The organism is Aneurinibacillus terranovensis DSM 18919 (assembly GCF_000430625.1).
GTDB lineage: Bacteria > Bacillota > Bacilli > Aneurinibacillales > Aneurinibacillaceae > Aneurinibacillus_B > Aneurinibacillus_B terranovensis.
Window position 1 is genome coordinate 76,645 of the sequence record NZ_AUMJ01000009.1, and the last position, 115,343, is coordinate 191,987.

The 115,343-nt window shown below is 44.9% G+C and carries 112 protein-coding genes, 1 pseudogene, 2 riboswitches and 1 other annotated feature; of the genes and pseudogenes, 32 read left to right on the top strand and 81 right to left on the bottom strand.

Features of this window, described 5'->3' with window-relative positions; all coding sequences use genetic code 11:
• The coding region (locus H525_RS29235; RefSeq protein WP_211236953.1) for a hypothetical protein at positions 1-232 on the top strand (232 nt) is incomplete at its 5' end.
• Between the two features lie 148 nt (positions 233-380).
• Positions 381-482, bottom strand: a riboswitch (purine riboswitch).
• Positions 483-595: 113 nt separating this feature from the next.
• On the opposite strand, the gene H525_RS0101540 is transcribed toward H525_RS29235, so the two are convergent.
• The gene (locus H525_RS0101540) at positions 596-2,104 is read right to left on the bottom strand and encodes a leucyl aminopeptidase (protein ID WP_027414735.1); all 1,509 of its coding nucleotides are present in this window, start codon (positions 2,102-2,104) and stop codon (positions 596-598) included.
• Between the two features lie 177 nt (positions 2,105-2,281).
• On the opposite strand from H525_RS0101540, the gene H525_RS0101545 reads away from it, so the two are divergent.
• On the top strand, positions 2,282-2,761 hold the full coding sequence (locus tag H525_RS0101545; protein WP_027414736.1) for a divergent PAP2 family protein: 480 nt from the start codon (positions 2,282-2,284) through the stop codon (positions 2,759-2,761).
• A gap of 23 nt (positions 2,762-2,784) precedes the next feature.
• On the opposite strand, the gene H525_RS22435 is transcribed toward H525_RS0101545, so the two are convergent.
• The 5 genes from H525_RS22435 to H525_RS0101565 all read right to left on the bottom strand — a co-directional run bounded on the left by H525_RS22435 (position 2,785) and on the right by H525_RS0101565 (position 5,726).
• Positions 2,785-3,432, bottom strand: a complete 648-nt coding sequence (locus H525_RS22435) for a 3D domain-containing protein (RefSeq protein WP_245590374.1) — start codon at positions 3,430-3,432, stop codon at positions 2,785-2,787.
• Positions 3,433-3,534: 102 nt separating this feature from the next.
• Positions 3,535-3,804: a YuiB family protein gene (locus H525_RS0101555; RefSeq protein ID WP_027414737.1), complete on the bottom strand. Its 270-nt coding sequence runs from the start codon at positions 3,802-3,804 to the stop codon at positions 3,535-3,537.
• Positions 3,805-3,896: 92 nt separating this feature from the next.
• Positions 3,897-4,043: a YuiA family protein gene (locus tag H525_RS27750; protein WP_162142460.1), complete on the bottom strand. Its 147-nt coding sequence runs from the start codon at positions 4,041-4,043 to the stop codon at positions 3,897-3,899.
• A 228-nt stretch (positions 4,044-4,271) separates the two neighbouring features.
• Positions 4,272-4,526 (bottom strand): hypothetical protein, encoded by a 255-nt coding sequence (locus H525_RS0101560; RefSeq protein ID WP_027414738.1) that lies wholly within the window; start codon positions 4,524-4,526, stop codon positions 4,272-4,274.
• A gap of 9 nt (positions 4,527-4,535) precedes the next feature.
• Entirely contained in the window at positions 4,536-5,726 is a 1,191-nt protein-coding gene (locus H525_RS0101565; RefSeq protein ID WP_027414739.1) for an NAD(P)/FAD-dependent oxidoreductase, read from the bottom strand.
• A gap of 327 nt (positions 5,727-6,053) precedes the next feature.
• On the opposite strand from H525_RS0101565, the gene H525_RS0101570 reads away from it, so the two are divergent.
• From H525_RS0101570 to H525_RS0101580, 3 genes are all read left to right on the top strand, one after another.
• Positions 6,054-7,049 (top strand): NAD(P)/FAD-dependent oxidoreductase, encoded by a 996-nt coding sequence (locus tag H525_RS0101570; protein WP_027414740.1) that lies wholly within the window; start codon positions 6,054-6,056, stop codon positions 7,047-7,049.
• Between the two features lie 132 nt (positions 7,050-7,181).
• Positions 7,182-7,364 carry a hypothetical protein gene (locus H525_RS0101575; protein WP_027414741.1) on the top strand — a complete coding sequence of 61 codons (183 nt, stop codon included), beginning with the start codon at positions 7,182-7,184 and terminating at the stop codon, positions 7,362-7,364.
• A gap of 40 nt (positions 7,365-7,404) precedes the next feature.
• Positions 7,405-7,662: a hypothetical protein gene (locus tag H525_RS0101580; RefSeq protein WP_035099643.1), complete on the top strand. Its 258-nt coding sequence runs from the start codon at positions 7,405-7,407 to the stop codon at positions 7,660-7,662.
• Between the two features lie 424 nt (positions 7,663-8,086).
• Here the strand turns inward: H525_RS0101580 and H525_RS0101585 are convergent, their stop codons facing one another.
• The 11 genes from H525_RS0101585 to H525_RS0101635 all read right to left on the bottom strand — a co-directional run bounded on the left by H525_RS0101585 (position 8,087) and on the right by H525_RS0101635 (position 20,571).
• Complete coding sequence (locus H525_RS0101585) at positions 8,087-8,668, bottom strand: RDD family protein (protein WP_245590381.1); 582 nt, start codon at positions 8,666-8,668, stop codon at positions 8,087-8,089.
• A gap of 664 nt (positions 8,669-9,332) precedes the next feature.
• Complete coding sequence (locus tag H525_RS22440; protein WP_245590375.1) at positions 9,333-9,920, bottom strand: aspartate/glutamate racemase family protein; 588 nt, start codon at positions 9,918-9,920, stop codon at positions 9,333-9,335.
• A 21-nt stretch (positions 9,921-9,941) separates the two neighbouring features.
• A complete protein-coding gene (locus H525_RS0101595; protein ID WP_027414744.1) occupies positions 9,942-11,516 on the bottom strand; it encodes a hydantoinase/oxoprolinase N-terminal domain-containing protein in 1,575 nt (524 codons plus the stop codon).
• Positions 11,513-12,610 (bottom strand): S-methyl thiohydantoin desulfurase family protein, encoded by a 1,098-nt coding sequence (locus tag H525_RS0101600; RefSeq protein ID WP_027414745.1) that lies wholly within the window; start codon positions 12,608-12,610, stop codon positions 11,513-11,515. The genes H525_RS0101595 and H525_RS0101600 overlap by 4 nt, the downstream gene beginning before the upstream one ends.
• A 38-nt stretch (positions 12,611-12,648) precedes the next feature.
• Positions 12,649-13,968, bottom strand: coding sequence for a purine-cytosine permease family protein (locus H525_RS0101605; protein ID WP_027414746.1), 1,320 nt, complete (start codon positions 13,966-13,968; stop codon positions 12,649-12,651).
• 47 nt (positions 13,969-14,015) lie between these two features.
• The gene (locus H525_RS0101610) at positions 14,016-15,389 is read right to left on the bottom strand and encodes a hydantoinase/oxoprolinase N-terminal domain-containing protein (protein ID WP_051330723.1); all 1,374 of its coding nucleotides are present in this window, start codon (positions 15,387-15,389) and stop codon (positions 14,016-14,018) included.
• On the bottom strand, positions 15,367-16,506 hold the full coding sequence (locus tag H525_RS0101615) for an S-methyl thiohydantoin desulfurase family protein (protein WP_027414748.1): 1,140 nt from the start codon (positions 16,504-16,506) through the stop codon (positions 15,367-15,369). Before H525_RS0101615 ends, H525_RS0101610 begins: the two co-directional genes overlap by 23 nt.
• Before the next feature lie 238 nt (positions 16,507-16,744).
• A complete protein-coding gene (locus H525_RS0101620) occupies positions 16,745-18,151 on the bottom strand; it encodes a sigma-54 interaction domain-containing protein (RefSeq protein WP_027414749.1) in 1,407 nt (468 codons plus the stop codon).
• Positions 18,152-18,248: 97 nt separating this feature from the next.
• Positions 18,249-19,157: a DMT family transporter gene (locus H525_RS0101625; RefSeq protein ID WP_425387630.1), complete on the bottom strand. Its 909-nt coding sequence runs from the start codon at positions 19,155-19,157 to the stop codon at positions 18,249-18,251.
• Positions 19,158-19,338: 181 nt separating this feature from the next.
• On the bottom strand, positions 19,339-20,112 hold the full coding sequence (locus tag H525_RS0101630; protein ID WP_027414751.1) for a Cof-type HAD-IIB family hydrolase: 774 nt from the start codon (positions 20,110-20,112) through the stop codon (positions 19,339-19,341).
• Positions 20,113-20,151: 39 nt separating this feature from the next.
• Positions 20,152-20,571: a CoA-binding protein gene (locus H525_RS0101635; protein ID WP_027414752.1), complete on the bottom strand. Its 420-nt coding sequence runs from the start codon at positions 20,569-20,571 to the stop codon at positions 20,152-20,154.
• Positions 20,572-20,874: 303 nt separating this feature from the next.
• On the opposite strand from H525_RS0101635, the gene H525_RS0101640 reads away from it, so the two are divergent.
• Positions 20,875-21,423, top strand: a complete 549-nt coding sequence (locus H525_RS0101640; RefSeq protein ID WP_027414753.1) for a class I SAM-dependent methyltransferase — start codon at positions 20,875-20,877, stop codon at positions 21,421-21,423.
• A gap of 36 nt (positions 21,424-21,459) precedes the next feature.
• Here H525_RS0101640 and H525_RS0101645 read toward each other — a convergent pair whose 3' ends face one another.
• The 5 genes from H525_RS0101645 to H525_RS0101665 all read right to left on the bottom strand — a co-directional run bounded on the left by H525_RS0101645 (position 21,460) and on the right by H525_RS0101665 (position 26,174).
• The gene (locus tag H525_RS0101645) at positions 21,460-22,404 is read right to left on the bottom strand and encodes an L-lactate dehydrogenase (RefSeq protein ID WP_027414754.1); all 945 of its coding nucleotides are present in this window, start codon (positions 22,402-22,404) and stop codon (positions 21,460-21,462) included.
• Positions 22,405-22,538: 134 nt separating this feature from the next.
• Positions 22,539-22,898, bottom strand: a complete 360-nt coding sequence (rplT, locus tag H525_RS0101650) for a 50S ribosomal protein L20 (RefSeq protein ID WP_027414755.1) — start codon at positions 22,896-22,898, stop codon at positions 22,539-22,541.
• A gap of 30 nt (positions 22,899-22,928) precedes the next feature.
• Positions 22,929-23,129 carry a 50S ribosomal protein L35 gene (rpmI, locus tag H525_RS0101655; RefSeq protein WP_027414756.1) on the bottom strand — a complete coding sequence of 67 codons (201 nt, stop codon included), beginning with the start codon at positions 23,127-23,129 and terminating at the stop codon, positions 22,929-22,931.
• 24 nt (positions 23,130-23,153) lie between these two features.
• A complete protein-coding gene (gene infC, locus H525_RS0101660) occupies positions 23,154-23,699 on the bottom strand; it encodes a translation initiation factor IF-3 (protein ID WP_425387631.1) in 546 nt (181 codons plus the stop codon).
• Positions 23,696-23,820: a sequence feature (ribosomal protein L20 leader region), on the bottom strand. It overlaps the preceding gene by 4 nt.
• Before the next feature lie 107 nt (positions 23,821-23,927).
• Positions 23,928-26,174 carry a GGDEF domain-containing protein gene (locus H525_RS0101665; RefSeq protein WP_027414758.1) on the bottom strand — a complete coding sequence of 749 codons (2,247 nt, stop codon included), beginning with the start codon at positions 26,172-26,174 and terminating at the stop codon, positions 23,928-23,930.
• A 616-nt stretch (positions 26,175-26,790) separates the two neighbouring features.
• Between H525_RS0101665 and H525_RS28875 the strand changes: the two genes are divergently transcribed.
• The 5 genes from H525_RS28875 to H525_RS0101685 all read left to right on the top strand — a co-directional run bounded on the left by H525_RS28875 (position 26,791) and on the right by H525_RS0101685 (position 30,289).
• Positions 26,791-26,925, top strand: coding sequence for a hypothetical protein (locus tag H525_RS28875; protein WP_281172565.1), 135 nt, complete (start codon positions 26,791-26,793; stop codon positions 26,923-26,925).
• 108 nt (positions 26,926-27,033) lie between these two features.
• Positions 27,034-27,417, top strand: a complete 384-nt coding sequence (locus H525_RS29240) for a hypothetical protein (protein WP_155837060.1) — start codon at positions 27,034-27,036, stop codon at positions 27,415-27,417.
• Positions 27,418-27,478: 61 nt separating this feature from the next.
• Positions 27,479-27,928: a hypothetical protein gene (locus tag H525_RS0101675; protein WP_027414759.1), complete on the top strand. Its 450-nt coding sequence runs from the start codon at positions 27,479-27,481 to the stop codon at positions 27,926-27,928.
• A 92-nt stretch (positions 27,929-28,020) separates the two neighbouring features.
• Positions 28,021-29,481, top strand: a complete 1,461-nt coding sequence (locus H525_RS0101680) for an IS1380 family transposase (RefSeq protein ID WP_027414760.1) — start codon at positions 28,021-28,023, stop codon at positions 29,479-29,481.
• Positions 29,482-29,680: 199 nt separating this feature from the next.
• Positions 29,681-30,289: a hypothetical protein gene (locus H525_RS0101685; protein ID WP_027414761.1), complete on the top strand. Its 609-nt coding sequence runs from the start codon at positions 29,681-29,683 to the stop codon at positions 30,287-30,289.
• Between the two features lie 588 nt (positions 30,290-30,877).
• Here H525_RS0101685 and thrS read toward each other — a convergent pair.
• From thrS to polA, 15 genes are all read right to left on the bottom strand, one after another.
• Positions 30,878-32,797 (bottom strand): threonine--tRNA ligase, encoded by a 1,920-nt coding sequence (thrS, locus tag H525_RS0101695; protein ID WP_027414762.1) that lies wholly within the window; start codon positions 32,795-32,797, stop codon positions 30,878-30,880.
• A 597-nt stretch (positions 32,798-33,394) separates the two neighbouring features.
• Positions 33,395-34,414, bottom strand: a complete 1,020-nt coding sequence (locus tag H525_RS22445; protein WP_081413176.1) for a transglutaminase domain-containing protein — start codon at positions 34,412-34,414, stop codon at positions 33,395-33,397.
• 144 nt (positions 34,415-34,558) lie between these two features.
• Complete coding sequence (locus tag H525_RS0101705) at positions 34,559-36,244, bottom strand: methyl-accepting chemotaxis protein (RefSeq protein WP_035099608.1); 1,686 nt, start codon at positions 36,242-36,244, stop codon at positions 34,559-34,561.
• Positions 36,245-36,318: 74 nt separating this feature from the next.
• Complete coding sequence (mqnC, locus tag H525_RS0101710; RefSeq protein WP_027414764.1) at positions 36,319-37,428, bottom strand: cyclic dehypoxanthinyl futalosine synthase; 1,110 nt, start codon at positions 37,426-37,428, stop codon at positions 36,319-36,321.
• 137 nt (positions 37,429-37,565) lie between these two features.
• Positions 37,566-37,787 (bottom strand): hypothetical protein, encoded by a 222-nt coding sequence (locus tag H525_RS0101715; protein ID WP_027414765.1) that lies wholly within the window; start codon positions 37,785-37,787, stop codon positions 37,566-37,568.
• A gap of 78 nt (positions 37,788-37,865) precedes the next feature.
• A complete protein-coding gene (dnaI, locus tag H525_RS0101720) occupies positions 37,866-38,792 on the bottom strand; it encodes a primosomal protein DnaI (RefSeq protein WP_027414766.1) in 927 nt (308 codons plus the stop codon).
• Positions 38,793-38,804: 12 nt separating this feature from the next.
• On the bottom strand, positions 38,805-40,304 hold the full coding sequence (locus H525_RS0101725; protein WP_027414767.1) for a replication initiation and membrane attachment family protein: 1,500 nt from the start codon (positions 40,302-40,304) through the stop codon (positions 38,805-38,807).
• 35 nt (positions 40,305-40,339) lie between these two features.
• Positions 40,340-41,956: an MBL fold metallo-hydrolase RNA specificity domain-containing protein gene (locus H525_RS0101730; RefSeq protein WP_027414768.1), complete on the bottom strand. Its 1,617-nt coding sequence runs from the start codon at positions 41,954-41,956 to the stop codon at positions 40,340-40,342.
• 34 nt (positions 41,957-41,990) lie between these two features.
• On the bottom strand, positions 41,991-42,458 hold the full coding sequence (gene nrdR, locus H525_RS0101735) for a transcriptional regulator NrdR (protein ID WP_027414769.1): 468 nt from the start codon (positions 42,456-42,458) through the stop codon (positions 41,991-41,993).
• 124 nt (positions 42,459-42,582) lie between these two features.
• Positions 42,583-43,617 carry a glyceraldehyde-3-phosphate dehydrogenase gene (locus tag H525_RS0101740; protein WP_027414770.1) on the bottom strand — a complete coding sequence of 345 codons (1,035 nt, stop codon included), beginning with the start codon at positions 43,615-43,617 and terminating at the stop codon, positions 42,583-42,585.
• Between the two features lie 204 nt (positions 43,618-43,821).
• Complete coding sequence (locus tag H525_RS0101745; protein WP_245590377.1) at positions 43,822-44,433, bottom strand: lytic transglycosylase domain-containing protein; 612 nt, start codon at positions 44,431-44,433, stop codon at positions 43,822-43,824.
• Positions 44,430-45,026, bottom strand: coding sequence for a dephospho-CoA kinase (gene coaE / locus H525_RS0101750; RefSeq protein WP_081413177.1), 597 nt, complete (start codon positions 45,024-45,026; stop codon positions 44,430-44,432). The genes H525_RS0101745 and coaE overlap by 4 nt, the downstream gene beginning before the upstream one ends.
• Positions 45,027-45,038: 12 nt before the next feature.
• Entirely contained in the window at positions 45,039-45,695 is a 657-nt protein-coding gene (ytaF, locus tag H525_RS0101755; protein ID WP_027414773.1) for a sporulation membrane protein YtaF, read from the bottom strand.
• A gap of 131 nt (positions 45,696-45,826) precedes the next feature.
• Positions 45,827-46,657, bottom strand: coding sequence for a DNA-formamidopyrimidine glycosylase (gene mutM, locus H525_RS0101760; protein ID WP_027414774.1), 831 nt, complete (start codon positions 46,655-46,657; stop codon positions 45,827-45,829).
• Positions 46,658-46,721: 64 nt separating this feature from the next.
• Positions 46,722-49,376: a DNA polymerase I gene (gene polA, locus H525_RS0101765; RefSeq protein ID WP_027414775.1), complete on the bottom strand. Its 2,655-nt coding sequence runs from the start codon at positions 49,374-49,376 to the stop codon at positions 46,722-46,724.
• Positions 49,377-49,571: 195 nt separating this feature from the next.
• On the opposite strand from polA, the gene H525_RS0101770 reads away from it, so the two are divergent.
• Entirely contained in the window at positions 49,572-50,492 is a 921-nt protein-coding gene (locus tag H525_RS0101770) for a DMT family transporter (protein WP_027414776.1), read from the top strand.
• Here the strand turns inward: H525_RS0101770 and pnpS are convergent.
• From pnpS to citZ, 6 genes are all read right to left on the bottom strand, one after another.
• On the bottom strand, positions 50,449-52,227 hold the full coding sequence (pnpS, locus tag H525_RS0101775; RefSeq protein ID WP_027414777.1) for a two-component system histidine kinase PnpS: 1,779 nt from the start codon (positions 52,225-52,227) through the stop codon (positions 50,449-50,451). The genes H525_RS0101770 and pnpS overlap by 44 nt on opposite strands.
• 4 nt (positions 52,228-52,231) lie before the next feature.
• A complete protein-coding gene (locus H525_RS0101780) occupies positions 52,232-52,933 on the bottom strand; it encodes a response regulator transcription factor (protein WP_027414778.1) in 702 nt (233 codons plus the stop codon).
• A gap of 11 nt (positions 52,934-52,944) precedes the next feature.
• Positions 52,945-53,415: a hypothetical protein gene (locus H525_RS0101785; protein ID WP_027414779.1), complete on the bottom strand. Its 471-nt coding sequence runs from the start codon at positions 53,413-53,415 to the stop codon at positions 52,945-52,947.
• Between the two features lie 169 nt (positions 53,416-53,584).
• Positions 53,585-54,523, bottom strand: a complete 939-nt coding sequence (mdh, locus tag H525_RS0101790) for a malate dehydrogenase (RefSeq protein WP_027414780.1) — start codon at positions 54,521-54,523, stop codon at positions 53,585-53,587.
• Positions 54,524-54,616: 93 nt separating this feature from the next.
• Positions 54,617-55,891, bottom strand: coding sequence for an NADP-dependent isocitrate dehydrogenase (gene icd, locus H525_RS0101795; RefSeq protein ID WP_155837074.1), 1,275 nt, complete (start codon positions 55,889-55,891; stop codon positions 54,617-54,619).
• Between the two features lie 130 nt (positions 55,892-56,021).
• Complete coding sequence (gene citZ, locus H525_RS0101800) at positions 56,022-57,131, bottom strand: citrate synthase (RefSeq protein WP_027414782.1); 1,110 nt, start codon at positions 57,129-57,131, stop codon at positions 56,022-56,024.
• Positions 57,132-57,417: 286 nt separating this feature from the next.
• Here citZ and ytvI point away from each other — a divergent pair, with 286 nt between their 5' ends.
• Together ytvI and H525_RS28880 are read left to right on the top strand one after the other, a co-directional pair.
• Positions 57,418-58,551 (top strand): sporulation integral membrane protein YtvI, encoded by a 1,134-nt coding sequence (ytvI, locus tag H525_RS0101805; protein ID WP_027414783.1) that lies wholly within the window; start codon positions 57,418-57,420, stop codon positions 58,549-58,551.
• Between the two features lie 90 nt (positions 58,552-58,641).
• Positions 58,642-58,770 carry a hypothetical protein gene (locus H525_RS28880; RefSeq protein ID WP_281172566.1) on the top strand — a complete coding sequence of 43 codons (129 nt, stop codon included), beginning with the start codon at positions 58,642-58,644 and terminating at the stop codon, positions 58,768-58,770.
• 49 nt (positions 58,771-58,819) lie between these two features.
• On the opposite strand, the gene H525_RS0101810 is transcribed toward H525_RS28880, so the two are convergent.
• The 9 genes from H525_RS0101810 to H525_RS0101850 form a co-directional block, all read right to left on the bottom strand.
• Complete coding sequence (locus tag H525_RS0101810) at positions 58,820-59,215, bottom strand: FxsA family protein (RefSeq protein ID WP_027414784.1); 396 nt, start codon at positions 59,213-59,215, stop codon at positions 58,820-58,822.
• A gap of 54 nt (positions 59,216-59,269) precedes the next feature.
• Positions 59,270-59,695: an acyl-CoA thioesterase gene (locus H525_RS0101815; RefSeq protein WP_035099612.1), complete on the bottom strand. Its 426-nt coding sequence runs from the start codon at positions 59,693-59,695 to the stop codon at positions 59,270-59,272.
• A 26-nt stretch (positions 59,696-59,721) separates the two neighbouring features.
• Complete coding sequence (pyk, locus tag H525_RS0101820; protein WP_027414786.1) at positions 59,722-61,476, bottom strand: pyruvate kinase; 1,755 nt, start codon at positions 61,474-61,476, stop codon at positions 59,722-59,724.
• Between the two features lie 7 nt (positions 61,477-61,483).
• On the bottom strand, positions 61,484-62,461 hold the full coding sequence (locus H525_RS0101825; protein ID WP_027414787.1) for an acetyl-CoA carboxylase carboxyltransferase subunit alpha: 978 nt from the start codon (positions 62,459-62,461) through the stop codon (positions 61,484-61,486).
• Complete coding sequence (accD, locus tag H525_RS0101830) at positions 62,461-63,339, bottom strand: acetyl-CoA carboxylase, carboxyltransferase subunit beta (protein WP_027414788.1); 879 nt, start codon at positions 63,337-63,339, stop codon at positions 62,461-62,463. The genes H525_RS0101825 and accD overlap by 1 nt, the downstream gene beginning before the upstream one ends.
• 15 nt (positions 63,340-63,354) lie before the next feature.
• Positions 63,355-63,540, bottom strand: coding sequence for a hypothetical protein (locus H525_RS0101835; RefSeq protein ID WP_027414789.1), 186 nt, complete (start codon positions 63,538-63,540; stop codon positions 63,355-63,357).
• A gap of 93 nt (positions 63,541-63,633) precedes the next feature.
• Positions 63,634-64,305, bottom strand: a complete 672-nt coding sequence (locus H525_RS0101840; RefSeq protein ID WP_027414790.1) for a FadR/GntR family transcriptional regulator — start codon at positions 64,303-64,305, stop codon at positions 63,634-63,636.
• A gap of 91 nt (positions 64,306-64,396) precedes the next feature.
• A complete protein-coding gene (gene ystJ, locus H525_RS0101845; RefSeq protein WP_027414791.1) occupies positions 64,397-65,626 on the bottom strand; it encodes an NADP-dependent malic enzyme in 1,230 nt (409 codons plus the stop codon).
• Between the two features lie 122 nt (positions 65,627-65,748).
• Positions 65,749-69,201 (bottom strand): DNA polymerase III subunit alpha, encoded by a 3,453-nt coding sequence (locus tag H525_RS0101850; protein ID WP_027414792.1) that lies wholly within the window; start codon positions 69,199-69,201, stop codon positions 65,749-65,751.
• 143 nt (positions 69,202-69,344) lie between these two features.
• Here H525_RS0101850 and H525_RS0101855 point away from each other — a divergent pair, with 143 nt between their 5' ends.
• From H525_RS0101855 to H525_RS0101865, 3 genes are all read left to right on the top strand, one after another.
• Positions 69,345-69,686, top strand: a complete 342-nt coding sequence (locus tag H525_RS0101855; RefSeq protein WP_155837066.1) for a YtrH family sporulation protein — start codon at positions 69,345-69,347, stop codon at positions 69,684-69,686.
• Positions 69,687-70,172, top strand: coding sequence for a sporulation membrane protein YtrI (locus tag H525_RS0101860; RefSeq protein ID WP_027414794.1), 486 nt, complete (start codon positions 69,687-69,689; stop codon positions 70,170-70,172). It abuts the gene before it with no gap.
• Positions 70,173-70,275: 103 nt separating this feature from the next.
• On the top strand, positions 70,276-70,467 hold the full coding sequence (locus H525_RS0101865; RefSeq protein WP_027414795.1) for a YtzJ family protein: 192 nt from the start codon (positions 70,276-70,278) through the stop codon (positions 70,465-70,467).
• Positions 70,468-70,694: 227 nt separating this feature from the next.
• Here H525_RS0101865 and H525_RS0101870 read toward each other — a convergent pair whose 3' ends face one another.
• The 4 genes from H525_RS0101870 to H525_RS0101890 all read right to left on the bottom strand — a co-directional run bounded on the left by H525_RS0101870 (position 70,695) and on the right by H525_RS0101890 (position 74,351).
• Positions 70,695-72,005: a DRTGG domain-containing protein gene (locus H525_RS0101870; RefSeq protein WP_027414796.1), complete on the bottom strand. Its 1,311-nt coding sequence runs from the start codon at positions 72,003-72,005 to the stop codon at positions 70,695-70,697.
• A gap of 111 nt (positions 72,006-72,116) precedes the next feature.
• The gene (locus tag H525_RS22450; RefSeq protein WP_035099615.1) at positions 72,117-72,392 is read right to left on the bottom strand and encodes a hypothetical protein; all 276 of its coding nucleotides are present in this window, start codon (positions 72,390-72,392) and stop codon (positions 72,117-72,119) included.
• A gap of 57 nt (positions 72,393-72,449) precedes the next feature.
• The gene (trmB, locus tag H525_RS0101880; protein WP_027414797.1) at positions 72,450-73,118 is read right to left on the bottom strand and encodes a tRNA (guanosine(46)-N7)-methyltransferase TrmB; all 669 of its coding nucleotides are present in this window, start codon (positions 73,116-73,118) and stop codon (positions 72,450-72,452) included.
• 543 nt (positions 73,119-73,661) lie between these two features.
• Positions 73,662-74,351 (bottom strand): metal-dependent hydrolase, encoded by a 690-nt coding sequence (locus H525_RS0101890; protein WP_027414798.1) that lies wholly within the window; start codon positions 74,349-74,351, stop codon positions 73,662-73,664.
• A 151-nt stretch (positions 74,352-74,502) separates the two neighbouring features.
• Here H525_RS0101890 and H525_RS0101895 point away from each other — a divergent pair, with 151 nt between their 5' ends.
• Genes H525_RS0101895 through H525_RS22455 form a run of 5 tightly spaced genes read left to right on the top strand, consistent with a single transcriptional unit; the run spans position 74,503 to position 79,599 of the window.
• Complete coding sequence (locus H525_RS0101895; protein WP_027414799.1) at positions 74,503-75,651, top strand: YheC/YheD family endospore coat-associated protein; 1,149 nt, start codon at positions 74,503-74,505, stop codon at positions 75,649-75,651.
• Complete coding sequence (locus H525_RS0101900) at positions 75,651-76,739, top strand: YheC/YheD family endospore coat-associated protein (RefSeq protein WP_027414800.1); 1,089 nt, start codon at positions 75,651-75,653, stop codon at positions 76,737-76,739. Before H525_RS0101895 ends, H525_RS0101900 begins: the two co-directional genes overlap by 1 nt.
• Positions 76,739-78,061: a YheC/YheD family endospore coat-associated protein gene (locus H525_RS0101905; RefSeq protein WP_035099617.1), complete on the top strand. Its 1,323-nt coding sequence runs from the start codon at positions 76,739-76,741 to the stop codon at positions 78,059-78,061. Before H525_RS0101900 ends, H525_RS0101905 begins: the two co-directional genes overlap by 1 nt.
• Positions 78,048-78,503, top strand: coding sequence for a GNAT family N-acetyltransferase (locus H525_RS0101910; RefSeq protein WP_027414836.1), 456 nt, complete (start codon positions 78,048-78,050; stop codon positions 78,501-78,503). Before H525_RS0101905 ends, H525_RS0101910 begins: the two co-directional genes overlap by 14 nt.
• Complete coding sequence (locus H525_RS22455) at positions 78,490-79,599, top strand: YheC/YheD family endospore coat-associated protein (protein ID WP_081413179.1); 1,110 nt, start codon at positions 78,490-78,492, stop codon at positions 79,597-79,599. The genes H525_RS0101910 and H525_RS22455 overlap by 14 nt, the downstream gene beginning before the upstream one ends.
• On the opposite strand, the gene H525_RS0101920 is transcribed toward H525_RS22455, so the two are convergent.
• From H525_RS0101920 to H525_RS0101935, 4 genes are all read right to left on the bottom strand, one after another.
• On the bottom strand, positions 79,596-80,240 hold the full coding sequence (locus H525_RS0101920; RefSeq protein ID WP_027414802.1) for a hypothetical protein: 645 nt from the start codon (positions 80,238-80,240) through the stop codon (positions 79,596-79,598). The two genes, H525_RS22455 and H525_RS0101920, sit on opposite strands and share 4 nt — an antisense overlap.
• Before the next feature lie 12 nt (positions 80,241-80,252).
• The gene (locus H525_RS22460; RefSeq protein ID WP_051330726.1) at positions 80,253-81,398 is read right to left on the bottom strand and encodes a DNA polymerase IV; all 1,146 of its coding nucleotides are present in this window, start codon (positions 81,396-81,398) and stop codon (positions 80,253-80,255) included.
• 97 nt (positions 81,399-81,495) lie between these two features.
• A complete protein-coding gene (locus tag H525_RS0101930) occupies positions 81,496-82,137 on the bottom strand; it encodes an SdpI family protein (RefSeq protein WP_027414803.1) in 642 nt (213 codons plus the stop codon).
• Positions 82,134-82,412 (bottom strand): autorepressor SdpR family transcription factor, encoded by a 279-nt coding sequence (locus H525_RS0101935; RefSeq protein WP_027414804.1) that lies wholly within the window; start codon positions 82,410-82,412, stop codon positions 82,134-82,136. The genes H525_RS0101930 and H525_RS0101935 overlap by 4 nt, the downstream gene beginning before the upstream one ends.
• A 298-nt stretch (positions 82,413-82,710) precedes the next feature.
• Here H525_RS0101935 and H525_RS22465 point away from each other — a divergent pair, with 298 nt between their 5' ends.
• Positions 82,711-83,607 carry a phosphatase PAP2 family protein gene (locus H525_RS22465; RefSeq protein WP_051330727.1) on the top strand — a complete coding sequence of 299 codons (897 nt, stop codon included), beginning with the start codon at positions 82,711-82,713 and terminating at the stop codon, positions 83,605-83,607.
• Positions 83,608-83,712: 105 nt separating this feature from the next.
• Here the strand turns inward: H525_RS22465 and H525_RS0101945 are convergent, their stop codons facing one another.
• Positions 83,713-84,447, bottom strand: coding sequence for a YwiC-like family protein (locus tag H525_RS0101945; RefSeq protein ID WP_027414805.1), 735 nt, complete (start codon positions 84,445-84,447; stop codon positions 83,713-83,715).
• Positions 84,448-84,664: 217 nt separating this feature from the next.
• On the opposite strand from H525_RS0101945, the gene H525_RS0101950 reads away from it, so the two are divergent.
• The 4 genes and pseudogenes from H525_RS0101950 to H525_RS0101960 all read left to right on the top strand — a co-directional run bounded on the left by H525_RS0101950 (position 84,665) and on the right by H525_RS0101960 (position 88,312).
• Positions 84,665-85,144, top strand: coding sequence for a GAF domain-containing protein (locus H525_RS0101950; RefSeq protein WP_027414806.1), 480 nt, complete (start codon positions 84,665-84,667; stop codon positions 85,142-85,144).
• A gap of 80 nt (positions 85,145-85,224) precedes the next feature.
• A pseudogene (locus tag H525_RS28375) lies at positions 85,225-85,356 on the top strand (AAA family ATPase); the annotation flags it as partial.
• A 141-nt stretch (positions 85,357-85,497) separates the two neighbouring features.
• Entirely contained in the window at positions 85,498-87,183 is a 1,686-nt protein-coding gene (locus tag H525_RS0101955; protein ID WP_051330728.1) for a sigma-54-dependent Fis family transcriptional regulator, read from the top strand.
• A 58-nt stretch (positions 87,184-87,241) separates the two neighbouring features.
• The gene (locus H525_RS0101960) at positions 87,242-88,312 is read left to right on the top strand and encodes an S-layer homology domain-containing protein (RefSeq protein WP_027414808.1); all 1,071 of its coding nucleotides are present in this window, start codon (positions 87,242-87,244) and stop codon (positions 88,310-88,312) included.
• Positions 88,313-88,525: 213 nt separating this feature from the next.
• Here H525_RS0101960 and H525_RS0101965 read toward each other — a convergent pair whose 3' ends face one another.
• Complete coding sequence (locus H525_RS0101965) at positions 88,526-90,175, bottom strand: DUF4855 domain-containing protein (RefSeq protein ID WP_211236954.1); 1,650 nt, start codon at positions 90,173-90,175, stop codon at positions 88,526-88,528.
• A 276-nt stretch (positions 90,176-90,451) separates the two neighbouring features.
• Here H525_RS0101965 and H525_RS0101970 point away from each other — a divergent pair, with 276 nt between their 5' ends.
• Both H525_RS0101970 and H525_RS0101975 read left to right on the top strand, forming a co-directional pair.
• Entirely contained in the window at positions 90,452-91,594 is a 1,143-nt protein-coding gene (locus tag H525_RS0101970) for an MGDG synthase family glycosyltransferase (RefSeq protein WP_027414810.1), read from the top strand.
• Positions 91,595-91,637: 43 nt separating this feature from the next.
• Entirely contained in the window at positions 91,638-92,438 is an 801-nt protein-coding gene (locus tag H525_RS0101975) for a polysaccharide deacetylase family protein (protein WP_245590378.1), read from the top strand.
• 102 nt (positions 92,439-92,540) lie between these two features.
• Here H525_RS0101975 and cspD read toward each other — a convergent pair whose 3' ends face one another.
• The 3 genes from cspD to H525_RS0101990 form a co-directional block, all read right to left on the bottom strand.
• A complete protein-coding gene (cspD, locus tag H525_RS0101980; protein ID WP_027414812.1) occupies positions 92,541-92,741 on the bottom strand; it encodes a cold-shock protein CspD in 201 nt (66 codons plus the stop codon).
• 363 nt (positions 92,742-93,104) lie between these two features.
• On the bottom strand, positions 93,105-93,266 hold the full coding sequence (locus H525_RS25955) for an SDR family oxidoreductase (RefSeq protein ID WP_281172567.1): 162 nt from the start codon (positions 93,264-93,266) through the stop codon (positions 93,105-93,107).
• Between the two features lie 45 nt (positions 93,267-93,311).
• Positions 93,312-94,811, bottom strand: coding sequence for a DHA2 family efflux MFS transporter permease subunit (locus tag H525_RS0101990; RefSeq protein WP_027414813.1), 1,500 nt, complete (start codon positions 94,809-94,811; stop codon positions 93,312-93,314).
• A 376-nt stretch (positions 94,812-95,187) separates the two neighbouring features.
• Here H525_RS0101990 and yedE point away from each other — a divergent pair, with 376 nt between their 5' ends.
• The 3 genes from yedE (at position 95,188) to H525_RS26885 (ending at position 97,035) form a co-directional block, all read left to right on the top strand.
• Positions 95,188-96,420: a selenium metabolism membrane protein YedE/FdhT gene (gene yedE, locus H525_RS22470; RefSeq protein ID WP_035099619.1), complete on the top strand. Its 1,233-nt coding sequence runs from the start codon at positions 95,188-95,190 to the stop codon at positions 96,418-96,420.
• 62 nt (positions 96,421-96,482) lie between these two features.
• Positions 96,483-96,662, top strand: coding sequence for a sulfurtransferase TusA family protein (locus tag H525_RS22475; RefSeq protein WP_035099621.1), 180 nt, complete (start codon positions 96,483-96,485; stop codon positions 96,660-96,662).
• A 199-nt stretch (positions 96,663-96,861) separates the two neighbouring features.
• Positions 96,862-97,035 carry a hypothetical protein gene (locus H525_RS26885; RefSeq protein ID WP_155837068.1) on the top strand — a complete coding sequence of 58 codons (174 nt, stop codon included), beginning with the start codon at positions 96,862-96,864 and terminating at the stop codon, positions 97,033-97,035.
• Positions 97,036-97,112: 77 nt separating this feature from the next.
• On the opposite strand, the gene qoxD is transcribed toward H525_RS26885, so the two are convergent.
• The 16 genes from qoxD to H525_RS0102095 form a co-directional block, all read right to left on the bottom strand.
• Positions 97,113-97,445 carry a cytochrome aa3 quinol oxidase subunit IV gene (gene qoxD / locus H525_RS0102010; RefSeq protein WP_027414814.1) on the bottom strand — a complete coding sequence of 111 codons (333 nt, stop codon included), beginning with the start codon at positions 97,443-97,445 and terminating at the stop codon, positions 97,113-97,115.
• Positions 97,446-97,448: 3 nt separating this feature from the next.
• Positions 97,449-98,084 (bottom strand): cytochrome aa3 quinol oxidase subunit III, encoded by a 636-nt coding sequence (qoxC, locus tag H525_RS0102015; protein WP_035099623.1) that lies wholly within the window; start codon positions 98,082-98,084, stop codon positions 97,449-97,451.
• Position 98,085: 1 nt separating this feature from the next.
• On the bottom strand, positions 98,086-100,023 hold the full coding sequence (gene qoxB, locus H525_RS0102020; RefSeq protein WP_027414816.1) for a cytochrome aa3 quinol oxidase subunit I: 1,938 nt from the start codon (positions 100,021-100,023) through the stop codon (positions 98,086-98,088).
• A 30-nt stretch (positions 100,024-100,053) separates the two neighbouring features.
• Positions 100,054-100,971, bottom strand: a complete 918-nt coding sequence (gene qoxA, locus H525_RS22480) for a cytochrome aa3 quinol oxidase subunit II (protein WP_051330729.1) — start codon at positions 100,969-100,971, stop codon at positions 100,054-100,056.
• Between the two features lie 491 nt (positions 100,972-101,462).
• Positions 101,463-102,428 (bottom strand): L-threonine 3-dehydrogenase, encoded by a 966-nt coding sequence (locus H525_RS0102035; protein WP_027414817.1) that lies wholly within the window; start codon positions 102,426-102,428, stop codon positions 101,463-101,465.
• A gap of 56 nt (positions 102,429-102,484) precedes the next feature.
• The gene (locus H525_RS0102040; protein ID WP_027414818.1) at positions 102,485-103,675 is read right to left on the bottom strand and encodes a glycine C-acetyltransferase; all 1,191 of its coding nucleotides are present in this window, start codon (positions 103,673-103,675) and stop codon (positions 102,485-102,487) included.
• A gap of 376 nt (positions 103,676-104,051) precedes the next feature.
• Complete coding sequence (locus H525_RS0102050; RefSeq protein WP_027414819.1) at positions 104,052-105,488, bottom strand: SpoVR family protein; 1,437 nt, start codon at positions 105,486-105,488, stop codon at positions 104,052-104,054.
• 91 nt (positions 105,489-105,579) lie between these two features.
• Positions 105,580-106,731 (bottom strand): sporulation protein YhbH, encoded by a 1,152-nt coding sequence (gene yhbH / locus H525_RS0102055; RefSeq protein WP_027414820.1) that lies wholly within the window; start codon positions 106,729-106,731, stop codon positions 105,580-105,582.
• Between the two features lie 20 nt (positions 106,732-106,751).
• Complete coding sequence (locus tag H525_RS0102060) at positions 106,752-108,650, bottom strand: PrkA family serine protein kinase (RefSeq protein WP_027414821.1); 1,899 nt, start codon at positions 108,648-108,650, stop codon at positions 106,752-106,754.
• 357 nt (positions 108,651-109,007) lie between these two features.
• Positions 109,008-109,871, bottom strand: coding sequence for a MetQ/NlpA family ABC transporter substrate-binding protein (locus H525_RS0102065; RefSeq protein ID WP_027414822.1), 864 nt, complete (start codon positions 109,869-109,871; stop codon positions 109,008-109,010).
• 126 nt (positions 109,872-109,997) lie between these two features.
• Positions 109,998-110,125, bottom strand: a riboswitch (SAM riboswitch).
• A gap of 118 nt (positions 110,126-110,243) precedes the next feature.
• Positions 110,244-110,972 carry an HAD family hydrolase gene (locus H525_RS0102070; RefSeq protein WP_245590379.1) on the bottom strand — a complete coding sequence of 243 codons (729 nt, stop codon included), beginning with the start codon at positions 110,970-110,972 and terminating at the stop codon, positions 110,244-110,246.
• A gap of 36 nt (positions 110,973-111,008) precedes the next feature.
• The gene (gene trmL, locus H525_RS0102075) at positions 111,009-111,473 is read right to left on the bottom strand and encodes a tRNA (uridine(34)/cytosine(34)/5-carboxymethylaminomethyluridine(34)-2'-O)-methyltransferase TrmL (RefSeq protein WP_027414824.1); all 465 of its coding nucleotides are present in this window, start codon (positions 111,471-111,473) and stop codon (positions 111,009-111,011) included.
• Positions 111,474-111,506: 33 nt separating this feature from the next.
• A complete protein-coding gene (locus H525_RS28380) occupies positions 111,507-112,505 on the bottom strand; it encodes an amidase domain-containing protein (protein WP_051330730.1) in 999 nt (332 codons plus the stop codon).
• Positions 112,506-112,594: 89 nt separating this feature from the next.
• A complete protein-coding gene (locus tag H525_RS0102085; RefSeq protein ID WP_035099625.1) occupies positions 112,595-113,227 on the bottom strand; it encodes a pyroglutamyl-peptidase I in 633 nt (210 codons plus the stop codon).
• A 36-nt stretch (positions 113,228-113,263) separates the two neighbouring features.
• Entirely contained in the window at positions 113,264-114,229 is a 966-nt protein-coding gene (locus tag H525_RS0102090; RefSeq protein WP_027414827.1) for a DUF979 domain-containing protein, read from the bottom strand.
• Positions 114,230-114,242: 13 nt separating this feature from the next.
• Positions 114,243-114,953, bottom strand: coding sequence for a DUF969 domain-containing protein (locus tag H525_RS0102095; RefSeq protein WP_027414828.1), 711 nt, complete (start codon positions 114,951-114,953; stop codon positions 114,243-114,245).
• Between the last annotated feature and the right edge of the window lie 390 nt (positions 114,954-115,343).

Sequence of the window (115,343 nt, forward strand, 5' to 3'; positions counted from 1 at the left end):
AACTCGCGGGCGTTGCCGCTCGTCCTTTTTCTGCAGGGTAGCGAAACGGCCGCTTAGTGACCGGAAGGTCGGACCGACAAAACATCCGGGTATCTCAAGGATGGAGACAATTGTCGGTCTGATCGACCTTCCGGCCACACGCTCCACATCGAAAAAGAAACGTTCGGCACACCCCCGCGAGATTTTCTCAGGTGACCAATGGAAGAAAGCATATGTTGCTTTAACACTGTAAAGCAACATATACTTTCCTTAACGACTAAAAAAAATCCGGAAAACTTTTTCACAATGACAACGAGTGAAAAAGCCTTCCGGATTCTATCAACGATCATGATCATTCCATTTTGAACGATTTTAATCGCTGTCCACGACAGAAACACAAAGACGCCTTTTATTTCACCCGTAGTCAGATCATTTACGGTAATCTGGTAGAGACTTTTGGGCCATATTCCCAAGATTATACGAGTTGTATTTATTTTTTCCGATGGAGTTATTATATATAAACCGACCAAAAAAATAAAGTCCGGATTCAGGAAAACCCGAACTTTAATCAACAAATCTCACTACAACATTCGCTTTATTAGTAAAATCCAAATGGTTATTCTTCGTTCTGATTCACGGAACGCAGGAGAGCAAGCGTACCTAACGTCCTCACCATAGCTCCGGTTCCACCCTGCGGAGATAAATCGCCCGCCTTGTCTGCCCAAGATGTACCCGCGATATCCAGGTGCACCCACGGAGTATCTCCAGCGAACTCACCGACAAAAAGGCCTGCCGTAATCGTTCCGGCATGGCGACCACCGGTATTTTTAAGGTCGGCAATTTTACTTTTTATCTGCTCCTTATAAGGTTTATAGGCAGGCAGCCTCCAGAGCAGTTCCCCGGCTTCAGCGGCCGAAATCATCACGTCTTCCATGAAATCTTCATCATTGGTAATGGCCGCCGTTGTACACGTACCGAGTGCAACCAGAGCGGCCCCCGTTAAGGTAGCCAGGTCGACAATAAAGTCTGCCCCCTGCTTTTTCGCGTAACAAACACCGTCCGCAAGAATAAGCCGGCCTTCCGCATCTGTATTTAAAATCTCGATTGTTTTTCCGTTCATCGCGGTTAGGACGTCACCGGGCTTAAACGCTGAACCGCTCGGCATATTGTCTGTCATGGGAATGACAGCAACGATATTAACGGCGGGTTTAAGGGTTCCGATAATTTCAAGCGCACCAATAACCGCTGCAGCGCCGCCCATATCGCCTTTCATTTCATCCATTCCCGCACCGGGCTTGAGGGAAATCCCACCGGAATCAAACGTTATCCCTTTGCCAACAAATCCGAGCACATTCTCCCACGTATCCGTTCCCTGATACTTGATCGTGACCATCTTAGGCGGCTCGACAGACCCTCTGTTGACACCGAGCAGTCCACCCATCCCGTACTTTTCCATATCGTGTTTTTCCAATATTTCTACCTGCATGCCGTGGCGTTCCGCTACTTCTTTCGCTTTTTCCGCAAACACAGTAGGTGTGAGGTAATTTCCCGGCATATTGACGAGGTCGCGGGCTAGATTCGTTCCGCGGGAGAATACTTCTCCGAGGTGAGCCCCGTCTTTTGTTTCCTCCAAATGTTCTGCAGTACAAAATAAGGTGAGCGACTCCAACGAAACTTTCTCTTCAACCCTCTGATGGTATCCGGCAAAGCGATAATCAGCAAGCAGCGCACCTTCCACCACAGCGTGGGCCGCTTCCTTTGCATCAAGAGAAGTCCACGCTTCCGACAGTTCAAAGGCTACTTTCGTCAGTTTGGACTTTAGTGCTTCTTTAATCGCGCGGGCGCTGGCTTCACGCAGCTCTTCAAAAGTAAGTTCCTGCGCGTCTCCCAGTCCGAGTGTCATGACCCGGCCAACCGCTGTCTTTCCCAGTGTATGTATAAGCTGTGTTTCTTTGTGTTCACCGCTAATTTCACCGTTTGCCAGCAAAGCTTTGATGGCTCCGCCCATCGCTCCATCCACCTCTGCCAGTGCGCCCTGAACGGTTCTCGTATTGTTGAACACACCCACAATCAGGCAATCTGCGTTTTCGGTAAGGCATCCTTCTGTTAGCACGTTAATATTCATGTAAACACCTCCACTTGAAATTTTATCAGTTTATAATATATATGAAAAGTTAACAATATCCTTACAACGATCTGGTACAATACTATAAAGAACCTTTAAGAAAACTTGGCTAACGCCAACCGCCGGCACAAGTGATAGGCTTGCGGTTCACATATGAGACATGAAAGGAAGAAATGGATGCACCCATTGTTTTCTAATTTTCCGCTTTGGTCTGCTATGCTTGCGATTGTCCTCGCTCAGGCTGTAAAAATCCCCATCACCTATTTCACAACACGGAAATGGGACATGAAGCTTCTTTTTAGCACAGGCGGCATGCCCAGTTCACATTCGGCCGCGGTAACGGCCTTGACAACAGCCGTAGGCTTTGTTGATGGAGTCGGATCGAGCGCGTTTGCGATTTCGGTTGTTTTTGCCGTGATCGTCATGTTTGATGCCGCCGGGGTACGACGCCATGCAGGGACGCACGCTGCCGTCCTTAATCTGCTTGTGGAAGATTTTCAGCAAGTGCTGAACGAGTTAAAGACGCTGCGTGTAAAACCGCGGAGAGAGCAGGCAGAAAAGCTCAAAGAACTCCTTGGGCATCAGCCAAGCGAAGTGCTTATCGGAGGATGGCTTGGCATCATTCAGTCCACCATCATCTATTACTTAATAGCATAAAGCCGTACATCGTTTGTACGGCTTTAATCTTTTTGCGGTTCTTTTTTCAGTTGTGTCATTGTGCGAATCATTTCTTCGCTGAGTTTGCCTTTTCCTTTTTCGATAATATATACATTCAGCCGTTTTTTACCCCACTGCTGGTATACTTCGTTTTTTTTATCAAAGTATAAATCAATTTTATTCCCCTTTATGGCTGACCCGATATCTGCCACAATTCCATAACCATACCCTGGAATGTACAGGATGGTTCCGAGCGGAAAAACAGACAAATCGGCGGCAATGGTCGAGATTGTATCCTTATCCCGCCTTACCTTAACACCGGAGTAAGTTATGCCATAAGCCGGGTGGGTGATGTCCTTCCCCGTCGATTCCGGACCGGGATAATACCCGGTAGCCACAACATTTACCTGCGGATAGTGTGCCAGTGCCGCAAGCGCTTCCCCTTGTTTGGCTATTGGGAATTGGTCTTTTACAGCTTCCGGTTTTGGCTGAGCTTTCTTAACAGAATGAATCACGGCTTTATTGACAGCCTGTGATTTGGATGGCTCACCAGTAGGCGTTTGACCTGACGTTGGCTTTTCCAGCAGCATATACATTCCCAGCATGGTAAGCACAAGTGATATTAGGAGATAAGGTAAAGAATATTTCACATTCTTTGCAATCATATTCACTGCTTATTAGCCTCCTCATATACTCATAGTGTCCCATCCCTCCCCTTCTTATACATAAAAAACCACCTGGTTGATCGACCAGGTGGTGATTATCGTTTTCCGTTAAAACATGCGGTATCCTTTGGATCGTAACACCCTAATCGTCCAGCCGCTTGCAACGGCTCCCAATAGACCGGACGTCAGCATCGCATAATCCGCAATGTGTGGAGTTCGATGATTGGTAAAAAAGTATATCATCGTTCCCACTGCCAAACACAAGTAAAGAAACATAGGCAGCCATGTCGTTTTAATTAACATATTGAAGATAAAACCAATTCCAAAAAACAAAATTAAAAACAAAGGAATTCCAATAATAAATTGCGCAATATTCAAGGCATATCCCCCCAAGCCCATACTTCCTTCAGTTTACTGTAATAGCAGGGGCCGGTCAATGATGCTGCTGTGCCTTCGTCTTTTAAAACCATTTAAGACGAGGACGATCCTGTGGTCGCGGCCGTCTCGACATTTCCTGTTCCCTGACATGACGGACATGTTTCCGAACCTCCGGTAACTAATTGAAAGTAACCATTTCCTTTACAATACGTGCATGTTGTTTGACTTTTGTTTTCCATACGTACCCTCCCGGCGATTTTGTGCTTATCTCTCTTTTATCTATATTTTCAGATTATTATAACGAAGGAAAGACAAATTGTAAACAGTAAGTGAGAACGAATCGAATGGTCTGTTTTTTTATGTAAAGCCAAAAAAACCCGTAAATCACAAGAAAAGTGATACGGGCCTTTTTTGGCTGAATGGCCATTGCCAAAATTTTTCAATTTCTACTGCCATCACTGATATTTTTATAATTGCTCCTGGTCATTTTTGGCACGGGATACGATTGAATCCAAGTAATCCCGTTTTCCTCTTTCCCGTCCCTTTTGCTGTAACCGCTTGATAGCCGGCTCAATTAACATCTCCAGTTCATGCTGAATCGTGTAAGCTAAATCGTGCCGATTCTGCGCTTCAAGGAATTTTCCTACTTCAAACAGCTTTTCATAGCGGCCGCGTTCCTCCGCCGTCAGCAATGCGCGCACCTGTACACTAGCATGCCTCATAAAGAACTCCTACAACTTGGCTTTTTTCATCATGAGGGATAATCCGCCAATCAAGAAAAGCGAACGGTTATCGATCACTTTTTTCATGAAAGCAGCGGAACCGCCAAACAGTTTTTTATCCCCAACAAGCCCAATGGCTTCCCCTTTTCCTAAAGAAGCTACTGTACCCTTTAAGCTGGGAACGAATGCTTTCATTTGACCGCCACGGATAAGTGCGATCAAATTCGATGCAAGCGTATCCCCTTCCTGGATAGCAATCTGTGCGGTTGGAGGATAGGGACGATTGGTTTCATTATTGATGAGCAGGGCGCTGTCACCGATGACAAAGACGTCTTCATGACCCGGTGCACGTAGGAATTCATCAACTTTTACACGTCCGCGCATCGTTTCAAACCCGGCTTTTTCAATCACGGAGTTTCCACGTACGCCACCTGTCCAGATAACGGTATTGGATTTAATTTCTTCCCCGTCACCAAGCACTACACCATCTGGCGTACATTCTTTAATTGGCGTATTGATTTTAAATGTAACGCCTTTGCGGGTAAGAACTTCCATTGCATAATCGACAAGTTCCTGATCAAAGCCCGGAAGAACAGTAGGTGCGGCCTCGATGTTATACACTTTAACAAGGCTGCGGTCTACATCAAACTCTTCGCACAACTCAGGAATACGGTCGGTTAATTCGCCGAGGAATTCAATCCCGGTAAATCCTGCTCCACCGACGATAAATGTGAGTTGTTCAGGGCGGTGTTCCATTTTGTATTTTGCGAAATTATACTCAATGTGCTCACGAATTTCCCGAACACTGTTAATGCTGCGAATGCTGAACGCGTACTCTTTCAACCCCTGAATTCCAAAAGTTTCCGGTTCACTACCAAGCGCTACCACGAGATAATCGTAAGTGAGTTCTTCGCCGGATTCTAACAGCACTTTCTTTTCTTCGCGTTTAATTTCCGATACGCTGCCTTTAACAAACTTAATTTTGTTCGTATCAAGCAGTGTTTGAATCTCAACACGGCATTTATCGGGGTCTGTTGTGCCCGCGGCCGGCTCATGAAGCCAAGTTGTAAAATAATGATAGTCATGCTTGTTGACAAGGGTCATTTCCACCTCATTATAGTTCATTTGCTTTTGAAGGCGGACCGCTGTCATTAGGCCGCCATACCCGGCGCCTAAGATTAAGATTTTTGGTGTACTCATTTTTTTCACTTCCATTTTCTTATGTTAGTAATGAAAATCCACTTGTACTTTTTTTCACTAGCTTTCCCTGCTGAAAAAATAACACTCATAGATTATTTACCACTTTGCCATGAATTGTTCACATTTTTATCATAAATCGGTTTTTACGTTTTTTCAAGTGAAAATATGCACAATATGCTTTACCTGTGTGCTTAATTTTTAAACGAATGTTATTTCTTCGTCCAAGCAAAATAATTCGCATTTATTTATTTTCAGCTTTTCAGCCAATACATGTAGCGATATAATGAGAGAGTGATTTTTTTTAATAATTCGGGGGTGTCAGAAAAAATGAGTCAAAATAGGGATGAGAGAGTTTACGATATTACAGTGATCGGGGGCGGCCCTACCGGCATGTTTACCGCTTTCTATGCCGGAATGCGCCAATCAAGCTGTAAAATTATAGAGAGTATGCCCCAATTAGGCGGACAATTATCCGCACTTTACCCTGAAAAGTTTATTTATGATGTGGCTGGATTTCCAAAGGTACGTGCACAGGAACTGGTTGATCGATTAAAGGAACAGCTTACACATTTTGATACAGCATGCTGCCTGGAGGAAAAAGTTCAGAACGTAGAAAAAAAAGAGGATATCTTTGAAATAACAACCGATCGTGGCGTGCATCTATCCCGTACGGTGATTATCACCGCCGGGGTTGGAGCATTCGAACCACGCCGTTTAGAGTTAGAAGAAGCGGTTCAGTATGAGAAAGCAAATCTCCATTATTTCGTGGATGATTTAAATAAATTTGCCGGACAGAAGGTCGTTGTTTTCGGCGGAGGTGACTCGGCGGTTGACTGGGCGTTAATGCTTGAACCCATCGCTGAAAAAGTCAGCATTATCCACCGCAGGGATAAATTCCGCGCCCATGAACACAGTGTTGAAAATTTGATGAATTCAAAAGTAAACGTTCTCACTCCGCATGAACTGCATGCGCTCCACGGAGACACAAAAATTACCCAGGTGACCGTTCGCAACAATAAAACGGAAGAACTGATTACGGAAGACGTCGATGCGGTTATCGTGAACTATGGCTTTATTTCTTCCCTCGGCCCGATTAAGAACTGGGGATTAGAACTCGACAAGGGATCAATACTTGTTAATTCGAAAATGGAAACAAATATTCCAGGTATTTATGCGGCCGGCGACATTGCTACCTACCCGGGTAAAATTAAATTGATTGCTGTTGGCTTCGGTGAAGCGCCTACCGCGGTCAACAATGCAAAAAGCTATATAGATCCGGATGCAAAGGTGCAGCCTGCGCATAGCTCCAGCTTGAAAATGTAGCAAACCACATTCCATTAAAGTTGTTAGTCAGTTAAGCCCACCCTAGGGGTATTATCCCATATGGCGGGCTTATTTGTCGTATAAAAGAAGAGCTGTAAGCAGACCCTGTATGGTAAAGGAGATGAATTAGCGATGACACGCAGTGCTATTTCTGCTTTGTATACTATTTTCCTCGTAGCGGTTACCATTGGCATTCCCCTGCTTATCTTTTTTGGCACCGATGAACCGGTAGCGGGACTGCTGGCCGCCGTTCTTTCCTTCATTGTTTTGCTTAGCTATATGTTGTATGCAAATTTGCTGAACAGGCGAAGTTGAAATAGGTTTCATCCTTTTCTAAGGAGGAGTATACGTGTCGATGTGCCCTGTATGCAACGGGTTTTCCCGGCTTGAGGAGAAGTGCCCAACGTGCCGACACTTGATGGAGGATGAGGGAAATATTCAGTCTTACTACGGCCCCTACAGTCCGTACCGGGGCATAGACGACGAGAAGCTTTATAACAATTACCCGGATTTGGTGGCGCACCAGTGTATTCATGTTCTTGCCTGTGAGCATTGCGGACATCAGGCAACCTATGCCGTGCAGGAGATTACTTCTTTATCCGCCGAACTGTAAACAGGTGCATCATCCCGTTAAGCGATACGCCTGAATAAGCCCTCCATAAAGAAAACTTGGCTGGCATCAAGCCGCAGGATCAGATGGTAGTATTAGTTGCCTTTATGTGCGTAATAAAGGTTTACTTTCTTATACGCGAAAAAAAGAAGCCCATGGGAAGGCTTCAAGAAAGACACCCTTGTTCGGTAGAGGGTGAAGACTATGCCTACTTACATGATACCAAGCCAAAATGAGTTTTCTATGTAGGTTCTGTTAAGATTTAATTAACAATGGATTATACTCCTGTTTAGTTTCTCCCTTACGCCCCGGAAACAAATGCCCCCTCCTGGAATATCATATCTTTGACTATGTTTTTATGAATGATAAGTATACTTTCTCTGTCTTGCATTAAAAGGAAACCGTTACCCTACTAAAAATAAGCCTGCTATCGCAGGCTTATTTTTATGGGGACCGTTTTCTTTTGGTTCTTGCTATTAAGCTTTAACGAATCCCCCTCTTGTTGCTTTTCTACAACGAAGCAGCGGGAAAGCATATCATGCAGCCCCTGTCTTTTCTTTGTAAAACAAACCGGAATAAACACGGGAATAGAAAAAAAGAGAAAGTCTGTGTTTACTGCTGTGTGTTTTGTAAATAAAAGAAAAAGGATGGATAAGACGGATATTACAGCGGTTCGTACCAAAGATTGAAAGAATGTAATTCTTTTTCCATGTTTATTTACAATTTCAATACCTATTAAGTTCTTCCCCACCGTTGCTTTTATGGGAGAGCATTCCATGCTTATTTTATAGAGGAGAAAACCCGTTATAAAAGCATACAGGACCTGTTGATCCATCGTAAAATGAGAAAATCCCCGGTATTTTTCAAACAGCACAAAACCGAAAAAGAAAGCGATAGAATAAAGGGCACTATCGATACAAAATGATAACAACCGATTAATGAAATGAGAATAGCTAAATCCTTTTCGTCGTAAGATATAGTCTTCAAAACGTATAATTTTGTTTTTCATTCCGTTCAATGAATATCCCCCTTTACCCCTTTAGCAACTCAGTTTTCCTAGCAAGAGCAGTATCTTCCTATAAATCGTGACTAATTTATCTATTATTCAAAATAATATACGAAAATTACTGTTAATTCAAAATATATTGCGATAGGGTGCATGCGAATGGAATGTTCGCGGGATGCATCGAAATCCGTTACATTTTTGCCGATTTTCCCTTACGATGAAGCATAGATGTCCGTACTCCTCTTCCGTTTGGGGATCGGCCGAAACATGCAGGTAACTCGAAGATGGAGATAGTCGGCTAAAAGCGTACCCAAACACCAAAGAAACCGGGCAAGCAGTAAACAAAAATTGAAACAAAAACGACCAAAGTTGGTCGTTTTTTTACATGATGAACGTGATCTGACGTTCATTGTATATAAAATTTTTCTTTCTGATAATGCCGCTTTTATCTAGACGTCATTATTATTAAAAAAAATCATTAACTAGTTTAAATTAGCTGTTCATTTTCTCAGTTCCATACTTCCCTGTACACTCTCATGAAAATTCACCTGTCCTTTTTATCATGAAATTTATGAATAACTTGTTTACTTTAACAGCCTGACTACCTTGTAGTTAATGGCTAGTTTTTTGTCTGTTTTGATTTTTCACGCCATAATGACATCAATAGCTATAGGCGAACTTTTGCAGGAGGGGACATATACGTTAGTCGACTTTGTTTCACTCCCATTGAAATAACACTTTCTAACATTTTCGTTGCTGCAAAAGCAGGATCTATCACCGGTACTTCATACCCGTGTTTTTTAAGCTTTTCCTGAAGAACTGCCGCTACTCCCATCATCCCAGTACACCCTAAAACTAGTGCATGAGCTTTATCTTCTTCTATTGCTTTAATCATTTCTTCAAACAAAGCACTTTTCAATTTCTCTTTTTCATTGACTTCTAAAACAGGTATATTCACATATCTAACGGAAGCTAAATTTCCGTTAACTCCTAATGTTTTACTAATATTTCCAATCATCGGAACAACATTGGGAAGTACAGTTACCACAGAAAAAGATTTTGCTAATAAGCTGGCAAAGAGCATCGAAGCTTCGGCTGCACCAACGACCGGAATATTGAGCACTTCACGTGCTGGTTTAACTCCCGGATCTCCAAAACAGAAACTAATAATTCCATCATACCCGTCCTTTTCAGCTTCTATCGCTTTTTCTAACAGGTTAGGTATGCACAACGCCTCATCGTATTCACATTCCACGGATTCCACAATCCCCTTCAATTAATTAACTTTTTCCAAGTTCGCCGCCAGAGTACCTGCCGCTTTGACACGAACACGTGTAGCGTTACCCGGAAGATAGGCTAATGGTACGTCTTCAATATCCACAATCTTAACAGTATCAGGATCCGCACCGGCGGTGATGGCTTCCTCAATTGCCATCTGTTTAGCCAGTTCCAGCGTTTTTTCACGTCCCAGTTCATCCAGAGCAAAGACACGTTCGATCTGCCCGCTGACTTGGGCAATACCAGCACCGATTGCATTTGCCACCCCGAAATCACCGGGACGAATGACGTTGGAGGCACCCTTTAGTCGATCCGGTAAGAGAATGCTTCCGCCTCCCACAAGTATCACCGGAACCGGTTCAGCGCTCGTCTTCATTTTGTCTATCGCTTCCTCAACCATTTCGACGATCTTGGTATAAACTCTTTCCAGTAAAGCTTTATCCAAATGCGCAACCTTCTCTTGTTCTCCGATATCGGCCTTTCCAAGGGCCACCGCCACATCGGTAGCTGTTAAGGTATCCCCGCCAAAGACAAGCCCCTTTTCCGGTAATCGATAGCCTACACTATCCGGCCCCACCGTAAAGCTGCCGTCTTCTTGAATGCGTACGATCGTTCCCCCTCCTAAACCGATAGAAACCAGGTCAGGCATCCGGAAATTAGTGCGCGCCCCGCCGATCTCAACCGCCAATGAAGATTCACGTGGAAAAGAGTTGATAAGAACCCCAATATCTGTCGTTGTCCCTCCGACATCCACGACAAGCGCATCCGATAACCCGGTAAGATAGGATGCCCCGCGGATACTGTTTGTTGGTCCGCAAGCAATCGTAAGAATTGGGTATTTGATAGCATATTCCACATTCATAAGAGTTCCGTCGTTTTGTCCAAAGAAGACTTTGGCGTTGATCCCCTCTTCTTTTAGGGCGTTTACAAAACCTTCTGCAGTTGTTTTCGCTACATTAACAACCGCGGAGTTAAGAATCGTGGCATTTTCACGTTCCAGAAGACCCACACTGCCGATTTCATGAGAAAGGGAGACTGGAATCTCGCTGCCTAATACTTCATGTAAGATTTCTGCAGCACGAAGTTCATGTTGCTTGGAAACCGGTGAGAACACGGATGTTACAGCAACAGAATCGACATTGCCTTTGATTTCATGGGCTATTCTGTACAAATCGTCTTCATCAAGTTTTGCAATTTCACTTCCGTCGTACTCGTGTCCACCTCGAACAATATACGTGTATTTTCCGAGATGGCGACGCAGATCATCAGGAACACCAACTAATGGCTTGACTGCAAGTGTCGCGGGAGCACCAATACGAATAGAGGCGATCTGATTCAAACGTTTGCGTTCCACAAGCGCATTTGTACAATGGGTTGTACCTAGCGTTGCATAATGAATCTGGCTACGTGGTACACCTGATTTTGCAATTACCTCGCGCATTGCCTTATAAATTCCTGAGCTTACATCTTCTGTCGTTGCAGACTTGGTTTTTGCTATTACTCTGTATTCACTGTCTAAAAGAACGGCATCAGTATGGGTTCCACCTACGTCAATTCCAATTCTGTAACTCATTTGAGAGCAACTCCTTTTCCTACAAGTTCTTCCACCGGAATGTATTCCATTTCATAGCCAAAATAGGCAGGTCCGCATGTTTCGATGCCCTTTGATGTACGCCATTTTGAATGACAAGGAATGCCAACCACTACAGTACGGGCTCCATAACGCAGAGCTTCTGTTGTAATCGGGAGCCCTGTTTCAGCATCAAGAACCGCAATCAGATCTGGGGTTACACACAAAAGACGGTCATCTGTCTTGGCAATTAAATGCTCATTTTGAAAACGAATTTCGAGGGTTTCTCCATAATAATCCAACAATCCTTCAATTTTCGCCGTGCCACGGGCAAACCCGGTTTCCGTTTTTCGGTTTATGTCTACCACTTTACCGCGGAATAATTCAAAACCCTTTGTTATTTTAAGCACTTCTTGAATTGGATCGACATTGTTTTCTTTAGCAAGACGAATGGATCGCCCGATCTCCTCTTCCTGTTTGAGAATATTATGAATCCCACTTTCCTTCAGATTTCTTCCCGTCATCGGATAAATCGCAAACATCACCGCTCCGCCTTTTTGAATCGTTACACTGCGGGCAATCCGTTCCGCCCAGAGGTTATCGATGGTATTTAATAAGGTAACATTGCCTTTTTCATCGGCAATGACCATCGGCGAAGCAGAAATTCCGTCCAGATAGAAAGTAACCATTTGTAATTCTGGAAACGCTCGCCCCATTCCATCCACGTCGACAACAGGCAATCCAAGTTGCGCAGCCAGGGCAAGCGGCAGCATGGAATTAAGGCCTCCCGCTTCAATTGGAAACGTGGCGAAAACTTCCTTCCCCATGTACTTTTCCAATGATTGGAACGCAACTTTCGCTTCATGCCCGCTTGGCGCTTTCTCAACCATTACCGTTGGGGCTCCCATCATTCCGGACGATACTACAAACGCGTCGTCAGGAACTTCATCTACCGACAAGAGTTTGATGGGTCCGAATTCCTCTATCGCTTGAAGCGCCATCAACTTACCTATATACGGGTCCCCTCCGCCGCCGGTTCCCAGTAATGCCGCTCCAACCGCAATATCTTCAATTTCTTGTTTCCCTAAAAGTCTCATGTTTTTCTCTCCCTTCCGTTGTATGTGTCCAAGTGTATTTAAGCTAGTTGATCAACTTCTGGATTTTTTTGACTAATAGCACTACCGAAGATCTTCATGCCAACTAAATAGGCTATTCCGCTTACAATAAGGGAATTTATCGAAGGAATTCCAATTTCAATAAAGTAACCTGCCAATGCACCTAGTACCCAAGCTGCGAGAGTAGTAGGATTTATAGATTCGGAAGTTTCGGGTAACAGCCCCTTTTGACGACTCTCGCCCAATACCTTTCTGTCACGTTTCAGGATAAAGTAGTCCACTACCATAATCCCGGCAATCGGAGGAACCCAGACGCCAAGTAAAACTAGAAAATTAACGAATTTATCTAGAATACCCACCACCGAAAGAACTGTTCCAATTATTCCGATAATCAATGTGACGAGCCCCCGGTTCACCTTAACGTTGAATAAAGAATCGATCAGGTTCGTAATTCCCAAGGAAGAGGAATACAAATTTAAATCGTTAATTTTCACGGTGGCAAAAATCACTATGGCAGCTCCCAGCCAGCCCGTAGTTTGCAGAACAATCGTTACTACATCGCCGCTACCTACCGCGTGTGCCATTAATACTGCAATAAGATTCACGCCGAATTCTCCAACTATCGTGCCAATCAAGGTCATCCACAAAACATCTTTGCCGTTCCGACAATACCGGCTCATGTCAGGAGTGATTATGGCACCAATCATATATCCCCCGGCCACCATGGTAGCGGCCATTCCCAAAGAAAGCGCCGGACCGGGAGCCGGTGTAGAAATCAAGTCAACAAGCGAGTGATCTTTCAAAACTTTATAGATACCATAGGCAATAACCGCTAAAAAACCAGGTACCGCAATCCTTGCCGTCCAACTCAGCCATTTAAAACCGAAGATTACTATGAGTGTGACGAACAAACCGGTTATCGTTGCCGCTAATGGGAAGCCCAATGCACCGTTTAATGCGCCATCCAACCCCTTTGCAAATACCGAATTCTGAACTCCAAACCATCCTATCGCTCCAATAGCAATGACGGCACCAAGAATACCGGAACCATATTTGCCAAACCCTGTCCAACGGGCTAGCAGACTCGTCGAAAGCCCTTCCCGGGCCCCAACAATTCCAATTAATAAACTAACTACTTCCAAGAGAACACTGCCAAGCATAGTGGCCCAAAAAGCCTGCCAAAATGTCATACCGTACCCGAGTGCCGATCCCAGCATAAATTGAGACAGAGTTGTAAGGGCACCAAGACGTACCAACAGGACTTCCCACATAGGCAGGCGCGCCCCAGCGGGTACCCTGGTCAGTGAAAAATCATCTGCCATATTGGAGTTCCCATTCATTTTTCGCAATCTCCTTCTTTACTATCGATTTTTTTGAAAAATGGATTTTAAAAGAGCGAACCAATTGCCTTAACCTGAACCCTCAAAGCTTGACTCGAAATATAGGCCAACGGAGTTACTTTAATGGATTTGGCCATCACGGATGCTGGATCAACTCCAGCAAGAATCGCTTCTTGCACAGCTTCTTGTGTAGCCATTTTCACGGCTTCCTCTCGCCCTATTCCTTTTAACCAATACATTCGATCCACATTCCCACTGATAGGGGCAATACAGGCACCAATTGCACAAACATGAGCATAATAAGGAGGATGAACAACATCAGACCAAGGAAATCGAAACTTTGCCTCCAACTCTTTACTCGCCTCTCCTACAAAAACAATGGGGAGAGGATCATATCGGGGTTGAAACCGTTGAACCACTTGAAAAACGGCATCCAATTTATCATCACTAATGGAATTCTCTCCTCCAAAAGGGAGTGTAACAATTTCAGGTACCGGCACATTAACGTGGATCCCTGCGATTGGAGTTTTTTGCCACCTCTCTTTAGGAAATCCTCCCTCTAATACTCCAATGCATGTTCTCTTTCTCCCTACATCCACAACAATACAGTCATTAAGTTGGGTGAGATAAGAAGCCCCCCTAAGACTTGTTGTCATCCCGGAATAGAGCGTACGGATCGGATAACGCAAAGCATAGTCATAAGACATTAACGATCCATCATTTTGCACGAGATAAATACCAGCTTCGATACTAAGTTTCTGTAAAAGATGATCTAAACCTTGTAAGGCTCGCTTCATTACCTTGGATAAAGCGGCATTAAGAATCGCCGCGTTTTCACGCTCAAGAAATCCGATGCTTCCCAGTTCATGGGACAAGGTAAAAGAATGTCCCTTACCCAATCTGTCTTGGATCCACCCCATGACCATTCGTTCATGACTATCATTCACCGGTGAGAAAGTGCCGGTAATGGCAAAGGCATCTATACGTTTCACATTGATTGATTGAAGAAACACATCAATCTCTGTGCGAGAAGGTGGAGATTTGGAAATCCTCCCATCCACTTCATGGCCACCTTGCAACTCATAATAAACGAGTCCCATCGCCTGTCGAAAAAATTCTGATCCTTCATATAACGGGGGAATGCTACCTCTGGCTTGCGAAATCCGAACAGCGCATACCTGAGCCAGATTTCTCTCCTCCAGCAAAGTATCAAGAAAAAGGTTTGTCCCAATCATTACCGCTGTAATGTCAGCCGGGCTAACGTTTGTTTGTTTTAAGAGATGTGCGATCAAAGACTGAATTCCTGTCATTACGTCCGGTGTTGTTGATTGGCTGGCAAAGGTGAGAATATGAAAACTATGATCCATCAGTACGCCATCGGTTTTTTCTCTACCGACATCAATACCTAAACGAAACATCATTTTCTTCCTCCCCTTCTTGAAGCTGAAGTTGTTCCGTTGGAAAAAACTCGTTAGCAATACCAAAACATCTTGGCCCTACGATCTCAAGCATTTTTGAATCACGAAGCAATGGTGGACTTGGAATTGCGATCACCCATACTTTTCGATGGTTTTCCAGTTCCTCAATCATGATGGGATTCCCCGTATCCGCATCCAATACACAAATGAGATCCGGAACCATAGCTAGTGCTCGCTCTCCTTTCTTAGCAAACAAGTATTCATTTCTAAATAAGATTTCGACTTGCTCACCTACGAAAAAGCTGGCTCCTTCTACTATAAGAGTACCACTTAATAAACCACCGACTATGTTTCGTTGAATATCCACCACTTTTCCTTCGATTAATTTGTACGGCCTTCCATAAATGGAATTTTCAAATATTTCGACTAATCGAACAACAATCCGATCGATATTTGCATGGGCCGCCTTTACGGCTTCCCCAAGTCGTATGGCGAGGGAAAACGTTTGGTGAAGAGCGACTTCCCGTACCTCCATTCCCCGCATAGGATAACCGGAAATCGCTGCCCATCCCCCTAATTCCATGACCTTACGACGTGCCTCATCCTCCACTTTTTCATTCGAGGCTTCTGAAAACCGGTAACATCCCCCACAATCATTCACCATCATTAAGGGGGAAGCCTGAATTCCAAACGCATGGAAAGTGGTCATCTGCAGTTCCGGAAATGCCCGTCCCATACCGTCGCTATCTAAAAGGGGAAGTTTAGACAACGCTGCTGTCAGCACGGGAACCATGGCATTCATTCCTCCAATTTCCAAACCCATCACAGCTCCAACAGAAATATTTTTTTCCATTTCTAACTCACGAATGGCTGTAGGTATTTCCGTTCCTGTAAGGATTTTTTCATTCAAAACTGTCGGGGAACCCATAATGGCTACTGGAACCACCCATTCTTCATCAACCACTCTAAATGGCGACAGTAGTGGAACCGGCCCTTCCTCACGGATGGCCCGAAGCGCGAGTAACTCAAGCAAGGTACTGTCTCCACCACCTCCAGAACCCAGATACTTAGCACCATAAGCTAGCGACTGAACATCTTGTTCCGTTATATGCTTTTTCATGGATGATCCCCTCACTTTTTTAATAAGCAAATCTCATGCCAACTTATTTCAATCAGATGTACACTAAAGTAACTCAATAATTAACCTTAAATTGTGAATAATTAGTAAAATTTAGAGAATAATTACTCCACCCAGGATACAAAACAAAACTTTTTTTATGAACTAAAACACCGATATTTTCATATAATATTGTTTTTCTCACCATTTATCGTTTTTTATCTTCATTTATCGATAATTCTCACTTTGAGAATTTTTTCTCGCGAGAAATCTTTTGCAGCCGTCGATACAGCGTAGCGACACTCATTCCCAAAGCCTGAGCAGCCTTTCTTTTTCCTTCCGTGCTGGTTCCATAACGACGAAGGGCTTGTTCAATCAAATACGCTTCTGATTCTTCTATCTTCAATAAAGAATAATCGTGAGAACTTCTTTTTGCCGGTAACGTCAATGTCTTTTCGAATGGCTCGTCAGGTCCCTCCTGATGGCGCATAGATGAAGGCAAGCTGCTTATCGTAACCAAGTCCCCGATTTCGAGATTTACAATATATTCGATGACGTTTTCGAGTTCGCGTACATTTCCCGGCCAGTGATAGTCAAATAATCGTTTTAATGCTTGTGATGAAAGTCGTTTGTTCTCTTTTCCTAAACGCTCTCCATACCGCTTCATAAAGTACTGGATGAGTTCATACAGATCCTCACTTCTTTCCCGTAAAGGAGGAATGGAAAGGGGAATAACATTTAAGCGAAAGTATAAATCTTCACGAAATTGTTGATTGGCAATCATCGTTTCCAAATCTTTATGGGTCGCTGCAATCACTCGAACATCGATGGGAATGCTCTCCGAACCGCCAATTCTCTCGACCCTCCGCTCTTGCAAAACCCGCAAAAGTTTAGCTTGCAAAAAAAGCGGCATATCCCCAATTTCATCCAGGAACAGCGTGCCTCCACGAGCCATTTCGAAGCGTCCTTGTTTCCCGCCTTTCTTTGCTCCTGTAAATGAACCTTCATCATAACCAAATAGTTCACTCTCCAAAAGAGATTCAGGGATTGCTGCACAATTGATAGCTACAAACGGACCCTTTTGTCGTTGACTGGCTCCGTGAATCGCCTGTGCGAGTACCTCTTTACCGGTTCCGCTTTCTCCCCGAATCAAAATGGTTGAATCACTTTTCGCTACTTTTTCCGCCTGTGCTTTTAACGCGGTAATAACAGGGCTATTACCGCGAATATCAGCAAATGAATAACGAGTGGCATATTTCTTTTGCTTATCTACACTTGGTACCAAAAACTGTTTAGTAAATTGTAAAACAGCACCCTCTACTTGCTTACTGACAATTAGCGGATGCAAGCGACAGGCATAAGGGTGAAAGACTTCCATCGAATCCTTAATTTCAACAGGTAAATCGATGGTGGGTTTCCCTTGTCGGACAAACTCAATCAGTTTCGCAGAATTAATTAACTCCAGAATGTGTTTGTTTATTAAAGTAATTTGTGAACGGCCCCACACTTTCTCCGCAAACATATTCGTGTGGATGACATTCCCTTGCTGGTCTACAACCAAAATGGGGGTTGAAATCATGGATAAAAGCACTTCAATTTCTTGTAACAGTCTTTTTCTTTCTTTTTTCAATGAATCAATATCATTCATGACAATCCCCCTAAATTCAGTTCTTATAAAATTCAGTATAATAGAGTTAATGATGGTTGTCTTTTCGAAATCTAATAAATCTTTTAATGTTGTTCATTCAAGTAGTGCGAGCTTGCTCCGCCATTCGATTGAGCGCCTTCGTTCGGACGGGGGGCGCTTTGGCAATAAACACAATCCCGGCTAAGACGCAGCCGATAGCTACATAATGATACCAGTAGAAGGTCTCATGCAAAAACAGGCAGGATAGAACTACGGCGCTGATGGGCATAATGGCTGTAAAAACGGCAGCCGAACTGGCGGGGACCACCGCTATCCCCTGATTCATCAATATGACCGCCAGAGCAGTCACAACGACACCGCAATATAAAATGAGCAGCCAGTCATTGACAGTCACACCTGAAAAGTCAAACTTCCAGGCCTGATAAACAGCAAAAGGAAGAAAAAGCAGCGAACCTGTAATACTTACGACCGTGGAGATGACAAGCGCACTTAAATCTTTCGATACAAATTTCCTAAACGTAAAGAAGATTGCTTCCCCTACAACAGCGCCAAAAATCAGGAGATTTCCAAACAGCGCATGAGCGCCATGTGCTGTATTGGAAAAGGCCCCTACTACATTAATCGCCATCGTTCCAAGGACCGCGCATAAAATGCCAATCACATGATTCCAGGTCAGCCTTTCCTTCAAAAAGAAAAACGAAATAAGCCCGACAACCGCCGGGGTCGTGCTGGTAATAATCCCGCTTTCTATTCCTGTCGTAAATTTCAAGCCGTACAGCATAAAAATGCTAAACATAAATACCCCAACAAACGTTTGAAAAATGAAGAGAAAAAGATCCCGACGTGAAATGCACGGGAACCTCTTTTCCTTGATATATAAAAGAAAAATCAATGTCACCGCACCGATGCTTAACCGCAATTCAGACGCAAGAAAAACCGGAAATACCCCCGTAATTACCTTGTTCGCCACAATAAAACTGCCCACGATGGCCATGGCGACGCTCATTTTTATATATGCACGCATATGGATCAAACCCCATTCCCTCCCTCTCTCTTACAACTATCCACAACGTATTCCGCTGCTTTTCTTTGCTTACATTACATAAATAAAACCACCCGGGAATCCTTGAGAGGACACCCAGGCGACCAACTTATCTATGCGTTACCATTCTTTATGGTTCTAAGCCTTAAATCATCCCTATTTTCTGCAGCCCGTATTGGATACCACCATCGTCTACAGACTTGGTTGTAAAGTTGGCGAAAGGCTTTGTTTCCTCATGGGCATTTCCCATAGCGATTCCCATACCAACATAAGCAAGCATCTCTTTATCGTTTAACCCGTCACCGAATGCAACTGCTTCTGCGGACGATAATCCAAGGTGCTCAAGCATCTTTTCAATTCCTTTCGCCTTTGAACCGCCACTTGGCAGCACATCCATTGAAAGTTCATGCCAACGAATCAACGAAATGTCGGCCACTTTATTTTTATAATAATCTTCTTCATGCAGCCGGCAGAAGAGCAGAGCCTGATAGATATTTGTTTCCTGCCAGTAATTCGGATGATAGCCGGGGACACTCACTTTAAGTGAATGAAACGATTCAATGACGTGCGGATGCTGCTCATAATTGGAGAAGCATTTTTCGTTTCCAAGGTAAACGATTGGATGATTATACGCATTGGCTATGTTCTCTAAGGCTGAAAGTGTTTCCCGGCCAATCGGATTTTCATGAACGATTTGCCCTTGATGCACGACATACGAGCCGTTGAAACTCACAAACGAATCAATCCCGAGTTCTTCACCAATTGGTTTAAAATGATAAGGGGCTCTGCCTGTTGCAATCACAACTTCAACGTCACGTTCCTGTAGTTTCTTTATCGCCTCTTTGGTAGATGGCGGAATTCTTTTGTCATGGTTTACAAGCGTCCCGTCAATATCGAAAAAAACAATTTTGTATGCCATAATTCCTCCTAAGTCAGGCCTATCTCTTGCAGTTCGCTTTTATTTCTTCACAAGAAGCGCATGGTCGACTTTAATACACGTATCCATTACGGCAGTCATTCCGTGCTGCTGCACGTATTTTGCAGCGTCTTCATTGTAGATTCCCTGCTGCAGCCAGAATGTTTTGGCTCCGATTTTGGCAGCTTCTTCTGCGACCGGCATTACAGTCTCACTTCGACGGAACACATTTACAATATCGACCGGCTCTTTGATTTCGGTTAGTGAAGCAACCGCTTTTTCCCCAAGTGCTTCCTGAATCGTGGGATTAACGGGAATAATTTTATAACCGGCTCGCTGCATTGCTTCCGACACCATATAGCTGGTACGGGCGGGATTATCGGATAATCCTACAACCGCGATAGTTTTTGCTTCTTCCAGAATTTTGCGGCGTTCGTCATTGGACGGGTTTTGAAAGGCCATGTATTTCTCCTCCTTCGAAATTTTGCTTCTTTATATCTTTCTTCGCTCCCTGTTCTCCTATTCCCTCTTTATCATTTCGGATTACTCTCTTTTTGTTTAATAAATGAACAGGAACTTGCCCTAATCATCCTCATGACTGATTTACTTTGTATTCGGGTGTAGTATTGTTATAATTAAATAAGTTTAAAGAAAACTTACCCGGGCCAAACCTAAAAGTATCCGGCAGTACCCGGCATATCTCAAGCGTCATGAGAAAACTGCACTGTCTTTCTTAATGCTGAAAAATCCTATGAGGAGAGTTATATGGAGAAATTTCTGTTCTTATCGAAGTTCTTACAATCGCCGAAAACCGTAGGCAGTATAACGCCCAGTTCACGTTTTCTTGCCAGGGCCATGGTAAACCCTATTGATTGGCCCGCCACCGAAAGCATTGCAGAATTGGGAGCCGGTACAGGCATTTTTACCCGTTATCTCCATGAATTGAAACACCCGGGTTGTAAGGTGATGGTCTTTGAGCGGGATGATAACATGCGAAATCGCCTTGAATCGCTTTACCCGGATCTCTATTACCATGATAATGCCGTTGAAATTTACTCAGCGATGAAAAAACATCATATTAATCAATTCGACTATGTTATTTCAGGATTGCCCTTTATGAACTTTTCTCAGGAATTAAGGGATGCGATTATGGAAGGAGTCGAGAAATCGTTAAAGCCTGGCGGAATGTTTATCGCTTTTCAATACTCACTCCAGATGAAGAAGCAGTTGGAGCAACGCTTTAACCGTCTTGACATCAACTTCGTACCCATTAATATCCCTCCCGCGTTTGTATACTGCTGCCAAAAGGCATAGCGGGAGGGAATGAACTCTTTTGTCTGAGATGAATGGTCAAAAACCAATCTCTTCAAGAAATTGTTTTAATTTGGCTGCTGAAGATTGGAGCTGTTCCTCTTCCCTTTCGGATAAAGGAAGGGGGACAACCTCTTCTAAACCATTTCTTCCAACTATCGAAGGAACCCCGAGACACACTCCATTGATTCCATGATATCCTTCTAAATAAGAGGATACCGGCAGAATAGAACGCTGATCCTTTAAGATAGCTTCACAGATACGGGCCAAAGATAAAGCAATTGCATAGAAAGTAGCACCTTTCTTCTCAATAATTTTATAAGCTGCGCCCTTTGTTTCATTATAGATTTCTTCTTTTTGCGATTCGTTTATATGCCACACGCTGTCCTGCGGCTGTGTTTCCGGCAACATCCCCGCTACGCTTAGAGAGCTCCAGACCGGAACTTCAGAATCTCCGTGTTCCCCAATTACCATACCGTGTACGCTCCGTGGGTCAACACCGAGCTTTTCCGCCACTAAATAGCGAAAACGTGAGCTATCGAGCAGCGTACCTGAACCAATTACGCGCTCTTTCGGAAATCCGGACAGCTTTAGCGCTACTTGCGTAAGAATATCTACTGGATTGGTGGCGATAAGTAAGATGGCTTTCGTCGTATAAGCCGTAATCTGTTTAATGATGGAGTCAAAAATTTGAACATTGCGGTTCATTAGATCGATGCGTGTTTCTCCCGGACGCTGAGCCGATCCTGCTGTTATGACAACAATGTCCGCATCCGCACAGTCCGCATAATCGCCTACAGTAATTTTCATCGGTTGGGCAAGCATAAGGCCGTGATTTAAATCGAGCATATCACCCTCTGCCTTATCACGATTACTGTCTATAATCACCAGCTCATTTACAAACCCTCTCAGTAATACCGTATAGGCAAATGTAGAACCGACAGCACCATTCCCGATAAGCACAATTTTCGAAGTGGTTTTCATGGAACACTCCTCCGTGTATTGGATGTAGTTAAAACTTTCCATATGTAAGTTATACATTATTATTCTACCAAAAAAAACAAAATAAAAATCATAAAGCAAAGAGACCCGGAAAAAGCTCAGGTCTCTTCTGTTTATTATGCATTTAATTTTTCTTTCGCTGCGTTCGCAAGCTGTGTAAACGCTTCTTTATCGTTCACAGCCAGGTCAGCAAGCATTTTGCGGTTTACTTCTAACCCGGACGCTTTTAAACCATACATAAAACGGCTGTATGAAAGCCCATTCATACGGGCAGCCGCATTGATACGTGTAATCCACAATTTGCGGTAATCGCGCTTCACCTGACGGCGGTCACGATAAGCATACTGCAGAGATTTCATAACCTGTGCATTCGCGGATTTAAATAACCGGTGTTTTGAACCAAAATAACCTTTAGCGAGCTTTAATATTTTTTTGCGACGTTTACGCGCAACATTTCCACCTTTAACTCTTGGCATCTATGTTCCCTCCTGAATCTCGAATAAGAATTACTTCATGTACGTAAGCATTTGTTCAATGCGTTTTTGGTCACCATTAGAAACAATCGCACCTTTGCGAAGGTTGCGCTTGCGCTTTGGAGATTTGTGTTCCAGAATATGGCTTGTATAAGCATGGCTGCGTTTTAATTTACCGCTTCCGGTTCTCTTAAAACGTTTTGCAGCACCGCGGTGTGTTTTCATTTTAGGCATCGACGTGTCCTCCAATCCAGAATGTTACTTTTCGCTTTTTGGCGCAAGAATCATAATCATGCTGCGCCCTTCAATTTTGGGCCTGCGCTCTACAGAAGAAATATGCTCAACTTCTTTGGCCATCTTCTCCATTACCTGCTGACCAAGTTCAGCATGGGTAATCGCGCGGCCACGGAAGCGAATCGTTAATTTCACTTTATTACCGGCTTCTAAAAACTTAACGGCATTGCGTAGCTTCGTTTGGAAATCATGTTCCTCAATCGTAGGGGATAAGCGAACTTCTTTCAGCTCAACCACCTTTTGATTCTTCCTGGCTTCCTTTTCCTTCTTCTGCTGCTCATATCTGTATTTTCCGTAATCCATGATACGGCATACAGGGGGCTTTGCAGTCGGCGCGATATTTACCAGGTCAAGTTCTTTTTCCTGAGCTAGGCGGAGCGCTTCGCGAAACGGAAGAATGCCTAACTGTTGACCCTCAGAATCAATCACACGAACCTCACGAGCGCGGATCTCTTCATTAATTAAATTCTCTTTGCTAATACCTGCCACCTCCAGAGGAATGTTAACCAAAGTAAAAAGTGCGGACGCAATGCGCCCGCACTTATATTACACACCATATACTTCTATGGGTTATATACCTGTTAACGCCGAAGTCAATCAGGTGAGAAGCGGGGCGCTTCTTCTTTGGTTACCGTATGTTTATCAGACTTAATTAGTATAACGTAAACACTGTAGAACGTCAAGCATCATTAACAAAAACATTTATTAAGCGGCGCTTCCAGCAAAAACTTACACCTGCTACAGCAGCGATTCATCCTCTACAAAAGAAAGCCCGTTTATTTTCTTCGACGCCTTTTTCACCTTGGCAGCCATTTCCGATACTTGCATCGGGTTTTTATAACGGTCCGGTGAGCAACGGACGCTAGCGAGAGAAATGGATAAGACATTTTGTTCGTTATCCGTAAAATCTATATCCATTATATTTTTAAAGTGCGTATAGAAATTGGACAGCACATAGCCAGCGATTTCCTTCGCAAATTCAGGAAGCGTAATAATAATGAAATCATCTCCTCCGATATGGCCGAGAAAACTTCCTTTGCTGCCGGTGACACGGATAGCTGTCGCAAACATTTGAGCCGTCCGGCGGATGATTTCATCGCCTATTTCAAATCCGTACTGATCGTTAAAAAACTTAAAGCGGTCCAAATCGCAATATATGACAGAAAAATCCTGCCTCTTCTCAATCCGGGCCACAATTTCACGTTCGATCCGTATGTTTCCGGGGAGTCCGGTCAATGGATTGGAAATAACCGCAAGTTCCAACTGAACTTTAGCCAGCATGTCGAGAAGGCTCTGTACAGAAACAATACCAAGATAGTTATCCTTTTCCGTTACGATAATCACGTCGTATAAATGGAAAGACTCGCGCTCCATTGCCAGTTTGGCGACTTCATCAATTTTTGCCCGCTTGTCAACAATAAGCGGGCTATTATTCATAATTTGTGAAATAGGCTTCTCGTAATAGAGCGAAATGCCATATTGACCTCCAAGAATCTGATAGATTTGAAACCGCATAATCAGGCCAACCGGTTGTTTATCTTGGAGAACGACTACACCGTCTATTTTATGGTTGCGCTCAAATATGTTGTGCACTTCCCGGACTGTCGTTTCTTTTGTTACGCAGATCGTCGAGGTGAGAATATCGCCTACTTTATTCGTAAACTCCTCCCCAATCTCCAAATGTTTTCGCTGCTGTTCCATCCTTCTGATAAAATTTACGGCTGTATCTGTAATGCTGGTCTGCTGTTTAGCGGGGCGTGCGAGAAAAAAGCCCTGACCGTAGTCCACTCCCAGGTTAATAACGGCTTCCAGTTCGCTTTCTGTCTCGATTCCTTCGGCAATGAGCTTGCATTTCACCTTATTGGCAAACTTAACGAACGTCTCCAATAGGGCTTGCTTCACGGGATCAACGTCTATATTCCGCACGAGTGTCATGTCCATCTTAATATAATCCGGATAAATTTCCGCGATCGCTTCCAGGCTTGAATAGCCCGCACCCGCATCATCAACCGCAATCAAATACCCTTTTTTCCGGTACTCCTGAATCATATCACGAAACGAGGCAAAATTTTTGATAGCGTGACGCTCGGTAATCTCAAATACAATATTGTGCGGATTTAACTCGTATTTTTCAAACCATTTAAAAATCTGGCCCCGCAGTAAAAACGGATCATCAATGCTGCGCGCATCCAGATTAATAAACAGCTTATAGGAGGAATCCAAATTTTTAAGGTTTTCAACGGCTTTTCGCCTGCACAATGATTCAAACTCAAAATTTCTCCCGGTTTTTTGTGCGTAAGAAAATAAGGCGCCGGGCGAGTGAAAATTAGACCCCTCGGGACCGCGAATAAGCGACTCCCACCCTAATGGAATTCCTGTTTTTAATGAAACAATCGGCTGAAGCAGCGTATGAACATTTTCATTTTCTACAATTTGGTGAAAGTGTTCCATATTCTTAAATTCTTCTGACATCAGTCCGACTTTCGCCATCTGACTGGCAAATTTCACAGACATATACATTTCCTTTGTTATGTCGTGGCCTTCCATTCTTGCGTATCCGATATGTACACTAATCTTACTCATCTTCGAATAAGTAATCTGGCGGTTCAGCCGCTCTTCCACTTCCCGTTTTAATTCAAGACATAGAAGATGAAACGCTTCGTTGCTGTATGTTCCATCCCAGGAAATATAGATCGCATAATCGTCCCCCCACAATTTTTGCACGGCGACCAGATGCGCATTATTTCGAAAAACAGCATGGCAGGCCGCATTCAAAATATGGTCCAGTTGATAGATAATCTTGCTGGCGGCTGAATATCCATATTTGACTTCAATATCCGACATATTAATAATGTCAAGGTAAAACAAAAGAACGGTCCTTGACAGTAAAAACTGGGCTTCCAGCAGCTTTTTTACCTGAAAGCGCTGGTCCGTATATAATAATGATGTTTTTTTTCGCCCAAATCCCTTAATTAAGGACAGCATTCCTAGTCCACTCCCCTTCTATCTACCTACATTATGGCATCGAAACTTTAATTGAATGTAAAAGTAGTGTAAAGGGGTGTAAAGAAAATACGATGGGCAATGGAATGGTCCGCTTTTATTTTTTGCAGGTTTTCCCTTGTAGGGAAGCGGTGACTGTCCGTGTTCTGAAAAAAAGGGAGACAGCGCAAAAGATTCCCTTAAAAGCGCGTCTCCCTACTTTTTATCTTTCTCGTGTAAACAAGTGAATGAGGCCGAAAACAAAGTTCTTTGATGCCCTTGTAAATTACAATCATTTTTTTAATCTATCCAAGATTAAAATAACTTTTACTAATAACGTCTATTTGGCGTTTAAAAATTTATATTGACTCTAATACTATTTTAATCCCTTAAAAACAAAAAATTGGAGACAACAAGTCTTAATAAAATTATTATTTTAAATTTTCAATTATATTTATCATGAAAATTGTATTAATTCGCAATTAGTTGAATTTGGTAGAATTAATTAGTATCAGGTACCTTTTATGGTTATAATTTTATTGTTTTGTATTTTATGGATATTGATGATTCTATATAAAAGCTGTATATTAAAGGAAATTTAAAAAAGGAGGGCTACAAAGTGAAAAAATTAACTACTTACAGTTGTGCACTTGTTTTAGGCGTTACTAGTATTTTAAGTTCAGCTAGCTTTGCAAGCGCTGAACCTAAATCTCTAACACAAGAAGATTTAAAAGTTATTCAACAAGGGAAATAGATTGCACAAAAGTATAAAATTGGGGAAGCGCTAAGCGAAAAAGACCTTAAGTTTATTAACGAACACGCAAATAAAGTTGAAACCTCCTCGTCAGGCCAAGTCTCTCCAATGAGTCTTAGTTCTCACAATGTCTTTGGAAGCGGCCGTGCAGGTACAACTATTGAAGGAGATGTTTCAGGAAGTTTTACCACGGACATGGGACTAATTAACAACCATGTCTACGGAAGCATAAATACCAAAACTGCAAGAGGATCTGTAAGCCAGGCTAAAACGGATTTTCAATTTGTTGGGTATGGACCAGTGGGTACCCAACCACCCTATATAGGAAAAGTAGCGGATTGGACGCAAAGTTCGGATTGGATCAGTGGTTCTTCGGCTTATTTGGGATTTAGTAAATATTTTACTGCTAGTTGTACTGCATGGAGTGCTTTTCCATCTGGATCCCTCAAGTATTCAAGCGGGATTCTAAATATCTCTGCTACTTATAGCTAAATTAATATTGTAGGGGCTTGATTTTACAAGTCCCTACCCTTTATAAAAAGAAGGGGATTAAATGAATAAATTTACTAGAGCAGCTATTAACATACTTATAGGATTATCATTTGTTTCCTGTTCAACTAAAGCTGTTAGTGAAAATCCATATCAATCATCCGTAACTAAACAACAAGAGAACTTTTTTCAAAATTTATATAGGGAAGATGATAAATATGCTGGGTTTTTAAATAAAGATACACATCTCGTGGATGCTACGGCTACTTTTGATGGCCTTCTACTAAATACCTTTCAACAAACAAAAATAAAAATTAATAAAATAAAAATTGCAAACTTTACTTTAAGTCGTATATATAATCTAATCGAACATAATAAAGTGACCAGAGACCTTGTAGAGGAAAAAAGCTTAATAGACTTAATTGGTCTATTAAACATGAAATCGGAAAGTAACGGCCCTAGACTGATTCCTTTCCTTGATTTAGCAAGCATTTCTGCCTGTCGAAACACGTAAATTTTTTTGCAAAAATAGAAGGACACTGCGCGCCTCTTGTCAAAGGTTAAAGCACCACACAATAACCAACGAGAGGGAGTGTCCTTAGCAATATGGTACCACAACCATCGAACCATACGCCAGAACGAAATACTCGCCGCAAACGCCGAATCGAAATTCTCGCGGAGCGTCGTCGGATCAAGAAGATTCTGAAGAAGCTGCGCCCCGTCACCTTCGACAATGACACCGTGACCGAAGCTGGGAACTTCCAGTTCCTCGTTCGGTTTAAAGAGCTTATCGGTCTCGACACCCTCATCGACAGTCACTTCTATTTGGAACAAAGACCCAACTGTATCTATACGACCAACCAGCTTATCAATCACTTGCTGGACTGTGTTCTACTTGGTCACACGCGTTTTGCACACATGAACGCGTTGCAGTCGGATTCCGGATACCAAATTGTTACCGGTGTCGATCGTTTTCCTGATGAGAGCACCTTCCGCGGCTTCTTGAGCAAACTCTCCTGGAGCCATCTGATTCAACTCATCGCCTTGAACCGGGATCTGTTAGCACAAAAAGCCCGAACAGGTGACAAACGCCTGGTTTGGATCGATATCGATGATACTGTCATTACTCTGTTCGGTGAACAGGAAGGCGCGTTAAATGGCTACAATCCACGCTATCATGGCCGTCCCTCATACAAAGTTCGGGTTGCCTTCGTCGCCGGTAGCGGCGAACTGATACATCTACAACTGAATCCCGGCAACACGAACGGGATGAAAGATTTGCTGTCATTTGTCAAGGAAGTCGAAGCGATGTTGCCGCCGGAATGGATCATCGAAGGGATTCGGGCCGATTGCGGCTTTGCTGATGAAGCGGTGATGGCATACGCCGAAGAACGCGGCTGGCAGTATATCTTCAAGTTGCCGAAGAAAGCGACCATCAAGAAGGCAATTGCCTACTTGGAGAACCATCCGATGTTCTGGGAGACGCTGGAGGAGAAGCAGGACGAGATCGCGTATGCAACGGAAGACGATCGTTGGTCGGCAGCCGATATCCCGATTCTTCTGACGAACTGGGAAAAGGCTCGTCGTTGTGTTATTTACCGGGAAGCTCATGAAACGGAGCGTACAAAAGAAGACCAACTGACGATGATGCTCATCACGTATTCGTATCAAGCGATCGTCACCAATACCGATCTCAAACCGCTGCAACTGCTTCGCTCATACAATGAACGTGCAAATATCGAAAACCGGATCGATGAACTGAAAGAGGGATATGCGGTAGAGCAAAATAGCCAGCATTCCATGCTCCGCAACCTGTTATTCAGTTGGATCAAAGCGATTGCTTACAATGTGATGGTCTGGTTCAAGCAGACACTGATGCCGAGATCGCTCCAACGATGCGAAGTCCAAACGATTCGACGGATGGTGATCCGGGTGCCCGGCAATGTGGTCGGTTCCGGACGATACCAGCATATCCGGCTTGCGCCGAATCCGACGTTGGCTGCCATCATTGGCACAATGCAGCAGAAACTTCGAGAGTTGGCTCAACGATTCATGACCGTTCTTTAATCGGCTTGAAGCCTCGATCATTATCAAGACATGTCAACCTGTAAAAATCAGGGTTTCTTTGGGTTGCCCAAAAAATCCCCTAATACAGCAACACGAGGTGAAAGTCTTAGAACCATCACCACAACATACGGATTAGAAACGGGAACTCAGTAGCTAAGACAGATTATCCACAGGTTTGAGTTATCCACATTCCGATTTCATGTTAAACATTCAATTAGATAAAAATATAAAAAGCAAATTCAAAAAAAACCTTGATAACGAAATCTTACATGAGGAGACGACCACTCCAAAAAGTGATTTCATGGCAATTAAAATTAATAAGCAGTTTAAAATGCAAATTCATTATAATTACTTATATATTTTATCAAAATTAGGTGAACAGCCACCTCAAAATATCAAATCTATAATCATTAATAACCTACTTGAATCTGAAAAAATCATGGACAAAAATGAAATAGCAAGCATTAAGGGAAATTACTTCATATATATGTTGAGAAATCACTTTCATCTTTCCTTAGGCAAAAATTTCAATCAAACACTTCCCCATAATATAAAGATGCTTCAAACTAAAGATGGCGGGTTTACGTTCCTTCCAAATAAGAACAGTATAGGAGATGTGTATTCAACCAGGATGGCTCTTGAGATTATGGACGACTATGATAAAAATTTGTTTAGGAATGAAATCAACAGGGTAAAAAAATTTGTGTTAGCTAACATAAAAAATCAAAAGCAAGCCACTTCATTGATAGAAGCGGCAGAATTTATCAATTTGGCAAAAATGGCTGGCGTTAACGTGAATCCTGATTAGGCTTGTTATTTATGCAGATTTTTTCGTTTCCATAATGTTTTCCATTTGCTTGTTACCGTTAGATAGAATGCATATACAATACCTATAAGCGCCACTAGGAATACAACAAATGCAATGATTTGAAAAATTAAATTTCCCCATTCAATGTGTATCATTTTTTATCATTCCTTTACATTTTTTCCCATTATAACATATAATTTATGGCATTTGAATCGTTATATATTATGGATAAAATCCTAATTTTTTCTATAAAAAGATAATTTTATATTTTTTGGTGCCGTATGTTGTTTTTTCTTACAAAAAAAATTTGAAATAAGTATCAAAAAACGCAAAAAGTAGAATACTTATGTGATTTACTGGTGTAGAAAGAACTGTTTTTCATCGCCTCTTACTGGAACTTCCTATCACCTGAGTATCATATATTGACTGAGTCTGGCAATCACATACCAACCAAGAAAAGTGATCCACTAAAAAAGTCAAAGTCAGTCCATACCAAAAGTATTCTGGGTGATTGTTTTAAATCCAATAAGAAAAAAGCGGCCTCTGCCCGAGTAAAAACTAAGTCAGAGGCCACTCCACTGTGGTTACCTAATATTTCTTTGTTTCAATCTCATCGAGAATCAACGAAATGACATCGTCGACCGGTTTCGCGCCGAGGTCTCCTTCGCCGTAGCGGCGGACGGACAGCGCGCCGTTTTCCATCTCTTTATCCCCGATGACAAGCATAAACGGAACCTTGTTAATCTGGGCCTCACGAATTTTGTAGCCGATTTTTTCATTTCGGCTGTCGACTTCCACACGAATGCCCTTCTCCATCATTTTTTCCCGAATCTCGTTCGCATAAGATACGTGCGGTTCAGCAATCGTAATCAGCTTGGCCTGCACGGGAGCTAGCCAGGTTGGGAAAGCACCGGCAAAGTGTTCGGTTAAAATGCCGATAAAACGGTCAATCGACCCGTAAATCGCACGGTGAATAACGACCGGACGGTGCTTGTTATTATCTTCCCCGATGTAATGGAGGTCGAATTTTTCCGGCATTTGGAAATCGAGCTGAATAGTCGCACATTGATGGCTCCGTTTAATCGCATCCTTGATATGAAAATCGATTTTTGGGCCATAGAACGCGCCATCCCCTTCGTTAATGCGGTATGGAATGTTCATTTCATCTAATACGTTCTGAAGCGATGACTCTGCGAGTTCCCACAGTTCGTCACTGCCCATCGAATCTTCCGGTCTTGTTGACAATTCAACACTGTAAGGGAAGCCGAACACACCGTAAATTTTATCAACAAGCTCGATGACGTTTTTAATCTCAGATTCAATCTGATCCGGCCGGACAAAGATATGGGAATCATCCTGTGTAAATGTACGCACACGAATCATTCCGTTTAATGCGCCGGAGAATTCATGGCGGTGCACCTGGCCGAATTCAGCCATGCGAAGAGGCAGATCCCGGTAAGAGTGGATTTTATTTTTATACACGAGCATATGGCCCGGGCAGTTCATCGGTTTGAGCGCGAATTTGGTATCATCCACTTCTGTAAAATACATGTTTTCATGGTAATGGTCCCAATGGCCGGATTGCTCCCAAAGGCGCTGATTCATCACAAGCGGAGTTTTTACTTCCCGGTAGTCTCTTTCTACCTGCAGTTCGCGGGCGTATTTCTCCAGCTCGTTGCGGATAATCATGCCGTGCGGCAGATAGAACGGCATGCCCGGCGCTTCCTCGGAGAACATAAAGAGTTCAAGTTCTTTCCCCAGTTTGCGGTGGTCGCGTTTTTTCGCTTCCTCTATAAAATGAAGGTATTCTTCCAGGTCCGATTTTTTAGCCCAGGAAGTCCCGTAAATCCGCTGAAGCATCTGTCGGTCAGAATCACCGCGCCAGTATGCGCCGGCAACGCTCATCAGCTTAAATGCTTTGATTTTACCGGTAGAAGGAACATGCGGCCCGCGGCATAAATCGAAAAATTCTCCCTGATGGTACATCGTGATTTGTTCGCCTTCCGGAAGCTCGGAAATAATTTCAACTTTAAGAGGGTCATTAAGCTTTTTGTAAATATCAAGCGCTTCCTCTCGCGATACCACTTTGCGCACAATCGGCAGGTTTTCACTTACAATTTTCTGCATTTCTTTTTCAATTTTACCAAGTGTTTCAGGGGTAAAAGTCTCTTCCGTATCAATATCATAATAAAAGCCGTCCTGAATCACTGGTCCTACACCGAGACGGACTTTATCTTCACCGAACAACCGCTTGATTGCCTGAGCCATCAAGTGTGCAGAACTGTGGCGAATCACTTCCAGGCCTTCCGGGCTGTCTTCCGTAACAATTTCAACAGCCGCATCCTCTTCCAGAGGGGTAGCCAGATCGACCACTTTCCCATTTAATTTTCCTGCCACCGCTTTTTTCTTTAGGCCAGGGCTAATGGAAGCTGCAACGTCTTCAATGGTTGTACCGGCATTGTATTCGCGTTTTGAACCATCCGGTAAAGTAACGTGGATAACAGACATGTGTAAATCTCCTTCCAAAAAGATGTAAAATAAAAAACACCCTCATTCCCCTAAGGGACGAGCGTGCTGTTCTCGTGGTACCACCCTGATTTAGCAAAACAAACACAAGTGCTTGTTCTGCCCTCATTTCAATCCATAACGGAGGAAAACCGGCTCTTCATACTATGCATGCGTGTGCTATTCTGAATCGCAGCTTAAAGGGGGTAATCAACTATCCTCGCATTTAGAAAGCTCACAGCCTCTGGCTTTCCTCTCTGGTAAACCGATTGAATAGGATCGTATCCTTGTCATTGCCTTTTTATTTTGTTTATTTACTTCACCATTATAGGTACATGCAAAATGAATGTCAAGTTTTCCTCCTTTACCCCGTTCTTACTCATTTTTAAAAATGGCCAAAAAAATTTAATTTTTGAAAAATAAATATTGATAACGCTTACAATTCTGTGTATACTATAAATGTAACCCCCTTTAAACGGGTTGACACCTCCTGGAATTGAATTAATCTCTCCACTCCTACCTTTGGATCCGTTGGTAACGGGTCTATTTTTTTTCCTCTGTACAGCTTGTGAGACGATCCTTCCCTCTCAACTGCTTTTTCTACTTGAAAAAGATCGTCTTAAGTTCATTTATAAGCAGGCCAAGTACAATCCACAATTGGGAGCCCAATGTTTGAATCGCCTGAACGATATTTTGCTGCTTGCCCGAAGCCGCTTCGATACGGTTTGTTTTTACGGTTGCAGGAAGGGTGTCCGGCTGGAAGTGGGCGGCCCCGGTAATTTTGTTCTCTGCCTGTATCCCCGCGGAGTAGATGCTCTTCTTTTTTTTATATAATGTGATGGCCGGTGGATGACTTTGGAGCCAAAAGTGGTCTTTCCCTATTTGACGGTCAGTAAGGTTGTAATAATTGTACATCACTCGCCCCGGTTCGTCCGGAACCGGGTCATCCCATGTACAGTCAAGGTTATACCATTTCCCGTCCAGATTCACAAGATTCCATGTATGAGGCTGATCTCCCGCGGTTCCTTCCACGATTTGATTCTGAATGCCGGCCTTGTCCAGCATTTTATAAGCGAGCAACGCGTACCCCTGGCAGACAGCTTTCCCCTGGGTAAGGGCTTCATACGCCGTATAGTTGTTGTAGTTCGTGTCATACCGGGTATTTGCTACAATATAATCGTGAATGGCCTTTTCCTTTTCGTCATCATTCATTCCCTTTTTAATAATCCGGTTGAGAATTTGATTGACCCTCTCATCCACCTCTTCTTCCTGCTCTTTTGTCGTTCTGTATTCATATGCAAACTCGATGGCCATATCGTTGTCAAAACCCATTGCTTTAAAGCCGTGGCTTTTCAAATTATACTTTGTATAATTATCATCCCGCAGCGCTTGCTCCGTAACATCAGCTATGAGATCTTCAAGGTCGGACGTATCCCCCATATAGGTAATAGTAAAAGTCGTTTCCCTATTCTTAATATGCTGGGCTAACTCTTTTTTTAACTGCTGCGGGGTGTATACCGTCGAGGCGGCATAGGCATTCGTGCATGTTGAAAATGAACTAAGAAACAGGGCGACGGTTGACAATAAAAGAATGCTGCTTTTTTTATAAAGAGGCATCATTTATGCTCCTTGCTTTTTTGTCCATACAAAAAAACGTAATACTATACCCATAATTCTACCTTACCACGTTCTCAAAAGAAAAAAACGCCTATCCATATCACATACAAGTTATGTGACAAGGATAGGGATCGGAGTGTGAATCATTTACACTCTGAACCTAGAGACTTCACTTTGTAATTCTTGCGCAAGTTTACTTAACGAGTCTGCGGATGATGTAATCTCTTCCATAGAGGCAAGCTGCTCTTCTGAGGCAGCAGCTACCCCCTGTGTGTTCAATGCTATTTCTTTGGAAATACCAGTAAGCTGTTCCGCGGAAGCTGTCAATTGTTCTGTGCCTGCGGAGATTTCCTGGGTTGCGGAGGATACTTCCTGTACCTGGTCGGTAATTTGTTGAATGGAGTTCAAAATGCGACGGAAGGCTTCCCCTGCTTGATTAACTATGGTGGTTCCAGACGCCACTTCTTTTGTTCCTTTTTCCATGGCTTCCACCGCATCACCCGTATGCTCCTGGATTTCCTCGATCAAGGCTGCAATTTGCTCGGAAGATTGTTTAGATTGTTCAGCTAACTTCCTTACCTCATCGGCAACAACAGCAAACCCTTTTCCATGCTCACCGGCACGAGCCGCTTCAATTGCGGCATTAAGGGCGAGCAGATTGGTTTGATTGGCAATATCGCTTATCACCTCAATAATTTTCCCGATTTGTTTTGAATTTTCACCGAGTTCACGAATGACGGAAGCAGACCGCCGCACAGAAAGATTTACCGTTTCCATTTGCTGCATCGTTTTATCAATAATTTCATTTCCTTGTCTGGCTTCCTGCAGTACATCGACAGATGACTCCGAAACGGTAGAAGCAGATTCAGCAATTCGTTGTAATCCGAGCGCGCTTTCTTCCATTACTCTCTTATTCTCTTCCATACTTTTCAATTGACTATCGGCTGCGCCCGAAATATCCTGAATGGATGTAGCGACTTGATTCGCGGCCTCTACTGATTGTTCGGAACTGGCATATAACTCTTCGGAAGCAGCTGCGACCTGTTCAGAACTTGAACTCACTTTGCGAATCAATTGCTGTAAATTACGCTTCATATCGTTGAAAGAGTGCGCCATTTCTCCAATTTCATCTCTGTTTTTTATAGTAATATCAGAAACCAGAAGATTTCCGTCCGCAATTTGTTTCGCTGCTTCTGCTACAGCCACCACAGGCCTGGATATGAGCCGGCTAATATAAAAAGCAATCAAAATCCCAATCAATAGTGCCACAATTGAAATAATGATTACTGTATTGTTAACATTGGACACGGTTGAGGATGTTTGCGCACTCCCTTTGTTTAAGAAATCCTGTTGCAGATTCTCCATTTCCTGTGCTTTTTGCACTAACTGTTCATCCAGAGGACGTCCCTTTTCCGCCATGATTTTTATATAGCCCTGTACGTTATTTTGCTTTTTGTATTGAATCATTTGATCAACTACATCTCCATATTGTGCATGGATCTGCGTGATCTGCTGCATGATGTTTCTGGCTTCCTGCGTATTTATAATCTGATCCAATTGTTGTTTCAGCTCTAAAAATTTACGCTGGTTTGTTTTATAAAGTTCGAGGGATGTCTCATCACCTGAGAGAAGATATCCTCTAATTGTTTTCGCTTCTTCCGATGACAGGTATTTCAATTCTTTGGTAAGAATAACCTTCTTTGCCCGATCATTAATTAAACTGGAATATGTAGCGTCTACAGAAGAAATTTGATAGATGCCGATTGCTGAAACGACCCCCAAAAGTAAAAGAACAGCAAAAAAACCACAAAATAATTTCTTGCTTATGCTCATTTTCACGTTTCCCCCATATCAAAATATTCCACTATATATTTATATGAAGATTATTGTACAATATTTATATTTTCCTAATTCTGCATCACAAAGTCCGTTTCCATCGTCTCCCCTTCTTTGAACACACGAAGGATTTCGTATTTTGTATTGCGCTGAGCAGGAGTTTTACCCGCCTCACGAATTAGCTGGAGAATATGGTTGGTATTCACCTTAAACGTGCAGGCCGCGGCGGACACCACGTTTTCCTCCATCATTGTTGAACCGAAGTCGTTGCAGCCGTACTGCAGCGACAGCTTACCCACTTCCGGTCCCATCGTAACCCAGGAAGACTGGAAATTAGTAATATTATCGACCATCAGACGGCTAATCGCCACATTCTTCAAATACTGTTCCGGGGTTTGTCTTTCAGCCGGAAGATTCGTATTGTCAGGCTGGAACGTCCATGAAATGAACGCCAGAAAACCGTTTGTTTCGTCCTGCGCTTCGCGGATGCGAAGAAGGTGCAGCACGCGTTCCTCATACGTTTCACCGAAACCAATCACCATGGTTGCTGTCGTAGACAGGCCGACGCGGTTGGCCGTCTTCATCGTCTCGATCCATTCTTCCCACGTTCCTTTCAGGCGGCTGATTTTTTTACGCGTACGGTTATCAAGAATTTCTGCACCCGCGCCGGGAAGGGAATCGAGCCCGGCTTCTTTAAGCAGCCGCAGTACCTCTTCAACAGACTTACCTGAAACCTCCGCAATTTTCATTATTTCCGCAACTGAAAGAGAATGCATTTGAATCGATGGGAAGCGCTTTTTAATGTTTGTCAGCAGGTTTGTATAGTATTCAAGCGGGAGATTCGGGTTCGTTCCCCCCTGCATCAAAATTTCAGTTCCCTGCACATCGATCGTTTCCTGGATTTTTTTAAAAATCTCTTCATCAGGGAGCACATACCCTTCTTCGCTCCCGGGTGCCCGGTAAAAAGCACAGAACCGACAGTATGTATCGCATACATTTGTATAGTTAATATTTCGGCCAATGACAAACGTAGTAATCGGTTCCGGATGCCATTTCTCCATGATTTTATTTGCATAATAACCTATTTTCTCTACTTCATTGCTTTCATATAAATGAATCCCGTCTTCTAATCCAAGCCGTTCCCCAGCCAGCGCCCGTTCCAAAATATGATCTATCGACACGGTATTATCCCTCCAGACGAAAAGTAAACTTGGCTAGTGCCCAGCTATAGGCTGAGTGTAGCCTTTTACCAATATCCATTTTTTAATCGTAACATAATACCCCCTGCTTGCCTACAGCAGGGGGCTGCCAAAACTAGTTATTCGCCAAAACCAATTTCTTCATAAACTTCAGGCTGCCAGAATATCACACATCGTTCGAGTGGAAAATTCACCTCGCGCGATCCGTTTGGCCTGCCGTTGAAATAAATGATTTCCGTCAGAACGACGCGATTTTCCTTGATTTGCACCTCACCCTTATGGCGCTGGACAGAATTGTCCATCGCGTAAAAAACAATTTCACCAGTTCCTAATGTCTTCATCTCAACTATCTCCCCTTGTATTCTCTTTAATTTTTATCTTTTTTTACTGTACTTTACTATACCTTATTACAGTTTACTTTATTTTCTCGTTCTGCGATTCATTCCGTTTACTTCATATTCGTCCGTGTAGTAGCGAATGCGTTCCATGATGCGCATCGCCTTCAACTGCTCAATCCCCGCTTTCTGGGAATACGAAAGGTGTTCAAGCAGCTGGTCATAATTATAGTTGGACGTATATAAAACCGGTAGGCTCTCACTCACCCGGTATTGGAGAATCGCCCCTAAGATCTCATCACGGGCCCACGGAGAAAGGGTCTCCGCTCCTATATCATCCAGAATAAGGACAGGCACTTCTTTTAACGCTTGGATTTTTTGCTGGACCGTATTATCCTGCAGCGAATCTTTGATCTCCCTGAAGAAGTCCGGCGTATAAACCATTAAGGAAGCGATCCCCCGTTCAGAGAGCTTCCGCGCTGCCGCGCCCATTAAATGGCTTTTTCCTACTCCGAACGGGCCGTAAAAATATAACCCTTTCGTCCCCGGTTCACCGGGCTGCACCTGCATGCAGAACTCCATAATCGCTTTAATCGCTTTTGCTCTCTCTTTATCCGGTTCAATCGTAGCAAACGAAGCAGCGAGAATATCCTTTGGAATATGGTGGGTACGGATAAGCTTCTCCCTGTCGCGATGTTCCTGATCCATCAGCTGAAGAGGGCACGGTTTATGGCGCGTCTCAATAGAAGAGCCGGCCCAGTCAAGAATCGCCTGATGACCTTTTAATAGATTAGGGCATGCCTCCAGACCGGGACAGTTACGGCAATGCCGGGCTTCATCACAGGCTAATTGAATGCGCGACAGCGATTGCGTAATGTGCCGTGATTCAATCTCGGGATGCTTCGCCAGTAAAGCCAACACTTCAGGTTGGACGGACAACTCTTCAACGATTTCATGAAAGGAGTAACGATTACTTTTATAGGAAGAGAGCAGTTTATTTACCTGGTGCATCCGTAATTCCTCCTATTTAATTTCTCCCATCGCTTTTAACAGCTCATGAATACTTTCCTTTGTTTTCTCGTATTCCTCATCGGCAGACTCCTGGGCAGAGGCCGCGGAAGAATGTCTTTCCATTTCCTTCTGGCGGGCGAGCTGATCACGTATGAGGGGTGGGATATCATCTTTGCGGGCCGTTTTATGCTGTGAAGAACGGGATCGGGCGGGCGTCTTGCCGCCTTCCGCTTTTCCCCTCCCTGTCTGCCCGGCACTGCCTTTATGCTCGCTGTATAGCTGTTTAGCCAGTTTTTGCGCCTCTTCAACCGTACGGATATCCATGCGTTTCCAGTGGGCTGCAATTTTATAAATTAACGCCTTCGGCAGCTGTTTTTCCTGCGTAAGCATGATATATTCAAGCAGCACATTGACAACACCGTAGGGAAGTTTGTACTCTTCCAACAGCTCTTCTACGATCTTCTGATCCGAAGGTGCCACCCTTGCTCCGTTATGATAATAGGAGAGCAGCTGCAGCGGCGATAAGGAGGCAAGCATTCGATTGTGTTCTTCCTCACGCGTCCGGACCGGTTTTACCTTAGACGCACCTTCCGCTTCCGGCTTAAACTCCGGTATCTCATCCACCGCGTAAATCCGGGGGGCCTGCCCACCGTTCATATGGCGAAACCATTCTTTTGCATTGCGCCGAAGGACGGCCACATCAATCGAATGATCCGCGAGATAAATCGTTTCATCCTGTAGAAAGTATGCAAGCTGCAGATCGGTAAACTGGTATAAAAAAGCCAGTTCCTGCAATGTTTCACATACTATTGGCGTAAACAAATCTTCCTTTTTAAGAGATTTGGGCAGAAGCGCCTCAAGCAGGGCAAAGTCAACGGTTGTACTTTGGTAGGTACGATCCGCCCTGGCTTCTTCTTGAAAAGCATCCAGCATATTCTCTTTCTCCACTTCCCGAAAGAAGGAATCGGTTTCCGTTCCGGGCTCCAACGTGATTTCACTCGGTGACAGATGATAGAAAACTTCATCAAACCCCTTCGTAATGCGTTCACGGGTTGCAGAAGCCGGGGGCTTCTCAACGCTTGTGGAAAATCTGCGGCGCAGCCCACGGTAATGCTGTTTACCCACACGATTTAACAGCATGATGCTTAACGTATCGTCATTAAAAAACAAATCGGGTGAATAAGGCGGACTCAATAAATATTCGAGAATATATTCCCCCGCCACTTCAAGGCGGTACGTGTCGAGAAGACCCATCGCTTCCAGCTTGTGCCTGGCTTTTATAATCACGTCAAGCGATGTTCCCATCGAAACCATTAGGCCGCGGTGCAGCCCCGCCGTCGACGAAAAATTGGCAAGCGATACATGATGATAGAGAGTCTGGTATAGTGCAATTGGAAGAACGCCTAAGAGAGGTTGGTAGAGATGTACCAAATATCCTAATTCCGCACTGCTGATCGGCCGTTTTACCTGGATGATATAGCGGTCATTAGGAACCGTTTGTATCCATCTCATCGGACTTCACCCCCATGATCATGTTCATTGCCCTATTATATCACCGTTCCCGTTTCACAATCTTCCACTATTTCTTCTAAAATTTCAACATAACGGTCCAATTGCTCCTCCAGCATCTGCTTTTCGGCAGCTGTCATAGGTTTATCCTTGAGCAAGTCCTGCAGGGCTCTAATGTTTTGTTCAAGGCCGCTCAGCATTTTATGTAATTCCGGACCCGGCTCTGCTTTTTGCTTCTCCTTCTGCGAAATGATAGAATCTTTGCCTATATCGATCAGTTCAAATCGGCCGGGAACGTATGTATCGACTCCCATGTCAGTTTGGATCATGCTGGCGAAGTTGACGGCTACCTCTTCTTCTCCATGTACCACAAAAACTTTACGCGGTTTTTTCTTAAAGGCACCCAGCCATTCGAGAAGTCCGGCACGGTCGGCATGAGCAGAAAAGCCCTCGATATAGTGAATATGCGCGGCAACCTTGATTTCCTCATTATAAATACGCACCCGTTTTGCCCCGTCGACGATTAAGCGCCCCAGCGTCCCCTGCGCCTGGTAGCCGACAAAAACAATATGGGACTTACTTCGCCAGAGATTGTGCTTAAGGTGGTGTTTAATTCGGCCTGCTTCGCACATACCGCTTGCTGAAATAATAATCGTGCCGCTTGTTAACCGGTTCAATCGCTGGGACTCTTCGACGGAAGCGGTAAAAGTAAGACCCGGAAAGGAAAGTGGATCCATGCCCATGGCCAGATACCGCTGACTCTGCTCATCAAAGTTCTGCTCATTCTTCCGAAAAATTTTTGTCGCCTCTGTTGCAAGCGGACTGTCAATAAATACGGGCAACGGCTTAATTTCACCACTATGCAGAAGTTCTGCTATCTCATAAATGATTTCCTGCGTGCGCCCGACAGAGAAAGAAGGAATAATAATATTGCCTCCATCCTGCTGTACGGTCTGTATGATCTCACACAGCTTTTTGCGGCGGTCCACCGATCGTTCATGGAGGCGATCCCCGTACGTCGATTCGATAAAAACATAATCCGCTTCTTCAATATATTCAGGGTCACGGACAATTTCCTGCTTTTTATTACCCAGATCGCCGGAAAAAACGAATTTGTATGTCTCATCCTCGAGCTGAATCCACATTTCAATGATGGCCGAGCCTAGAATATGCCCCGCATCTCTCATCCGGACGGTGATCCCTGGCACAACATCCACCAGTTGTCCGTAAGATACCCCCTGAAATAAATGAAGGCACCGCCTTGCGTCCTCTTCCGTATAAATAGGGGAGACGGCGGGATGACCTTTCCTCCTGCGTTTTCTGTTATACCATTCCGCTTCAAACTCCTGGATGTGTCCGCTGTCGGGCAGCATAATTTCACAAAGCTCGGCCGTTGTCTTCGTACAAATGATAGGCCCGGTAAATCCCTGTTTATGCAGGCGCGGAAGAAGCCCGCTGTGGTCAATATGGGCATGCGTGAGTATAACAGCGGCAATTTCCCGCGGTTGAAACGCAAACGGTTCCCGGTTTCGCTCCTCCAGTTCTTTATTTCCCTGAAACATCCCACAGTCAACGAGCACTTTATGTTTGCCCGTATCGATTAAATAACAGGACCCTGTAACGGTCCTGGCTCCCCAAAAAAATTGTACTTTCACAATCTTCCCCCTTACTCAGCATGAACTGCCAAACCTATTGTTTCTTTTTACTGTTTCGCAACAGCTCTTCAAGTTCATTGACAAACACGTTAATATCTTTGAACTGGCGGTACACGGAAGCAAACCGGACATAGGCAACCTCATCGACATCGTACAGGGCATTCATCACAAGTTCACCGATCTCTTTGCTCTCCACTTCCGATTTCCCCGTATTCCGCAGCTCACGTTCAATTTCGTCAACGATGGTTTCCAGCGTTTCCAGGGGAACAGGCCGCTTCTCGCAGGCCCGAATAATCCCCCGCAAAATTTTCTCCCGACTGAATTCTTCCCGCGTTCCATCTTTTTTGACAACAAGAAGCGGCGTTTCTTCCACAACTTCAAACGTCGTAAATCGTCTCCCGCAATCTTCGCATTCTCTGCGCCGTCTAATGGATTTGCTATCGTTTATCGGACGTGAATCCAATACTCTTGTTCCTATATGCATACAATAGGGACACCGCATATGATCAACTCCAGTGTTTAACGTGCTTTTCCATAGTTTGTCCCATAACATTTGTATAGTCAAGAAAAAACCGCGGGCATTATACCTGCGGTTTTCTATGACGATTATGGGTATCGGGTTGCTGTTATGCTGTGATTTCCACTTTTCTCTTACTATGGGCCGCTTCGGAAACGTACTTGGCAAGGTCAAGCACCCGGCAGGAGTATCCCCACTCGTTGTCATACCAGGCGAGTACTTTCACCTGCTTCTCATTCATGACCAGCGTCGATAGCCCATCCACAATAGCCGAATTCTCATTGCCGTTAAAATCGGAAGAAACAAGCGGGTCTTCTGTAAAGCCAACAATTCCGCTCATCGTTCCTTCGCTGGCCTGCCGCAGTACGCGGTTAACCTCCTCAACAGTAACCGACCGTTTCAATGTAGCAACAAGATCCACAACGGAAACATTGGGCGTGGGGACGCGCAGCGCAAATCCGTTCAGCTTGCCCTTAAGCTGAGGAAGCACCAGTGCGACCGCCCGCGCCGCGCCTGTTGTTGTCGGAATGATGGATTGTCCGCACGCGCGGGCCCGGCGTAAATCTTTATGCGGGTTATCGAGATTTTTCTGGTCATTTGTCACGGAATGAATCGTGGTAATCAATCCGCTTTCAATCCCAAACGCGCTGTCTAACACTTTTGCGATAGGTGCCAGGCAGTTTGTTGTACAGGATGCATTCGAGACAATATGATGTTTGCTATATTCATAGTCATCGTCATTCACACCCATAACGATGGTTACATCTTCATCTTTGCCCGGAGCGGTAATGACCACTTTCTTCGCACCGGCTTTCAGGTGCTGGGACGCACCTTCCCGATCCTTGAATTTCCCGGTGGCTTCAATCACCACTTCCACATCCAGTTCTCTCCATGGAAGGTTGGCAGGCACACGATCGGATACTACTTTGGTCGCTTTCCCGTTTACGATGATCATATCATCTTTCGTTGTAACAGTATCGGCAATGTTGCCGTGAATGGTATCATACTTGATGAGGTGAGCCAGTGTTTCAACCGGATAACTGGCGTTGATCGCTACAATTTCAACATCCGGATCCTGAATTGCTTTCCGAAAGACCATCCGCCCTATTCGACCAAAACCGTTTATAGCCATTCTTGTAGTCATTAGTATGTTCCCCTTCCTCCTATTGTCACACACTATTTGCATGTCTTTATTATAATAAGTATGTCACTTTTTTCAATATGTTATCGTAAATTTGTTCATTTTGCAATATTCTACTATCTATTTTTACAAAAAAATCACCCCTTTACATTGGATGGGCCTCCCGTAGGGGATTTTCCATTCGATGTAAAGGGGTGTACCCGAAAATTACGGTTTGTTATACTCATCCTGGTATATCTTGCTGTACCTTTCTTTATAATACTCCACACGCTGAATATAATGCCTTGTCTCACCGAACGGAATGTTCGAAATGGTATCTCCCCTGCCGTCCCATACTCCCTGCGCAATCCAGCGTTTCACATTCCCCGGCCCCGCATTGTAAGCGGCAATGACAGCATAAGAATTACGGTCAAACATATCATACAGATAGGAAATATACCAGGTACCAATCGAAATGTTGGTATCCGGCTCGTCCAAATACTCCTCAGCCATTGAAGAAAAATTCGCCTGTTTTATTACCCACTTGGCCGTTGACGGCATGAGCTGCATCAATCCGACGGCCCCTTTTCTAGATACACGCCTTTGATCGAACTTGGACTCAATCTGAATAATGGCCATAACTAAATAAGGATCGACATGATAGCGGGAAGCGGAAGAAAATATTTGTTGTTTGAAATAGACAGGGTACATGGCTTTCCAGATGACACGCGAATCAAGCAGGAGAAAGATTACCAGTAAAACGATAAAAAAGAGCCTTTTCCTTGTAAATCTTTTCATGCTTCGCTCCTTATTGCCCGGCTTTTCTGCATTGACTTTCAAGGAGATGCCACCAATCTTTGAATAAGTTTATTAACCTGACGCTCAGTTTCTTCTAATGTGCCGCTGTTATCTATGACGTACGAGGCCCGCTTCTTTTTTTCTTCCACAGGTATTTGGGAAGCAATGCGGCGGAGGGCCTCCTCGCGGGACAATCCGTTTCGCTTCATTAAACGTTTCAACTGCTGTTCAGGTGTGCAATATACAACGACCACCGCTTCCACCATGTATTCCAGCCCTGACTCGTAAAGAAGCGGAATATCCAGCACAATCAGCGGAATCCCTTCCGCCACTGCATGAGCGGTAAGCTCTCGCATGCGTTTGCGCACTGCCGGATGAACGATGCCATTCAATATAAGGCGCGCCTTTTCATCTGAAAAAACAAGTTTACCGAGCCTGGCACGATCAATCTCCTGGTTCGGAAGAAGAATACTTTGTCCAAAATGTTCGGCGATAAGAGACCAGGCCTCCTCGCCTGGTCGAACGACTTCACGGGCTATGATGTCGGCATCTATGATGCGGGCTTCGCGTTCCGCCAGCATGCGCGAAACGGTGCTTTTGCCACATGCAATCCCGCCCGTCAATCCTATGATCATCCACAACTCTCCTTAAAACATTTTAAAAACACCGCATAGAATAAGCAGCATGCTGGGAAGATACGTCATCCGTTTAATCCAGCTCGCATCCGAATAAATAAATCCTAACCTCAATCCCGATAAAATAAACAGACAGTTTATACATCCGATAAATAAAGCGGTAAACCAAGGTTGATAGCCGATGAGGGCGGCTCCAATACCGGCTCCGAAACCGTCCAGTGATAGCGCCAGGCCAAGAAACATCGCTTCCAGCGACGATATCGTCCCCGAGCGGTCCATATCCGCATCCGTGGGCTGCCGCAGGATTTGAATCATCAACCCTAACGTTTTGATTTCGATAGCGAAAACCGGTCTCTCATCTTCCGTATCCATCCTCTTTTTTTCAATCTCGTCATCCTTTTGCCGGCTATGCGTATGAAACACTGCCCAAAGGCCGATACCAATGAGAATGACACCACCGATGACATGTGTAGCTTGCGGTGAAAGAAAGTGGGCTAACCATTTGCCTATATGCATAGACGTGTAGATAATAAGCGCAGAACAGGCCGTGATGATCACGACAGAGCGAACCGGAATTTTTATACGCCTGACCCCATATGTTACGCCGACTCCGAAACCGTCCAAACTAACTGCTAGCGCTAGCGCAAGGAGTGAGAAGATATTGAGCACCCTTTAATCCTCCTTTTATAGGCCGCTATCTTACTACTGTATGAAGTGATAGCCTGTTTTCATGATGCCCTGTGTCTTCCAGGCTTCAATAAACAGTATATGGAGAGAGGATAAAGGAGTGCTTATTCTTTTTAGGTGCGCGGCTGACAGGTTGGACAGATATGAGTGCCTCTTCCGCCTACCACTGATTTTTCAATTGGTGTCCCGCATACCACGCATGATTCCCCGGTTCTGCCATAAGCTTTCAGGGTATGCTGAAAATTCCCTTCTTTTCCCTGGCCGTTCACGTACGATTTAATCGAGGAACCTCCAAGGGAGATCGACTCGGTTAAAACCCCCACAATGGCTTGATGCAGTTTGTTCCACTGATTATCAGTCAGTTCATCCGGCCCTTTCTCAGGATGAATTCCGGCCTGAAAGAGTGCTTCATCTACATATATATTGCCGAGCCCCACGAGAATTTCCTGATTTAACAATAAGGGCTTGATTTTGCTTTTCCTATGAATCAGCCGTTCCTTTAATAAGCCGGGAGTAAAGTTCTCATCCAGTGGTTCCGGACCCAATTTATAAAGCGGCGGCTCCAGTTCCTCCTGCCCCTTGACAAACAAGTGCATCGTTCCGAACGTACGGACATCCTTGTAACGCAGTTCGGTGCCGTCAGTAAATTGAAAAATAACATGGGTATGCTTTTCAACCGGTTCTCCGGTTTTGTAAAGCCCATACCGGCCTTCCATACGGAGGTGCGAAACAAGGACGAAATCATCAAGATAAAACTTGAGAAACTTTCCTCGCCGGCTTATGGAAAGGATCGTCTGCCCTTTTAGGCGCTCCACAAATTCAAGTTTGTCATCGGGCTTTTTAATTAAGCGGGGCAACCCCACCTCTACATTGGAAATGACTTTTCCAGTTACAAGCGTGGATAATGTTCTTCGTATGGTCTCTACCTCAGGTAACTCAGGCACGCAAATTTCTCCTTCTTGATTCACTATTTCATAGTATTCGTGATTTCATGGTTCTGTTTTTCTGTTATTTAGCTTCATACCAGCTTGGTCCGTCATTTACATCCACCTTAAGCGGCACATCGAGCGCCAGCGCATTCTCCATAACTTCAGGTACGATTTTGCGCATCAATTCCAGTTCATTTTCCGGAACTTCGAATATCAATTCATCATGCACCTGCAGAAGCATGCGACTGACAACTTTTTCCTGTTCCAGCCGCTTTGCCATATTGACCATAGCAAGCTTAATAATATCGGCGGCCGTTCCCTGTATCGGCGTGTTCATCGCTGTTCTTTCCGCAAAGCTTCGCAGATTAAAGTTCCGGCTATTGATATCAGGCAGGTAGCGGCGGCGGTTCAACAAGGTCGTGACATACCCGTACTTTTTCGCGTCGATAACAATGTTGTCCATATAGCGCTTCACACCGCCAAAAACAGAGAAATACCGTTCAATGAACTCGGCTGCTTCCCTGCGGGTAATATTTAAGTTCTGGGAAAGACCATAATCGCTAATCCCATAGACGATGCCGAAGTTAACGGCCTTGGCCTGCCGGCGCATAAGAGAAGTCACTTCCTCCGCCTTTACTCCGAACACATCCATCGCAGTCCGCGTATGAATATCCATATCATGGTGGAACGCATCGACTAAATTATCGTCTTTCGATATGTGGGCGAGAACGCGAAGTTCAATCTGGGAATAGTCGGCGGCCAGTATCCGCCACCCGGTTTCCGAAGGCACAAAGGCCTGCCGAATTCTTCTCCCCTCTTCCAGTCGTATCGGGATGTTCTGCAGGTTTGGCTCCGTACTGCTCAACCGACCGGTTGCCGTTACCGCTTGATTAAATGAAGTATGAATGCGTCCTGTTTTCTCACAAATCACCTTCTTTAATCCTTCAATGTAAGTCGACTGCAGTTTGCCCAGTTGTCTGAATTCAAGCAGTAAAGGAATGATTTCATGTGCGGACTCCAGTTTTTCCAGAACATCGGCGCTCGTTGAATACCCTGTTTTCGTCTTCTTGATAGCGGGTAAATTTAATTTATCAAACAGTATGTCACCAAGCTGCTTCGGTGAATTGATGTTAAATTCTGTGCCGGCCAACTCGTAGATTTCTTTCGTAAGCTTGTCCAGTTTTTCCTGAATCTGCTCGCCCATCTTATCAAGCGTCGCGCGGTTTACCCGAATACCTGTGCTTTCCATATCGCCCAGCACTGTTGTAAGCGGTAGCTCCAAATCGTAGAACAGTGCAGACAACTCTTGCTCTTTCATTTCTTCATCAAGCTTTTTGTGCAACCTGTAAATCGCATCCGCTTTGCGGACGATATGCCCGCCAAGTATGTGCTCTTCAGGTACCGTACGCTTGGCTCCCTTGCCGTATACGGCTTCATCGGAAGCGAGCGTGCCTCCGCCGCGCTGCATGACATCTGAGAGTCCGTGGTTCGTTTCAGACGGATTAAGTAAATACGAGGCAATAAGTACGTCAAATGAAATCCCCTCAAGCGAAACGTTGTGCCAGCCGAGTGAAACCCGGCTTCTTTTGGCATCATACACCCACTTGTGTTTATCTTTGTTGGATAGCCAATCGCGCAGAGCCGGCCAGCCGAGCAGCCGTTCCAACGGCACATACAGATGTGTGTCCTCATTCGAGAGCCCAATCCCGAGTATAGGGGCGTTATGGTAATTATCACCGTCCAATTCAACCATCAGAGCCATTGGGGTAACCAGTTTATCCTCCCACTCGTGCTGATTGTTTTCAGTTACCGTTACAAATTCAAAATCATCGTCTTCCTGCGTGTTTTCGTGCATTTTCGCTTCGGATGAATCGAGTCCCAGCCGTTCAATGAGCGATTTAAAAGAAAACCGCTGGAAAACGGGCGCCACTTTTTCCTTATCAAACGCCGTATACGCAATATCTTCGATCGATATTTCAACAGGCGCCTCCCGCAAAATGGCGGCCAGCTCTTTGCTCATTCGCGCATCCTGCTGGTGTTCGATAATTTTTTCCTGCAGCTTCTTCCCTTTTACTTCCGCTGCATGTTCAATGACATTTTCAACTGTTTTATATTCATGCAATAGTTTTAACGCTGTTTTCTCCCCAACCCCGGGAATGCCCGGAATATTATCCGACGCATCCCCCATGAGCCCTTTCAAATCAATGATTTGTGAAGGAACGAGTCCGTATTTTTCCTTTATTTCTTCCGGGGAATACAGCTCCACTTCACTAATTCCTTTGCGCGTTAACGCAACTTTTGTACGGTCGGATACAAGCTGCAGCATGTCTTTATCTCCGGAGACAATAAGTGTAGGAAAGCCTTTCTCTTCCGCTTCCCTCGAAATCGTCCCGATAATATCATCCGCCTCATAACCGGCAAGCTCATAATGCTTTATATGAAACGCATCAAGCAGTTCTTTCAACAATGGAAATTGCGATGACAGTTCCCCGGGCGTCTTCTGTCGCTTCCCTTTATATTCCGCATAGCCCTCCGTGCGGAACGTCACCTTCCCCGCGTCAAACGCTACGAGAACATGGGTGGGTTTCTCCTCCTCAAGCAAGCGCAATAGCATTGTCGTAAAGCCGTATACCGCATTCGTATAGAGACCTTCTTCGGTGCTCAATAGCGGAAGTGCATAAAATGCGCGGTTCGCAATACTATTCCCATCTATAATCATAACCTTATTTCCCATAAGACACCTCATCGCCTCGCAAATTTTATCTCCATTCATCATAACATACACTTCTCAGGCAAAACAGAAGCGCCTTTTTTAAAGAAAGAAGCGACTGCATCATGCCTCTTGTGCATGAGTGCAAATCCTTATAATATTAAATTATTATTCAAATAACTATTCGAATTTTCTCAGTTGTCCAGAAAGGAGACCCACATGAAAAGTGAGCCGACTCTAAACCCTTATCTTGCTCTTTTTTTCGGAGTGATTGCCGTATCCACTTCCGCTATTCTCGTAAAATTAGCCGGTGCTCCTGCCGCTGTCATTGCAACGTACCGGCTTTTATTTACGGTACTTCTCATGGTGCCGGTAATCGTATGGAAACATTGGAGGGACATCTCCCAAATTTCATCCAGAGATTGGTTGCTGTCAGCTCTGTCAGGAATTTTCCTTGCTTTTCACTTCATCCTTTGGTTTGAGTCGCTTAATTACACATCCGTCGCAAGCTCGGTCGTCCTCGTAACCCTGCAGCCGTTATTTTCGTTTGCAGGTGCGTACTTTTTTTTCAAAGAAAAAGTCAGCCGTTTAGGCGTTCTTGGAGGAGTTATTGCGCTAGCAGGAAGCGCTGTCATCGGATGGGGCGACTTTAAAATAGGAGGGGCAGCCTTATGGGGGGATATTCTTGCCCTGGCCGGAGCGGGAATGGTGACAGGATACTGGCTGTTCGGGCAGAGCGTACGGCAGCGGCTGTCTTTAATGCCCTACACTTTTGTTGTATATGGAATCAGTGTGGTTACCCTGCTGATTTATGATTTTATCACAGGAGATTCCCTTTATCCGTACGATATGAGAAATTGGTATGTTTTTCTTGCTCTTGCTATTTTCCCGACTCTGCTCGGGCACAGTGTATTCAACTGGGTAATAAAATGGCTCAGCGCGAATATCATTTCCATGAGTATTCTCGGTGAGCCGGTCGGTTCGTCGATTCTTGCTTATTTCATTTTAAAAGAAAAGGTGACTCAGATACAATTCATCGGCGGGATGGTCATTCTTATCGGCATCTATCTTTTTATCAAATGGAACCGTCCAAAAGTTAATGAAATTGGTAAGGCTGAGTCTTTGGAAATACAAGGGTAAAGGTTGTCCCTTCCCCTTCCTTGCTGTCCACCGTTATCATGCCGTGGTGAGATTCAACCAGATGTTTCACGATGGCAAGCCCAAGCCCCGTGCCGCCGGATTCCCGGGAACGCGCTTTATCCACACGATAAAACCGTTCGAAAATACGGGGCAGGTGGTTTCCCGGAATGCCAATTCCGGTATCCTTCACGACAACCTCAATATGTTCCTTCCCCTTTTCGCGCACATCCAGCATAACCTCGCCGTTTTCAGGCGTATAATTCACTGCGTTGCTTACAAGGTTAAGAATAACTTGCTGCAGCCGATCGCGGTCGCCTTCCATAAACACCCTGTCCTCCACTGGAAGATAAATCGCGATATTTTTCGCACGGGCATCTTCACGGACGATGCGTACCGTTTCTTTTATTAAGGCTGGCAAATTCACCTCTTCCAGTTGAAGAGGCATTTTTTTCTGTTCAATCTTGGAAAGATCCAGAATATCGGAAATAAGGCGATTTAAACGCTCGCTTTCCTCGTTAATAATCGTAAGAAAAGACCTGCTGATCTCCGGATCTTCCAGCGCACCGTCGAGAAGTGTTTCCGTAAAACCTTTGATCGAGGTAATCGGCGTTTTCAACTCATGTGACACGTTCGCGACAAACTCACTGCGCATTTTTTCCAACCTTCTAATGGCTGTGATATCATGAAGCAATACGATAACCCCTTTAATCTCCCTGTCCTCATTCTTATAGGCGGAAAGGTTGGCATCGATGATGCGCTCTGTCGGATAATACGTATGAAGCTCATCCCTGATTTTCTCTCCTGTTTCAAAACAGCGTGTAATGAGCTCGCTTAAGCCAAAATTCTTTCCAACCTCGTTGTGCACCCTTCCAATTAATTCATCCTCATTATAGCCCAGTATCTGTTCGGTGGCCACGTTTACCATCGTAATACGGCGGTTGTCACTAACAAGCATCATCCCGCTGAACATATTGTTCAGTATGCTTTTCAGCCGCTTTTCATTCTCCTGTATCGCCGAAACCTGCTGTTCGAGGCTGGATGCCATATAATTGACAGCTTTAGCCAGCTGGCCAACCTCTCCTTTGGCTTTCGTATTGATTCTACTTTTAAACCGGTTACGCGTAATATCCCGTGCCACCCTTGTGATTTCCTCTATCGGCTGTGTAATGCTTTTTGTCATACGGGTGCTTACAAAAGCAAATAAAAGGAGGGTGATAACCAGAATGGCCGTTAAGCTTATCCACAGTTTCTTAATGGTTGCCTGGACCGTCGTTGATGTAACCGCTACCCTGACAAACCCGATGATCTTTCCATTGTCTTTCAGCGGAACTGCCACATACATCATACTGTATTTCATGGTGGAGCTAAACCGAATTGAGCGTCCAATACCAGACCGAAGTGCCTCCTGTATCTCAGGGCGGTTTAAATGGTTAGGAAGTGTGTTTGGATTGTTCTCCGAATCGGCAAGAACCTTACCATCTCTGCCTATGACTGTAATTCGTTCCCCAATCTGGTCGTTAAATTCAACCATTCGCTGCTGAAGGGTATTCGGCTGCCGAGCCATATAAAATCTAACATCTTCCGCAATAATGATCGCTTCTTTTTTTAAATGATCTTCAAGGATCGTAATGTACGTGTTCTCCAGCAGTTTGGCCACATACAGGCCGATCACAAGCAGAAGAATCGTGATAATAAGGACAAACATCGATGCGAGCTTGATACGAAATCGATGCATAAGATTAACTTTCCAGCTTATAGCCGAGGCCGCGAACTGTTTTGATATATTTGGGCTGCTTGGTATCTTCTTCAATCTTTTCCCGCAGGTGGCTGATATGAACGTCTACGATTCTGGAGTCTCCCACAAAATCGTAATTCCATACCGCGTTTAACAGTTGATCCCTTGTCATTACGCGCCCCGGATGGCTTGCCATATAGTGAAGCAGTTCGAATTCCTTCGGCGTTAATTCCAGGCGTTCTCCGTTAAACAACACTTCATACTTTTCAGGATAGATTCTTAACTTGCCAATCGTAATTAGCTGCCCGTCTTCCGATTCACTCGTCTCCTGTTCCGCCTGCTGCCCGCTGCGCCTTAAAATGGCCTTAATGCGTGCAACCACTTCACGGGGACTAAACGGTTTCGTCATATAATCGTCTGCACCGAGTTCAAGTCCGAGAATTTTATCAAATTCTTCATCCTTTGCTGTCAGCATCAAAATCGGCGTGTTGATTTTTTCCATTCTGAGTTTTTTGCATACTTCCATTCCATCCAGTCCGGGAAGCATAATATCAAGCACAATTAAATCCGGGGATTCCGTCTCCGCCAGTTTAACGGCCGATACCCCATCCATCGCTTTAACCACTTGAAAACCGGCTTTTTGCAAATTAAACTCGAGCAGTGTTACAATGGATTGTTCATCATCAACGACAAGTATTTTTCTCACGCGCTACACCCTTATTTCGTAAATTTATGAATGTCTGTTTTCACTTGCTTCATCATCACATCGGATTCCGTAAGCCATTGGTCAGCTTTTTGCTCATGCGACTTATCCTGCACATCATAGAAATTAAACAGTTCCTGATATGCATCCACTTTCTTATTGAGTGCATCCACCAGTTCCTTTTTCACGGGCTCCATCTCTTTTGGAACCGGGGAATCACTAATATCATCCCGTATCGTTTCTAGTGTTGTTTTCCCCTGATCAATAGAATTCATAATTTCGGTTCTTTTCATACCTTTGTTGGCTTCGGCACGGACTTCCCCAAGTACTTTATTGGCATTTTGCGAAGCCTCCACCGCGTCGTTTGCTTTCGACACAAAATCTTTCTCATAATAAGCTAAATCTTTCTGGCTTGCCGAACAGCCCCCCAGTAAAAGCATAACTATAAAAAATGCAAAATACCCGGCTTTCGTTCTTTTCTTCACTGAATATCCCTCCTAGCCCATCATACCATATTTGATATAGAAAACAGCATCTGTCATTTAAACAAAACGGGGGGAAAATTTTTCTGACTAACATAAAAAAAAAGCCCCCAGGTAAAAACCCGGATGCTTTTTTTTATGCAAATCGGCAAATGGCGTTGCTAATTAAAGTTTACGATAATACAGCCATTACGTTGCGAACGGCATCAGCGGATTTATCAAGAGCCGCTTTTTCTTCAGCAGTTAATTCAAGCTCAAAGACTTTTTCGATTCCGTCTTTGCCAAGCAATGTCGGCACTCCGAGGTAGAGGTCGTTGTAACCATATTCCCCTTCAAGGTAAGCAATAGAAGGAATGATGCGCTTTTTGTCTTTGATTATCGCTTCAGCCATTTGAACCAACGATGCAGCTGGTGCATAGTATGCTGAACCGTTGCCAAGCAGGTTTACAATTTCAGCACCGCCCTTGCGTGTGCGGTCCACAATTTGCTCCAGGCGATCTTTCGGAATTAACGTTTCAAGCGGTATGCCGCCTGCATAAGAATAGCGGACAAGTGGAACCATCGTATCTCCATGGCCACCAAGCACAAAGCCGGTAACATCTTCAACAGATACGTTTAATTCCTGGGCAACAAACGTACGGAAACGGGCGGTATCCAGTACGCCCGATTGGCCGATTACACGATGCTTTGGAAAACCGGTTGTTCTATAAAGCGTGTACGTCATCGCGTCAACAGGATTGGAAAGGACGATCAGGATACTGTTTGGCGCATATTTTTTAATTTGTTCTCCAACAGCCTTCATAATGCCTGCGTTTGTATTAACGAGATCGTCACGGCTCATGCCAGGCTTACGGGCAATTCCGGCTGTTACAATAACGAGATCGGCATCCTGAATGTCAGCATAATCGGAAGTACCAGTCACTTTGCTGTCGAAACCTTCAACAGGGCCGGCTTCAGCCATATCCAGCGCCTTACCTTTTGTCGGGTTTTCCATTTGCGGAATATCAACAAGAACAACGTCTCCCAGTTCTTTTTGAGCAAGCAAAAATGCAGTGGTTGCACCGGTGAAACCTGAACCGATTACAGCAATTTTTTTACGTAAGAATGACATGAAAATTGCCTCCTAAAATGAAATTGTTTTTGTTTTGCTTATATGAAATAAGGAAAGGGAAATGCATGAGAACATGCATTGCCCTAAAATTACCTACATGTTTTTAATAAGTGCGTCCCCAAACTCGGAGCACTTAAGTTCTTTCGCGCCTTCCATTAAACGGGCAAAGTCATACGTTACTTCTTTAACCGAAATCGTTTTTTCAATGGAGTGGATAATCAAATCGGCCGCTTCTGTCCAACCCATATGGCGAAGCATCATTTCCCCTGAAAGAATCACGGACGAAGGGTTAACCTTATCAAGACCCGCGTATTTGGGAGCCGTACCGTGAGTGGCTTCAAAAATAGCATGTCCGGTTACGTAGTTAATATTGGCGCCAGGCGCAATCCCGATTCCGCCAACCTGTGCAGCGAGTGCATCAGAAACATAATCACCATTGAGGTTTAATGTAGCCACGACATCATACTCAGCGGGACGGGTTAGGATTTGTTGAAGAAATGCGTCAGCGATAACATCTTTTACGATGATTTTACCTTTTGCTTCTGCATCCGCCTGTGCCTTGTTTGCAGCGTCTTTGCCTGATTCTTCGGCAATCCGGTCGTACTGTGCCCATGTAAATACTTTATCGCCAAATTCCTTTTCGGCAAGTTCATAGCCCCACGTTTTGAACGCACCTTCCGTAAATTTCATGATGTTTCCTTTATGTACGAGGGTAACGCTCTTACGGTCGTTTTCCAGCGCATACTGGATCGCAGCCCGGACAAGGCGGCTTGTTCCTTCTTTGGAAACAGGTTTAATACCGATGCCGGAAGTTTCCGGAAAACGAATTTTCTTAACACCCATCTCGTTTCGCAGGAAAGAGATGACTTTCTTTACTTCTTCCGTTCCTTCCGCCCATTCAATGCCCGCATAAATATCTTCCGTATTTTCACGGAAAATAACCATATTTGTTAATTCAGGATGTTTTACAGGAGAAGGTACTCCTTCAAAATATTGAACAGGGCGTACACATGCATATAAATCTAACTCTTGACGTAAAGCAACGTTAATCGAGCGAATACCTCCACCAACCGGCGTAGTAAGCGGTCCTTTGATGGCGACAAGATATTCACTGATAGCCGTCAATGTATCCTTAGGAAGCCACTCTCCGAATTTATTAAACGCTTTTTCTCCTGCGAACACTTCATACCAGGCGATTTTTTTTTCACCGTTGTACGCTTTTTTTACAGCGGCGTCGAGCACGCGAACAGAAGCATTCCAAATATCCGGACCCGTTCCGTCCCCTTCGATAAAAGGAACGATTGGATTGTTGGGCACATTTAATTTACCTGTACTGTCAACGGTAATTTTCTCTCCATGCGTAGGCATTTCATACTGTTCAAAAATAGACACCCTAACCCCTCCCAAATATGTATTAGCGTGAAAAAAATTTCACAAAGTTAGATAAATTAGCAGGGAGTCACGAAGGTAACTCCCTCCTAAACTTTTAACTTATGAATTAGCGCTCGCTTAACGGAACGTAGTGAGCGTTTACAGGGCCAACGTATTCAGCACGCGGGCGAATCAAGCGGTTATTTTCGTACTGTTCGAGAATATGAGCAGTCCATCCGGAAGTCCGGCTAATCGCAAAGATTGGAGTAAATAAATCGCGCGGGATACCAAGGCTGTGATAGACAGAAGCGGAATAGAAGTCAACGTTTGGCAGCAATCCTTTTTCAGATACAACCATATCATTGATTTTCTCCGACATTTCAAACCATTTCGGCTGACCCGTAATTTCAGTCAAACGTCTGGACATTTCACGAAGATGTTTGGCGCGAGGGTCGCCATCTTTGTAGACACGATGGCCAAAGCCCATGATTTTAACTTTATTATCAAGCTTTTCGCGAATGTATGGTTCTACGTTGGATAATTCACCAATTTCTTCGAGCATCGACATAACGGCTTCGTTGGCGCCACCATGCAGCGGTCCTTTGAGAGCGCCGATAGCGGAAGTAATTCCCGAGTAGATGTCTGAGAGAGTAGCTACCGTCACACGGGCGGCGAAAGTGGAAGCATTCAATTCATGGTCTGCATGCAGGACAAGCGCTTTGTTAAAAGCCTCAATGGAAATGTCATCCGGCTCGGTACCATTTAACATATAAAGGAAGTTTTGTGCATAGTCAAAATTGGATTTAGGAGCGAGAATTTCTTTACCTTCACGAATGCGATGGTAAGCGGCAACAATTGTTGCAATTTTCGCCTGTAATTTCGTAGCTTTGCGAAGATTTGCTTCCCTGGACATATCCTGAGCTTCTGCATCATAAAGAGCTAAAGCAGAAATTGCAGTCCGCAGAACGGCCATCGGATGGTTGTCCTTCGGGTAGGCTTTCAGCTGGTCAATAATCGCTGCCGGTATGGATGCATTCTCAGCGAGGTCTTTTTTGAGCTGCGCGAGTTCGGCTTCTTTTGGCAGCCTTCCGTGCCAGAGCAAATATACCACTTCTTCGAAAGAAGCTTTCTCAGCCAGTTCGTCGATTTCAATTCCTGCATAAGTAAGCACGCCATCAACAATAGAGCAAACCGATGATTGTGTTGCAACAATCCCTTCCAATCCGCGTGTAGACATAGTATTATCTCTCCTTTATTCTGATTTATCTGTTGGGTTATTCAAAAATATCCTCCGGCTTTCTCGAATATGCCCACAGAGGACAAAAAAAGAGAGAGGATATCTTCTTTGACTGGATTCACGAATAATTATAGAATATTTCCCATAGTTTGTGAATGTTTATCGAAAAAAATGTGAAAAACTGATGAACATAAAGTAAATGTTGCTTTTTTCTTCATACTTATCATAACCTAAAAAAAGAGTTAAGAAAGTTATTTCTTGAAATGCAATAAAGAAAGGAGGCCTTATGGACGCCAATATTTACCGCCGTTTATTTCAAGTGCTGCGCTTTTTATTCGTAGCAGCCGTCGTTTATACAGCATATGTTCTTGTCGTATTTCTTACCCCCTTACTTTACCCTTTTCTCATCGGTTTCATTATTGCATATCTCATTAACAAACCGGTGGACAGGCTTGAACGGAATAAACGATGGCCGCGCTGGCTCGCAGTGACTATTGTACTGGCGCTCGTTATACTGATTTTTTTATCCATTGTAACGATGCTCGTTACCCAACTTGTGATTGAAACGGGAAACTTAATTAACACGCTGCCGAGCTACATTGACCAATTGACAACGTACTTTAGGAATTTTCTTTCCCAAGGTGTCATTACAGGAATTTATGACCGATTTGTCAATCTTTACAGCACGCTTGACGAAACATACAAACTAAAGATACAGGAAAATTTTTCAGAGGGAATGTCCCGGATTGCCGTGAGTGGAACCGTACTGACGAAGAACATTTTGTCAGGGATTCGCAATTTCCTCAGCTCTGTGCCGAACGCGGCGACCGTTATGGTCATCTCCGTGCTTTCCTCTTTCTTTATCAGCAAAGACTACCACAAGATTAAACGTAAAATGAGAGAATGGATTCCAATCGAGCACATTCAGCGGGGAGTTCACGTTGTTCACGACCTGCAGCGAGCTCTTTTCGGCTATATTAAAGCGCAGCTGACACTAATCTCCATCACGTCCGTGATAGTTATTATCGGCCTTCTCATTATCGGGGTTCCTTATGCGATATCCATCGGTTTGTTAACCGGGCTTGCGGACTTAATGCCATACGTCGGTACAGGTTCGGTATTTATTCCGTGGATCGCCTACGCGGTATTCTCCGGAGATTTCCCTCTTGTCATCGGGCTTTCCATTCTTTTCGCCATCGTTATCATTTTCAGGCAAATTATGGAACCTAAAATTGTTGCGACCAATGTTGGACTCGATCCGTTATTAACGCTTATCGCGCTATTCGCGGGGATGAAATTGTTCGGGTTTCTCGGCCTCATACTCGGACCCGTACTTCTTGTCGTGTTTAACGCACTGCGCAATGCGGGCGTATTCAAGGACCTGTGGAACTATATACGCGGACCAGTAGAGAATAAGTAACGCACAAACACCAAAAACCTCCGTTTTTGCCTTTACTTGGCATAACCGGGGGTTTTTATTCCAGGTGGTTTACCAATTTCCAGGTTGATTGTGGCAAACATCTACAAATATCTAGCCGCGGCCACACGCTCCACATCGAAAAAGCAACGTTCGGCACACTCCCGCGAGTTTTTCTCAGGTGACCCATGGAGGAAAGTATATGTTGCTTTAACACTGTAAAGCAACATATACTTTCTTTAACGGCAAGGGAAAAAACGATACGTTCCATTCACCAGCGCTTAAAAAAGCTGATGCTGCCTGAATGAAGCTTTCGTCTGAACCAGCGCCTGATGAAAATTTTTGCAATCCCTCTTGTGTAGGGGATGACTAAGATAAACCCTGCGATATCCGTAAAAAAGCCAGGAGTAAGGAGGAGAAGACCGCCCGCAAAAACGCAGATACCGTCAAGAACCGCTTCCGTTGGGAGCTGTCCCCTGCTTAGCTGCATCTCTGCGAGTTTAAAAATCTGCAGCCCTTCCCGTCTGGCGAGCCATGCCCCGAAAACTCCGGTAAAAATGCACAGGACAAGTGTCGGCAGCCATCCAAACGCTTTGCTTGCCGTAATAAGGCTCCATATTTCCAGCGTCGGAACCGCAATTAAGATAAGTATAAGGATACGGATCATACAGTCCTTCCCTCCTCTTGTTTGGCTTTATCGTAAAAAAACTTCGCTAACGCTTTATGACTCGTATTTTTTTAATAAAGCATAAAGCTCGGGCTCTTTCTTTTCCAGCCGTACCGGTTTAAGTTCAAGCGAGGTCCATACATGGTGAGTCTCGCCGGTGACAAGTAAAACACCGTCGCGCTGCCGGACAACTTCGTAGGCGAACACAAGGCGTACACCTTCACAGGCCACTATTTTTGAACGAATGATAAGCTCGTCGTCGTAGCGGGCCGGTTTTTTATAATAGACTCGTGCTTCTTGCACCGGCAGCATATAGCCTAACGATTCAAAACGCTGGTAAGGAAACCCAAGCTGACGTATTAATTCGGTTCGTCCAACTTCGAACCATACCAGATAGTTCGCATGATACACGACCTGCATTTGGTCGGTCTCCTGATACCTTACCCGCACGGTTGTTTCAAACCAATGTTCCTCTCCCATTATTGCCTCCGCTGCCTGTTCATTTTTTATAATATGCGGGCAAATCCTGAATAGATATGCCCAATTGAAGCGTCTACCGTTACTTCGTCCCCGTCATGGAAAATTTCTGTTGCCCCTTCTACCCCGACAATCACCGGCAAGGAAAGATTTAAGCCAATAACCGCTGCGTGGGAAGTGAGGCCTCCCTCTTCAACAATAAGTGCGCTCGCTTTCTCAATTAATGGCATCATTTCTTTGTCCGTGCCCGCAGCGACAAGAATATAGCCAGGCTCTAAGTCCTGTGGAATTTCCTTTGCTCCACGCACAACCACGATACGGCCTGTCACGTTCTTTTGTCCGATTCCCTGTCCTCTCGCTACCACTTCGCCGACTATGTGCGCTTTAAGAATATTGGTAGTGCCTGTTTCACGAACAGGGACACCGGCGGTTATAATCACGAGTTCCCCGCGTTTTACAATGCCGGATTTAACGGCGGTACGGACCGCAATGTCAAGCATTTCGTCCGTCGTTTCAGCCGGTTCGGCAATCAGCGGCAGAACCCCCCATACTAACGCCAATTTACGGCAAACATGCGGGTGTGGCGTGACGGCAACAATCGGTGATTTCGGGCGGAATTTGGAAACCATTCTCGCCGTATGGCCGCTTTCGGTGGACGTAATGATCGCTGAAGCATCTAAATCATAAGCCACATTGGCAACCGCCTGGCTCAATGCATCCGGAATCGTTGTTTGCCTTTTTGTTGATTCGCTGTGCAGAATTTCATGGTACGATAAAGCCGCTTCCGTTGTCTTAGCGATGCGGTCCATCGTTAAAACGGCTTGAACCGGATATTTACCGGCTGCTGTTTCACCGGAAAGCATAATCGCGTCCGAACCATCAAAAATGGCATTGGCTACATCGCTCGCTTCTGCACGGGTAGGGCGCGGGTTGCGCTGCATAGAGTCAAGCATCTGGGTAGCTGTAATGACCGGTTTGCCTGCCTGATTACATTTACGAATCATATCTTTTTGGACAAGCGGGACTTCTTCCGCCGGGATTTCTACCCCTAAATCACCGCGCGCCACCATCAAACCGTCGGAAACAGCAAGAATTTCATCCAGATTATGAACCCCTTCCTGGTTTTCGATTTTAGAAATAATCATAATGTCAGCATTATGCTGTTCCAGAATCTGACGAATTTCAAACACGTCTTCCGGTTTCCGCACAAAAGAAGCCGCGATAAAATCTACGCCTTGCTGAATGCCGAATTCGATATCCTTTGCGTCTTTTTCCGTAATCCCCGGCAGCCCGATTTCCACGCCGGGAACATTTACACCTTTCCGATCTTTCAACGGCCCACCGTTGCGAATGCGGCAGTGAATGTCCGTTCCTTCCACCTTTTCCACGGTCAGTCCAATCAGTCCGTCATCAATTAAAATTGTACTTCCCGGCGTAACATCGTTGGGAAGCCCTTCATATGTAATGGAAACTCGTTTTTCGTTTCCTTTTATTTCTTCTGTTGTTAAAATAATAGCGTCTCCCTCTTTGAGTTGAACGACATCACACTCCAATAGGCCGGTGCGAATCTCCGGCCCTTTCGTATCAAGAAGAATTGCTACATTTTTACCGAGTTCTTCAGCAGCTTGGCGAATGGTTGCGATACGCGCCTTGTGCTCTTCATGGGTTCCATGCGAAAAATTAAGCCGGGCCACATTCATTCCCGCTTCCATGAGTGCTTTTAACGTTTCGAGGGATTCACTTGCAGGACCAATAGTACAAACGATCTTTGTATTTCGCATAATTAGCCTCCTAGACGGTTGTTATGGTATTTTCCGTAAACGTTATAAACTTGCCAATTGATTTATATTTGTTGTATCGGTCAATTACTAATTGCTCACGATCGAGCGTCTGTAATTCCGTTAACTTTTTGGTTAACGATTCACGTAGAAAAGCGCACGTTTGCACGAGATTGCGGTGGGCCCCACCCATTGGCTCCGCAACGATTTCGTCAACAATACCGAGCTGATATAAATCATGCGCAGTAATTTTCATAGATTCAGCCGCACGCTGTGCCTGCGCCGCATCCTTCCAGAGTAAAGCAGCAGCCCCTTCCGGTGAAATAACCGAATAAAAGGCGTTTTCCAGCATGAGAAGCCGGTTGCCTACCCCCAGCGCAAGCGCACCGCCACTGCCGCCCTCTCCGGTGACAATGGAAATAATGGGCACGCCAAAAGATGCCATTTCACGCAGGTTGCGTGCAATCGCCTCACTCTGTCCGCGTTCTTCCGCGGCCTTACCCGGATAAGCACCCGGTGTATTAATAAAGCATACAATCGGCCGGTTAAATTTGTCAGCCTGCTGCATTAAACGCAGGGCTTTGCGGTATCCCTCCGGATGCGGCATGCCAAAATTACGGGCAATATTTTCTTTTGTATCTTTCCCTTTTTGATGGCCGATAACCGTCACAGGCTGCCCGTTAAATTTAGCAATCCCGCCAACAATCGCAGAATCCTCACCAAACAGACGATCTCCGTGCAACTCGATAAAATCTGTAAACAGCTCTTTAATAAAATCCAGCGTTGTCGGGCGTTCCGAATGACGCGCCAACTGCACCCGCTGCCACGGTGTCAGGTTGCCGTATATCTCCTGCGCAAGGGCTTTGGCTTTCGCTTCCAGCTTGACGATCTCATCTGTAAAATCAATGTCTTTTTCCTCGGTGAATTTGCGAAGTTCCTCAATTTTTGCATTGAGTTCAAGGAGTGGTTTTTCAAATTGTAAGTCCGCCATTATTTCACACTCCTTACGGTATGCATATCCAGAACGAGCCCTAGTTGGTCCCTTAATTCTTTGCGGGGGATGACCTTATCCAGCTGCCCTTTCTTGAATAAAAATTCCGCCGTCTGAAAATCCTCCGGCAATTCCTGGCGAATCGTCTGTTCGATAATACGCCGCCCGGCAAATCCGATCAATGCGCCCGGCTCGGCAAAATTATAATCACCAAGCGAGGCAAAGCTGGCAGAAACACCACCGGTTGTAGGATTGGTCATCACGGAAATGTAAAGCCCGCCGGCCGCATCCAATCTGGCAAGCGCCGCGCTTGTTTTGGCCATCTGCATTAAACTAAGCGCCCCCTCCTGCATGCGCGCCCCCCCGGAAGCAGAATATAAAAGAAACGGGTATTTTTTTTCAACGGCCCGTTCAATCGCCCTGGTGATTTTTTCGCCGACAACGGAACCCATGCTCCCCATGCGAAACCGTGAGTCCATCACACCGATCACGACAGGATACCCTTTAATGGTTCCTTCCCCGGTTACAACCGCCTCAGACAGCCCGGATTTTTCCCGATCCTTATCCAATTTTTCCGCGTAGTCCGGGAAATTAAGAGGATTTTCCGACAGTAAATCTGTATCATATTCAAAGAAATGACCTTCATCGAGGGTAATAGCGATCCGCTCAAACGCCGTCATTGGGAAGTGATACCCGCAACCCTGGCACACTTTCAAATTTTTATCCAGTTCTTTTGCGTAAATAATCGTCCCGCACTGACTGCATTTAATCATGAGGCCTTCCGGGACTTCCTTTTTTTCCGGACGCGGTTCATCGGTTACCTTTCCAGCCGGAATTGTCGCATACTTACGTTTTTTATAAAAAATATCTTTTAACAATAAATCGCACCTCTCTTAAGGCATCAATGAACGGTTTAATACTTCTTGAACCTCTTCCAGTTCTCCTTCCGGCACAAGAATTTCAAACTGTTTTGATAACCCGGCCTGACGGATTTTTACAAGAAAACCTTCCGTCGTTAATTTGTCCTGAATTTTTTCGGCAACTTTAGCGCTTGGGGCAATATAGATGACCGTCCACATACCGGTACACCATCCTTCTCAAAATATCTCTTCCATTTCATATTGTAAGCCTATATGTGAAGGATCACCAATATGAAATTTATGCTGAACGGACTACAAAACACTGCTGTCCAGATGCCGGGACATCCGGGCAACCGCTTTTGCATCATCACCCTCCCGAATCGCGGAAAGAATATCACGGTGTTCTTTTACCACCATTTCCTCGTCACTGCTTGGGGGCAGGGACCGCTCCCCGGCAGGCCTGGCGTATTCAACGACCGGCACCCAAATGCGGTGTAGCACGGAATTGCGGCTTGAGCGGCATATGGCCCGATGAAACAAATAATCTTCTTCATCCGCCGTTTCACCCGTCCGAATCTTCTCTTCCGCTGCCTGAATCAGTCTTTCCATTTCGGTGAAGTGTTTTTCGGTCGCGCGCTTGCAGGCCAACCGCACGGCATCGATTTCAAGCAGCTTACGCATCTCAATGAGGTCTTTTCGCGTCTTGAAATCTTTTAATACGTATGCACCGATAATATCGATTAATTGATTCTGGCGGTAATGTTGAATAAACGTGCCTTCCCCTCGCCGGGTCGTGATAAGGCCAAGCAGTTCCAACGAACGCAGCGCTTCACGCACAGAGGAACGGCCCACCTGCAGACGATCAGAGAGTTCCCGTTCGGACGGTAATTTATCCCCTGCTTTTAACCCGTCTTCCTTAATAATTCTGTTTATTTCCAACAAAATCTCTTCATAAACCTTGCGCTGATGGGGAAGTATACCCACAAAACTCACCTCTGCCCGTTTCCGTTAACCCAGCTAATTCCAAGCCGCAAGCATTGCCACTAGCCTTAGCTGCGTTTATCGCAATTTCCTGTTAAACACGCAAACCGTCAAGTACGGTTTGCCGGAGTGTGTCGGGATGTATTTTTTTTCTCGCAACACCCGTTTTTATTGCAGCTTCAGCAACGGCACCGGCCACGTTGGGTGCTACTCTCCGGTCAAAAGGAGAAGGGATAATATAGTCCGGAGAAATTTCATCTTCGCTGATGAGTTCCGCAATAGCATGAACGGCCGCCAATTTCATCTCTTCATTGATTTCAGTAGCCATAACGGCCAGTGCTCCGCGAAAAATACCAGGAAACGCGAGAACGTTATTCACCTGATTAGGAAAATCGGAACGTCCGGTTCCAATGACAGCGGCCCCGGCTTCTTTGGCATCTTTCGGCATAATCTCCGGATCGGGATTTGCCATAGCAAAAATAATAGGATTTTCATTCATAGTCCCGATCATTTCCGCAGTGAGAGCCCCTGCTGCCGAAACCCCGATAAAAACATCTGCTCCCTTTACTACCTCAGGCAGTGTGCCTTCTGTATTATTTCGATTAGTGATCTTTGCAATGGCATCTTTGGTTGAATTCATTCCATGGGAGCGCCCTTCATAAATCGCGCCCTTCGTGTCACACATGATGACATCTTTCACACCCATGCGAAGTAAAAGTTTACAAATCGCAATTCCAGCCGCTCCTGCTCCGTTTGCGACAACAGAAATATCCCGCATATTTTTCCCGACAATTTTTAAAGCATTCAGCAAACCCGCCACCGTTACAATGGCCGTGCCATGCTGGTCATCATGAAACACCGGTATGGTAAGTTCTTTTTTTAGCCGTTCTTCGATTTCAAAACAATTCGGGGCTGCAATATCTTCGAGGTTAATTCCACCGAATGTAGGCTCCAGGTACTTAACCGTTTGAATAATTTCTTCCGGGTTCTGTGTGTTCAAGCAAATAGGGAAAGCATCAACACCGGCAAAAGACTTAAAAAGAATCGCCTTGCCTTCCATAACAGGAAGAGCGCCTTGAGGGCCGATATTACCAAGGCCAAGCACTGCCGAACCATCAGAAACAATGGCTACCATATTTCCTTTAGAAGTATAGTCATACACTTTTTCCGGAGATTCAAAAATGTCTTTGCATGGCTCTGCAACGCCGGGCGAATAAGCAAGGCTTAAATCCTTCGCTGTACTTACCGGCACCTTTGAATGCACGCTAATTTTTCCTTGGTGATCCTGGTGTAGTTTTATCGCCTCTTCCCGCAATCTTGACACACATACCACTCCTTTTTCTATGTCCCATTAAGTAACTTCTTCAGTGGTCTGACCACTTATTTATTGTTCCATTATACCAAATTCTCTTATTCTGTAAACGGAGACAAGGTAGAAAAAGCGCCTTACAGCAACTTTTCTACCTTGTTTTTAACAATTATCCGGCCCGCACCTACAATTTTCTCAATATTTTTTATTAATTCCTCTGTTGGGTGAATCGCATACTCTTTCGATAGCTGTACCGGCTGCTTTTTAGCGGCATAATAGAGCACAACGGGACTTGTTCCCTTGTTTTTTACAAGGACATTTTTCAGGCGCGTCAACCGGTCCGTATCCTCCTCCACATTTTTTTCTACTTTAATGTACACCACCTGGGATAAAGCGGCTGCGGGTGGACGAGCGCACTCGCTTTCTTTGGCATCTGTTATATGATTGGCGATAAATTTGATTCCTCCTTCCGTGTGCCCCTGTTTGTCAATCTTTCCTTCCATTACGAGTACGCGGTCTTTTTTCAGGAGATGGGCGTATTTTTCATACACCCGCGGAAAAATGACTACTTCAACCTGGGCATGCTTATCTTCTAACGTTAAAAAAGCCATGGAATCGCCCTTTTTTGTTGTAATTCGTTTACACTGCACGACCATCCCGGCAATCGACACGCTTTCGTTTTCTTTTTCGCCCAGACGGTGAACGGGAGTCAACGACGGATGATCGAAAAGCTTATCAAACTCTTCCAGAGGATGTCCTGATAGGTATAACCCGAGAAATTCCTTTTCCTGTTCGAGCATTTCCTTTGGCGAAAATGCTTTGGTTGCAAGCGGCAGTTCAGGACGCTCGATTTTATTTGCGTCAGCACGGAAGAGAACCATTTGGCTCGCTTCTCTCTCCTTACGCAGGCGGCTGCTCCATTCAATCACCTCTTCCAGTGCCTCCAGAAGAGCAGCCCGATGTCCAGGCAGCGAATCCATCGCACCGCACAAAATGAGAGCTTCCAACACCCTCCTGTTGCATATGCGGGGATCTGTGCGAAGGCAAACATCGTGCAGGTCGACAAACGCTCCCTGTTTTCGCTCATCGATAAGATGCCTTATCGCCTGAACACCAACGTTTTTAACCGCCGCCAGCCCAACGCGCAGCGCACCGTTGTCAATCGTAAACACCATGTCGCTGTGATTGATATCCGGTGGGAGTACCAGAATGGATTTGCGCTTGCATTCCTCAATATATTCCGCCACCTTCGCGGTGTTTCCCATGACCATTGTTAAAAGGGCAGCCATAAAAGGAAGCGGGTAATTTGCTTTTAAATACGCCGTCTGATACGCGATAAGCGCATAGGCGGCACTATGGCTGCGGTTAAATCCATAATCGGCGAAACGCACGATCCAATCATACAGTTGATTGGCCAGGCCGCTATCATGTCCCTGTGCGAGACAGCCAGCAACAAATCGTTCCCTTTGCTCCTGCAGTAATTCTTTTTTCTTCTTCGAAACGGCCCGCCGCAGAATATCCGCCTCCCCAAGGGTAAAACCGGCAACGCTTGACGCGATTTGCATAATTTGTTCCTGATAAAGAATAAAACCGTACGTATCCTGAAGGATAGGCTTCAACGCCGGATGCAAATAGGTTACTTCATGCTTCCCGTGCTTGGCTGCCGCGAAATCAGGGATAAATTCCATCGGACCCGGACGGAAAAGCGCAAGTACGGCGACAATGTCTTCAAAAACAGAGGGCCTGACTTCGCGCAGCACCCGCCGCATCCCCCCGGACTCCAACTGGAATACTCCAGCTGTATCCGCTTCGGCAAGCAACCGGTAGGACGCTTCGTCATCAAGCGGAATCCGAGCCAAGTCCGGAGCCTGTCCCTCATGTTCCCGGATAAAGGAAACCGCATTTTCCAAAAGTGTTAAATTCCGCAGACCGAGAAAATCCATTTTTAACAGGCCGATTTCTTCTAACTGCTCCATCGCGTATTGGGTAAGCGCATGGCCTTCATGCCCTTCCTGAAGCGGCACATACTCTGTAAGAGGCTCCCGGGATATCACCACACCCGCGGCATGCGTCGACGCGTGGCGGGGCATTCCTTCTACCGCCTGAGCCAGCATAAACAACCTATGGGTCTGAGAGTTCTCTTCCATCGCCTGCTTGAGCTGTGCATTTCTCTGCAGCGCCTTGTCAAGCGTCATGCCAGGTTCAGCCGGAATCAGTTTGGCAATCCGGTCTACTGTACCCGGTGCCATATTGAGTACACGGCCCACATCGCGAATCGCCGCACGCGCCGCCATCGTTCCGAACGTAATAATCTGGGCCACCCGATCCGGACCGTACTTCTCCACTACATACCGGATAACCTCGTCCCGCCTGTCATAGCTGAAGTCTACATCAATATCAGGCATGCTGACCCGCTCCGGATTAAGAAACCGCTCGAACAGCAGCTTGTATTTTACCGGATCAATATTTGTAATTCGCAATGTATACGCCACAAGGCTGCCTGCTGCCGAACCCCGCCCGGGCCCTACCGCGATCCCGTTCTCCCGGGCATAACGAATAAAATCCCATACAATTAGAAAATAATCGGAAAATCCCATTTGCTTAATAACGCTGAGCTCATAATCCAGCCTTTCCCGGGTACTTTCCGGCACATCCCCTCCATAACGTTCCAGCAGTCCTTCATAACACAGCTTCTTTAAATACGCATCGGCTGTCGTCCCCTCATGAATCGGGAACTGCGGCAGAATATGCCTTCCAAGGGGGATTTGTACATCGCATCGGTTACCAATACGTTCCGTGTTTTCGATTGCTTCCGGAAGAAACACAAACCGGTCGCTCATTTCAGCCGCAGACTTCAGGTAGTATTCATCTGTTTCAATTTTCAGGGTTCTGGCTTCATCCAGCGTTTTTCCCTGCCCGATGCACTGAAGTACCTGATATATAGTATAGTCTTCTCTGTCGATGTAACGGACACTGTTTGTCGCCACCAGAGGAAGATCCATCTCTCTCCCGAGGGCAACGGTGCGCGTATTTAACTGCTTCTGTTCTGCCAAGTTATGCTCCTGAAGCTCCAGAAAAAAGCAATCCTTTCCGTATACTTCCTGGTAAAACCGAGCAGCTTGCTTCGCTTCTTCTATCCTATCGTGAAGCAGCAAATAGCCGATTTCGCCATCGCCGGCCCCGCTGAGCGCGATGAGTCCGTCCGAATACCTCCGTAAAATTTCCTTCGTAACACGCGGCTTATAATGCAGGCCTTCCAGATGAGCAATAGAAGTGAGCCGCAGGAGGTTTCGGTACCCCTCCAAATTTTCCGCCAGCAAAACAAGCTGGTAGACCGGCTCTTCATGAGCCGGCAGACGGTCGCTGAGAGAAACGTTCGTTACATATACTTCCATGCCCAGAATCGGCCGAATTCCTTCGTCCAAACATGCTTTGTAAAAAGGGATCGCCCCGTACATCACCGCCCGATCCGTCAGGGCCAGCGCGGTCATCCCGAGTTCCTTGGCCTTTTTTATGAGCAGTTCGATGCGAACTGCGCTGTCAAGCAGGCTGTATTCACTATGTACACGAAGATGAGCAAACGTAGCCATCCTCCGCCCTCCTCGCTTTCTTCATTATCCTTCTTTATATTATACGATATAAATCAATATAGAAACATATGTTTGCGTTTCATATTTCCCCAGCCTGTTCCATACATATGAAGCATATGAACCGTATAGAAAAGAGGGAATTTATGGGTTATCTAGCAATTATAAAGCTAATTAGCGATGTTACAACCAACTTTTTCGTTGCATTTGGCATTGTCCTTGGCGGGTCGGTGCTCGGCGGGTTTGCGGCGTTTCTCATCCATAAACCGCCGCTTAATACGATGTTAAATTTATCGACTCATTTAAAAATATGGGGGCTTGTGGGGGCGCTTGGAGGAACGTTTGATTCCTTTATGCAGATTGAACGCGTTTTTGAAGAAGGGAATATCTCCCCTATTATTAAGCAAATTATATGGATTATCAGCGCGTTTGTCGGGGCTCATACGAGTACATTGCTGATTAAATGGTTCGTGCAGGGGGAAACGTAAATGCGTGTTCCATCCGGCCGTTATCTCCGCCGGTATATGCGTTTTTTAATGGTTTTTATTTTTGGGATGATTACCGGAATGTCTGTATTTCTCCTGCTGTTGGGGGGACAATTGGACGCTTTGCATTTAAAAATAAGGGAATTGGAAAAACACAATGTCTTGTATGTTGAACAAATCGCCACCCTGAAAAAGAACGAAAAAAATATGATTCTAAAACAAAAAAGGATGGTAAAGGAAATCAAAGTCCATATCACCACTTCGAACCGCTTCGTGGCTGCGGAATTGGAAAAACAAATTTCACGGGATCTTGTTTTTTTAAAAGGGAAACCGCTTGAGTATGTGGAAGGATTTCACGAAGCCCTGTCTCTTATGTTAGCAGAGCGTAAATATCACGCCGAACAAGTTGTGTATACGGCATCTCTGAAAACGCTTATTATCTCCCCTACCCTTCAGGTGTATATTACTGTCAAACCGGATAAAATATAAAACGTGTCAATAAACGTAACATAATCGACATGCATACACTCGCCAGATTTATTAAAATTGTGTAAACTATATGTATACCGATAATGCAAGGAGGCGATTTTACATGATTATTAACAGAAGAGAAATTGCCCGCAACAAAGTTGAAAAATTGAAAACAGGTTTTTCCGCCTTTTCTGAGTCCCTGGAAGTTACCGACCTTATGAAAAAGTATATAAAAGAGCAAAACTTGCACGTTTATGTGGACGAGACGCCCCTCGGTTCCTGGTTTATCCCGGAAAAACAAGAACGCAACTAATGTAAAAGGCACCTCGAAAGGTGTCTTTTTTTTTTCTTTAACGAATGAATAGGAAGGAAGGGGTCATACGGTGACTTATTTACTGTCAACGTTAACAATTGCGGCCGGGCAGGTCCCCCTTTTTTTCAACACACGGACAGTCTTCGCTTCCATGCAAGGGAAGACCTTTGCAAAAAATAAGAACGGTTCATTCCATTGCCCCACCAACACTTAGGTTTTACGTATGATTATCTTTCAATGATTTGAGCAGTCATCATGGCTTTGCCTACTAGATTCCCCTGGTGATACACTTCGACCTCAACCTTTCCGAATTTACGGCTAACTTCCATTACCTTTGGCCGGATTTCAATGACACTTTCAATCTGCACGGGCTTTAAAAAGTATACGGTAATGTTTTCCGGAACCATATCTCCTTTCTTGTGCTGCCGGAGCGCCCGGCTTCCGGATTCTGACACAAGCGTAGTGAGCACCCCGGATGAGATGTTCCCGAGGTGATTTGTCATCTGAGGTGTAACTTCACCCCTGAAATAAATACCGTTCTCACCTTTTTCTTCCTGGAATCGGTTCATAATCAAATTCGCAAACGTTTCACCCATCTGCGGCTGCTTCTGCACATACTGAAGCGCTTTAAGTACGTCCTGTCTCGTAATGATACCGAGCATTCTCCGGTGGTTGTCGACTACAGGCAGCAGCTCAATGCCTTCCCAGACCATCATATGGGCAGCCGATGCCACCGACACGCGTGCCATAACCGTAATCGGATTTTTTGTCATAATTTTTTCAATCGGGGTCGTATAATCGTGTCCCATGACATCTTTTGTCGTCACCACGCCAAGCACTTTCATCGTTTCATCCACGACAGGAAAACGGCTGTGTCCAACTGATTCCGTCAATTGATGCCATTCACGTACCGTATTATTAATCGTTAAGTAGAAAGACTCGCCGCTTGGAATTAAAATATCTTCCACCATCATAATCTCTTTTTTTATCAAGCGGTCATAAATCGCACGGTTGATCAAAGTTGCTACCGTGAACGTATCGTAACTGCTTGATATAATCGGCATCTGCAATTCATCGGCAAGTTTTTTGATTTCTTCGCTTGTATCGAATCCACCGGTTATAAGAACAGCCGCACCATGCTGTAAAGAAAGCTTGTGCGCCTGGTAGCGGTTCCCTACTATAAGCAGACTGCCCGCATCCACATACCGCATCATCGCTTCTAATTTCATTGCGCCGATTACAAATTTATTTAATGTCTTGTGCAGACCTTCCCTGCCGCCAAGCACGTGACCATCTACAATATTTACAACCTCTGCAAACGTAAGCCGTTCGATGTTTTGTTTTTGCTTTTTTTCAATCCGAACCGTTCCAACGCGTTCAATGGTAGACACCATTCCCTGGGTTTCCGCTTCCTTAATGGCACGGTAAGCTGTTCCTTCGCTTACTTCCAGGTCTTTTGCGATCTGTCTGACAGAAATTTTACTTCCTACTTCAAGTTCCTCAATATGCCGTAAAATTTGCTCATGTTTAGTTGCCATCTTCTCACCTTTTACTTTCCCTATACTGTATCACTCTGTATTAGTGTATATTATAACTAATACATATAACACAAGCAAATAAAAAACTTGGCTAAATTCAGCCAAGTTTCTTTAAAAGCGGGTTCTCGAACCCTGCACCGCCTTAACTGTTGCCTTCTCTTGTGTTTCCTGTGACATCGATTTGCCGAGCATAATCGTATCGGTCCCGGCCTTGTTAAGCAGTTGATAAATAATGGCCGCGATCCCAAGCAGGGCAAAGCCCAGCCAGACGGCGCTAAAAGCAATAGCGAGGGGATTTTGAGCAAGAAGTGGCAAGCGCGGCAATCCGTAAAGAACTAGCAAAAGCGTTAAGATTAAATAGCTGCTGTACCGGAAGGTTGTATTCATTTCCATCACCTCATCCACAGTATATGCAGGTGTGGACAAGGAAAGTATCAAAACCGACTATTTTTTAAAAGCCTCGCCCCACTGAGCGGGATGACGTGCTACACAGCGGTAAATTTTCATTCCCTTCTCAACGAATTTCGCTTCGTATTCTGTCATGACATTCCCTTCCGCATACTCGCTCTCATGCAGGTTAAACGTAATCTGGTCGAGCAAAAAGCGTTCTTTCGCAAACTGATTCAGACTGTATTCAAACAGAGATTCATTATCTGTTTTTAACTGAACCTCGCCTGCGGGGTTGAGGATCTGCTCGTATTTAACGAGAAATCCACTATCCGTTAACCGCCTTTTGGCATGCCTCTTTTTTGGCCACGGGTCGCTAAAATTCAAATAAAATCGCGCTACTTCGCCCGTATCAAAAAAATTTTCAAGGTTATTAATATTAATCCACAGGAACGCCATATTTGTAAGGCCTTGCTGCTTCGCTTTTTTCACGGCTGAAATCAACACTTCCTCACGAAGCTCAACACCTATGTAATTAATATCCGGATTTTGTTTTGCCAGGGTAGTAATAAACCGCCCTTTCCCGGTTCCCAATTCTACATAAAGAGGGTGATCATTACCAAAAAAAGCGGACCATTTTCCTTTATGCGTTTCCCCGTTTAAAGGAACGAGTGAAGGAAACTCCGCCATCGTTTCCCGGACACCTGGTTTTTTTCGCAAACGCATTGATTTTGTATCTCCTTACTGCACAAAATTTTTACACTGTTATCTATCTTACGTGGTAGGCGTGGGAATGTCCAGACTGACGGCGGAGAGAGATGCATCGAATCCGTTGTATTTTTGCGAGGTTTTCCCTTGGAAATTACATTTTTAACTTCAGCATTTGATCTTGTAAACTGCTGGGCCACCATCATAATGAGTCCGGCCTTCCGATATTTTTTGTTCCCCCTCTTCACTCAGCTTCTCCTGAATCTATTGGGTTGACCGGAACGTAAATACTAAGTCGGTTGCAATGGAAATGGACCGATTTTTATTTTTACTTTTTTCCCGCTGCTTAGTGTTTTAAAAAAAAGGGAGACGTCTTTCTGCACGATTGTCTCCATCATTGAGCTACCTGGAAAGCCTAACAGTCTAAGAGGCCGGAACAAAAAAAAGAGAGCCGCCACCGGCAGCTCCATCCAAGATATATATTTTAAAGGGGGTTTTTCATCGTAGTTATAAGATACCCCTTTTATGTTACAGGTGCATTACAAAACTATTATAAATATATTATATTTGGAATTTTTCACCTGGCTCCATTATTTTTCCCCGGAGCTGCTGGGCTTCCAAATTTTTAATAAAGGCGTGGGCATCCTGTTTAATGGGCTGGAATGTATTATAGTGAATAGGAACGGTCACACTTGCATTAATCCACTCCGCCGCCAAAAGAGCATCCTCGGGTCCCATTGTAAAATTGTCCCCAATAGGAAGGAATGCGACATTAATTTTATGGCGGTCCCCGATCAATTTTAAATCGCCGAACAAACCGGTGTCACCGGTATGATAAACTGTTTTGCCACCCATCGTAACAAGAAAGCCGGCCGGCATCCCCATGTAAATAATTTCTTTCTTTTCTTCATCCACGAATCCTGAACTATGGAACGCCTGAGTCATTTTCACGCGGCCAAAGTCAAAATCATAGGCTCCTCCCAGGTTCATGCCGTGTGCCTCAATTCCTTGCCATGCCATGTATGTCGCCAGTTCATGAATAGCAATTATGGTAGCGTTATTGCGCTTTGCAATGGTTACGGCATCTGCGATATGGTCGGAATGGGCATGTGTTAACAGAACATACTGTGCTTCAATTTCTTCCGGTTTAGCGGTGGCAAGTGAATTTCCTGTAAAGAACGGATCGATAATAATAGATTTCCCCTTGTGCGAAAGCTGAACACAAGAATGACCGTGGTATAAAATTTCCATTCTTACACCCTCCTTTTGGTTAACAGTTCATTTGCTTACTCACTTCTATTTTACCAATCCCTTGCGTGATGAACAATTCTCCTGCAACTCACCAACCCAGCCCGAGCTTCATACGATGAAGTAATGAAAACCTCCAGGAAGGGGAACCGAAATGGCAGATAGTGCGCGACCGGTCCTCGGTGTCCTTGTCTCCGGGCTGTCCCTGAAAGGCGAAGGGCCATTTGGCATCATTACTTCTTTCTGCAGAGAAGTAGTGCAGGCGGCCAATGCAAGGGAGGGAACGGCATTTATATTCACACTCGACCAAATACCTGCCGATGATGATACGGTCACAGGATGGACGTATGAAAATGACGAGTGGAAGACGTATACGTACGCTCTGCCTGTATGTGTGTATAACCGAATCGGTTCGCGAAAAACAGAGCAGAAAAAATCCACACACAAAAAAATTGAATGGTTGAAAGACAAGGGCATCTATTTTTTTAATGAGAAGTTTTTAGATAAATGGCAAATCCATCGGACTCTCCAATACACCGAGATTTCTTCCATGTGTCCTGAAACCAAGCTTTATAAAGAAACATCTTATTTAAAACAATTTTTAGAAAAACACTTATTTATTTACCTAAAACCAATTCATGGAAGCCTGGGCAGAGGAATTATCAGGCTCCTTCGCACCGGCCAAACCTATACATGCCAGTACACAACCGGCAAGGGAGCTATTACGTATCACTATAGTTCATTTGATAAAATGGCCCGGATGCTGCAGAAAAAAATTGGGATGCGTTCTTATATTATGCAGCAAGGGCTTCATTTAATTAAACATCAGGATGCATTGATAGATTTTCGGGCCCTTGTACAAAAAAATCACAACGGCGTATGGAGTATCACTTCTATTGTCGGACGCAGCGGTCCGCAGAAAAGCATCGTCTCTAACGTGGCACGCGGGGGAAGACTCATGGGCCTCACCGAGAGCCTCGCTCTCAGCGACGCCACCAACGTTCCACGCGAAACACTTAAAGAAAATATCAGACAAATCGCTTTACAAGTTGCCCGCACATTTGAACAGTTTGCACCGGGCCATTATGCTGAACTGGGCATTGATCTCGGCATCGACTGTTATGGGAAAGTATGGCTCATCGAAATCAATTCGAAACCTTCCAAGGGTGATACCTCACTGGCCAGCATTCATTCAGGACCGCGTCGTTCTGTTATTCGTCTGGTCGATTATTCATTATATCGCAGCGGTATCAGGCGTTCTCGCTCAAGTAATTCGCGATCAAGTAAAAGGAGGTCAAGTTGATGAAAAAAACGGTTGAATACCTTGGCATTCTTGCAACACCGCTTAAAACAAACCCGCCATTTCCTGAAAAACCCTTTTACGCCTACTTATCTCAAGCAGGAAAAAAAATAGGGATTTCCGTGTATGTTTTTCTCCCCAATCAGGTAGATTATGATACGCAGACAGTCACAGGTTACCAGTATATCAATAAACAATGGAAAAAAGGAAAATTTCCATTCCCCAACTTCGTGTATGACCGCTGCTCAAATAGAAAAGTATATGGAAAATACATTAAAAAGATTAAAACCATTCCCTCCATTACTTTTCTAGGTCACGTGCTGCCGGGAAAATGGGAAAACCACCAAAAAATTATACAGCATGAAGATCTCGTTCCTTATATTCCAAATACAGAGCTGATTACGTCCATGAGAGTCGTCAATAAATGGCTGGATGAATATGAAGCAGTCATTATTAAGCCCGTACAAAATTCTTTGGGCATAGGTGTAATGAAATTATCATCCGGAGAAACGCATTCCGCCGAAGGAAGAGATTTAAAAAACAGGATTTTTCACAGATCGTTTCCCAGCCGGGGGGCTCTCTTGCGGTGGCTTCGTGAAACATTAAAGGGTAAATTTTTGATTCAACCTTATTTGGAGCTTTCCACCCCGGAAGGGATTCCGTTTGACATCCGTGTGCTCGTACAAAAAGACGCATCCGGACGCTGGACAGAGACAGCCCGCGCGGTACGGGCCGGCGTTTCAGGCGGTTTGACTTCAAATTTATGCGGGGGAGGGAAAGCTTATTCCGCGCGTCCATTTTTAGAGCAGTATTTCACGCAGGAACAATTAGAAATCATTGAAGAGGACATCGATTTGCTGGTTAACGAAATCCCTCCCTTTATCGAAAGCAAACATGGCCGGCTGGTTGAACTCGGGATCGATATCGGCGTCGACAAAAATGGCCAGGTATGGTTGATCGAAATTAACTCAAAGCCGGGGCGGAGGTCCTTTCGCCTTATCGATAACGGGACCTATTTTAAAAATGCAAGGTTAAATCCCTTAAAATATACTTACTATTTAACAAAGCGGCATTCGGGCAGGGAAGATTGATGCCGCAGAGCATAACAAACGGGTGGATTTCGATCCATCCACTCAACCGAACCTGGTATCTTTATCTTCCAAAGTCGGCCGATGCTTCATTTTGCACCGATCAGCGTGTCACGATACAAATGAACTCGTGGAAGAAAACGCTCTTCATTCGTCGAAAGCGTCCACCGTCCACGTATATCACTACGAAAGTCCGGATTCGCAAAAAAAACACAGGTATTGATGTGGGTCCTTTTCTCGGAATTCTGACGGTAGCCGGGCGGGGAAGTTTTCGCGGTGTTGAAAGCAATTTTAAAGAAATTATTGAAACCGGGCAAAAGATAGGGGCTTTCACGTTTGTGATCCCCGTTGAAAACATTGACTGGGACTCATTGAATGCAAAAGGTTACGTATACGACCATCACCGGGGGAGATGGATTAAAGAGCTGCTGCCTCTTCCCCACGTCATCTATAACCGTATTCCAAACCGCGTGTTAGAGCAGCTGCCGCACGTAACAAAAGCGCTGCAAAAACTTTCGAATATGAAACAACTCAAGCTTTATAATCCGCATTTTTTTAATAAGCATGAGCTTTTTACGATATTACAAACAAAAAAAGAAATCTCCCAATATCTCCCGGAAACCATACCGTTAAAATCAGAAGACGTACTCACCAACTTATTATGTCGCCACTCTTTTATTTATTTAAAACCTTATAACGGGATGGCGGGAAAAGGGATTTATCGTCTCGAGAAAACCGGTGAAGTATTGGTGCTGCAATATCAAAAAAAAGAACAGACCATAAAAAAAGAGTTTCACTCCTGTAAGGAAGTATGGAACTACCTGCAAAAAAATAACTGTACGGACTATCTTGCCCAGCAGGGAATCAATCTTGCCACCTACGACGGTAAGCTGTTTGATGTCCGGCTGCTGCTGCAAAAAAACGGGTGGGGCAGATGGGGCACTACGGGCATGGGCATTCGTCTGGCAGGCGAAGGAAAAATCACAACCCATGTACCGCGCGGTGGTTCTGTGGAATCCCCCTATGATATCTTTCCTTTGGCTTTTCCGGACGGGTGCGTCGATAACATCACAAAAAATATCCGGCAGGCAGCTCTGCAAATCGCGCACGTTCTCGAAAAAGAATGGCCCGCACTCGGAGAAGTATCGATGGATATCGGCGTTGATAAATCTCAGCGAATCTGGTTTATTGAAGCAAATGCGAAACCGGGTAAATTCGACGAACCTCACATTCGGAGACTTTCTCTGAAACGAACTATTCAATATGCCCAGTATCAGGCAAAATTCACGAGAAAACCAGGAGGAAACCGTGATGGAAATTCATAGAATTCAAGCCGACTTGCCCCGCGTCCGGAAATGGTTGGTTCGTTTCGTTTCCGAAAACGGCGATAAGCGAATTACCCGGCGGGCACTCCACTGGCTTGAAGCCTTATCTATTGAGCAATTGAAACAAAACGGAAATGTAATTCTTGGGGCGGTCGACGATGGGAAGCTGGTAGGATTTCTTGCCGTCGGTAACTATGGAAGAAGTGAATCTTTTATTACGGTAGCACACAACGCCCGTCATAAAGGAGTGGGAAAGCTTCTTGTACAGGAAGCCATTCATCAATTGGGTAAGCTGTACGCACGCGTAGCAGCAGATAATATCCCCAGCCTCAAAACGTGTTTTTCATGCGGCATGGTTGGATTTTCCTGTACGTACGGCCCAACAGGAAAACCTACGTTATGGCTGGCAGCGGGCGATTGGAGGACAGATGATGTCCAGTAAACAGCCCATTATCGGAGTATTAACCCATCGCCGAAACCGGTTTATAGCAGGAAAAAAATACCTGTCCGCACTGGCAGTCGAAGCGAAAAAGCATGGCTGCCATCTTATTGTCTACTCCCCTCCTGACATCGACGAAAAAAAAGGGGTTGTATCCGGATTTATGTATAATTCTGCTGCAATGGAATGGAAACCGTTGACGACACATCTGCCTGATGTTGTCTATGATCGGTTCAGTTATATGGAACGGGCAGCATTTCGCCGGTATGTCGCCTACCGGAAAAAAAGCCGGCTGAGGTATTTAAACAATCGGTTTGCCCACAAATGGAACGCTCATAAAATTCTAAGCCAGAGCCCCGCGCTGCAGCCCTATTTGCCTGAAACCACCCTTATGCAGCAGGGAGCACTAGCCTCTATGCTTGACAAATATACAACGGTATACGCGAAGCCGGTAAACGGTTCAGGAGGAAAAAAAATTTTACGGATGGAGCGCATAAATAACACGATCCGTCTAAGGGGAAGAGATTCCCGGGGAAACGTGGTAAGACAGACGTATGATTGTATAGAGCAGGCAGAAAAGGCAGCAGCGGAGTGGTGTCGTGACGGAAGGTATATTCTGCAGCAAGGCCTTACTCTGACGTTATTGCCCGGTATGATTTGCGATACCCGTGTTCTCATCCAGAAGAACGGAGACGGACAATGGCAAATCACAGGAATGATCGGGAAGAAATCCCCCCTTTCGCGCGTAACCTCTAACTTAAGCGGCGGCGGAAAAGCCGTTTCACTTAAAAAATTACTCGCACGCTTTTCTGCAGAAAAACAGCAAAAACTTATGAAAGAGATGAAAAGAGTAAGCTTTATCCTTGCTAATTTTATTGAGAGGCGATTTGGTCAATTTATCGAGTTTGGCCTTGACTTTGGGATTGATACGGCAGGAAACGCATGGCTAATCGAAGTGAACACAAAGCCGAACCGGGAACTCTTCAGGGTAGCCGGTGACATTCGTACCTATCGGGAGTCAATTTCCTGCCCTGTCAGGTATGCGATTCATACGCTGCGAAAAGCGAAAGCATCATGCGGGAAAGAAGGCTGCGATTAACCATCCACCTGCTTAAGATAGCCAATGATATCGAGCACATTCCCGCCAAGAGAAATTCCCTTTCCCTGTAAAACTTCTTTATGCTTGCGGTGAAAGGTTTCCGCTTCCTCCCTTATGCGGCGCCGCCAGTCGTCCAGCAGCACTCTCTCTTCTTCTGTCAGCGCCTTCTCGATTGAGCAGCACATAAACGAACGGCAGATGCTGGTTTTGAAGGCAGGGGGCAGCCCGCATCCGTTCTCCTCTTCAAAAAACTGGCACATCGTATAGCCCAGCCGTTCATCGACCGCCAGATAGGCTGTAGAGACCGATTTTTTCAAGGACTCATGTCGCTCATACGGCGTTTCTGTCTGGCCGGGTTGTTTCTTGTAAAACAGCGGGTGAATGTTCCCGCCTGCAATAATCTCGTAATCGTACACTGTATTTTTAGGGTTTGGATAAATGCTGTGAAGAAAAAACTCCTCTTCCCCTGATGAAACCATTTTATAGATTTCAAAAAGCGTAAAAACCGGCTCATATGCACAGCACCCAATTTGCGGCAACTCCGGCGTCCGCGGCTGAAAATGCGGTTCCGGGCATTTACGGCACATCGAAGATAAGATCTGCAGATTTGTTTCGTCCCAATCGATTCGATTCTCTTTCATTGTCTACCCTCTTTATATTTTTCTTCCTTCGAGTTCACTTTTCGCTTCCTTCAAAAAGGAGAATAAATCGAGCTGGATTTTAACATCTTCATCATCCTGTAATTTCTGAGCTGAAATCCCGAGTAAGCGGACGGGGGCCCCCGACCAGTTCTTCTCCAATAACGTGTCCGCGTATAACAGAATGTCTTCCGATGCCCGTACCGGTTTTTCCGTCATGGCTGACCGGGTAATCGTCTGCCAATCCGCGTAGCGTATCGTAAGCTGTATGTTTAAAGCCATGACATGCCTTTTACGTAAACGCTCAGAAAGAGACCCGGCTAGCTGGCCCAGCACATGGCGAAGCGCCTTTCCGTCATCCACATCATACGACAGGGTAGTTGAGTGGCCGATGGATTTACGCTGTTCATGGGCATGCGGGTTAACGGGGGACTCATCCTCTCCATTGACCCGCCGCTTTAACCGCTCGCCTTTGACTCCAAAATTCATCCGTAAAAAGTCGATCTCCGCATGGGCCAGATCGCCAATCGTATGAATGTTTAACTCTTTTAGCCGTTCCTCTGTTTTTTTACCGACTCCATATGCCTTCCCGACCGGCAGCGGCCACAGAACCCCGGGCAAGTCCCGTTTTCTAAGAATGGTGTAAGCGTTTGGCTTCTTCATATCCGAGGCCATTTTGGCCAGCCATTTATTCGGTGCGATTCCAACCGAACTGGGCAGCGAAAGTTCGCGGTATATCCTTTTTTGAATGCCCAGGGCAATCTCTACGGGTGTCCCCTGCTGATAACAATCCGTAATATCAAGGTACGCTTCATCGATGCTTGCCTGCTCCACCCGGTCCGTAACATCGTGTAAAATGGAAATCATCCTTCTGGAATAGTCACGGTACAAGTCAAAATCAGGGTGAATGATAATGATTTCCGGGCACAGCCTGCGCGCCTGCCAGATGGTCATTCCCGTTTTAACGCCTTTCGCCCGGCATTCATAACTGGCTGTGACAAGAATGCCCCGCCTCTCCTGCTCACGGCCCCCGACGGCAATTGGTTTACCCCTGTATTTTTCCGGTTCATGGGCTGCGTGCACCGAACAATAGAAGGCGTTCATATCAATATGGAGAATCACCCGACCGTTTGCCGGGTACATACTTTTACTTTCCGCCAACGCACCCACTCCCACACATGATGTCAAACCGCTTCCGGTCCGTTTATTTTTCTTTATTATAGCACATGTGTTCGCGTTTCAAGCAGATTTGTTCACATTATTTATTGGCTGTCTCCTTTTTAAAATAGTAATACGAAAGAACATTCGGTACGGCAACAATCAGAATAATCACTGCAATAAAGACCGGAAATCGATACGAAAGCGGCAGAAAAGCGCTCGCTGCCAGGATAACTCCTCCTGCAAAGAAAACGCGGGCACTCAACCGGTGCGTTTTGCGCCACACCTGTTCACTGGATATCGTCCAGGGAGTGCGGATGCCCACAAAGTACGTTTGTTTAAAGCGCGGCATCATATTCCCCAACGCGATAAACAGAATTCCCACCATAAAGGGTACAGCAAAAGAAATATCTATCTTGAACCCCATTCCATTTACAAGCGTGATTCCATGCAGAATCAACAAAAAGGTTAGTATAAAATTTATAATAAGGTCGTAGCTTTTTCCGAATTTTTCATAGTTTGCCCGGTTCGGATCGAGCCTCGGCATGTATCGCATACCAGCATAGAGGGCAATCATAAGTACCGGGATAATCAGAATGCCAAATAGCTTCGAAGAATAGGAATCAGGGGTTCCGGTCCACCCCCAGTGGGTGGCAATTCGTTCAGGCAGGTACGGATAGCTTGCCAGACTTATCAAAAGTCCTAAGATTATTGTTAAAACAGGGAATGCATTCTTTTTCATTTTTTTCGCTCCTCTTCCTCATAAAATTGTAACGACCATTTTATTAAATCCTGAAAAACCGTTGTGTTAAGAGAATAATAAATATGCTGTCCAGCCCGCTCATCACGAACTAATTCAGCCTGCTTCAGAAGATTTAAGTGATGAGAAATACTCGGCTTGGTCATCTGAAACTGATCGGCAATTTCGCCGGCTGTCAAATCTTTATCTTTAAGCAAATCAAGTATTTTTCTCCTGGTTGGGTCGGCTAAAGCTTTAAATGTTTGATTAAGCTTCATAACGTTTACTTCCCCCTTTCATTTTGATATTTAGATAATTATCTAAATTCAGCGTATACGTGTCTGGATAGCATTGATTTTTATCTATAGTAAACCGCAATTTTAATGTGGTGTCAATAATGAAAACTTGAACGTAAAAACGTATCGAATCCATGCATAAAAAAGGGGAAACATGCAACGATATAGGTACATCAGCGCTCATATAAACTACCATTAAAAATTATTTTCGTTATATTTTATTTAGGTTAAGATTCTGTTAAAATGAATTGAATTGATTTTATGAGTAAGAGGTGTCCTGATGTTCAGACGCATAATGCTGGCCATATTAATGATCATCACTGCAATTCTTGTCTGGAATATAGCACATGTTGAAGGATGGGTCATTGCCAACTGGTTATTTCTCGGATTCCTTCTCCTGGATGTGAAGATGGACCAGAAAAACCATACCTGGACCTATTTCTTACCCAGAGGCGTCGTACTGCTTGGTGTGCTATTTTTTCTTTACCATTACGCACCTTATATATGGTACAAACTTGCTGGATGGGAAATGAAGAATGTAAAACATATCTTTAACTGGAACCAGTTGTTTAGAAGCATTCCCTTTAATGATGGGGCTATTTTCCGCATATACCGCCCGGAATGGTTTACCCAATTTTTGCGCTGGGTTTACGGGTACGGCTTCTCGCTTGCACTCTGGATTTCGGTTATTCGGAGTTTTATGGCCAAAGACGGCCCGAAAATGCTGCGGTATGTACTGTCCGCTCACGCTTTTCAACTGCCGATTATTGTCCCATTTTACACGACAGTTATGCTGCAGGAAGTGTGGTTCGTACTTGGCGATCCGGATGGGATGAACCGCCATTTTACTCACCAGCAGGCCCTACTCTGGGTGCAAAATTGTTTCCCGAGTATGCATACGTCTGTATCATTTGCTATATTGCTGATATCACTGCGGGAAAAAGGAAAGATCTTCAAATATACAATGGCAACTTATTGCGGGCTCGTTATTTTCTCCACGCTCTATCTTGAAATCCACTGGGTCATTGATGTGTTAGGTGGATTGGTTCTTGGTTATTCTACCGTAAAAATTGTCGATGTACTTTATGCTAAAGTTGCAGCTAGAATTGCTTCCAATCAATCTCTCGAACTGTCCGTTCCATCGATTTCGCCTGTGGAGCGCAACCCTCAACCGTAATGATGTAATAATAAAAACATAAACCCACTGTGGTATCGAAACGATAACCAGAGTGGGTTTTTTAGTCTCTTTTTTCCTTATGACATTGCGGGAATTAAGGAATTTTCACAATATCATACGGATATGCATTCCGATAAAGAGCACAATCACAAAGAAAATCGAGTTGGCAATTTCAATGATGCCAACTGTTTTAGGTGTAAGCGGCTTTCCGTAGCATATTACCGCGCGAATCAGGCTGGGAATGAACGCAACCGCAATAATTGTAGCGCCAAGAATGCCAACGATAAACGGCACACCCAGATGATATCCCCAGGAAAACCACTTGAACGTTGCGTTTTTCTTCTCTCTGAGTAGCGTTTTCACGTAAAATACGCTGCCTGTAAAAAACAATACACAGAGAATCCACACAAGGATCGCCGTTTTATCTATCGTGCCGGTTGCCGCATAATAACTTGCAGGGCCGCCTAAAGACAGCTCGGCCACCGCGCAAAAATCATTGAGAAAAGCCCGTTCGTTTTTTTGCTTAGCATAATAAAAATTCACAAAAAACAGCGGTAGAACGATAATTCCAAACCACATAAGATTCGGAGAGTCATAAACAGGAAGGATAAGAAATGCTGCACCCAGTATACCGTAAATGAATATCCATTTGATATATTCGGCAGCCCTCCTTCTGTTTTTTACGGCAAGCAGCAGTGGATAAGAGGCCAGGTAGAGAAAGAAACAGCCAAGGAATAACGGAATATGAATCCATTTGGCACCGCCTGCTGCCATGCCGACGAGAAAAGGCACAGTTAACATAGCCCAAGCACCGTGCTGCTTGGGAATGATTGGTTTCATTTTACATCACCTCAGATTGATTCTCCATACGTTCAGTGTAAATCATTTTTTTGTTTTTAGGTGTGACATACTTCATACTTTTGATCCCTTGTCACAATTTCCTCGCTCTGTTGTTCATTTGGAAAATGGGATAAACAATCTGAACTACTTCTCTAAACTACTTCTCTTATATTACAATGTAAATAAACTTAATTCGTTATAAAGAAGGGAATGCATTATGTTTAAGGTAGAGAACTATGATGGAGCGCGCGAAAAAAACTATGAATTAGTCCTAAAACAGCTTAAGGCTTTGATAGAAGATAAGACAAACCGTGTGGCCAATTTATCAAATGCCTCTGCCCTACTCAATCAATTTTTAGATAACATTAACTGGGTTGGTTTTTATTTATGCGAAGGTGAGGAACTCGTTCTGGGGCCTTTTCAAGGTTTGCCTGCCTGCGTGCGGATTCCTTTCGGTAAAGGTGTATGCGGAACAGCAGCTGTTGAGCAAAAAACAGTTCGGGTGGAGGACGTGAATCAATTTGCCGGTCATATCGCCTGTGACGCTGCTTCCCAATCCGAAATCGTTGTACCTCTAGTTAAAAATAACGAGCTGATTGGCGTACTCGACATTGACAGCCCTATTACGAATCGATTTACGGAGGCGGAAGAACAATTCTTACGTAACTTTGCAGATGTGCTCATTCAACATTTATAAAGAAAAAAATGGGATTTGTGAAAAACCATATGGTACTGGTAAATTTACTGTTTTAGAAGCTATTGCAGATTTATGTGTAAGCTGCCTTATCACCATCACGGCAACTTTCTTTTTTGCGTCTTCTTCACGATTTGTCGAAATTCAGAAAGTCTCAATTTATTATTGCTACCCATTCTCCTATTATACTCGGATACCCAAACGCTGAGATTTTGATGCAGGTATGTAAATAAAATTTTCAGCATAACTTCTACATGTACTCCAGGTTAAATTTTTGCTATAGTAGTACTTAGATCGAATAATTTAATTAATCAGAATTGTGTAAGTTGAATAGTGGAAAAGGGGTGTCATGCCGTATGTCTCATTTATATCAGACATCTACAATGTTGCCCGAGCGCCTTCCCCCTTATGTTCAGGATTCCTGGAAGCGCTGTCAATCAAAAGGCCTGCAGCCGACCGATATCCAAAGGGATAACAGGCTAAGCCATTACGAAATGGTTCAACAGCATGATGAGTTTGCTGAACTGCTTTATTATTCGTCTCCGATCCTGGATGATGTCTATTATACCATTCATGGTACACAATCTCTTCTTCTGCTGGCGGCGCCTAACGGAACGATCCTGCACGCGATAGGCGAACCGTCGTTTCTCCGGCAAGCCGACAAGGTAGCCCTTAGTCAAGGAGCGAATTGGCTGGAGGAAATGAAGGGTACCAACGCCATCGGGACCGCCATTGTAGAGCAAAAACCCCTCATCGTTCACGGCACTCATCATTTTTTAGAGGATAACCATTTCCTTACGTGTGCGGCCGCGCCTATTTTTAACGCGGACGGCCAGCTTCTTGGCATTTTGAATATAAGTAGCCATCGGCAAAACTACCACCCCTTTTCTCTCGGGCTAGTCCAACGAACAGTACAATGCATTGAACAGTCCCTGCTCCTTGGACTTGTCAGTCGGAAAATAAAGAACTCTGCCACGGATAACAAAATCTATACAAGACCCGTACCCTCTATTGAAGAGAAATGGGACGATCGTTCCCGAGATCGTAACCGACGAAAAACCGGGACGAACGGAGCAGCCGGGCATTATTCGTTTGCCGACATTATCGCGGAAGATCCGGCAGTAAAGGAAAAGATTACTCTGGCCAAGCGGGCCGCCGCGCTCGACATTAGCTTGCTGATCCTGGGGGAAAGCGGCACGGGAAAAGAGCTATTTGCCCAATCCATCCACGAGGCAAGCCCTCGCAGAGATAAACCTTTTCTCGCCATTAACTGCAGCGCGATTCCGGACAGTTTGCTGGAGAGCGAACTGTTTGGTTATGAGAAAGGGGCCTTTACCGGGGCAAAAAGCGGCGGACAACTTGGGAAATTCGAGGCAGCTCATGGCGGTACACTTTTTCTGGATGAAATCGGCGACATGCCGCTGCAGGCACAGGCCGCCCTCTTGCGCGTTCTTCAGGAGCGCTGCGTAACCCGAGTCGGCGGAACACTGGCCCGTCCTGTGGATGTCCGTATTATTGCCGCCACTCACAAAGATTTAGTAAAAGAAATAGAGGCAGGCCGATTCCGGGCGGATCTGTATTTCAGATTGAACGGTTTTACCTTGAAATTGCCTGCGCTGCGTGAGCGAAGCGACATTCTTGCGCTGGCCGAACATATACTTCAGACAATTTCCTTCGCTAAGGAAGTGCCGTACCTGACGGATGAAGCGCAATCTTTTATTGAGCAATATGAATGGCCGGGGAATTTCAGGCAATTACAAAATGTCCTGCAGCAGGCTGCCTTTCTCGCCGTAAACCACTCGATTGGCAGTAACTTACTTCATTCACTCTGTCCCACTCTGCATTTTATACAGGAAAATAAACCGGAAAATCCATGGGAAAACACCCGGGTGGACAGGATAAGTCTGCGCGAAACCGAACAAAAAGCGATCCGGGAAGTGTTGGAAAAAACAAAATGGAATATTACCCGAGCCGCCAAGCTATTAAACATTGGACGCAATACACTTTACCGTAAAATTAAATCATACAACTTAAGCCCATAAACGTGAAAATTCCATGATATAATAAAGGAATTATCATGGAGTTGGGAGAGAAGATATTATGTGGAACATCAAGCAGAATTTACTAAAGGCGGCCTGCACTGCCCTTGTTTTGGGGGCAGGAGTCAGTTCGTGGAATCCGGATGTATGGGCTAATGAACCGGTCACATCGTTTACAGATGTGCCGCAGGACCACTGGGCATGGAAAAATCATACGATTCAGTGGGCCTTATCGAATCACATTATCTCGGGTTATCCGGACGGTACGTTTAAACCGAATAATAACGTGACGGAAGAAGAGTTTTTGTCCATGCTCCTTCATTTTTTCCCAAACGCGAATGACGCTCTGGCCAAACTCGGTTCATCGGCCGATTCGGCCACCACGCCGGATGAATTATATCAGGCAGCAAAACAATTCCACCTGCCCGTAAGCGGGGATGCAACCGCCGATCTCCGGTCAAAGGCAATTACCCGCGGGGAGGTAGCCCGCCTGCTTGCCGCAGCAAACGGTAAAAATTATAATACCGAGGGCGCTATCGCTTATTTGTATGATAAAGGAATTTCAAAGGGGAAAACAAAGAAAACCATTGATGGGTACGACAGTGAGGGTTCTATCACCCGCGTAGAATGCATCCAGCTTCTTAAGGTGATGCACGACAAGGGACTCGACGCTCACATGGAAATCAGCCCATCGGTCGAAGAAATAAACCCGGATGTTGCTCTATATAAAACAACCAGCATAGAAAGCATCCAGCAAAATATGGAACAGGCCAAACAGTTCTACAGCCCTTCACCGGAAGATGGGATCAGTCAGTCAACGCTGGACTTCTGGGCGGATCAACTCTATTCCTTAGCCAAAAAAAGCGGGGCCTTCAATGATAAGGTAAGGATTTACCTGCCGCAGGTCCAGGACAATCAATCGATTGTTTACCATGTGATTACAGATAAATGGTATGAAGGCGAAGAAAAAGGAAAAGCAGCTCCGGGGTACATAGAATTCCCTCTGGCAAATAAGTGGAATTTTGAATTGATTGTTAAACAGAGGAGTCATATCGTAGGAAGCGTTTATTATGATACCACGGCAAAAGAAATAGATGTGGACAACATCCTGATCGAGAAAACAGAAGAATAACAGCCGAACGTAAAGCCGACGAAAACGGCCATTCCATTAAACCAACCATCTTACCGTTTACGTTGAGAAGAGTTATGGAACCAGAAACGTTCGAAGATGCATCGAAATCGGTTTATTTTTGCCTTCTCCAAACGGAAGGGGAGCACGGACAGTCTAAACTCCCATGCAAGGGAAAACTCAGCAAAAATAAACGGATTCGAAGCATCTCCTACTCTATTTACCCGAATCAGTTGGCTTCAGTAAATAGTCAAAAAGTTTCTGTCTAATCGGATCTAACCCTTTATTATAGTCGCTGAAAAAGGCATCTACCGCACCTTCCCCGTCATATACGAGCACGCTTGTCTGATTTGCGCCGATTAACAGCCCACGATCGAGGTATGCGTTCAAGGCTGAGGCCTCATCCGGCTTCGTTAGAAAATCCCAGTTCCATTCCAGCATGGTGCCGGCACCTGTTTGCCGTGATAAATTATACGTTTCACCCAGCATATCCTCGCCCGGATGCTTATCCCGGTTAAAATAATAATTCGGCTGTAGCCAGGCAAAATCAAAACCAAGTGTTTTCCATTGCACCTCATTGGCCGCCTGAAAATAAGGTGCCCAATAAAATTTGTAGCCTTTGCTGTGGATTAAATCGGCAATAGATTGCACAACTTCCCGGTCCGCTTCGGGTACACTCTCATTTGTCCAGTAGAATCCGACCAGTTCCAATGCCTGCGGGTTTACTTCTTTCCACTTCTGTATAACTTCATTTATATAATCCAGATTAAGCTGAACACGCTGCAGGGGTTCAATGCCAGTAGGATTTGGCATGCCGATAATGACTTTTGTCCTGTAATCATCTTTCCCTGTCAGAGCACGTACCTTAAGCGCGGCTCTTTCCAGTTGATCCATTTGATCTCCGGCACTAAATAAATCAGACACATACTTGCTAAGCACCTGATTCGCATCCATTGTATTTGCCGGAAACGATTCGAACAAAAATCCCCTTTCTTCGCTGCCGGCCGGACGGACAATAAACGTTTGAAACAGTACTTCCGGCTTACCATCCCGACTGATGACCATTCGGTGGAGAAGGTCACCGGGGCGGGTTGTCTTAGGGGCAGTCATAAACGTCGTATTTCCGACAAAACCATTCTCCTGTGTACTTTTGCCCGTAAAAACAGCCGGCGCGGTCTCCACTTCTCCCGGGGCTGCGTTAAACCAATAAAAATCACCGTTTATATACACCTTATACCAGTTGCCAAAATTCTCATAAGCGGTTGTTTCATAAGGTACGTTCAGCACGTTCCCGGCAGACGGCCAAAGCGTGGTGGCATACCGATAAAGAGGGACAGACTTCGTAATCGTAATTTTCCTGACGCCCAATGTATTAGTTATGTAGCCGACGCCATCGTAAATCCATCCCGGACCATAATCAGTTCGAATTTGATACCATTCTCCGTTTCGCTTCAGAACCTGTATTCGTTGCGGATCGATGTCCATCAGTCTTTTTCCTGTCGGGTCTGCTTCCTGATAGACGACCGCCGGATAGTGGAGGTACATATATGATTGTTCAGGAACGGTATCTTCGCCCGATTTCGCGGCAATCGGTTTTACATATGCTGTCGGAGAAGGAACCTTTATCCAAACATCTTGATTATTGTAATGAACTTTTATCCAATTATCCTGCCGTTGAACAACAGGATACGGGATGATCCCCGAAGGAATAATACCGGCATAACCAGCCGCTGTCGCATTCGGTTGGCGGTAAAATGGCGTATTTTCTATACAATACAATTCATTATATGCCGCATCAGCAGCCTGCTTCCCTTCCTGCGCGCGCACCGTCCCCATGGAAGAACCGGCAAGAACCAGCACAGCCATACAAAGGCTTATCAGGCTGAATTTTCGCGGGTAAAACATGCGTGAAAACCTCAATTTTTTCTTCTCTCCTTTCACTTACTGTCTTTGCTTTAACCATCCTTCACTTGAAAATATCGAATGAAAAGTTATAAACTAGCTGTATAGTGTACTCAATAAGAATAACGCTTCTATGGTATAATTTCCATAGAGTCCGCTTAATTTTTCCAGTTTTGAAGAATAGCTTTTTTACATATTCTTTATAATATCCAAGTCTTTTCTACGACGAGGGGGGGTAAGATGGAACCCATGAAAGAAAAAATTCTTATTCTTTCCGGCAGCTATGGAAACGGACATAAACAGGCGGCGAGAGCCCTATGTGAAGCCGTTCCGTTGCGCTTTTCGAATGTGGATACTGTTATGATAGATTTTATGGAGTTAATTCATCCTTATTTGCATAGGGCAAGCCGGCATTTGTTCATTCAGGGAGTCAAACGGTTCCCGGCACTCTACGGTTATCTCTATCACAAAACAAGGTATATTAACTCTTTTTCACGTCTACAAAAGACCTTTAATATACTGGGAGTCAGACGTCTTATAAACCTGCTGCAAAGAACTCAACCAACCGTGGTTGTCAGTACGTTTCCTATCGCCGCAGGAGCGATGTCTATGCTAAAATCATATGGTCTGACCGATGTTCCTACCGTAACAGTTATCACAGACCAGACGGATCACGGTTACTGGATTCATCCTCACACGAACCAGTATGTTGTCGGTTCTGACTTTGTCGGTGAATCGCTGAAACAGCTCGGTATACCGGAATATAAAATAACAGCAACCGGAATCCCGATTCGTCCGAAATTCTGCCAGACATTTGCAAAAGAGTCTTTGAAAGCTAAACACGGCGTTGCTCCAAACCTTTCAACGGTACTTGTTATGGGCGGCGGATGTGGTATTATCGGTGGAGGGGTGCAGAGTTTGCTTGCGCTGAACAATCTTCCCCAAAAAGTGAATTTAATTATCGTCTGCGGGGAAAACAATAAATTAAAGCAGCAATTAGCCGCAGGGTTAAAGGATTCCAAGCATCAAATCCACTTAACTGGGTATATTGATTATGTAGAAGAACTGATGGCAATCGCCGACATTATTATCACAAAACCTGGCGGGATTACAACCGCCGAAGCGATAGCCATGGAGCTGCCTATGCTGCTTTATAAACCGCTTCCCGGGCAAGAAGAAGATAATGCCCGTTTCCTTCTTCAGACACATGCAGCTATCCAGGCTGACGATGATAACGATTTAACGGAAAAACTTGCTGCCGTATTAACGAACTCGGCTTTGTTGGGAAACATGAAAGAGACAGCCAGACGTCTTCACCAGAAGCAAGCGGCATTTGACGCCTTGGATGTTATTTTGCAAACAAGGTTCAAGGCTGCCCGATAAAAAGAAGCTTATTGAGAGACCAATAAAGAATGAAGGTGTCATCATGATTATAGCAATAACAGCTATGACCGGTACAACCACGTGGAAGGGAATTCATCCGCTTCTGACTTTACTGCTCATGATCGTAGCAGCATACACCATTATTCCGGCTGTATTAACCCGCATTTTTGGCTGGTCTGTGTTGAAAAAAGGACGAAAAGACCAGGGAATCGCCTGGACATTCGATGATGGGCCTGATAGCAGTTATACTACGCATTTGCTCGATGTGCTGAAAAAATACAGAGTAAAGGCGACTTTTTTTATTCTTGGGGCTAAAGCGGAAAAACATCCCGACCTTATTCTTCGAATGCATAAAGAAGGGCACCTTATTGGAATTCATAATTATGTTCATCGTTCAAACTGGTTTATGACCCCCTGGTCGACCTGGCGGCAAATTAAGCATTCCGCCGAGATTGTTGAACGGATTACCGGCGTAAAGCCCATCCATTACCGCCCACCTTGGGGCCTTATTAATATCTTTGATTTTATTTTACTCCATAAACGGTTTCATATCGTTCTCTGGTCTGTAATGGTGGGAGATTGGAGCCGAAAAGTCAGCCGTGAGAAAATCAAGCAACGCTTGCTTAAAAAGATTTCAAACGGAGCCATCATAACGCTGCATGATTGCGGAGAAACGTTCGGTGCTGATGAGGGTGCTCCCCGGCATATGATTGGAGCATTAGAAGATGTATTGAAGGAAACAGCAAACAGGGGGTATACCTGGGCGCGTATTGACGAAATGACGAGCAATAACCCGACATACCACCCGTTCAAAAACCAACGGAAACACCCTTTTATTCATTAGTAAATCCGGCTGGCGCCAAAGCGGGCAGTGCCCCGGAGTATGTGTATACGCCGCGTATAAAAAACCCCCATGCAAAAGCATGGGGGTTTTTGGCTTGTTATCTTACAGTTTTACAACGTTAGCAGCTTGAGGTCCACGGTTGCCTTGCGTAATTTCAAAGCTAACTTTTTGGCCTTCTTCAAGAGTTTTAAATCCGTCGCCGCTGATAGCGCTGAAATGAACGAATACGTCCTCTCCGCCTTCAACTTCGATAAATCCAAAACCTTTTTCAGCATTAAACCATTTTACTGTACCTTGAGTCATTATGAAATCCTCCAATATAATTGTTTTTAATATGTTGCTTATTTACCTGGGCAAATAAAAATTCACATATTATAAAGAGTACCATTTTCCTGAAGTGATAACCCTTTATATTATGTGAATTATGTACTTCATTTATTAATTTAAAGTTATTATAGCACATACTTTTTAGCATCGCAACCTGCGAACAAAGATTGTTATCCCATCCCCTTATTCTAAAGAAAACCTGGCTAACATCAAGCCGCAGGCACAGATAGTAGCCCTGGCTGCACTCATGCGTGCTGGGAAGTTATTCTCCTATACGCAAGAAAAACCGGCGTAACATCGGCTAACCAGTAATGTACACCGGCTGTCCACCGTGCTGTTTTAATCCATTGAAATCCCACCATTAACAGGGGCATATGTACCCGTCATAAAGCCGCTGTCATCGCTGGCATAGAACGCTACCGCGCCAGCCACATCTTCCGGCGTAGCAATGCGTCTGAGCGGAGTGAAGGAAACCATTTGCTGTTTTGCCTGTTCCGGTATATGGCTCGATGCCTCTGCGGAGTTGCTTACATATTATTTGTTTTTCTACTTGCTTTCTGCCACCGGTTCCGCCTCTACGGCACTCTGCCGGGGCAGCCACAGCGTCGCAATCAATGCCAGCAGCGCAATTCCACCCATAATCACATATACGCCGTGCAGACCAGCCGTAAGAACTTCCCGCATCGTATGCAGAACGTCCGCAGGAATTTTTTTCGCGAACTCCGGATTTAATAATTTATTAAAATCCTGGCTTTGATAGGAGGAGCCATGAAAATGGGTGGATATATAGTTTGAAATCGTGCTGTTAAACCATGTGCCAAAAACGACGACACCTAACATCTGCCCCAACGTTCTTACAAATGAATTCGATGCCGTTGCTGCGCCACGTAAGTTCCAGTTGACCGAGGATTGTATGACGACGGTAAACGCAGTCATGCTGAATCCGAAACCAATACCAACGATAAGCATAATTGCCACAAACATCCAATAAGGAGTATTCATACCCACCACAGCCAGCCATAACGAGGCGACCAAAATTAAGCCGACTCCGAACAATGAAACGGCACGCGAACCAATTTTAAGCATGAGGCGCCCACCTATGATAGCGCCCACCGTCCAGCTTAGAGACATCGGTGTAAGGGTTAACCCTGAACTTGTGGCACTATACCCGAGTATTCCCTGCACCCACATTGGCAAATACGCGTTCAGACCAATTAAAACGGCACTCGTGAGAAAAGCCGCCAGGTTGGATATCGAGATGACGCGGATAGAAAATAACTTGAGCGGCACCATCGGATCTGCCGATTTAGCCTCAATAACAACGAAAAGAACAAGAGACGCCGCGGCCACTGCAAACAGGCCCATAATCACAACAGAATTCCACGCATAATCCTGCCCGCCGCTAAGCAAAGCATACAAAAGGGCCGTCGCGCCAATTGTAAAGGTGATGGCCCCCCAGTAATCAATATTTTTTTTCTTTTTCTCGAAGTTTTCATGGAGGAAAATCCAGATTAAAAATAAAGAGAGCAATCCAAAAGGAACATTAAAATAGAAAATCCACCGCCAGGAAATAATATCAACAAAGAATCCGCCGACAAGTGGTCCTAAAATACCCGCAATTCCCCATATTCCACTGAATAACCCCTGAACTTTGGCACGCTCTTCAAATGTATAGATATCGCCGATAATCGTAAACGTAATCGGCAATACCGCCCCCGCCCCAATTCCCTGAAACGCCCGGAACCAGATCAACTGTTCCATGGAATGGGATAAGCCTGACAGCATAGAGCCTGCAAGGAACAAAACCGTGCCGATCGCAAAAATAATTTTTCGGCCAAATAAATCGGCCAGTTTTCCATAAATGGGTGTCGTCACTGTTGTGGTGAGCAAGTATGCCGCATACACCCAGCTAATTAATTTAATCCCGCCAAGATCGCTGACGATAGTAGGCATCGCTGTACTGACCACCGTTACCTCGATAGCCGCCAAAAACGTTGCCACCATCATTGCCATCGTGACATTCCGTCGATTCGTAACATGCTGCACTAATTGTTATCCTCCTGTTCAAATCTTTCGTACGATTCCTTACCACAGTGGACTGTTTGTTATTACTTACTAACATCGAAAATTATATCATAACAAATTTCTCACGAAAACTTTGGCAGCGCTAAACATCTTCACTCCAACCTCTTCCAATCAATTAAAAAATTTTTTGAAGCAAATCGTTAAATTGTCAGCATGTAAACAGCTGACCAACTCGTCCTCCGAAATCATGATACAATAAATAAGTGAAAGCAAATGAGTGATGCGCGGTCATGTAAGTTAAGTGAATATAAAACCAGTCATAAAAAACATAATTAGTGATATAATTGACTGATTATTATTTTTTTGTGGCTAATTTTATGTACAAGGAGGAATACGGTTGAACAATCTTTATCGCAAATTGTTCCAAACCTACTGGAATCCCTATGTGTCCATTGTTCTTGCCGGAATTCTAAGTTCCCTATATTTTGGAATGACGGGCACGGTTTGGGCGGTGACAGGTGAATTCACCAGATTTGGCGGACATATTCTCCAATGGTTTGGTGTTGATGTTTCCGATTGGGCCTATTTTAAACTCATTCATTTTTCCGGAACACCGGTGGATCGGACGGATGGCTGGATTGTGATAGGAATCTTATGCGGCTCCCTGATTATGGTGCTGCTTAGCAGTAGTTTTAAAATACGAATTCCGAGACAAAAACGGCGTTTAGTGCAGGGATTTGCCGGCGGAATCGTTGCCGGATTTGGAGCGCGGCTGGCGCTTGGGTGTAATCTGGCAGCATTCTTTACCGGGATTCCTCAGTTTTCGTTTCATTCGTGGATTTTTATGGTTACGACCGCAATCGGCACCTATGTCGGTGTTAAATTGGTGAGTACCTCCTGGTGGCGCGGCAAGCCGAATCTTCGTAAGGCAACCCCGTCACGGACAATGCAGCCGGGAGCGAAACGTACCAAACGAAGCTACCAGCCGATTCTCGGAGGGCTGGTTGCAATTGCCTATGTAGGGATCACAGTTCACTATTTTGCCATCTATAAACCGCTTCTTGCTGTTGCTTGTATTGCGGGTGCACTATTTGGCATTTTGATTGAACGGGGCCAAATTTGTTTTACATCGGCTTTCCGCGATTTATGGATAAGCGGACGCGCCGTAATGACAAAGGCAATTGCCGTAGGAATCATGGTGAGCGTAATTATTACGTTTTTCTACATTCAAAACGGTGCTGCCGCACAAATTAAAATTACCGGTCCAAGTACCGTTCTCGGAGGATTTCTTTTCGGTCTCGGTATTGTGCTTGCGGGCGGGTGCGAAACGGGCATGATGTACCGGGCAATGGAAGGACAAATTCTTTTCTGGATCGTGGGCGCCGGAAATATTGTCGGTGCCTCAATCCTCGCGTATGGCTGGGATCATCTTGGCATTTTCAACGCCCTTGGAAAGGGATGGCCAAAAATCAACCTGATTCAATCATGGGGGGCAACCGGAGCTCTTCTGGGAACTCTCGTTATGCTTTGTACATGGTTTTTCCTTTCCGGTTGGTGGGAGAAAAACTATCGCTATGGAAAAGGATTAAAAACACCGGGAAAAGTTTCTGAGAATGTGATGGAGGTTTAACAATGGCAGTCCGAATCGACTTCGTTCTGGATGTTCGAGGGGAACCATGACCTTATCCTGTGATGTATGCGCTGGATGCGCTGCAGGATATGAAGGCCGGGCAGGTGTTACAGGTGATTGCTGATTGCCCGCAATCCTTCCGAAGTGTTCCCGAAGAGGCGGTAAAACACGGGTATGAATTAGTTGGTGAACCCGAAAAGGCAGGACAGGACATTTATTTCACCATCCGGGTTGTCCGATAAAGAAAACTAGGCTATCGCCTGCGCCTCCGGCTTGGCGATAGCTTTAATTGCACTTATGCGTATAGAAAGGTTATACTGAAATAACTTTATTTCATCATCTGTTGATGCTGCGTTAGCGGCATGGATGTCTATACGCTAAGAAAAACTCGCGGGCGTTGCCGCTCGTCCTTTTTCTGCAGGGTAGCGAAACGGCCGCTTAGTGACCGGAAGGTCAGACCGACAAAACATCCGGGTATCTCAAGGATGGACAATTGTCGGTCTGATCGACCTTCCGGCCACACGCTCCACATCGAAAAAGCAACGTTCGGCACACTCCCGCGAGTTTTTCTCGGGTGACCAATGGAAGAAAGTATATGTTGCTTTAACACTGTAAAGCAACATATACTTTCTTTAACGGTAAAAAAGGCTGCCGAAAATCTCCGGCAGCCTGCTTTTTTTCCATTCGTTTATCTACATAATCATTCCCATACAATAAGCCATCACCCACAGTGATCCGGCTACTACAGTAAACGCGATAAATATCCCGAAATAAATCGCCGCTTGTTGGATCCAGGCCGAGTTGCTTTCATTCAGGTGCATAAACAGCAGTAGTTGAACAAATACCTGGCCAATAGCAAGCACAACACTGATCGTTAAAGAAATATCCGGGGGCAATCCGGAAGACAATACAACCCAGAACGCGAGCCCGGTAAGCACGAGCGAAAGAATAAATCCAACGACATGCTTCCAGGGAAACCCTTTATGATTAACAGACTGTACGGGTGCTTGTTCGTGTGAAGACATGCCTTAAATCACCTTCCCTGTGAGGTAAACTGCTGTAAAGATAAATACCCAGACAACGTCGAGAAAGTGCCAGTAAATCCCCACAATAAAAGCTTTCCTTGTTGTCCGGGGCGTCAATCCGCGCTGGGCGAGCTGAATAATAATACTTATCATCCATAAAATCCCCAGGCTGACGTGGGCCCCGTGTGTGCCGACGAGTACAAAGAATCCCGACAGAAAGGCGCTCCTGCTGAGGGTTGCACCGTGTGCTACATAGGTGATAAACTCGTTAATCTCCATGCCAACGAATCCGGCACCAAGGAGCAGGGTAACCAACAACCAGGAAATAAGCCCCTTCACGCGGCCGGACCGCATCTCATGGATGGCTAAACCGCAGGTAAAGCTGCTGACCAGAAGAATAAGGGTTTCAATGGCGAAAGGTCTGACTTCAAACAATTCCCGCGATGTCGGTCCGCCGGCAGTACTGGCGTGCAGAACGAGATAGGTAGAGAACAGCGTGGCAAACAACGCAAATTCAGCGCCAAGAAATATCCAGAATCCCAGGATATTCATTCTTCCTTCCGCGGTGGAATATTCCAGCGGCACGTTTTTATTAATTGCTTCATGATGGTGAAGAACGGTTGCTTCTGAATTCGCCATATTATGCTCCTCCTCCCATATTCTCCGTATGCCTAATTTCATCTACGCTCACATAATAACCGTTATCATATTCAAACGAACGGAGTGCCATAAAAACAAGAATACCGGCAAGTCCGATAAGCCCCATCCAATACCATTGAAATACCAGTCCAAATCCGGCAATAAAGAAGATTATCGACATCAGGAATGGCCGCCCGGAGTTACTTGGCATATGGATAGGCTCCAACGGCGTTTGCGGAGTAGTTTCGCCACGCTTCTTCCTGTACCAGAAGTCATCCAGCTCTTTTACTTCCGGAACGACGGCAAAGTTATAATGCGGGGCCGGTGATGGGATTGACCATTCCAGCGTACGCCCATCCCATGGATCAGGGTCATTTGTGCGGGGCATGTACCGTGTGCTCCAATAGATGTTGTAGCACAGGATGAGAAAACCAATCCCCGAGCCGAAAGTGCCAATCGTCGAAAGAACGTTTAGCCCGGTCCAGCCGGTCTCTGCCGGATACGTATACATACGCCTCGTCATTCCCATGAGTCCAAGCACATACTGGGGAGCAATGCTTACCACTGTCCCTAGGACAAAGAACCAGAACGCCGATTTTCCTAACTTTTCATTCAGTTGGAAACCAAACATTTTCGGCCACCAGTAATGAAATCCGGCCAGGACCCCGAACACAGTCCCTGCAATAAGCACATTATGGAAATGCGCAACGAGAAAGTAACTGTTGTGGTACTGATAGTCTGCCGGGGCAATGGCCAGCAGAACGCCGGTAAGGCCGCCGATTACGAACGTGGGAATAAACGCGACAGACCAGAGCATAGGCGTTGTCAACCTAATTCGCCCTCTGTACATCGTAAATAGCCAGTTAAACATTTTAACCCCTGTCGGGATCGCAATCGCCATCGTTGAGATGGAGAAGAATGTGTTAACGCCTGCTCCGGCACCCATGGTAAAGAAATGGTGCACCCAAACGATAAAACTCAGGAAGGCAATCGCAATCATGGAAACCACCATAGCATCGTATCCAAACAATTTTCTGCGCGAAAAGGTACTCACCACTTCCGAGAAAATTCCGAACGCCGGCAGAATAACAATATACACCTCGGGATGTCCCCAAATCCAGAACAGATTCGCCCACATCATTGGCATACCGCCCGCATCAATCGTAAAGAAGTGCGCGCCGAATAGCCGGTCAATCGTTAACAGCGCCAGCGCTACCGTTAATACCGGGAAAGCATAGACGATGATAACGGAAGTAATGAGTGCAGACCAGGTAAATATCGGCATCTTCATCAGGTTCATCCCCGGAGCGCGCATTTTAAGGATCGTTACAATGAAGTTGATCCCGCTCGCCAGAGTGCCAATTCCGGAAATCTGCAAAGATAGCAAATAGTAGTTTTCCCCCGGTCCCGGGTCTAGCTGGGCACCTGCCAACGGTGTATAGCTAGACCACCCTGCGTCAGGTGATCCCCCAACCACAAAGGAGAGGTTTAACAGCATGGCCCCCATGAAAAAAAGCCAGAAACTTAGCGCGTTCAAGTTAGGGAAAGCGACGTCCCGCGCTCCGATTTGCAGCGGCATAGCAATATTGATAAGACCGATGACAAACGGCATGGCCATAAATAAAATCATAATCGTACCATGTGTGGTGAAAATTTGATTGTAGTGCTCAGCCGTCAGGAATTTCATACTCGGTGCCGACAGCTGCGCCCGCATCAAAAGCGCGTCTGCTCCGCCCCTGAAAAGCATTAGAACGGCCGCGATACAATACATAATCCCGATTTTTTTATGGTCAACGGTAGTCAGCCATTCTGTCCAAAGCCACTTCCACTTTTTAAAATAAGTAAGAACGAACACGATGGCTATTGATACGAGAACAATTGAAACATCGGCTCCATAAATCAATGGATCGCCGGTCACAAAGAAGTGATTCGTGCTCACGTTCTTTTCCTCCTTCCATTAAAAATACCTTTATTTGTGATTCGGTGTACTCGATGTGTTCGGCATAACAGGCGGCATTTCATGTTGGCCGCTATTACCTGATAAGCCTCCCGCTGTTTCTTCCTGCATAATTTTCGCAGGATCTGTTGAGGAGAATGTCATCTTATCCACAAGACCCGGTTCCAAAATTTTTTTATACTGATCGTCGGTTAACTTTGGAGCCGTTGTTTTTACGTCATGCACCCAGCGGGTAAAATCCTGCGGCGTTTGAGCAACAACATCGAACGTCATATGAGTAAATCCTTTGCCTGAGAAATTAGCACTTCTACCGGCATACGTTCCGGGCCTATCTGCCTGCAGCCACAGTTTAAGCCGCTGTCCCGGCATCGCATATTCCTGTCCACCCAGAGCGGGAACCCAGAAAGAGTTCATGGCGCTCACAGCGGTCAATTCAAAATTAATGGGCGTATTTGCCGGGATATTCACGTAATTTACTGTTTCGATTCCCTGTTCAGGGTACTTGAATAACCACTTCCAATCCGCTGAGGTAACATAAATCGTCATCGGTTTTACCCCCGCTGGATGCACAGGTGGATTTTCCAGGCCAAACGTTGTTTTTGCCATCGGGATCGCAAGGGCGACAACCATGACAACCGGCGCCACCGTCCATGCGATCTCCAATTTTTTGTTTGCCTTTGTTTCAGGGGGCTCGTAATCCATATTTTCCGGTCTCTCCCGATAACGAACGATAACGAATCCATACAGAACAAATACGATCAAAACTACGATAGACATTATAAAAAATGACCAGAGGATGAGATAATACTCGCTTCGGGCAACCGGTCCCTGCGGGTGTAAAACAGTCACATTTTCGCCGCACCCGGTAAGAAATACTACTAAAAAGGATACAATCGCAAAAAAGTTGTGCCCATGCATTTTAGCTTTCATAGTTTCTTTAATTGGCCTCCTTTCAACGCTCATTTGGTATTTACTACTTCATGGTTGCCAAATTGTGTTCTTCCTAAACCAGTGTGCGTTGTGATATACACGCCATTTTACGCGAAAGAAAACTTGGCTAGCATCAAGCCGTAGGTAGATGGTAGCCTTAGTTGCGTGAATTTGAAATTAATAAAGATGCAGGAATGTATGTCTGTAAAGCAGGACATATGGCGATCCGGAAAGCCCGACAAGGAAAAAAAGGATTTTGAAACTAATGGATTAAAAACGAGATAATACAGCGATACAATTGGTAAAAAAAGACGACTCTACATTCAAAACTGAATTTGAGTCGTCTTTTTTGATGAGTCTATTTTATTACTGAGAAAAAACGTCAGTTTTTCAGTGGCCTCGTTGTCTACCAAGGGATTTTTCCTTGTTACTGGCGAGAGACAGTGCAGAAGGGCCGTTTGACCATTGGTCCTCTGCTTCCCCTAATGGCTTTATTTTGCCATAGTGGACGGGCTGTATTTCTTACTAAGCTTCTCAAGCATATCGGATGTCATTGTCTGCAAATTATACTCGGCTGCAAATCCCCATTCTTCCCTGGCCGCCGACGGATCAATGGAATTGGGCCAGCTCTCCGCAATCGCCTGTCTGGCGGGGTCTACGTGATACTCAATTTCAAATTCCGGGATGTGCTTTCGTATTTCGGAAGCGATCATCTCAGGTGCAACACTCATAGCTGTTACATTAAAGGCATTTCTATGTTTAATTTGAGCGGCGTTCGCTTCCATTAATGTAATGATAGCTTTCAGCGCATCCGGCATATACATCATATCCATAAAGGTTCCTTTTTCGATATATGATGTATATTTTCCCCGCTTGACCGCTTCATAATATATTTCAACCGCATAATCGGTCGTTCCGCCTCCCGGAGGCGTAACATACGAGATTAATCCGGGAAAGCGAATCCCTCTCGTATCCACCCCAAATTTATGAAAGTAATAGTCACAGAGCAATTCACCGGCCACTTTATTAACCCCATACATCGTGGTAGGCCGCTGTATTGTCTCCTGGGGCGTATTCTCTTTCGGAGTTGTCGGCCCAAAGGCACCGATTGAACTTGGTGTGAAAAACTGGCAGCTCAGTTCCCTTGCCACCTCCAACGCGTTGACGAGTCCGCCCATATTTAAATTCCATGCAAGAAGCGGCTTCGCTTCAGCGGTAGCGGACAGCAGGGCCGCCAGGTGAATAATGGTGTCCACCTGATGGTTTTTCGCAATTTCGAACATCCGTTTTGAATCGGTAACATCCAGGATTTCAAACGGTCCTGACAGTGCGATTTCACTATCATTTTTTCGAATATCCGTTGCAACCACATGATCCGTACCATAAACTTCCCGCAATTTTACGAGGAGCTCCGATCCGATTTGGCCCAGTGCACCGGTAATCAGAATCTTTTTCATGCTGTTTATGCCTCCTGTTTATGACTCCAAGCCTAACGATGTACGATCGTACTGCCCTATATGACAGCTAACTGTTTGCCCACTTTTTCATAGATGGAAAGTGCCCGGTCCAGCATTTCCTTTGTATGAGCCGCCGTCGGCATATTCCTAACCCTTCCCGTTCCTTTCGCCACCGTTGGGAAAACAATGGCTTTTGCATACACGCCTTCTTCGTACAGCCGTTTGCTGAATTGCTGGGTCTGCACTTCATCCCCGATAATGCAGGGAGTAATCGGTGTCTCACTTTGTCCGATGTTAAATCCTAAACTTTTCAAACCATTCTTAAGGTAATTTCCGTTTTCCCATAACCGGTTCTGCAGTTCCGAACTGTTCATTAATATATCGATTGCTTTAATGCATGCACCTACATCGCCGGGAGTAAGAGACGTTGAAAAGAGAAACGGCCGGCTTCTTACCTTCAGCCAATCAATTAATTCTTGTCTGCCCGCAACGTATCCGCCCACAACCCCGATCGCCTTAGAAAGCGTGCCAATCTGAAAATCAATTTTTTCAGACAGCCCAAAATGCTTGACTGTTCCCGCACCGTTCCCCAGCACTCCTGAACCGTGCGCATCATCTACATAGGTGATCAGGTCAAATTCTTCCGCAATCTGCGCAATTTCGGGAAGCTTCGCAATATCACCGTCCATCGAAAATACCCCGTCCGTAATAACCATGATTTTCTTATACAGGCCGGAATCTTTGGCTTCCTTCGCCCGGGCTCTTAGGTCTTCCATGTCAGAATGTTTGTATGGAATGATTTTCGATCGCGAAAGTCTGCAGCCGTCAATAATAGACGCGTGATTCAATTCATCAGACAGGATAGCATCTTCTTTATCCATGACAGCGGAAATGGCTGCCATATTGCAATTGAAGCCCGATTGGTACGCGATAACCGCTTCTGTATGCTTAAATTCTGCCAGCTTTTCCTCAAGCTTTAGATGCAGTTCCAGCGTTCCATTAATGGTTCGCACGGCGCCGGCTCCCACCCCGTATTTTTTAATCGCCTCAATCGCAGCTTCCTTCAGCCTTTCATCCGTCGCCAGCCCAAGGTAGTTATTAGAAGATAAATTAATAAGTTCTTTCCCCGCGATTTTGATGACCGGGCCATTGGAACTTTGCAGTGGGTCAATCACATTATATAGACCTTTACCCTTTAAATCGGCCAAATTTTCTTTCAGGAAGCTTTCCAGTACTTTGCTTGGCATAAGGCATCTCTCCTTTAACCCGTTTAATCGGGATCATATTTGCTCAACTCTTACTCATTTTTCCACAATCGCGGTGAGATATTTGTTCATTTTTCCTGATTTGTCGTTATCAAAAAAAACAAGTGTTCACGTGGTAAATACATATCGAAGGCGTTAAAAGACGCTTAAATACGCTATTTTTTAACTTTTTCTATTTAAACATACCATGTTATTTATTTAATGTCCATCAGTCAAAGACAAAACATGGTACTATTTTTATCGTTTATATGGATCATGGATGGTGATTCTCGTGAATAAAAAATCTTTCCTCGCCAAAAACAAAAAAGCCGACTCCCCTTCTTTCTCCTAAACGAAGAAGGATGTCGGCATCCACCATTTATAAAAATCTCCTGTGGCACTTCTTTCCGTCATACGTAAACAATACTTTTCTCTCTTCTACCTTTGTGTCGAGATGGATAGGTTTGCCCCATAACGTGTAAATGTATGGCAGCGTTTTTTCGAGATATTTGACATCGAGCTCCATATTTTCGTACTGGTGAACAATATACAGTTCACCGTTTCGCAGGTAGTCCCCGTCCTGGATAAGAAGATAGGGAAAACCGCCGTTGACGCGGCTTGTGACAAGTTGATCCCGTATGATTTCCCAGGATTTATCCATAATGGTCCAGTCATTTCCCTTCTTGCTGAATGTGTACATATCCAGCTTTTCAACCAAATCCTTGGTTAAATAGTTTCGAATAAAGGAAATATCGCTGTCAAGTTCACGCACTTCAAAAATTTTCTCGCGGCCCTTCCCGGGCTTGCGGCCAAACCGTTCCTGTTCTTCTTTCGTCGGATGGTCCCACCGCTCCTCGATGTCTTCAAATATTTTTAAACCGAGATAGTACGGATTAATGCTTGTCGTTGAAGGTTGCACAACCCCCGCATTCAGCTTCGAAAACTCAATGGTTTCATCCTCCGTTAAATCCATCTCCCGCAGGATGCGCTGGTGCCAGTAGGAGGCCCAGCCTTCGTTCATGATTTTCGTTTCGAGCTGGGGCCAGAAGTACAGCATTTCTTCCCGCATAATCGTAAGAATGTCACGCTGCCAATCTTCGAGCACTGTGCTGAACTCTTCAATAAACAACAGGATATCCTTCTCCGGTTCCGGCGGGAAACGATGGCGGTTTTGCTTGGCCCACTCCGCTTGTTCCTCCCGTTTCTTTCTTTCTTCTTCATCGAGGAGCCAAATATCATCAAATGAGTGGCGCGAAGACACGCCTTTTTCGGGTTTCTGGTTTTGCGGTTCTTTCGTCCAGTTGAAAGTCCGACGGGTAAGACTTGGATCGATATGCTCCTGAATGGCCAGCACGGCATCCAAAAATTCCTCTACCGTTTCCTTGCCATACTTTATTTCATACTGGCGCAGCCGCTCGGCGGTTGCCGCCATGCTTTCCACCATGTCGCGATTCGTTTTGCTAAAACGCGCATTATTCTTAAAGAAATCACAGTGTGCCAACACGTGGGCTACGATTAATTTATTCTGAATCAGGCTATTTCCATCGAGCAGAAAAGCGTAACAAGGATTTGAATTAATAACAAGTTCGTAGATTTTGCTTAACCCGAGGTCATACTGAAGTTTCATTCGGTGGAACGACTTTCCGAAGCTCCAGTGTGAAAATCGTGTTGGCATCCCGTAGGCCCCGAATGTGTAAATAATATCGGCGGGGCAGATTTCATAGCGCATGGGATAAAAATCCAGGCCAAAGCCCTGGGCGATTTCAGTGATTTCGTCTACCGCCCGCTCCAGCTGCTTCATCTCCTCTTCAACCATTTTCTCCCCTCTTTTCATTGAAGAAAATTTGGCTGACCCCGGACGTTAAAGCGCCGGCGTCAGCCTCAGCTGCACATATCCCGTTAAAAAACTAACTTTCTACCCGGCTAAAGAAGGTAGTGAGCGCTTTATACACTTCACCTTTTTCCCTAATAATGCAATGTTTGAATTTCGGGTCTTTTATATTTTTATAGACGGACATCAGCGTAGAATGGCGATTATATTGATTGACCTCCCCATATCCAAACATATTGCAACAATCCATAAGCTCTTTAACAAGTTTAACGCATCGTTCATTATCGGAAGTTAAGTTATCCCCGTCTGAGAAGTGAAACGGATAAATATTGTATAGGGAAGGGTTATATCTTTCATGAATAATATCCAGCGCTTTCCGGTAGACCGATGAGCAGATCGTTCCGCCGCTCTCTCCCTTTGAGAAAAATGCTTCTTCTGTGACTTCCTTTGCCTCCGTGTGATGGGCGATAAACACAATTTCAACCTTCTCATATTTCGTGCGCAGGAACCGAACCATCCAGAAGAAAAAGCTGCGCGCCACATATTTCTCAAGAACCCCCATCGAGCCGCTCGTATCCATCATGGCTAAAATCACGGCATTGGAGTGAGGTTGTATGATGTCCTCCCACGTTTTGAAGCGCAAATCATCGTTGGAGATTCTCCATTTATTCTTTTTTCCCTGCAATCCGTTGCGCCGCAGAGCTTCGAGGAGCGTTCTTTTCTTATCAATATTGCCCATGAGCCCCTTTTTCCGGATATCATTAAACCGGATATCCGTTATGACAATCTCGTCCTGATCTTTTTGCTGAAGATTAGGCAATTCCATCTCGGCAAACAACAGTTCTTGAAGCTCTTCAACGGTAATTTCGGCCTCGTAATACTCTTCACCCGGCTGGTCTCCGGCACCTTGGCCTTTTCCTGGCCCCTGATCCGCAGGATCCCCATCGCGGGCAACAACATCTCCGACTTTGGATTTTCCGTTACCCTGCCCCACATGCTGGCTTTTATTATAATTGTATCGAATACGGTATTCATCAAGCGAACGGATCGGAATTTTGACCATATCTCGTCCGTTTGACATTATAATCGTTTCTTCACTAACCAGATCGGGGAGATTTTTTTTAATTGCTTCCTTTACTTTTTCCTTATGGCGCAGTTGATCCTGATACCCTTTACGGTGCAGGGACCAGTCCTCCTGCGAGATAATAAACAGAGGATGATTTTCCATATCCGCTCCCCCTTCTCCCGCTACCTGTTCAACAGGCTTCCAACATACCGGAGAAGTTCATTGGCACATATCGGGCAATACCCGTGCTCATCGATCAGCCGTGCCGTTACCTCATTTACTTTTTTCAGTTGAACTTCATCAGGCGTTTTGCTGGAAGTCGTAATTTTTACAACATCCTTCAAATCGGCAAACAGTTTTTTCTCAATCGCTTCACGCAGTCTGTCATGGCTGCTGTAATCAAACCTTTTTCCTTTGCGTGCATATGCGGAAATTCGAATGAGAATCTCTTCGCGGAATGCTTTTTTTGCATTTTCCGAAATCCCGATTTGCTCCTCAATGGAACGCATAAGTTTCTCATCGGCATCCATCTCTTCACCGGTAATCGGGTCGCGCATTTTCGTTTTGTTGCAGTAGGATTCAACGTTGTCAAGATAATTATCCATCAGTGTTTTTGCGGATTCCTCATATGAGTACACGAAGGCTTTCTGCACTTCTTTCTTCGCCAGTTCGTCGTATTCTTTGCGGGCGACGGAAATGAAGCTCAGGGAACGTTCTTTTTCTTCTTTTGAAATCGTAGCGCTCTGGTCCAATCCGTCCTTGAGTGCCCGCAGGATATCGAGCGCGTTTATGCACTCGGTGTCACGGCGAATGAGTGCGCTGGAAATCCGATTGATGACATACCTCGGATCGATGCCGCTCATGCCTTCATCAGCAAACTCATTCTGCAGTTCTTTAACGTCGGACTCTTTAAATCCTTCGACAGAGTCTCCATTGTATAAACGCATTTTCTTAAGCAGGTCAACCCCCTGCTTTTTGGAATCCTTCAGGCGGGTGAGGATAGAGAAAATAGCGGCGGCACGCAGGGCGTGAGGCGCAATATGAACATGGCCAAGTTCGCTTTGTTTAATGAGTTTCGTATAGATTTTCTCTTCGTCTGTCACGCGCAGATTGTACGGCATGCGCATAACGATAATACGCGATTGTAACGCCTCATTCTTTTTATTGCCGATGAAAGAACGGTATTCCGCTTCATTCGTATGGGCAACGATAAGTTCGTCCGCTGATATTAATGCAAAGCGGCCTGCCTTAAAGTTTCCTTCCTGGGTCAGCGATAAAAGATTCCAGAGGAATTTCTCATCGCACTTCAGCATTTCCTGGAATTCCATCAAACCGCGGTTTGCTTTGTTTAATTCCCCGTCAAACCGGTACGCCCGCGGGTCAGATTCTGATCCGTATTCTGTTATAGTGGAGAAATCAATGCTTCCGGTAAGGTCGGCAATATCCTGTGATTTCGGGTCTGACGGGCTGAATGTTCCAATCCCTTTACGTTTCGCTTCCGAGAAAAGAACCCGTTCCACCGGCATATCTTCGATCCGACCGAAATAATCGGTTTCCAGACGCATGGTGCAGTACGGGCAGAGTTCTCCTTCGATTCGCACACCTAATTCATTTGCCACATCCTCGCGCATTTCATGCGGAATCAGATGCAGCGGTTCTTCATGCATGGGACATCCTTTGATGGCGTATACCGCTCCCTCATCCGTCCGGGAAAAATGCTCCATCCCGCGTTTCAACATAGTGACAAGCGTCGATTTCCCGCCGCTTACAGGCCCCATTAGTAAAAGAATTCTTTTTCTTACATCCAGGCGCATAGCGGCCGAGTGAAAATATTCTTCCACTAATTTTTCAATGGAACGGTCGAGGCCAAAAATTTCGCGGCTAAAAAATTTATAGCTTTTACTGCCGTCCTCATTATGTTCTATCCCGGCATGTTTGATCATATTGTAGACACGGGAGTGGGCGGTTTGCGTTACATTAGGATTATTCTTTACGATTTTCAGATAGTCAGCGAAGGAACCTTCCCAGGCCAGCTGTTCTTCACGCGCACGATATTCTGAAATCCTTCTTACGATATCCATGGGCACTCCTCTCCTTTTCTTTGTTCCAATATGAGTGTTTAGGGTGCATTTTTACTATCCTATTCCGTACATGCGGATCAGATGCAGGCTTCTTCACAAAAAAGCCACCGTCTGGTCGATTACATAGCTTGTTTTACGCTGGCAGTTCACATGTCAAGCGGAATTCGCTATAATAAGATGTAAAATATACATATAGAGAGGGGAAAAAGAAATGTTTATTATTTGCACAATTTTAGTACTATTTCTCATTGCCATTTTGACAGCCGGTTATAATGAAGATAAGACTTGGAACTTATAAACAAAAAAAGACCGGTGCCTCAGCAGAGATACCGGTCTTTTCGTATATCATTGAAAGGATTAGAATACAGGCACTACCGCACCTTTGTATTTATCTTCAATGAATTTTTTAACGTCATCAGATTTTAATACTTGAATTAGCTTTTGAATTTCAGGGCGTTTCTCATCGCCGGCTTTGACGCAAATCACGTTAGCAAATGTTTTCGCCGCTTCGGAACCTTTCTTTTCCATCATCAGCGCGTCAGAAAGTTTTAATCCGGCCTGCATAGCGTAATTTCCGTTGATAACCGCGTAATCAACCTCACCCAATGCGCGTCCAAGCATAGCGGCATCCATCGGTTTGATTACAATTTTATGCGGGTTTTGCACAATGTCTTCTTTTGTTAAATCGTTAAGCTTTTTACCAGGTGTAAGCTTAATCCAGCCTTTTGTTTCAAGCAGTTTAAGCGCGCGTGCACCGTTGGATACATCATTCGGAATGGCTACCACTGCACCGCTCTTCGGGTCTTGTGTTTTTTGTTTTCCGCCAAAGATACCCATTGGTTCGAAGTGAATGCCATCTAATGGAACGATGTGCGTATTATGTTTTTTGTTGAAGTCATCAAGATAAGGAACCGTTTGGAAGTAGTTCGCATCAATTTGCTTATCTTCAAGCGCCATATTCGGCAGTACATAATCATCGAATACTTTCACCGTCATATCAACGCCCTGCTGCTTCAGCTTGTCTTTCACAAAGTTAAGAATTTCGGCATGCGGTACAGCAGATGCTCCCACTGTAATTTTCTGCACTGCAATACTGTTATTGTTATTTCCTGCTGCCGCGTTATTGCTGTTATTCGGTTGCGATTGGCTTGCTCCGTTGCCGCATGCTGCAAGCAATCCGAATGTCAGCAGCAATGAAATGGCAATCAACCATTTTTTCATGTTAATACCCCCATTTTTTGTATTTGTATTTGTCATCATCAGAGTTAAGCATCTTCGCGCAGGCCCAGCGTAAGATACAAAAAAACCTCTTGGCAGAACCAGGAGGGGTGTCTTGTTTAGACGCTACTCTTATCTGCCAGGATCGTTATCCTGCTGGAATTGGCACAGCATTCTTTCTTAATTATATACATCATCAAGAAAAAATCCGCTGCCGGGCTTCATCGGGCCAGTCCCTCCACCTCTCTCGATAAGCGAGATATTAAATTTTTCACACAAAAATTATAATACGGTGAATCATGATTCGTGTCAATCTTTCTGTAAATAATATTTATTTTAAAAACAGTCTAACTACTGACCGAGACGAACCAGATTCTAACGAACCGAGAAAATGCCGCTCCTGCTCGTTAACTGTTCACCGAACTGATCCAGCGTTCCAGACGCGTCCACACGATACTGGGGTGCCCCGCGGTCGATTTTGTAATCGGTCACAAAAAAAGTTCTCATGCCAATTTCACTGGCTACCATGTCCTGCTGCATATCGTTGCCAATCATGATACACTGCTCCGGTTTCATCCCGATCTGTTCGCAGATTTCTTCGTAATATTTTGGATTGGGTTTGCAGAAATGCGAGTTTTCAAAAACGGTTACCCAATCGAAGGAAGAGGCATCGATGCCCGCCCATTTCATCCGCTCCATAATGGCCGCTTCGGGAAAAACAGCGTTTGTCGCAATAACAAGTTTATAGCCCTGCCTTTTAGCTTCCTCCACTACTTTAGCCGTGGCAGGATGAGGCTGGATGTCCTCGCGCAACAGTGGAAACTCCTCCTCGTAAAACCGGTCGATTGACGGCCATATTTCGTCGCGTGACAGATTGCACAGTTTGAGAAAAACTTCCTCGAAAACCTGCGCATTTGTTGTTGCCGCATCTTCATCCGCTATCACATGTTTCGTCGCGGTCCATAGGGACGTAACCAGAACATCCGGATCAATAATAGCGGCTGTGTATTCGCCGAGCCGCTTCATATAACGGCGAATAAACGCCTCCGTATCGATGGCCAGCAAAGTACCGTCCAAATCAAAAAGCATCGCTTTGTCCGCCAAGCGGAGTCCCCCCTCGATTTATGTTGCGTCTGGCGTTCACTTCATTCCCGGATAGCCAATCTGCCTTAACCCTTCATACAATACAATGGCAGCCGTATTAGAAAGATTAAGGGAGCGGGTTGCGCTGCCCATCGGTATCCGAATCACCTGGCCGGGATAATGCATAAGAATGTCAACCGGAATGCCACTCGTTTCTTTGCCAAACACAAAAAAATCACCATCCCTGTACTCCACATCGGAATGGTAGATTTCTCCATGTGTTTCAATAAAAAAGAACCGTCCATTGGGATGCCGGTCAATAAACTCGGCAAAAGACTCATAATATGTAAGATCGACCGCATGCCAGTAATCAAGGCCAGCCCGCTTTAAATATTTATCATCTGTCGAAAAACCAAGCGGTTTAATCAAATGGAGTTTTGTTCCTGTTGCCGCGCATGTGCGGGCAATGTTTCCTGTGTTAGCCGGAATTAATGGCTCGTAAAGCACAATGTTGAAAGCCATCTTATTTTCACCTCAGGTATTATCATAGCATATTCAGCTTAAAAGGTGAAAAAATCGATACTGAATCTGAGGGGTATAAGCGCTGGAATCATGGTAATCCCAATAACGGTGCCGGCTGTTCGTTGTATGGGCATTGACAAGCGGCATCCCGTTATAATCTTTAGCCACCACAATCGTATTGTGCTGCCAGTGGCCGTCTCCATCAAAATCATAACAAATTACATCCCCTACCGACAGCTCCACCGCACTTACCTTTCTTTCCGTTCGCATATATTTGCCATGCTCTAAAACCCAGCGCAGGCTGTGCGCTACCGCCCAGCTGTAGCTCCACGATTCATTGGCGGTACCCGATTGTCGATACCACCAGCCGCTGTTCCGTTTTCCGGTCATTGACATTGGGACTCCCCCTGCATAAAGGCATTGGGAAATAAAATTGGTACAGTCTACCTCAAACGTATGAAACCGGGGATTGTAATCATTCCACCAAATTTCTGCATAGCGAACAGCCTGAATACGATCATAGCTGTATTGCCTCTCTTCCGATAAAGGTTCCTCTGTAAACCCGCCCAACATGTTCTGCGTCATTTGAAATGGATAATTGGTTTGTTTACTCGATACTTCCGCGTCTTCTATCGTTGCAGCCGGTTCTTTCTCATACGTTGGACGAATACGTTGATCGAACCAGATCAGCCACGTGTCCTCCTGCTTATGCAGCGTGATTCGCTGGATGCTCTCTTTAGCCTGTTCATAAATGTGACGGCCCAATCGGTAAATATACGATTCAATTCCTGTGACGTGTACAACAACCTCATCCGGGTGGCTTTTTTCTACGGCTAGCCGTTTTATATCGATCCTGCTTTTTAAAGGAATTATGTTTCGTTCCCGCTGCTGACGGTGAATGCGCCCATACTGTTCAAGGATTTGTTTTCTCGTATGGCCGCCCATCACGGAAAAAATCCCGTCATCATTTTCAATTAACAGGCGGGTTTTATGATAAAAATACTTTTCCAGCACTTCATTCCAGTTTGCCATTCTCCCCCTCCTTCTGCCCTTACCATCCTATGCAGGAGAGAGAACAAAAACACTAAAAAATGTTTTAAAAACGGCAAAGTTTATTGGAATTACTTCTGCAATTCTCCTTCAATTGTTGTTTGAATAATAATCCGGAGGGCCTGCAGCATCGTGTCATGAGAAAGCGTCGGCAGCGTTGGTTTGTCGAGTGCCATTTCGGTTGACGCCGGAAAATGGATAAATCCCGCCGTGGTCGACAGGTTATTTCTCCGAATGTAATCAAGGACACCATACATCGTATTATTACAAATATAGGTGCCGGCGGTGTTGGAAATAAAGGCAGGGATACCCTGTTCTAGAAGCCGATTTACGATTTCACGGATGGGAAGCCGGGTAAAGAGCCCATCCGGGCCCTCTGGATTAATCGGCTGGTCAACAGGTTTGGTTCCTTTATTATCCGGCACAGGATCTTCAGCCATCGTGTCCTTTACGTTAACGGCGATTCGTTCGGGGGTTACCGCGGACCTGCCCGCATATAATCCACAGGAAATAACCGCATCCGGTTTAAAATCACGCATTTCTTCTATGATTCGCGCCGCACACTCATCATAATGGACCGGCAGCAGCACGGTGCGTATTTCTACATTCTCAAACATTACATTGGCAATATCTTTTACGAGTCTTTCCGTCGGATTAATCGCAGCGCCTCCAAAAGGTTCAAATCCGGAAAGTAAGATTTTCATTATCGCTCCTCCTCTTGCTTAACTTTTCAGTATTCCTTAGAAGTGATAGACCAAAAAGTACATTAACACAATGTTAATTCCTAACAAAACAACTCCAATCGGAACTTGCGCCTTAATAACGGCGTTCTTATCCTTTAAATCGAGAAGCATAGCCGGTACAATATTGAAGTTGGCGGCCATGGGTGTCATTAACGTCCCGCAGTAGCCTGCAAACATACCAATTGCCGCCATAATCGCAGGATTTCCGCCATGGGCGTGAACAATTAGCGGCAAGCCAATTCCACCGGTAATAACTGCAAAAGCAGCGAAAGCATTCCCCATAATCATTGTAAAGAGGGCCATTCCAATACAATAAGCTGCCACAGCCACAAATGGAATCTGAGTCGGTAGAACATCACCGACTACTTTAGATACCACATCCCCTACGCCCGCTTTGGCAAAAATCGCCCCCAAAGCAGATAACATCTGAGGTAAGATGATGGCCCATCCAACGGTTTCCATCAACCGGCTGCCCTCATTCATTGGAACAGAAAATTTAGCCTTTGTTAAGTACTGCGCTGAGAAGAAAGCAATAATCGTACTTAAGCCAAGTGCAATCAAAGTAACCATTTCCGGGTCCACAAGGTTTACGTTGCCAAAATGGATTTTATCCAGTGTGAAGCTGCCAATTACGGTAAGAACCGGGATGACCAGAGCAGGGATAAAAATCTTGTCTTTTAATCTTGCGGCATGAGCTTCACGCTCTGATTTCGGATGTTCCTCATGTTTACTTTCCCGCACCTTGCCGGCGGCAGCAATAACAACCATAATCAGAACGAGATAGCCTGTCACTACATAAGGGATTGCCTGTCCGAAAAGGAAAGTAAAAGCAAAAATTCCCCAGAATAAGGAAGAGCCGATTCGGCTGGGATGGTTCGGATTTCTTGCTACACGATAGGCTACAAAGGCAACAATGATCCCCAATAAGTAATAAATATGGTCAAGTGTAATGATATTTTTCACCGGTATCCCCCCCTTACGCTTCGAATTGTTCAGCAGATACAGGACCAGATTCCAACTTCGTCGCCATTTCCCGTTCCATTCGTTTATCAAGCCTGCGCAACCTCCACCAGGAGAGCAAATAGGCGGCGATAGCGGTAGGAAGCCCCCAGAGCGCCATATCCCATACGCCGACTTTCATTCCAACGGAATCAAAGTACCCCTTCATTAAGAGAATTGCCCCTGTCGCAATAAAAATATCTTCACCGAAGAAGTAACCGACATTCTCCATTGCTGCAGCGTGAGCTTTGATTTCATTCTGCAAATGTTCAGGAATCGGGCCGTGCTTTGCGGTTGCCGCTCCCTCCGCCATAGGTGCCACGATAGGACGAACGGTTTGCGGGTGACCCCCAATGTTCAAACCGAGAGCAGATGACCATTCACGGATAAATAAATACCAGAGCATGACTCTTCCCGCTGTAGCACCCTTTGCTTTTCTAATCAACACCTCCGCCCTTTCTTTTAGACCATACCGTTCGAGGATTCCTATAACCGGCAGCGTTAAAATAATGGGCAAAGACATATAACGATTGGTAATAAAGGCTTCTCCAAATTTGCCCATAATGTCATTGAAAGGCATACCTGCGATAAGCCCGGTTACCACACCACCCGCTAATACAACAAGCAGCGTGTTAAAACGGAAGGCAAAACCTAATGCTACAATTAAAATTCCAATCAGTTTAATCATATCCGCACTCCTTTCTGTGATCATTGGATTAGACATTTCATCCCTGCATGATCTCGATTCACTTAGTCACTTTAACTTAGCTGCTGTTTTTACTTTTTTGTCCCTATTAACTATTTAGTTCTGAATTTCGGAATTATAGTTTCACTTATTTTATTTGTTTAAGATATTTTACAATTCGAAATAGTGAATAACAAGAGGTTTTATTTTCCATAGTGCCGTTAAATGTGTTTTTATTGTGAAATGATGCAGCAATGGACCAAAAACAAAAAGCCATTGAGCGGGGATATCCCCTTGCTCAATGGCTTTTGCTTCCCATGGTATAAGTTTTGTCGTTCAACTTTTCCTTTCCAGATACTCTGATGGAATTCCGTCCCGTCTTTGAAACAGATC

Bases quoted from the DNA above. Each gene is read 5' to 3' on its own strand.
- H525_RS0101540 (WP_027414735.1), bottom strand. From the start codon at position 2,104: ATGAATATTAACGTGCTAACAGAAGGATGCCTTACCGAAAACGCAGAT.
- H525_RS0101545 (WP_027414736.1), top strand. From the start codon at position 2,282: ATGCACCCATTGTTTTCTAATTTTCCGCTTTGGTCTGCTATGCTTGCG.
- H525_RS27750 (WP_162142460.1), bottom strand. From the start codon at position 4,043: ATGGAAAACAAAAGTCAAACAACATGCACGTATTGTAAAGGAAATGGT.
- H525_RS0101560 (WP_027414738.1), bottom strand. From the start codon at position 4,526: ATGAGGCATGCTAGTGTACAGGTGCGCGCATTGCTGACGGCGGAGGAA.
- H525_RS0101565 (WP_027414739.1), bottom strand. From the start codon at position 5,726: ATGAGTACACCAAAAATCTTAATCTTAGGCGCCGGGTATGGCGGCCTA.
- H525_RS0101570 (WP_027414740.1), top strand. From the start codon at position 6,054: ATGAGTCAAAATAGGGATGAGAGAGTTTACGATATTACAGTGATCGGG.
- H525_RS0101575 (WP_027414741.1), top strand. From the start codon at position 7,182: ATGACACGCAGTGCTATTTCTGCTTTGTATACTATTTTCCTCGTAGCG.
- H525_RS0101580 (WP_035099643.1), top strand. From the start codon at position 7,405: ATGTGCCCTGTATGCAACGGGTTTTCCCGGCTTGAGGAGAAGTGCCCA.
- H525_RS0101585 (WP_245590381.1), bottom strand. From the start codon at position 8,668: ATGAAAAACAAAATTATACGTTTTGAAGACTATATCTTACGACGAAAA.
- H525_RS0101595 (WP_027414744.1), bottom strand. From the start codon at position 11,516: ATGAGTTACAGAATTGGAATTGACGTAGGTGGAACCCATACTGATGCC.
- H525_RS0101600 (WP_027414745.1), bottom strand. From the start codon at position 12,610: ATGAGACTTTTAGGGAAACAAGAAATTGAAGATATTGCGGTTGGAGCG.
- H525_RS0101605 (WP_027414746.1), bottom strand. From the start codon at position 13,968: ATGAATGGGAACTCCAATATGGCAGATGATTTTTCACTGACCAGGGTA.
- H525_RS0101610 (WP_051330723.1), bottom strand. From the start codon at position 15,389: ATGATGTTTCGTTTAGGTATTGATGTCGGTAGAGAAAAAACCGATGGC.
- H525_RS0101615 (WP_027414748.1), bottom strand. From the start codon at position 16,506: ATGAAAAAGCATATAACGGAACAAGATGTTCAGTCGCTAGCTTATGGT.
- H525_RS0101620 (WP_027414749.1), bottom strand. From the start codon at position 18,151: ATGAATGATATTGATTCATTGAAAAAAGAAAGAAAAAGACTGTTACAA.
- H525_RS0101625 (WP_425387630.1), bottom strand. From the start codon at position 19,157: ATGAGCGTCGCCATGGCCATCGTGGGCAGTTTTATTGTGGCGAACAAG.
- H525_RS0101630 (WP_027414751.1), bottom strand. From the start codon at position 20,112: ATGGCATACAAAATTGTTTTTTTCGATATTGACGGGACGCTTGTAAAC.
- H525_RS0101635 (WP_027414752.1), bottom strand. From the start codon at position 20,571: ATGGCCTTTCAAAACCCGTCCAATGACGAACGCCGCAAAATTCTGGAA.
- H525_RS0101640 (WP_027414753.1), top strand. From the start codon at position 20,875: ATGGAGAAATTTCTGTTCTTATCGAAGTTCTTACAATCGCCGAAAACC.
- H525_RS0101645 (WP_027414754.1), bottom strand. From the start codon at position 22,404: ATGAAAACCACTTCGAAAATTGTGCTTATCGGGAATGGTGCTGTCGGT.
- rplT (WP_027414755.1), bottom strand. From the start codon at position 22,898: ATGCCAAGAGTTAAAGGTGGAAATGTTGCGCGTAAACGTCGCAAAAAA.
- rpmI (WP_027414756.1), bottom strand. From the start codon at position 23,129: ATGCCTAAAATGAAAACACACCGCGGTGCTGCAAAACGTTTTAAGAGA.
- H525_RS0101665 (WP_027414758.1), bottom strand. From the start codon at position 26,174: ATGCTGTCCTTAATTAAGGGATTTGGGCGAAAAAAAACATCATTATTA.
- H525_RS29240 (WP_155837060.1), top strand. From the start codon at position 27,034: ATGAGTCTTAGTTCTCACAATGTCTTTGGAAGCGGCCGTGCAGGTACA.
- H525_RS0101675 (WP_027414759.1), top strand. From the start codon at position 27,479: ATGAATAAATTTACTAGAGCAGCTATTAACATACTTATAGGATTATCA.
- H525_RS0101680 (WP_027414760.1), top strand. From the start codon at position 28,021: ATGGTACCACAACCATCGAACCATACGCCAGAACGAAATACTCGCCGC.
- H525_RS0101685 (WP_027414761.1), top strand. From the start codon at position 29,681: ATGTTAAACATTCAATTAGATAAAAATATAAAAAGCAAATTCAAAAAA.
- thrS (WP_027414762.1), bottom strand. From the start codon at position 32,797: ATGTCTGTTATCCACGTTACTTTACCGGATGGTTCAAAACGCGAATAC.
- H525_RS22445 (WP_081413176.1), bottom strand. From the start codon at position 34,414: ATGATGCCTCTTTATAAAAAAAGCAGCATTCTTTTATTGTCAACCGTC.
- H525_RS0101705 (WP_035099608.1), bottom strand. From the start codon at position 36,244: ATGAGCATAAGCAAGAAATTATTTTGTGGTTTTTTTGCTGTTCTTTTA.
- H525_RS0101715 (WP_027414765.1), bottom strand. From the start codon at position 37,787: ATGAAGACATTAGGAACTGGTGAAATTGTTTTTTACGCGATGGACAAT.
- dnaI (WP_027414766.1), bottom strand. From the start codon at position 38,792: ATGCACCAGGTAAATAAACTGCTCTCTTCCTATAAAAGTAATCGTTAC.
- H525_RS0101725 (WP_027414767.1), bottom strand. From the start codon at position 40,304: ATGAGATGGATACAAACGGTTCCTAATGACCGCTATATCATCCAGGTA.
- nrdR (WP_027414769.1), bottom strand. From the start codon at position 42,458: ATGCGGTGTCCCTATTGTATGCATATAGGAACAAGAGTATTGGATTCA.
- H525_RS0101740 (WP_027414770.1), bottom strand. From the start codon at position 43,617: ATGACTACAAGAATGGCTATAAACGGTTTTGGTCGAATAGGGCGGATG.
- coaE (WP_081413177.1), bottom strand. From the start codon at position 45,026: ATGATCATAGGATTGACGGGCGGGATTGCATGTGGCAAAAGCACCGTT.
- polA (WP_027414775.1), bottom strand. From the start codon at position 49,376: ATGGGAAATAAGGTTATGATTATAGATGGGAATAGTATTGCGAACCGC.
- H525_RS0101770 (WP_027414776.1), top strand. From the start codon at position 49,572: ATGAAAAGTGAGCCGACTCTAAACCCTTATCTTGCTCTTTTTTTCGGA.
- pnpS (WP_027414777.1), bottom strand. From the start codon at position 52,227: ATGCATCGATTTCGTATCAAGCTCGCATCGATGTTTGTCCTTATTATC.
- mdh (WP_027414780.1), bottom strand. From the start codon at position 54,523: ATGTCATTCTTACGTAAAAAAATTGCTGTAATCGGTTCAGGTTTCACC.
- icd (WP_155837074.1), bottom strand. From the start codon at position 55,891: ATGCCTACGCATGGAGAGAAAATTACCGTTGACAGTACAGGTAAATTA.
- citZ (WP_027414782.1), bottom strand. From the start codon at position 57,131: ATGTCTACACGCGGATTGGAAGGGATTGTTGCAACACAATCATCGGTT.
- ytvI (WP_027414783.1), top strand. From the start codon at position 57,418: ATGGACGCCAATATTTACCGCCGTTTATTTCAAGTGCTGCGCTTTTTA.
- H525_RS0101810 (WP_027414784.1), bottom strand. From the start codon at position 59,215: ATGATCCGTATCCTTATACTTATCTTAATTGCGGTTCCGACGCTGGAA.
- H525_RS0101815 (WP_035099612.1), bottom strand. From the start codon at position 59,695: ATGGGAGAGGAACATTGGTTTGAAACAACCGTGCGGGTAAGGTATCAG.
- H525_RS0101825 (WP_027414787.1), bottom strand. From the start codon at position 62,461: ATGGCGGACTTACAATTTGAAAAACCACTCCTTGAACTCAATGCAAAA.
- H525_RS0101835 (WP_027414789.1), bottom strand. From the start codon at position 63,540: ATGTGGACGGTCATCTATATTGCCCCAAGCGCTAAAGTTGCCGAAAAA.
- H525_RS0101850 (WP_027414792.1), bottom strand. From the start codon at position 69,201: ATGGCTACGTTTGCTCATCTTCGTGTACATAGTGAATACAGCCTGCTT.
- H525_RS0101855 (WP_155837066.1), top strand. From the start codon at position 69,345: ATGGGTTATCTAGCAATTATAAAGCTAATTAGCGATGTTACAACCAAC.
- H525_RS0101860 (WP_027414794.1), top strand. From the start codon at position 69,687: ATGCGTGTTCCATCCGGCCGTTATCTCCGCCGGTATATGCGTTTTTTA.
- H525_RS0101865 (WP_027414795.1), top strand. From the start codon at position 70,276: ATGATTATTAACAGAAGAGAAATTGCCCGCAACAAAGTTGAAAAATTG.
- H525_RS0101870 (WP_027414796.1), bottom strand. From the start codon at position 72,005: ATGGCAACTAAACATGAGCAAATTTTACGGCATATTGAGGAACTTGAA.
- H525_RS22450 (WP_035099615.1), bottom strand. From the start codon at position 72,392: ATGAATACAACCTTCCGGTACAGCAGCTATTTAATCTTAACGCTTTTG.
- trmB (WP_027414797.1), bottom strand. From the start codon at position 73,118: ATGCGTTTGCGAAAAAAACCAGGTGTCCGGGAAACGATGGCGGAGTTT.
- H525_RS0101890 (WP_027414798.1), bottom strand. From the start codon at position 74,351: ATGGAAATTTTATACCACGGTCATTCTTGTGTTCAGCTTTCGCACAAG.
- H525_RS0101895 (WP_027414799.1), top strand. From the start codon at position 74,503: ATGGCAGATAGTGCGCGACCGGTCCTCGGTGTCCTTGTCTCCGGGCTG.
- H525_RS0101900 (WP_027414800.1), top strand. From the start codon at position 75,651: ATGAAAAAAACGGTTGAATACCTTGGCATTCTTGCAACACCGCTTAAA.
- H525_RS0101905 (WP_035099617.1), top strand. From the start codon at position 76,739: ATGCCGCAGAGCATAACAAACGGGTGGATTTCGATCCATCCACTCAAC.
- H525_RS0101910 (WP_027414836.1), top strand. From the start codon at position 78,048: ATGGAAATTCATAGAATTCAAGCCGACTTGCCCCGCGTCCGGAAATGG.
- H525_RS22455 (WP_081413179.1), top strand. From the start codon at position 78,490: ATGATGTCCAGTAAACAGCCCATTATCGGAGTATTAACCCATCGCCGA.
- H525_RS0101920 (WP_027414802.1), bottom strand. From the start codon at position 80,240: ATGAAAGAGAATCGAATCGATTGGGACGAAACAAATCTGCAGATCTTA.
- H525_RS0101930 (WP_027414803.1), bottom strand. From the start codon at position 82,137: ATGAAAAAGAATGCATTCCCTGTTTTAACAATAATCTTAGGACTTTTG.
- H525_RS0101935 (WP_027414804.1), bottom strand. From the start codon at position 82,412: ATGAAGCTTAATCAAACATTTAAAGCTTTAGCCGACCCAACCAGGAGA.
- H525_RS22465 (WP_051330727.1), top strand. From the start codon at position 82,711: ATGTTCAGACGCATAATGCTGGCCATATTAATGATCATCACTGCAATT.
- H525_RS0101945 (WP_027414805.1), bottom strand. From the start codon at position 84,447: ATGAAACCAATCATTCCCAAGCAGCACGGTGCTTGGGCTATGTTAACT.
- H525_RS0101950 (WP_027414806.1), top strand. From the start codon at position 84,665: ATGTTTAAGGTAGAGAACTATGATGGAGCGCGCGAAAAAAACTATGAA.
- H525_RS0101955 (WP_051330728.1), top strand. From the start codon at position 85,498: ATGTCTCATTTATATCAGACATCTACAATGTTGCCCGAGCGCCTTCCC.
- H525_RS0101960 (WP_027414808.1), top strand. From the start codon at position 87,242: ATGTGGAACATCAAGCAGAATTTACTAAAGGCGGCCTGCACTGCCCTT.
- H525_RS0101965 (WP_211236954.1), bottom strand. From the start codon at position 90,175: ATGGCTGTGCTGGTTCTTGCCGGTTCTTCCATGGGGACGGTGCGCGCG.
- H525_RS0101970 (WP_027414810.1), top strand. From the start codon at position 90,452: ATGGAACCCATGAAAGAAAAAATTCTTATTCTTTCCGGCAGCTATGGA.
- H525_RS0101975 (WP_245590378.1), top strand. From the start codon at position 91,638: ATGATTATAGCAATAACAGCTATGACCGGTACAACCACGTGGAAGGGA.
- cspD (WP_027414812.1), bottom strand. From the start codon at position 92,741: ATGACTCAAGGTACAGTAAAATGGTTTAATGCTGAAAAAGGTTTTGGA.
- H525_RS22475 (WP_035099621.1), top strand. From the start codon at position 96,483: ATGTATGCGCTGGATGCGCTGCAGGATATGAAGGCCGGGCAGGTGTTA.
- qoxD (WP_027414814.1), bottom strand. From the start codon at position 97,445: ATGTCTTCACACGAACAAGCACCCGTACAGTCTGTTAATCATAAAGGG.
- qoxC (WP_035099623.1), bottom strand. From the start codon at position 98,084: ATGGCGAATTCAGAAGCAACCGTTCTTCACCATCATGAAGCAATTAAT.
- qoxA (WP_051330729.1), bottom strand. From the start codon at position 100,971: ATGAAAGCTAAAATGCATGGGCACAACTTTTTTGCGATTGTATCCTTT.
- H525_RS0102035 (WP_027414817.1), bottom strand. From the start codon at position 102,428: ATGAAAAAGATTCTGATTACCGGTGCACTGGGCCAAATCGGATCGGAG.
- H525_RS0102040 (WP_027414818.1), bottom strand. From the start codon at position 103,675: ATGCCAAGCAAAGTACTGGAAAGCTTCCTGAAAGAAAATTTGGCCGAT.
- H525_RS0102050 (WP_027414819.1), bottom strand. From the start codon at position 105,488: ATGGTTGAAGAGGAGATGAAGCAGCTGGAGCGGGCGGTAGACGAAATC.
- yhbH (WP_027414820.1), bottom strand. From the start codon at position 106,731: ATGGAAAATCATCCTCTGTTTATTATCTCGCAGGAGGACTGGTCCCTG.
- H525_RS0102060 (WP_027414821.1), bottom strand. From the start codon at position 108,650: ATGGATATCGTAAGAAGGATTTCAGAATATCGTGCGCGTGAAGAACAG.
- H525_RS0102065 (WP_027414822.1), bottom strand. From the start codon at position 109,871: ATGAAAAAATGGTTGATTGCCATTTCATTGCTGCTGACATTCGGATTG.
- trmL (WP_027414824.1), bottom strand. From the start codon at position 111,473: ATGGCTTTCAACATTGTGCTTTACGAGCCATTAATTCCGGCTAACACA.
- H525_RS28380 (WP_051330730.1), bottom strand. From the start codon at position 112,505: ATGGCAAACTGGAATGAAGTGCTGGAAAAGTATTTTTATCATAAAACC.
- H525_RS0102085 (WP_035099625.1), bottom strand. From the start codon at position 113,227: ATGAAAATCTTACTTTCCGGATTTGAACCTTTTGGAGGCGCTGCGATT.
- H525_RS0102095 (WP_027414828.1), bottom strand. From the start codon at position 114,953: ATGATTAAACTGATTGGAATTTTAATTGTAGCATTAGGTTTTGCCTTC.